At 56.1% G+C, this 115,343-nt stretch carries 85 protein-coding genes (1 of these 85 only partly in view); 51 read left to right on the plus strand and 34 right to left on the minus strand.

Features of this window, described 5'->3' with window-relative positions; genetic code table 11:
- Positions 1-2,291, plus strand: partial view of an FAD-dependent oxidoreductase gene (locus tag LOC70_RS13655; RefSeq protein WP_230254180.1) — the 3' portion only. 259 nt of this gene lie to the left of the window's left edge; the window shows 2,291 of its 2,550 coding nt (coding positions 260-2,550); its start codon lies beyond the left edge, outside the window; it ends in the stop codon at positions 2,289-2,291.
- Here the strand turns inward: LOC70_RS13655 and fliO are convergent.
- The 9 genes from fliO to LOC70_RS13700 form a co-directional block, all read right to left on the minus strand.
- On the minus strand, positions 2,260-2,997 hold the full coding sequence (fliO, locus tag LOC70_RS13660) for a flagellar biosynthetic protein FliO (protein ID WP_230254182.1): 738 nt from the start codon (positions 2,995-2,997) through the stop codon (positions 2,260-2,262). The genes LOC70_RS13655 and fliO overlap by 32 nt on opposite strands.
- Entirely contained in the window at positions 2,997-3,416 is a 420-nt protein-coding gene (fliN, locus tag LOC70_RS13665; RefSeq protein WP_230254190.1) for a flagellar motor switch protein FliN, read from the minus strand. The genes fliO and fliN overlap by 1 nt, the downstream gene beginning before the upstream one ends.
- Positions 3,417-3,432: 16 nt before the next feature.
- A complete protein-coding gene (locus LOC70_RS13670; protein ID WP_230254192.1) occupies positions 3,433-3,990 on the minus strand; it encodes a dihydrolipoamide acetyltransferase in 558 nt (185 codons plus the stop codon).
- A gap of 9 nt (positions 3,991-3,999) precedes the next feature.
- A complete protein-coding gene (locus LOC70_RS13675) occupies positions 4,000-4,755 on the minus strand; it encodes an OmpA/MotB family protein (protein WP_230254200.1) in 756 nt (251 codons plus the stop codon).
- Positions 4,755-5,516 carry a motility protein A gene (locus LOC70_RS13680; RefSeq protein ID WP_230254202.1) on the minus strand — a complete coding sequence of 254 codons (762 nt, stop codon included), beginning with the start codon at positions 5,514-5,516 and terminating at the stop codon, positions 4,755-4,757. The genes LOC70_RS13675 and LOC70_RS13680 overlap by 1 nt, the downstream gene beginning before the upstream one ends.
- Before the next feature lie 18 nt (positions 5,517-5,534).
- Positions 5,535-5,780 (minus strand): flagellar FlbD family protein, encoded by a 246-nt coding sequence (locus LOC70_RS13685; RefSeq protein ID WP_230256144.1) that lies wholly within the window; start codon positions 5,778-5,780, stop codon positions 5,535-5,537.
- 423 nt (positions 5,781-6,203) lie between these two features.
- Positions 6,204-7,643, minus strand: coding sequence for an aldehyde dehydrogenase family protein (locus LOC70_RS13690; RefSeq protein ID WP_230254216.1), 1,440 nt, complete (start codon positions 7,641-7,643; stop codon positions 6,204-6,206).
- A gap of 58 nt (positions 7,644-7,701) precedes the next feature.
- On the minus strand, positions 7,702-8,844 hold the full coding sequence (locus LOC70_RS13695; protein WP_230254217.1) for a hypothetical protein: 1,143 nt from the start codon (positions 8,842-8,844) through the stop codon (positions 7,702-7,704).
- A gap of 158 nt (positions 8,845-9,002) precedes the next feature.
- On the minus strand, positions 9,003-10,259 hold the full coding sequence (locus LOC70_RS13700) for a carboxypeptidase-like regulatory domain-containing protein (protein WP_230254219.1): 1,257 nt from the start codon (positions 10,257-10,259) through the stop codon (positions 9,003-9,005).
- 227 nt (positions 10,260-10,486) lie between these two features.
- Between LOC70_RS13700 and LOC70_RS13705 the strand changes: the two genes are divergently transcribed.
- Entirely contained in the window at positions 10,487-10,909 is a 423-nt protein-coding gene (locus LOC70_RS13705) for a hypothetical protein (RefSeq protein WP_230256145.1), read from the plus strand.
- 23 nt (positions 10,910-10,932) lie between these two features.
- Here LOC70_RS13705 and LOC70_RS13710 read toward each other — a convergent pair whose 3' ends face one another.
- Both LOC70_RS13710 and mnmG read right to left on the minus strand, forming a co-directional pair.
- A complete protein-coding gene (locus LOC70_RS13710) occupies positions 10,933-11,970 on the minus strand; it encodes an SAM-dependent methyltransferase (protein ID WP_230254221.1) in 1,038 nt (345 codons plus the stop codon).
- A gap of 47 nt (positions 11,971-12,017) precedes the next feature.
- The gene (mnmG, locus tag LOC70_RS13715) at positions 12,018-13,988 is read right to left on the minus strand and encodes a tRNA uridine-5-carboxymethylaminomethyl(34) synthesis enzyme MnmG (RefSeq protein WP_315857262.1); all 1,971 of its coding nucleotides are present in this window, start codon (positions 13,986-13,988) and stop codon (positions 12,018-12,020) included.
- Positions 13,989-14,117: 129 nt separating this feature from the next.
- Between mnmG and LOC70_RS13720 the strand changes: the two genes are divergently transcribed.
- The 8 genes from LOC70_RS13720 to LOC70_RS13755 all read left to right on the plus strand — a co-directional run bounded on the left by LOC70_RS13720 (position 14,118) and on the right by LOC70_RS13755 (position 24,791).
- Positions 14,118-16,385, plus strand: coding sequence for a hypothetical protein (locus LOC70_RS13720; RefSeq protein ID WP_230254223.1), 2,268 nt, complete (start codon positions 14,118-14,120; stop codon positions 16,383-16,385).
- Between the two features lie 122 nt (positions 16,386-16,507).
- Positions 16,508-17,557 carry a glycosyltransferase family 9 protein gene (locus tag LOC70_RS13725; RefSeq protein WP_230254225.1) on the plus strand — a complete coding sequence of 350 codons (1,050 nt, stop codon included), beginning with the start codon at positions 16,508-16,510 and terminating at the stop codon, positions 17,555-17,557.
- Positions 17,558-18,226: 669 nt separating this feature from the next.
- Positions 18,227-19,924, plus strand: a complete 1,698-nt coding sequence (locus tag LOC70_RS13730; protein WP_230254234.1) for a hypothetical protein — start codon at positions 18,227-18,229, stop codon at positions 19,922-19,924.
- A 506-nt stretch (positions 19,925-20,430) separates the two neighbouring features.
- On the plus strand, positions 20,431-21,234 hold the full coding sequence (locus LOC70_RS13735) for an FkbM family methyltransferase (protein WP_230254236.1): 804 nt from the start codon (positions 20,431-20,433) through the stop codon (positions 21,232-21,234).
- A gap of 138 nt (positions 21,235-21,372) precedes the next feature.
- A complete protein-coding gene (locus LOC70_RS13740) occupies positions 21,373-22,221 on the plus strand; it encodes a glycosyltransferase family 2 protein (RefSeq protein WP_230254238.1) in 849 nt (282 codons plus the stop codon).
- Between the two features lie 143 nt (positions 22,222-22,364).
- Positions 22,365-23,171: an alpha-1,2-fucosyltransferase gene (locus LOC70_RS13745; protein ID WP_230254240.1), complete on the plus strand. Its 807-nt coding sequence runs from the start codon at positions 22,365-22,367 to the stop codon at positions 23,169-23,171.
- Positions 23,172-23,234: 63 nt separating this feature from the next.
- Positions 23,235-23,930, plus strand: a complete 696-nt coding sequence (locus LOC70_RS13750; RefSeq protein ID WP_230254241.1) for an FkbM family methyltransferase — start codon at positions 23,235-23,237, stop codon at positions 23,928-23,930.
- A gap of 57 nt (positions 23,931-23,987) precedes the next feature.
- Complete coding sequence (locus tag LOC70_RS13755; protein ID WP_230254243.1) at positions 23,988-24,791, plus strand: FkbM family methyltransferase; 804 nt, start codon at positions 23,988-23,990, stop codon at positions 24,789-24,791.
- 92 nt (positions 24,792-24,883) lie between these two features.
- On the opposite strand, the gene LOC70_RS13760 is transcribed toward LOC70_RS13755, so the two are convergent.
- Positions 24,884-25,753, minus strand: a complete 870-nt coding sequence (locus tag LOC70_RS13760; RefSeq protein ID WP_230254245.1) for a glycosyl transferase — start codon at positions 25,751-25,753, stop codon at positions 24,884-24,886.
- A 466-nt stretch (positions 25,754-26,219) separates the two neighbouring features.
- Positions 26,220-26,447 carry an FmdB family zinc ribbon protein gene (locus LOC70_RS13765; protein WP_230254247.1) on the minus strand — a complete coding sequence of 76 codons (228 nt, stop codon included), beginning with the start codon at positions 26,445-26,447 and terminating at the stop codon, positions 26,220-26,222.
- Positions 26,448-26,607: 160 nt separating this feature from the next.
- Between LOC70_RS13765 and LOC70_RS13770 the strand changes: the two genes are divergently transcribed.
- Together LOC70_RS13770 and LOC70_RS13775 are read left to right on the plus strand one after the other, a co-directional pair.
- Positions 26,608-27,279 (plus strand): NAD(P)H-hydrate epimerase, encoded by a 672-nt coding sequence (locus LOC70_RS13770; RefSeq protein ID WP_230254249.1) that lies wholly within the window; start codon positions 26,608-26,610, stop codon positions 27,277-27,279.
- Between the two features lie 50 nt (positions 27,280-27,329).
- Complete coding sequence (locus tag LOC70_RS13775) at positions 27,330-28,013, plus strand: ankyrin repeat domain-containing protein (RefSeq protein ID WP_230254250.1); 684 nt, start codon at positions 27,330-27,332, stop codon at positions 28,011-28,013.
- Between the two features lie 86 nt (positions 28,014-28,099).
- On the opposite strand, the gene odhB is transcribed toward LOC70_RS13775, so the two are convergent.
- On the minus strand, positions 28,100-29,455 hold the full coding sequence (odhB, locus tag LOC70_RS13780) for a 2-oxoglutarate dehydrogenase complex dihydrolipoyllysine-residue succinyltransferase (RefSeq protein ID WP_230254252.1): 1,356 nt from the start codon (positions 29,453-29,455) through the stop codon (positions 28,100-28,102).
- On the opposite strand from odhB, the gene LOC70_RS13785 reads away from it, so the two are divergent.
- The 3 genes from LOC70_RS13785 to LOC70_RS13795 all read left to right on the plus strand — a co-directional run bounded on the left by LOC70_RS13785 (position 29,442) and on the right by LOC70_RS13795 (position 32,366).
- Entirely contained in the window at positions 29,442-29,690 is a 249-nt protein-coding gene (locus LOC70_RS13785) for a hypothetical protein (RefSeq protein ID WP_230254254.1), read from the plus strand. The two genes, odhB and LOC70_RS13785, sit on opposite strands and share 14 nt — an antisense overlap.
- A 161-nt stretch (positions 29,691-29,851) precedes the next feature.
- Complete coding sequence (locus LOC70_RS13790; protein ID WP_230254256.1) at positions 29,852-31,102, plus strand: deoxyribonuclease I; 1,251 nt, start codon at positions 29,852-29,854, stop codon at positions 31,100-31,102.
- Between the two features lie 76 nt (positions 31,103-31,178).
- Positions 31,179-32,366 carry a cysteine desulfurase family protein gene (locus LOC70_RS13795; protein ID WP_230254257.1) on the plus strand — a complete coding sequence of 396 codons (1,188 nt, stop codon included), beginning with the start codon at positions 31,179-31,181 and terminating at the stop codon, positions 32,364-32,366.
- Positions 32,367-32,391: 25 nt separating this feature from the next.
- On the opposite strand, the gene LOC70_RS13800 is transcribed toward LOC70_RS13795, so the two are convergent.
- Positions 32,392-33,279, minus strand: a complete 888-nt coding sequence (locus tag LOC70_RS13800) for a sulfite exporter TauE/SafE family protein (protein ID WP_230254259.1) — start codon at positions 33,277-33,279, stop codon at positions 32,392-32,394.
- Between the two features lie 238 nt (positions 33,280-33,517).
- Between LOC70_RS13800 and LOC70_RS13805 the strand changes: the two genes are divergently transcribed.
- The 4 genes from LOC70_RS13805 (at position 33,518) to LOC70_RS24500 (ending at position 42,577) form a co-directional block, all read left to right on the plus strand.
- Entirely contained in the window at positions 33,518-39,568 is a 6,051-nt protein-coding gene (locus LOC70_RS13805; protein ID WP_230254261.1) for an alpha-2-macroglobulin family protein, read from the plus strand.
- A 354-nt stretch (positions 39,569-39,922) separates the two neighbouring features.
- Entirely contained in the window at positions 39,923-40,771 is an 849-nt protein-coding gene (locus tag LOC70_RS13810; protein WP_230254262.1) for an HAD-IIA family hydrolase, read from the plus strand.
- 186 nt (positions 40,772-40,957) lie between these two features.
- Complete coding sequence (locus LOC70_RS13815; RefSeq protein WP_230254264.1) at positions 40,958-41,530, plus strand: class I SAM-dependent methyltransferase; 573 nt, start codon at positions 40,958-40,960, stop codon at positions 41,528-41,530.
- A 333-nt stretch (positions 41,531-41,863) separates the two neighbouring features.
- Positions 41,864-42,577, plus strand: coding sequence for a PAS and helix-turn-helix domain-containing protein (locus LOC70_RS24500; RefSeq protein ID WP_230254265.1), 714 nt, complete (start codon positions 41,864-41,866; stop codon positions 42,575-42,577).
- 45 nt (positions 42,578-42,622) lie between these two features.
- Here the strand turns inward: LOC70_RS24500 and LOC70_RS13825 are convergent, their stop codons facing one another.
- Positions 42,623-43,954, minus strand: coding sequence for a 3-keto-disaccharide hydrolase (locus LOC70_RS13825; protein ID WP_230254267.1), 1,332 nt, complete (start codon positions 43,952-43,954; stop codon positions 42,623-42,625).
- A 123-nt stretch (positions 43,955-44,077) separates the two neighbouring features.
- On the opposite strand from LOC70_RS13825, the gene LOC70_RS13830 reads away from it, so the two are divergent.
- Complete coding sequence (locus tag LOC70_RS13830; RefSeq protein WP_230254269.1) at positions 44,078-44,539, plus strand: hypothetical protein; 462 nt, start codon at positions 44,078-44,080, stop codon at positions 44,537-44,539.
- 22 nt (positions 44,540-44,561) lie between these two features.
- Positions 44,562-45,950: a sulfatase-like hydrolase/transferase gene (locus tag LOC70_RS13835; protein ID WP_230254271.1), complete on the plus strand. Its 1,389-nt coding sequence runs from the start codon at positions 44,562-44,564 to the stop codon at positions 45,948-45,950.
- Between the two features lie 40 nt (positions 45,951-45,990).
- Here the strand turns inward: LOC70_RS13835 and LOC70_RS13840 are convergent, their stop codons facing one another.
- From LOC70_RS13840 to LOC70_RS13855, 4 genes are all read right to left on the minus strand, one after another.
- Positions 45,991-46,353: a 2Fe-2S iron-sulfur cluster-binding protein gene (locus LOC70_RS13840; protein WP_007338472.1), complete on the minus strand. Its 363-nt coding sequence runs from the start codon at positions 46,351-46,353 to the stop codon at positions 45,991-45,993.
- A gap of 96 nt (positions 46,354-46,449) precedes the next feature.
- Complete coding sequence (locus LOC70_RS13845; RefSeq protein WP_230254273.1) at positions 46,450-47,733, minus strand: diaminopimelate decarboxylase; 1,284 nt, start codon at positions 47,731-47,733, stop codon at positions 46,450-46,452.
- Positions 47,734-47,814: 81 nt separating this feature from the next.
- Positions 47,815-49,959 (minus strand): polysaccharide biosynthesis/export family protein, encoded by a 2,145-nt coding sequence (locus LOC70_RS13850; protein WP_230254275.1) that lies wholly within the window; start codon positions 49,957-49,959, stop codon positions 47,815-47,817.
- Between the two features lie 67 nt (positions 49,960-50,026).
- Entirely contained in the window at positions 50,027-51,478 is a 1,452-nt protein-coding gene (locus LOC70_RS13855; protein ID WP_230254277.1) for a hypothetical protein, read from the minus strand.
- Between the two features lie 409 nt (positions 51,479-51,887).
- Between LOC70_RS13855 and LOC70_RS13860 the strand changes: the two genes are divergently transcribed.
- Positions 51,888-52,868, plus strand: coding sequence for a DUF1559 domain-containing protein (locus LOC70_RS13860; protein WP_230254279.1), 981 nt, complete (start codon positions 51,888-51,890; stop codon positions 52,866-52,868).
- 206 nt (positions 52,869-53,074) lie between these two features.
- Complete coding sequence (locus tag LOC70_RS13865; RefSeq protein WP_230254286.1) at positions 53,075-54,526, plus strand: hypothetical protein; 1,452 nt, start codon at positions 53,075-53,077, stop codon at positions 54,524-54,526.
- Here LOC70_RS13865 and wecB read toward each other — a convergent pair.
- Entirely contained in the window at positions 54,490-55,659 is a 1,170-nt protein-coding gene (gene wecB / locus LOC70_RS13870) for a non-hydrolyzing UDP-N-acetylglucosamine 2-epimerase (RefSeq protein WP_230254288.1), read from the minus strand. The two genes, LOC70_RS13865 and wecB, sit on opposite strands and share 37 nt — an antisense overlap.
- 98 nt (positions 55,660-55,757) lie before the next feature.
- Here wecB and LOC70_RS13875 point away from each other — a divergent pair, with 98 nt between their 5' ends.
- From LOC70_RS13875 to LOC70_RS13885, 3 genes are all read left to right on the plus strand, one after another.
- The gene (locus tag LOC70_RS13875) at positions 55,758-56,744 is read left to right on the plus strand and encodes an SDR family NAD(P)-dependent oxidoreductase (RefSeq protein WP_230254296.1); all 987 of its coding nucleotides are present in this window, start codon (positions 55,758-55,760) and stop codon (positions 56,742-56,744) included.
- Positions 56,745-56,899: 155 nt separating this feature from the next.
- Positions 56,900-58,630: a redoxin domain-containing protein gene (locus LOC70_RS13880; RefSeq protein ID WP_230254298.1), complete on the plus strand. Its 1,731-nt coding sequence runs from the start codon at positions 56,900-56,902 to the stop codon at positions 58,628-58,630.
- Between the two features lie 52 nt (positions 58,631-58,682).
- A complete protein-coding gene (locus tag LOC70_RS13885; protein WP_230254306.1) occupies positions 58,683-59,378 on the plus strand; it encodes a metallopeptidase in 696 nt (231 codons plus the stop codon).
- Positions 59,379-59,413: 35 nt separating this feature from the next.
- On the opposite strand, the gene LOC70_RS13890 is transcribed toward LOC70_RS13885, so the two are convergent.
- The 6 genes from LOC70_RS13890 to LOC70_RS13915 all read right to left on the minus strand — a co-directional run bounded on the left by LOC70_RS13890 (position 59,414) and on the right by LOC70_RS13915 (position 66,415).
- Positions 59,414-60,037: a hypothetical protein gene (locus tag LOC70_RS13890; protein WP_315857298.1), complete on the minus strand. Its 624-nt coding sequence runs from the start codon at positions 60,035-60,037 to the stop codon at positions 59,414-59,416.
- Positions 60,038-60,320: 283 nt separating this feature from the next.
- Positions 60,321-61,361 carry a class I SAM-dependent methyltransferase gene (locus tag LOC70_RS13895; protein WP_230254309.1) on the minus strand — a complete coding sequence of 347 codons (1,041 nt, stop codon included), beginning with the start codon at positions 61,359-61,361 and terminating at the stop codon, positions 60,321-60,323.
- Complete coding sequence (locus LOC70_RS13900) at positions 61,354-63,168, minus strand: endo-1,4-beta-xylanase (protein ID WP_230254311.1); 1,815 nt, start codon at positions 63,166-63,168, stop codon at positions 61,354-61,356. Before LOC70_RS13900 ends, LOC70_RS13895 begins: the two co-directional genes overlap by 8 nt.
- Positions 63,169-63,172: 4 nt before the next feature.
- On the minus strand, positions 63,173-64,471 hold the full coding sequence (gene tyrS / locus LOC70_RS13905) for a tyrosine--tRNA ligase (RefSeq protein WP_230254313.1): 1,299 nt from the start codon (positions 64,469-64,471) through the stop codon (positions 63,173-63,175).
- The gene (gene ispD / locus LOC70_RS13910) at positions 64,468-65,202 is read right to left on the minus strand and encodes a 2-C-methyl-D-erythritol 4-phosphate cytidylyltransferase (protein ID WP_230254314.1); all 735 of its coding nucleotides are present in this window, start codon (positions 65,200-65,202) and stop codon (positions 64,468-64,470) included. The genes tyrS and ispD overlap by 4 nt, the downstream gene beginning before the upstream one ends.
- Before the next feature lie 16 nt (positions 65,203-65,218).
- On the minus strand, positions 65,219-66,415 hold the full coding sequence (locus tag LOC70_RS13915; protein WP_230254328.1) for a Gfo/Idh/MocA family protein: 1,197 nt from the start codon (positions 66,413-66,415) through the stop codon (positions 65,219-65,221).
- Positions 66,416-66,508: 93 nt separating this feature from the next.
- Between LOC70_RS13915 and LOC70_RS13920 the strand changes: the two genes are divergently transcribed.
- The 3 genes from LOC70_RS13920 (at position 66,509) to LOC70_RS13930 (ending at position 71,765) form a co-directional block, all read left to right on the plus strand.
- Positions 66,509-67,231 (plus strand): hypothetical protein, encoded by a 723-nt coding sequence (locus tag LOC70_RS13920; RefSeq protein ID WP_230254330.1) that lies wholly within the window; start codon positions 66,509-66,511, stop codon positions 67,229-67,231.
- 115 nt (positions 67,232-67,346) lie between these two features.
- Complete coding sequence (locus tag LOC70_RS13925) at positions 67,347-67,850, plus strand: DUF2585 family protein (RefSeq protein WP_230254332.1); 504 nt, start codon at positions 67,347-67,349, stop codon at positions 67,848-67,850.
- Positions 67,851-67,973: 123 nt separating this feature from the next.
- Entirely contained in the window at positions 67,974-71,765 is a 3,792-nt protein-coding gene (locus tag LOC70_RS13930) for a DUF7133 domain-containing protein (RefSeq protein WP_230254339.1), read from the plus strand.
- A 92-nt stretch (positions 71,766-71,857) separates the two neighbouring features.
- Here LOC70_RS13930 and LOC70_RS13935 read toward each other — a convergent pair whose 3' ends face one another.
- Both LOC70_RS13935 and mgtE read right to left on the minus strand, forming a co-directional pair.
- Positions 71,858-72,805: an IS1096 element passenger TnpR family protein gene (locus LOC70_RS13935; RefSeq protein ID WP_230254347.1), complete on the minus strand. Its 948-nt coding sequence runs from the start codon at positions 72,803-72,805 to the stop codon at positions 71,858-71,860.
- 122 nt (positions 72,806-72,927) lie between these two features.
- On the minus strand, positions 72,928-74,346 hold the full coding sequence (mgtE, locus tag LOC70_RS13940) for a magnesium transporter (protein WP_230254349.1): 1,419 nt from the start codon (positions 74,344-74,346) through the stop codon (positions 72,928-72,930).
- Positions 74,347-74,418: 72 nt separating this feature from the next.
- Here mgtE and LOC70_RS13945 point away from each other — a divergent pair, with 72 nt between their 5' ends.
- Positions 74,419-75,657 carry a M20 family metallopeptidase gene (locus LOC70_RS13945; protein ID WP_230254351.1) on the plus strand — a complete coding sequence of 413 codons (1,239 nt, stop codon included), beginning with the start codon at positions 74,419-74,421 and terminating at the stop codon, positions 75,655-75,657.
- Between the two features lie 30 nt (positions 75,658-75,687).
- Here LOC70_RS13945 and LOC70_RS13950 read toward each other — a convergent pair whose 3' ends face one another.
- The 3 genes from LOC70_RS13950 to LOC70_RS13960 are packed head-to-tail and all read right to left on the minus strand — an operon-like array spanning position 75,688 to position 78,295.
- Entirely contained in the window at positions 75,688-76,164 is a 477-nt protein-coding gene (locus LOC70_RS13950) for a YraN family protein (RefSeq protein ID WP_390889070.1), read from the minus strand.
- 35 nt (positions 76,165-76,199) lie between these two features.
- Complete coding sequence (locus tag LOC70_RS13955; protein ID WP_230254355.1) at positions 76,200-77,723, minus strand: hypothetical protein; 1,524 nt, start codon at positions 77,721-77,723, stop codon at positions 76,200-76,202.
- Entirely contained in the window at positions 77,723-78,295 is a 573-nt protein-coding gene (locus LOC70_RS13960; RefSeq protein WP_230254357.1) for a DJ-1/PfpI family protein, read from the minus strand. The genes LOC70_RS13955 and LOC70_RS13960 overlap by 1 nt, the downstream gene beginning before the upstream one ends.
- A gap of 283 nt (positions 78,296-78,578) precedes the next feature.
- Here LOC70_RS13960 and LOC70_RS13965 point away from each other — a divergent pair, with 283 nt between their 5' ends.
- From LOC70_RS13965 to LOC70_RS13975, 3 genes are all read left to right on the plus strand, one after another.
- The gene (locus LOC70_RS13965) at positions 78,579-80,198 is read left to right on the plus strand and encodes an outer membrane protein assembly factor BamB family protein (RefSeq protein WP_230254359.1); all 1,620 of its coding nucleotides are present in this window, start codon (positions 78,579-78,581) and stop codon (positions 80,196-80,198) included.
- A 261-nt stretch (positions 80,199-80,459) separates the two neighbouring features.
- Positions 80,460-83,066, plus strand: a complete 2,607-nt coding sequence (locus tag LOC70_RS13970; RefSeq protein WP_230254360.1) for a DNA gyrase subunit B — start codon at positions 80,460-80,462, stop codon at positions 83,064-83,066.
- 3 nt (positions 83,067-83,069) lie between these two features.
- Positions 83,070-84,104 carry an AAA family ATPase gene (locus LOC70_RS13975; protein WP_230254362.1) on the plus strand — a complete coding sequence of 345 codons (1,035 nt, stop codon included), beginning with the start codon at positions 83,070-83,072 and terminating at the stop codon, positions 84,102-84,104.
- A gap of 20 nt (positions 84,105-84,124) precedes the next feature.
- Here the strand turns inward: LOC70_RS13975 and pheA are convergent, their stop codons facing one another.
- Positions 84,125-85,201 (minus strand): prephenate dehydratase, encoded by a 1,077-nt coding sequence (gene pheA / locus LOC70_RS13980; RefSeq protein WP_230254363.1) that lies wholly within the window; start codon positions 85,199-85,201, stop codon positions 84,125-84,127.
- Between the two features lie 342 nt (positions 85,202-85,543).
- Between pheA and dnaK the strand changes: the two genes are divergently transcribed.
- The 5 genes from dnaK (at position 85,544) to LOC70_RS14005 (ending at position 93,966) form a co-directional block, all read left to right on the plus strand.
- Positions 85,544-87,481, plus strand: coding sequence for a molecular chaperone DnaK (gene dnaK / locus LOC70_RS13985; RefSeq protein WP_230254365.1), 1,938 nt, complete (start codon positions 85,544-85,546; stop codon positions 87,479-87,481).
- Positions 87,482-87,706: 225 nt separating this feature from the next.
- Entirely contained in the window at positions 87,707-90,352 is a 2,646-nt protein-coding gene (clpB, locus tag LOC70_RS13990; RefSeq protein ID WP_230254367.1) for an ATP-dependent chaperone ClpB, read from the plus strand.
- A 308-nt stretch (positions 90,353-90,660) separates the two neighbouring features.
- Entirely contained in the window at positions 90,661-91,212 is a 552-nt protein-coding gene (locus LOC70_RS13995; protein ID WP_230254369.1) for a YceI family protein, read from the plus strand.
- Positions 91,213-91,216: 4 nt separating this feature from the next.
- Entirely contained in the window at positions 91,217-92,119 is a 903-nt protein-coding gene (locus LOC70_RS14000; RefSeq protein ID WP_230254371.1) for a hypothetical protein, read from the plus strand.
- A 179-nt stretch (positions 92,120-92,298) separates the two neighbouring features.
- On the plus strand, positions 92,299-93,966 hold the full coding sequence (locus tag LOC70_RS14005; RefSeq protein WP_230254377.1) for an L-serine ammonia-lyase, iron-sulfur-dependent, subunit alpha: 1,668 nt from the start codon (positions 92,299-92,301) through the stop codon (positions 93,964-93,966).
- Here the strand turns inward: LOC70_RS14005 and LOC70_RS14010 are convergent.
- Positions 93,963-95,726, minus strand: a complete 1,764-nt coding sequence (locus tag LOC70_RS14010) for a DUF1559 domain-containing protein (RefSeq protein ID WP_230254379.1) — start codon at positions 95,724-95,726, stop codon at positions 93,963-93,965. The two genes, LOC70_RS14005 and LOC70_RS14010, sit on opposite strands and share 4 nt — an antisense overlap.
- Positions 95,727-96,025: 299 nt before the next feature.
- On the opposite strand from LOC70_RS14010, the gene LOC70_RS14015 reads away from it, so the two are divergent.
- The 13 genes from LOC70_RS14015 (at position 96,026) to LOC70_RS14075 (ending at position 115,207) form a co-directional block, all read left to right on the plus strand.
- The gene (locus tag LOC70_RS14015; protein ID WP_230254380.1) at positions 96,026-97,060 is read left to right on the plus strand and encodes an AAA family ATPase; all 1,035 of its coding nucleotides are present in this window, start codon (positions 96,026-96,028) and stop codon (positions 97,058-97,060) included.
- Between the two features lie 139 nt (positions 97,061-97,199).
- The gene (locus LOC70_RS14020; protein WP_230254382.1) at positions 97,200-97,568 is read left to right on the plus strand and encodes an endonuclease domain-containing protein; all 369 of its coding nucleotides are present in this window, start codon (positions 97,200-97,202) and stop codon (positions 97,566-97,568) included.
- Between the two features lie 147 nt (positions 97,569-97,715).
- Positions 97,716-98,627: a DUF58 domain-containing protein gene (locus LOC70_RS14025; protein ID WP_230254383.1), complete on the plus strand. Its 912-nt coding sequence runs from the start codon at positions 97,716-97,718 to the stop codon at positions 98,625-98,627.
- Positions 98,624-100,687 (plus strand): BatA domain-containing protein, encoded by a 2,064-nt coding sequence (locus tag LOC70_RS14030; RefSeq protein WP_230254385.1) that lies wholly within the window; start codon positions 98,624-98,626, stop codon positions 100,685-100,687. The genes LOC70_RS14025 and LOC70_RS14030 overlap by 4 nt, the downstream gene beginning before the upstream one ends.
- Positions 100,684-102,945: a hypothetical protein gene (locus LOC70_RS14035; protein ID WP_315857263.1), complete on the plus strand. Its 2,262-nt coding sequence runs from the start codon at positions 100,684-100,686 to the stop codon at positions 102,943-102,945. The genes LOC70_RS14030 and LOC70_RS14035 overlap by 4 nt, the downstream gene beginning before the upstream one ends.
- Positions 102,942-106,226, plus strand: coding sequence for a hypothetical protein (locus LOC70_RS14040; RefSeq protein ID WP_230254396.1), 3,285 nt, complete (start codon positions 102,942-102,944; stop codon positions 106,224-106,226). The genes LOC70_RS14035 and LOC70_RS14040 overlap by 4 nt, the downstream gene beginning before the upstream one ends.
- Positions 106,226-106,984, plus strand: coding sequence for a hypothetical protein (locus tag LOC70_RS14045; protein WP_230254397.1), 759 nt, complete (start codon positions 106,226-106,228; stop codon positions 106,982-106,984). Before LOC70_RS14040 ends, LOC70_RS14045 begins: the two co-directional genes overlap by 1 nt.
- Positions 106,981-107,772: a hypothetical protein gene (locus LOC70_RS14050; RefSeq protein ID WP_230254411.1), complete on the plus strand. Its 792-nt coding sequence runs from the start codon at positions 106,981-106,983 to the stop codon at positions 107,770-107,772. The genes LOC70_RS14045 and LOC70_RS14050 overlap by 4 nt, the downstream gene beginning before the upstream one ends.
- A complete protein-coding gene (locus LOC70_RS14055; RefSeq protein WP_230254413.1) occupies positions 107,769-108,830 on the plus strand; it encodes a prenyltransferase/squalene oxidase repeat-containing protein in 1,062 nt (353 codons plus the stop codon). Before LOC70_RS14050 ends, LOC70_RS14055 begins: the two co-directional genes overlap by 4 nt.
- Positions 108,827-111,691 carry a TlpA family protein disulfide reductase gene (locus LOC70_RS14060; RefSeq protein WP_230254415.1) on the plus strand — a complete coding sequence of 955 codons (2,865 nt, stop codon included), beginning with the start codon at positions 108,827-108,829 and terminating at the stop codon, positions 111,689-111,691. Before LOC70_RS14055 ends, LOC70_RS14060 begins: the two co-directional genes overlap by 4 nt.
- 132 nt (positions 111,692-111,823) lie before the next feature.
- On the plus strand, positions 111,824-112,405 hold the full coding sequence (locus LOC70_RS14065) for a sigma-70 family RNA polymerase sigma factor (protein WP_230254417.1): 582 nt from the start codon (positions 111,824-111,826) through the stop codon (positions 112,403-112,405).
- Complete coding sequence (locus LOC70_RS14070) at positions 112,402-113,880, plus strand: serine/threonine-protein kinase (protein WP_230254426.1); 1,479 nt, start codon at positions 112,402-112,404, stop codon at positions 113,878-113,880. The genes LOC70_RS14065 and LOC70_RS14070 overlap by 4 nt, the downstream gene beginning before the upstream one ends.
- Positions 113,881-114,076: 196 nt before the next feature.
- Complete coding sequence (locus LOC70_RS14075; RefSeq protein ID WP_230254428.1) at positions 114,077-115,207, plus strand: hypothetical protein; 1,131 nt, start codon at positions 114,077-114,079, stop codon at positions 115,205-115,207.
- The last annotated feature ends 136 nt before the right edge of the window (positions 115,208-115,343 follow it).

Raw genomic sequence — 115,343 nt, forward strand, 5'->3', positions numbered from 1 at the left:
ATGTCCAGCGTGAATTGGCGGAACGCGGAATCAGCTACGCGTTCCACTTGGAACGACAAGGCAATCGCGGCCCGCACTTGCGTGATCTCTGTCGCCGAGCGGCGGTTTTGGTCAGTGAAGAAATGCCCGTTGCCCCCATCACGTGTTGGACCGAACGGCTGCGAAGTTTGGTGACCACGCCAATCGTTCTAGTCGACACAAATTGCGTGGTGCCGTCGCAAACGGTGGAAACGGTACGGACGAAAGCGTTTGAGTTTCGACGCGCGATTCAACCCGCCTTGTCGGATCGATTGCAGAAGCCTTACACCGAACTGCCCTCAAATTTGAAGGCTGCTGAGTTCCGAGGTGAGCTGGGGTTTGAGCCGATTGATTTGCAAGACACCTGTTTGTCGCGACTCATTCGTCAGTGCAAGATCGATCATTCGGTCGGACCGGTTGCTGACACGCCCGGTGGAACGCGTGCAGGATATGATCGCTGGCAGCGGTATCGTGATTCGTCTTTGAAAGCGTACTCTCTGCGCCGAAACCATGCGGACGACCCACAAGGTGTCAGCCGCATGAGTGGGTACCTCCACTATGGGATGGTCAGCCCGTTTCGAATCGCCCGCGAAGCTGCCAGCCTAGGTGCGAGAAAGTTCGTGGATGAGTTGGTGGTTTGGCGAGAGATGGTTTTCCGATTTTGTCTGGAGCACTCGGACGAACTGGACACGATGTCCGCATTGCCACAATGGGCGCAGGATACCCTTGCGGATCACGCCGCTGATCCTCGTGGTGAGACGTTGGATTGGGAGGCTCTGGCGAGAGGTCGTTCGTCACACGATTTGTGGAATTTGGCTCAGCAGAGTCTGTTGCGACACGGCGAACTTCATAACAACTTGCGGATGACCTGGGGCAAAGCGTTCTTGTCGCTCACCTCATCGCCGTCTCATGCGTTGGCACAGTGCATTGATCTGAATCATCGCTACGCGATTGATGGACGCAGTCCGGTGAGTTACAGCGGAATCCTTTGGAGCTTTGGTCAATTTGATCGCCCGTTCGAACCAGAACAGCCCGTCTACGGCAGCGTGCGCCCACGGTTGGTCAATCGTCACGAAGCTCGTTTGGATGTTCAGCAGTTTGTAGAGTGGGTGCATCGTCCCATCGCGAAAAATTTGCCGCGGGTTGCGATCGTTGGTGCCGGTTTGGCTGGACTGATCGCTGCCCGAACTTTGTCGGACCACGGGTTAGACGTTCAGATATTTGAAAAATCACGTGGCGTCGGTGGCCGCATGGCGACTCGTCGGACTCCGAACGGATCGTCGTTTGATCATGGGGCACAGTACTTCACTGTTCGGGATGATCGGTTTGCCCGTTATGTGCGAAGTTGGATCCAAAGAGGTTTGGTCGAACCTTGGATGCAAACCGTTGTCGAGTTGCAGCCGGGAGGGAAGGTGGCGGAGGAGAAGACTCGAACGCCTCGCTACGTGGGTGTGCCGGGAATGAACGCCATCGGAAAACACCTCGCCGCAGACTTGCATGTCGAGTTGCAAACCAAGGTCCGTGCGATTGTTCCGGATCAAGGAGGCTGGCGCATTGAAGCGGATCGGATGGGCATGGATCAGGTGGATGCTTCAACCGACGCAACGAACAATCTCGATTCCGATGAGTGGGGGCGGTTTGATCTCGTCATTCTGAATTGCCCGCCATCGCAAGCCGTATCGTTTCTGGATGACAATTCAGAAATCGCACGTGTTGCTTCCGCTGTTGAGATGAAGCCGTGTTGGTCTGCCATGTTGCACTGCGAAGGGCTGAACGATTTGCCTTTCGCGGGAGCCTTTATCAATGAAGGACCACTTTCATGGATTGCTCGCAACGACGCCAAGCCGGGGCGTGCGGATGGTTCCAACGATGAAATTACAACGGAAGCAGCGAGTCGCTGGGTATTGCACGCATCCGCGGAATGGTCGCGTGAACACTTGGAGCGATCCTCTGAGTGGGTGTTGGAGCAGTTGACTCACGCTCTTGAAATGGCCACCGGCAAACGTGTTTCTCGAATCATCGAGTCGCAAGCCCATCGTTGGCGATTCGCCAATCCATCGGCGCCGCTGGAGCAAGAGTGCTTGTGGGACGCAGCGAGCGGAATCGGTGTGTGCGGTGATTGGTGTGGTGGACCGCGAGTGGAAGGTGCCTTCCTAAGTGGAATGGCGATGGCCGGTGAAATCTTGCGTCATGCGACCATCGACCGTGCGGCGCCGGTCGTTACTTTGGCAGAACGAGAGACTACGCCGAAGCGAACAGTCGACGCGGTGTAGCTTGTTGTGGCGCCGGTTGGCTTGGACGCTCCACGAAGCCAGATGCCACCGGTTCGCGTTCGATTTGGCGCATCGTTTGTTCGAACACTTCGCGAGCTTCGGAACTGCAACTCGCCACCAATTCGCGAACTTCGTCTGGATCCGTCACCTCGGTGATCGGCGTGACTCCGTTGGAAGTTTGGCTGAGCACCAACACGCGCCGGCCGCATTTCACGAGCAATAATTTTGTACGTGGGTCGAGCATTGTGTGCCCGAGTGGACTGAGAGTGCTCGCTGACAAGGGTTTGGAAGCAGCGGTGCCGCCACCAAAGCGTCGGCTCACCCAAACCAGCCCACAGAACAACGCCAAAACGATTGCGAGACTGGAGCCAACTGTGACGAGCGGGCCAATCGTTTTCGAGCGACTGGGTTCCCGGTCGGGATTGAACTCGAGACCATCCCTTTGTTGTTCTTCTGCCAATTGATACGCGGACGCGGTGGTTTCACCTTGCGATGGCGAATGTGTCGTCGCAGAAAGCGTTGGGAAGCCTCGACCGATCACTCGGGGTGAGTTGTCAGTTTCGACTTTTGGGATCGGAGTTGATGTCGCGAAAGGTTGGTCGGCGGCAACGCCAGAAAATGGCAGCACCATCAAGACGGCTAGGATCCAGAAGAGTCGTTGCGAAGCGACGACTCGCGTTGGATTTTGCAATGAACTTGCCATCATCACGCTCCCACCAATTCGGTCACTCGAACGCAGAAGTTGTCATTCATCACCAGAACTTCGCCGCGAGCGATAAGGCGGCCATTGACGTAGATGTCGACCGGGTCACCTGCCAACTTGTCGAGAGCGACAACGCTGCCCGATCGAAGGCGGAGGACTTCTTCGAGTTTCATCTCAGTTCGGCCAAGCTCGATACGAAGATCCATTTCCACTTCGCCGAGCAGATCGACGTCGTGTGATGCTTCATTGGCTGAACCGGGCGAAAGATCACCCAAGGCGAACGGACGTGGGACATCGCGTTGCGAGTTGTCTTTGTCGCCGGTGGCGGCTGCGAGCGATTGCGATGCTTCGTTGAGCAACGCCTCGATGTCGTCGGTGTTGAGCTGTTCGCTAGAGTCGGTTTGATTCTCGGTTTCGCTCACGACCGTCCACTCCGTGTTACTCCTCGATCAGCTGGAATTCCTGAAAACCGATTCCCAGCAGCAGATCTTCATCCAGAAGATGGTTACATGTCGTCAAAATTCTTCGCTGGAGCAAGCCCAATTGGTTGTCGGTGAGCTCCTGCAGCTCGCTATTTCGGATTTTCATCCGAATCGCGTGGCGAAGTCGGCCATTTTTGTCGTCGAACTCCTTCGTCATTTTTTCGACGTTTTTCTTCCGGATGATCCCGTAGAGCTTCAGTTCCACCCGAAAAGTTCGCTCGGTTTCGATGGGACTGAATGTCTCGCCAAACGCACCTAAATCGAACTCGACCTCTCGGTTTTCATCGGTCAATTCCTGTTCGGCTTGCTCGGCGCCCTCTTGGACGGACTGGATCAATTCGGCTTCCGCCAAAGCGCTAACTTGTTCCGCACTTGGGACGAGAAAGAAGAACATCCCGGTTTCTAGAACCACCACCATGCCAACGAACATCACGATCAAACCGGTATTGCTACGCGGTTTGTTCGGTGCTTCGTCGGTTGGTTGAGTTTCTTCAGTGGTGTTTTCGTCGGCCATCGGATCGGTCTAAGCCTGAGGTCGTCGGTCTTTCGAATCGGAATCGGAGGTGCCTTTGGGGTCCTCCACTGTTTCATCGAGCAAGAACACTTCGACACGCGAGTCGTTACCGAATTTGGTGATCGTCGCGTTTCGAGTGATTGGTTCGGTTGCTTCGGCGGAAGACACCCGGAAACGCTCGGCGGAGATGCCTTGCTGTGAAACTAGATAGCGTTTCACGGCGGCAGCTCGACGAATCGCGAGTAGCATGGCTTCGTCCGTGCCCGCCGTACGGGCTGCAAACTCAGCCGAAACGTGACCACGAACTTCGATGCGTTGTGGTTTGCCTCGCAGTTGTTTCGCGGTTTCTTCCAGGATGCGTTGGTTATTGGGTGTCAGCAGATCGCTCCCCACTTCGAAAAACACCACGCTGCCGACCGCGGTCATGTGACCGGGACGAACGATGCGCACATGTTGTTCCTCACCCACGGGAGCCTTTTCAGGCACACCACCTTTGGCCGTGTCCTTTTTCTTGGCTCGACCGGTGGTGGAGAGCACTGAAAACTCCATGGAACGCGGTTTCGCGTCTCCGGGAGCCAACGATTCCAGTGTGCGTTTGTAACCAAACTGTTGCTGCATCGAGTCCACGAGGGCTTGGTACGTTTCTTCTTCTTTGATCTCGCTGAGCGAGACCAACATGATGAAGAACGTCAGCAGCAGGCTCATCATGTCGCCGAATGTGACAACCCACTCGGGGATGCCCATTTCTTCTGGTTCTTCATCCATTACTGCAGCTCTCGTTGTTTCGCGGGCAGATACGTTTGCAGTTTCTGGTCAATCGCCCGTGGGCTTTCCCCAGACTGAATCGCCATCACGCCGCGAATAGCAATTTCCATGCTCAGTTGTTCGTTGCGGCTCATCAGTCCAAGCTTCTCTGCAAAGGGACTGAAGAACACATTGGCCACAATGGCCCCGTACAGCGTGGTGATCAGTGCCACGGCCATCCCGGCACCAATCCCGGATGGATCGGACATGTCTTGAAGCATCATGATCAGACCCATCAGGGTCCCGATCATTCCGTAGGCCGGTGCAAATCGTCCCAATTGGTCCATGATGGATTTGCCTTCGCGGTGACGCATCACCATGCCGGCGACTTCCGTGCGAAGGACCTCTTCCACGATTTCGGGGGCGGTGCCGTCGACCGCCATTTGCAAGCCGGTCTTCACCAGAGCATTGTCGATCTCGCTGATCTTGGATTCCAACGCTAGTAGGCCATCGCGACGTGCTACCTCGGCCAGTTCGACGATGGATTTGATCAGTGCTAAGCGGTTCTCGCCTTTGTTCAGCAGAACCTTCAATGCAATGACGGGGCTCTTCAGGATCGAGCCCATCGGGAAGCAGATCAATGCGGCCGCGAATGCGCCCCCGACCACCACCAGTCCCGACGGAATGTCGATGAAGGCGGAGAACGGAGCGCTACCAAGCAGAATGGATACGAGGATCAGGCCGATCGCGAAAATCAAACCGAGAAGGCTGGCAATGTCCATGGAAGTGCTGTCTTGGAACTAGTTGGCGGTTGGCGAATGGGAGGCGGTGGTTTGCAAATCGATCGCTGGTGGCACCGCAGGCAACATGTGTTTGCGCTGCTGATACTCAATCGATCGATCCACCACGTCGTCCATGGATTCCTTGACTGCCAAACGTTCCCCATTGGTCAGCGTGACAAACGTGTCGCCACGTCGTTCGACGTAACGAATCAATTCGGCGTTGAGGACGAATGGTTCTCCGTCGAGCCGAGTGAGCTTGATCATGTTGGACACACCCCGTGTTTGACAGGATCACCGCAATGAAAGGAAAGGTGATCTGCTGAAAGGTAGGTCACAGTGAGCGACAGGCGATGTTCACGCGGTGATTCTTGGGGTGTTTTGGCAACATGCCTGCACAAACCGGATAATCGGCACTCCCGTTCGCGATGAGGTACTGGCGAGATGGGGCAAGGCCCTTCGCATAGGCGATGTTTCCGTCATCTCCGAAGAGTCAGACGCTTGGAACAACCGCCGATTGGGATCGTTGCCATCCCGAGCGAGAGAGTTTAGAGAGTTTGTTGTGTGTGAACGTTGCGGTCCAATGAAGAGGCTTGCTTCCAAGCAGGCAAAAAGAAAGCCGCGAAAGCCGATGGCTTTCGCGGCTGAAGTTGTTGGTTGCATCGCTAGGGATGCATGAAATGCTTGCGTTCAGACGTTTGCTGCGGCAGGCATGGGCGCAATCTGGTAGGCACGGTTTGCAAAGAGGAACTCAATGATGTTTCCTTCGTGAGGTTGCAACCAATTCAGTCGGTTCGTTGGCAAGGGGCCGATGTTCAACCGATCGATGTCGACGCAACGCGAAGCATCTTGGATGAACTTCTCGTCAGAAGTGATGACGGTTCCGACGAGTGTTGTGCCGATACGTGAGAGCATTTGTTCTTGTGGGCATTCCACCACGCTCACGAATGGGAACATGTACTCTTTCGAAGCCACGCCACGATCGGGCGAGTCCGCGTGAACGACCATCGGACGCAGATAGGCACAATGCTCACGTTCGATCAGCTTTTCACCGTACTCAGCGGTCATGTCGGTCACGCCGCTTTCCGCTAGGTCTTGTTGCACCATGGCGTGCGTGCCCGTTGCCATGGCGGGTACGGTGAATGCGGCCAGTTGTGCATCCGGATCGCTTGGTGGGCGAACATCGACTGGGCCAATTCGCTCGGCGATGGCGGCTGCGATTTCTTTTGTGTGGCGGCTGGCCCAAATCCCTGAGCAATTGATGCAGCTGCGGCCTGAGTTGCTCAACACGCTTTCCACCATCACGTCCAAGAACATTTCCCAGTCATCGACGATGTCATCGCCCAACAGGATCTTGGAGAACCCAGGTCCGTGCGGTTGAACCTTCGGATTTCCGGCATGTTGCGCGACGGTTTGTGCACTTCCGAAGATCATGCTGCGAGCTGTTTTCGCCATGATGGCTCCCCCGGCATCGTGCCCGCCGGGATACAGTCCGAACGCAGCCGATGGTACGCCCGCTTCGATGAAAGCGGACACCATGCGGTAGGGCGTCCATGGTTCCTGCGAACCGGGCTTCAGGGCCAAACCAATCTGCATCGGAATCGCGGGCAGCCACAATGTGTGCACACCTGGCGAATTGTTCGGCAGAATTGCACCGAGGATGGGTGTCTGAGCTTGGTAGCTGACGGTGACCCCGCGACCCTCTTCGCCGTACCCATTGGAGAGAATGGACAGGTCCAATCCGCGTGTCAGGCAATCAAGGATCTGTTCCATGTTGCTAAGCACGAAACTATTCTTGGTCATGTTGGACCGGCACATGTGTTCGGGAAGTCCCGTGCTGGCCGATTGCTGATGAATGAAGTCATCAACGGTTTGTTGGGAATCGCCAACGGGGAGCGTTTCCTTTTCAAACAACTCTGCCGCTTTGCGACACATCTGCAATAGTTCGTTGGTAGGAACTTCTAGCAAGGCTTCGCGGGCTTTGTGAGCCACACGCATATCTCGGCCAACGATGCCGCCGCCAACGGTGCCAATGCGGGCAATGGGTTCGCCGGTATCGAAGTGAACGACATCATTGAAATCAAGGGAGTCGTATTGCTTTCCCCAACGAAGTGGATTCAGTGTGATCATGGAAATTGTATGTTCTTGGAAGTTTGAGCCTGTGTGATGGAGCGGACGCGTTTGGCGATCAGTAGACGCCAACCGTGGTGGCGCTGGCCAGTTCGTGGAACGGTCGCACGCCGCTGACTCCATCCCAGGGATAGGTCTCAAACGGTTGTTCGCGTTCGCCTTCGTCTCTTTCCATAAATCCCGGAACGAAGAATTCATCCGTCAGGGTGTAGAGTTTCACCCGCCCTGTTTCCCCGTAGCCAACTTTGACGTTGTAGTCGTCGAACTGGACGACCTCGGTGACGGCTCGTGGTTGCGGTGCGTAATAACTGATTTTGTAACCGTCCGCAGCGGAGATTGGTTTGCTGCAGGCGAGGCCCATGAGCGTGTTGCCGTAGGTCGGCGTCATGAAGACTCCCCCTTCTTCTGGCGGCCCGCCGAGCAGTTCCTCAACCGCGAAACGCGTCCACTGTGGAGTGAACTCGGTTCCGCCGGAGAAGATTCCTTTGATACCGACTTCGGCCAGCGAAGTTCCTTTTTCCTCCAAGGCATCGCCGAGGGATTCCAAAAGCTTCGGCGTCGCGAACATGCACTGCACATCGTGTCCCGCCGTCAGGATGGTCACTGCCTGATCGATGCAGTGTTTCTTGTATTCTTCGAGGTGATCCATCCAGCCTTTCTTGATCAACTTGACCACCCAGCGTGGATCCAGATCGATGCAGAAGCAAATGCCACCGCGATGTTGGGCGAGATGTTCCACGGCCAATCGCAGGCGACGTGGACCGCTGGGGCCCAGCATCAACCAGTTCGCACCTTTGGGGAAATACTCATCCGGCAGCGTGTCGCTGAACAGTTCGTAGTCTTTCCAGTGATCCTCGATCACCATACGGCTCTTCGGGATTCCGGTTGTCCCACCCGTTTCAAAGACATAAACGGGCTTCTCGGCATGACCCTTGGGGACCCATCGTCGAATTGGACCGCCACGCAACCATTCATCCTCGAAGAGTGGAAACTTTTTGAGGTCATCGAAGGATTGAACATCTTTCAACGGGTCGAAGTTCAGTTCGGCCTTCTTCTCCAGCCAAAATGGTGACCCCGTGTCTTCACTGAAATGCCAATGGACGGTTTTCAAGGTGTGTTCATTGAGTTGATCGAGTGCTTGATCCGCGGCAGCTTGGACTTGGGGATCGATCGGGGCAGGAGTATCTCCAACAAGACTCATGGTGGCCTCAGGTGGGAACGTGGCGAGAGGAGGGAAGGGAGGTGATGGAACACCAGCCATTATGCCAGAAAGGAAAGCGGACGACGATCGGCGCATAAAAAAAGGCCGCGGGATGAGACGGTCCCGCGACCTTCTAAAAGTCAATTTGTTATTTCAGCTCAGGGGATAGCTGGGCTAGCAGGTTGAGGTGGGAAGACGTTGTTGTTGTCATCGTCATCCAACGCTGCTGCAACGATGCCGAGACCAGCCAGCGAGGCGATTCCGCCCAATCCGCCGCCGAAGCCTCCACCACCGTAGCCGCCGCCTCCGCCAGCGAATCCGCCGCCGTAACCACCACCGGCGAATCCACCGCCACCGATTGGGTTACCGAATGCATCGACAGGATTGCCGAAGGCGTCGACCGCACCGCCGAAGCCATCTGCAACCAAACCGTCCTCAACGATCATGCCGTCTTCGACAATGCCTTCTTCGACGACGACTGACTCTTGGATGATGACTTCATTGCAGGCTTCGATGGCCATTGGCAATGGAGCGACCTGCATGGCGAACTGCGTGCAACAGCAGCAGCAATCGTTGCTTCCGAATCCAACAAACGTTTCGCCTTTGTTATTCACCATCGCGGTGTCGGCATTCGCGGTTGCTTCGTCGACCAGTTCGAAACCAGCCATGCCCAATCCGGACAGGCCAATTGCCAAGATCGAGTATTCGCCAGCATCCACATTTGCGAACTCGAATGAGCCATCGCGGTTGCTGACAACACGGTCAATGGTTTCGCCGTCGTGGATCAAGAAAATGTTCAACAGACCGGCGTCGGTCAATTTTTGACCTTCCGCACCAGCCATGTGGATGCGGCCTTTCATGCCACCGTTGTTTTGAGCGACGCGGAAGAGGTTCTCGCCCACGACTTGGCTCGAGATGCTCTTCAAGTCGGCTTTCGCGATCGAAGTCAGGCTGTCTTTGCCAGCAGGTGGCAAGTAACGAATGATCGAAGTCTTGATGATCGAGTAGTCGATTCCCGCTGCCGCAATCTCTGCGGTCTTCGGGAAGACTTCGGAAGAGGCCATTTCGTCGCTGACGACGTGCATGGCACAGCAAGCGAAGATGCCGTCGGCACGAGCGGACAATGCATAGACACCAGGAGCGACGTCGGCGAACGTGAATTCACCTGATTCATTCGTTTGAGTGCGGATCGTCTTACCAGACGCATCGGTCATCACGACAGTTGCTTCCGCGATCGTTTCCGACGAACCATCTGCCGAAGGCAGAATCAAGCGACCCGAAAGTTCACCTTCCACGGCTGGGTTGACCCACTGGGGAACGGTGAGGTGGTCGTTGAGTTTGACGTTCGAATCTTGAGCAACGGCGACGGTCATCGTCATTGCGAGCATGCCGAAAAAGGCAGCAAAGCGTTTCATGGTGTGTCTCTGGTAAGGGTGTCTCAATTGCCTAATAAGCTGACGACGCACGTCTGAACGTGCTCGCGGAAATGGAATTCCAGCCAGTCGAACAACAGTTTTGTTGGGGTCCACCCGAAAGTCACGGCAAAATCGCCGAAAAAGTGAAATTCGTGGCAGATTAGGTAAGTTGTGAGTCCGAAGTGTAGGCAGGATGAGGGGAAGGGACAAGGTTCTTTGTGTGAATGATGAATGAAGTGCCCGCACCAAACCCTTACAGCGTTTCAGCGTCGATTTCGCCGGAAATCCAGGTCCGTTCTGATTGTGCCCATCTACGACGCGGAACGTTTCTGTTTCGTCAGATTGAATTTGAAGCTCCCTTTCGGGCGACGCTCACCTACGACGGATGGTGGTTCCGTCAGAAGGTCGCCCTGCAACCAAGTGACGACGGCCTCGCTCCTCTGCAAGTGTGGTTTCGAGTGAGCTGGGTTCGGATCCATTCAGCCTTCGAATTCGATCTGCCCGAAGAATTCCCGCTCGACCCCGACTGGGACACTTTCGCGAATCCGGTCACGAGGGTTCGGGGCGAGATCACCTTCGCGAAGACTCTAGCGATCCGTCAGTTTCGGATCTGGTTGGGCGAGACGGTGATCTACGACGAAATTCGTTGAAAAAAGGAAACGCACGCGAATTTTTAGACGGTTACCGCTGCACAAACCTCACAACGATTTCGTGCGAGTTGCCGAACTTCCAATCGCTTGACACCCCACGAGCGAATGAAGTCACACCACCGATTGAGGTTCTCGGCGTTGTCGTACTGGCCGAGCTTCATTGTGATCAGCAAGCCTCGAAAATCGGTTTCGCGGCTGTCGATCATATTACGGACCGTGCTCAGCGTGGCGTCGGGTTTGACGGTTGAATCCACCAGCAGCCATTTGGCCCCGCGAAAAACACGTCGGGGTAGGTCCCCGGCCCGCGCTGGGTAATGAATGAATCGCGGGTGGTTGTTGATTCGCGGGTCCATCTCGGCGGGGTCGACACCGATCACGTCCATTCCCATTTCGAGCAGTCGTCCGCAAGCTCCACCGGGAGCGCTGCCAACTTCCACGGCCAAATCGCCCGGCCGCATGTCAAATCCGCTCCATGCGATGGACTCGGCGGCTTTGAAGTAGGCTCGGGAGATCGGTTCGTAGGCGGGCTGCACCGGTTGCACGCCACCCGGCCATCGCGTTGGTAAAGTGGTGGCTTCGTGCATCCCAAAGAACCACTGTGACGGATCCACCAACACAACGTCCAACACCCGTTCACCGCTTTCCGCGATTTGGTTGGGTTCGGTGCACTTCAATATCGGAGTGCCGCCAGTCGCCACGTGCAGATCGTTGAGGCCTTGGAAAATTTCATCGGCGACGGCTGCGGAGACTTCGTCGATGCCGGGTTCAAAATCAAATTTCCCGATCGCGGTTCGGTCGCGAGGCCAAACATGCAGTTGGTCAAAGGCTACCGTTTCATTCGCGATTGCTGCTTTCAATTTTTCGATCAATTGGGACGAGTGGTCTCCTTTGGCTGACCCCAGCGATTTGGCGGTCGTGCGGATGAACACCCCGGTGGGAGACTGTCGTGGTTGATCATGTTTCGCGGTCACAAATCCCGGACGAGAAAAGGCGAGGCGCCAACCTTCGCGAGCGATTTGTTCTTTGACTAAGCCTTCCGCACCGTGCGCGCAGCACATCATTGCGAAGGAACTCTTGGAGAGAGAACTCTTAGATGCAGTGTCGTGGTTCAAGTCGCGTCCGATGATGTGATGGCAGAGGAAGGATTCGTCTTGGAGTTGGTTTGCGACAGATAATGATTTTCCAAGTGAGCCAGCACCAACGCGAGGTCGGCGGGAGTGATGCCGCTGATCCGTTTGGCTTGGCCCAAGTTGATCGGACGCACTCGGTTGAGTTTCTCTTTCGCTTCCGTGCGCAGCGGCCCGATACGGTCATAGTCGAAGGAGACCGGGATCGACTTTTCCGCGTGTCGCGATTGCTTGTGGACTTCGGCTTGCTGTCGATCGATGTAGCCCGCGTACTTGATATCGATCATGCACTGCTCGGCGGCTTCTTTTCCGATCTCACCGAGTTCTGGTACCTGCTCCCGCAAGGATTCCCAGGTCACTTCCGGGCGACGCAAATAAACGTCACCGCGAACAACGGGACCGGTAGGCGGTTGGATCTTGGCCGCCTTCAAGAGTTCGTTGCCGCGTTCGATGTCTCGTCGTTTGTTCTGGAACCGCTCGCGACGTGCGGCATCAATCAAACCCAATTCGTCCGCTTGTTGCGTCAAGCGGCGATCAGCGTTGTCTTGTCGCAGCAGCAGGCGATATTCGGCGCGGCTGGTGAACATGCGATAAGGCTCGTCGGTGCCACTGGTGACCAGGTCATCGACCAGCACGCCAACATAGGCATCTTGTCGGGAGGGCACCCAAGGTGTTTGGGCTGCGACCAATCGAGCGGCATTCAATCCGGCCAACAACCCTTGCCCGGCGGCTTCTTCATAGCCGGTTGTTCCATTGATTTGGCCGGCAAAGAACAGTCCGCTCACGGCTTTGGATTCCAAGTGCGGCCAAAGCTGCGTCGGCGGGCTGAAGTCGTATTCCACCGCGTAGCCATAACGCATGATGGTGGCTTTTTCCAAACCGGGAATGCACCGAAACATCGCGTCTTGCACGTCGCGTGGCAGGCTGGTTGAGATGCCGTTGACATAGACTTCGCAGTTCTGGCGTCCCTCGGGTTCCAGGAACAACTGATGACTCGATTTGTCCGCGAATCGAACGACTTTGTCTTCGATGGATGGGCAATAACGCGGGCCTCGCGAATCGATTTGTCCGCTATACATCGGAGCACGATCCAAGTTGGCTCGGATCAGGTCATGCACTTGCTCGTTGGTGTGAGCGATGTGGCAAGCCATCTGTGGCGAGGTGATCGCGTCATTGAGATAGCTGAAGGGTTGCGGGTCCTCGTCACCGGGTTGTTCTTCTAAACCGGCGTAGTCGATTGTTCGTGCGTTGAGCCGGGGGGGCGTTCCGGTTTTGAAACGATCCAAGGTGAAGCCCAGGCGATGCAGCGCACCGCTGAGTCCCGCCGTCGTGCCTTCACCCGCTCGGCCGCCGGCACTTTGTGATTTGCCGGTGTGCATGATGGCTTGCAAAAACGTTCCCGTCGTCAGGATCACGGTTCTGGCATAGTACGCCGCGTCGCCACGAACTTGGACGCCGATAACGCGCTGGGTTGCCAGCCGATCGCTTCCCTCCGCGATGGGTTCGGTAATGAGGTCTTCCACGACCTCTTGCCGCAGATCCAAGTTGTCCTGGTTTTCGATGCGGAACTTGATGAAGTTCTGATAGGCCTTCTTGTCGGCTTGAGCACGCGGGCTGTGCATCGCAGGCCCTTTGCGGCGGTTCAACATCCGAAACTGAATTCCGGTGGCGTCGATGGCTTCTCCCATCAACCCGCCCAACGCGTCGACTTCACGGACGATTTGTCCTTTCGCGACACCGCCGATGGCCGGATTGCATGACATCTGACCGACCGTGTCCAGGTTGGTGGTCAGCAACACCGTTTTGGCTCCGACACGCGCCGCAGCGGCGGCGGCTTCGGTTCCCGCGTGACCGGCTCCGATCACAACGACGTCGTAGTCGTAACGATTTTGAGGTTTGTTCGCGGTCAATGGTTGAAGTCCACAGTCGGGAAACGCCGATGTTCGAAACACGGATTGTCTGATGCGCGGTGACGCGTCGATTCACGCCAAACCCCAGATTTTGACCAAACCATGCGATTTGACCAGCACCAAAGTCGAAGGAACCGTCGCTCAACCGCGTTTCGGCGAGTTTTGTTGGCGATGGCGATCACGACTGGATTGGCCGAAGGTTCCGGTATCGCCGGAGGGGTATTGGTCGACACGCCACACCTGCACGCGCAAGACGTCGCGAATGTGGTGATGAATTCGGATTCGTTTCAGATCCCATTCAACATCGCCAACACCGGGACCGCACCGGTCGAAGTCCAACTGTATGTGGCTGTGCCGGCAGAGGCGACCGATGCTCAATCGCCCGCTGCAAACGGGCCGGGCGAGGTCGTTCCGGGACAGAGTCCTTTTGCGAACTCCAATCCCTACGCCACCGCGGGCACTCGAACGACTTCGAATCCTGGGGCATCCGCTCAGCGGAAACCGGGGCAATGGAAGCTGTTGGATCGCCAGCCACCGGACGCTCGCCAATTTCACATTCGCGAAATGGGCGAAGGCACGTTTTGGTTCGCGACCCGAACGTTGGATGCCCAAGGACGTCCGTTCCCGCCCGGGCCCATCGTTCCAGAATTGAAAGTCGTCGTTGATACAAAAGGACCGGAAATCGATCTGGATGCCGACGCGGACGCGGATGGTCGAGTTGTGGCCCAGTTCTCGATTCGCGACGTCACGGAAACGCGTCAGGTGACGGTTCACTACGTGACAGATACGACTCGGCGATGGCAGGTCGCGACGCTCGAGCGAGACGGAAACACTGCGCGATTGCAACTGCATCCGCAAGACGACTGGAAGCAACTCTCACTGCGAATTCGTGCGGTCGATGAGGCCGGCAACGAAAGCATCGTCAGCGAGTTGCTGCAAAAGCCTCGCGTTGCGGTGAAACCCACAACACGATTTGCTTCGGGGCCCAATGAGTACGGCGGGCCGTCGTTGGGTTCGGGGATCTTCGGTGCCTTTGGCGATGCGCCTTCGCTACCACCGGCGGGTGGTCCTGCACTTGGATCGCCGGATGGGCCGGAGATGTTGCCGTTGCCATCGGGAGCTTTGTCGTCACCGACGGATAGCAGTAACGCGGCGGAGGTTGATCCGCTGGATTTGGATTCCCCCTCACAAAGTTTGCCAGCACCGGCGAGACCACAGACTCCCGCGGAAGCCATGCGACCTTTGGATGCGGGACCTTCTCAGCAACTGCCATCGGTTGAGAATTCGCCGGTGGAAAATGTTCCCGCCGGAATTCCTTCGGTTTCGACTCCCACGCAGGCGAATTCGGTCCCGAACTTGCCTCCGCAAACTCAGGCCAATCGCCCACCGGTTCAATCAACTCCGGGGTCCACCACAGCAGAACCTGAAACTCCCTTCCACGTCGGCCCTGCGAGTCCCGAGTCCGTGCCCGCGCCACGTGGTGAGAACCTGAATGGCCCATCGGAATTGAATGCTCCCGAAGCAAACGGTCCTGTGGATCGCATTCAACACGCGAAACCGAAGCAAGTCACGAACAGGCCGTCATTGGATTTGGGGGGCGAGACGTCTTCCGGTGCTCCTTCGCCGTGGTCTCCTATTCCGGCTGATCGCAACCAACGCTCGGCGACCACTGCTGGGCCAGGTGCCTCATCCGAAAAAGCTCCCACCCAATTGCAGTACGAATCGCAACGGATTCCAGCGGTGACCATGCAGCGTCAATCATTGGATCCGCGAGAAGCTCTGGACTTGAAGCGTTTGGCGGAACGTTCCGTGATCCGCCACAGCGACAGCAATCGTTTCAGTTTGGACTTTGAAATCGAAGCGATCGGTGGACGCGGGGTCGAGGCCATCGAACTTTACGGCACCACGGACGGCGGTATCACTTGGAAACGTTGGGGCATGGATCCCGACAAAGCCAGCCCCTTTGACATTGAAACCAACGGGGAAGGAATCTTCGGTTTCCGGATCGTGGTCGTGGCCGCGAATGGATTGGCCAGCCCGCGTCCGATCAGTGGTGAGGCTCCTGATATCGTGGTGGTCGTTGATCAGACCAAGCCGGAAGTCAGCATCAACGGCGCTCGTTATGGCGAAGCCGATCGGGCGGGGTCTTTGGTGATCACCTATCGCTGCGACGACCAATATTTGATGTCGCGTCCGATCTCACTTTCCTTTAGTGATACACCTGACGGACCTTGGACCACCATCGCCGCTGGTCTGCGGAATCTCGGAGATTACGTGTGGCCGGCCGACCCTCAGCTACCTCGTCAAATTTATCTGCGGATTGATGCGACGGACCAAGCTGGCAACGTCGGCAGCTACGTGCTGGATCAACCACTCGATACGCGTGGGCTCGCACCACGAGCACGAATCCGAGCGTTTCGCTCCATTTCCAGCCGCTGATCGCTTTTTTGAGGCCGACGTCACGCTTCCATTTGCATGACGTTGGCTCAACGGATTGAGCTCAGGCGAATGGGTCGGGGTTCCAACGTCACGATTCAAACCGCTAATGAACGAAACTGATCATGTCGCTTGAGTCTCCTTCTTCCATGCGCGTTCTGCTCAGCCAATCGGGCGATTTGTCGGATTGCATTTTGACGCTGCCCATGGCGTGCTCCCTTCGCGATCATTTTCCGGACGCCACCATTGCAATGGCTGTCTCGGTCGAAGGGGCGGACTTTCTGAATAGCCATGCTGCGATCGATGAAGTGATTCAGTTGCCAACGCGATGGAACCGATCCCCGCGTGGAATTCGTTCCGTGAAACAGCAACTGACGGCGAGCAGCTTCGACGTGGCCATCGATTGTCACGATACCTTTGTGTCCGCGTTGGCATGCCAGTTGTCAGGCGCCGAGCGACGAATCGGATGGGATACCGGCCCGACCTTCGCGCCGCGACGAGGTTTGTTGAATGAATTGGTGACTCCGGTGTTTCACCACGTCGTCGATCAACGTTTGGAGTTGTTGACGCCTCTGTCGATCGATCGGCCGCGTGCCCGATTTGATTGGCCGGTCAGCAGTGAAGACCATCGTTGGGCAATGCGTTACCGGCACCAGTGGGCCGGTCGAGATTTGGTGTTGATGGACACCGGTCGCGTGTCGACTTCCGTTGGATGGATGTTTGACCGTTACGCAGCAACGGCCAGGTACATCGCGGACCGCTACGGGATGCACACGATCGTGACTTGGCGTTCATTCGAAGAACGACTGAAGGCGGAGCAGGTGGTTTCGTGTGCCGCCGGAACCGCGACGCTGGCTCCGGATTTGACCCTCGATTTGACCGCCGCGCTCTGTCCATTGGTTCACGCGGTCATCGCGGAAGACACGCCCGTTTTGCACGCTGCGGTAGCCGCGGGAGCGAACGTCGTTGGTCTGTACGGTGAACCGGAAGGCCCCCTGTCGCCCTCCGCTCGTGGCCCTTATCAAATGGAAGCTTTCGCGATGCAACCGGCCGCACAAACCGCTTTTGGCCGAGGCGGATTGAATCGTCGCGAAGCCATTCAACGCATTGGCGTCGAACACGTTTGCCAATGGTTGGACAAAATTCAGGCTGCGGACGTCGCGCGAGCCGCTTAACTCATCCAAGGCCCTGCACCCGATATGACTGACCGCGTTGGCATCGTTCCGTTCGGGGGCACGTCAAGGAAGCAATTGCCAACTAGTTTCGCGGGTTATCTTGAAAATCGAAACGCTTTCAGCGTCGACGGACCGTGCGAAGAAAACATCGCGGAGTTTTGAGGGCGGTCGATGAGGCATGGACCGAGCGGATCTTCAGTGGCGATCACAGGCCCGATTGATCCAATCCAAAGTCGTTCGTCCCGTGATGCAAAACCGATGTGGCTATTGCTAGCAATCAGAATCGGTAGTCGAAGACGTCTCCGCAGCCTTGCCTGAAGTTAGCGTGTTGGTGAGTTGGCCCTGCGGGCAGGTGGGTGTGGCGTGGCGAATCGATCTTGTCCTGCCAGATGCGCACTGAGTAGTGTCGAAGTTTGCACCACAACGTTTCTAGTCCGCACACACTGCGATCACATGGATCATTCAGTCTCGCGTCGGAAGGTGGAAAACCTGGTCAGCGCCGGTTCACATCAAGCACGCAAACTAGCCCGCCGTTTCAGCCTGAAAAGATTGGTGCGAAATGTCTGGCCTTCGAAACGCAGAAAAGGAGTCCGACGGTTTGTCGATCCTTCGATTGGTCGTGAGGGTTTGTTCAGGACGCTGAATGATCGTAATGTCAATTATGTTGTTTTGCGGTGGTTTGAGAATGTACCCGAATGGCCTGAGGGTGAAGACATCGATTTGCTGATTGATGTCGACGACCTGCACCTGGTGGATGATCTGTTCGTCACGAACAGTCGAGAAATTCCATGCGACGTTTACGGTACCGGACCGGCGAAAAACGCATGCTGGAAAGGCCTGTCGTACTACCCTCCGTATCTCGCTGAGCAGATCGTCCAATCTCGAACATTGTATCGGGACCTCTGCTACATCCCTGATGAAGACCATTACTTCCTGTCATTGGCGTATCACGCTCTTTACCACAAAGGAAGTGCTTCTGGGTTGCCGTGGGACGATAGCGACGCAGCAACAAAGTCGAGCAAGCAGCAAAGCGATCACGACTATGCTGACCGATTGAAGGCTGCCGCGCCTGCCAAATTCATCGACACTCCGATGACGATGAAGGGGTTGGAGTGTCTGCTGACGAGTCAGTCTTGGAATCCCCCCGTTGACACTTTGCGACGGTACGCATCGCTGCGACCAGAACTTGCCCAATTTCTTCCGCCCCCCATCGAGAACAAAGATGGTGAGCTGATTGTCGTGCTGTTCCGGCAATCCGCAGTGGACAATCATATCTTGGAAGAAGCGATTTCGCTGTTCCGTCAAAAGCACCGTTTGGAAGTGGTCGGTCAACACGAGCTGTCGACTGAATCAGCGAAGCTTGCTTCCAAACACATTCGGGGAGGAAACTGGGATGAAGGTCCGTTTCCTCAGTCTGGAGGATTGCCCGCTGTTGCTCTGGCTTTGTTTGACTATCACCCAGTCGAACCGACACCAGCGGAAAAGGAACAGTATCCCTACATACAGAATCGTCGAGTTCTTTTCAAAAAAGAGATCAGGCGTCTGCTGAACAAGCGTCTGCCAAAATCACAGTGGAACAACTGTGTGCATTCCAGTGACGACGAGCTTGAAGGGTTGGAATACCTCGAGATCATCGACCCCTCCTTCCATGCGGAAGTACAAACGCAGCTCAGTTACTTGCGGCGTCATTACAAGACTCCTGAGCCAGTCATTCGCTCACTTCGCAAGCCGGCCAACCGCTCAAAAACGGAGCTGGTCGAATGGAATGGAAAAGAAGCTGTTCGGAAAACGTTTCGGCCAAGCTTCAAGCGGTTCTGTGATCGCGAAATATTTATCTATCAGACCTTGGGGCCGAAACTGGAGACCGTGCCAGAACTGCTGGACTTCGACGAATACAGCTTTGTGCTCCCAAAGTACGAAAACTGCTTGGCCGGTTTGTCTCTTCGCAAACAAGGCAAGCTTCTGAAACCCTACGCGAATCAGGTGATCGAATTGCTTCGCGCCACATTCGCGTTGGAACGTGCCATCATTGATTTTCATCCGGGCAATTTGATCCTGACGCCGGGAGGTGATCTCTATTTCGTCGACTTTGAGTTTGCTCAACCAATTCCGGATTGGCCAAGTTCGTTCATGCAGTCACCGGATCTCGTCGGGCTTCCACCGGGCTTCTCGGGCGATCGTCCCAGCAATTTGCCTGAAAACGGCTATTCCTACGACGACTTCTGGAAGCCAATCTTTCAGTGCAGCCTCGAGGAACTCATCCGGCAATGTGACGTCGATCCCACGTCTGCTGCGGAGCAAAGTTTGTCAATCTCTGATCTGCCACCAGGTGAGAACTCGGATTCCCGTCTTCGGCAAGCAGGATGACCACAGTCGCTGGGGCCTCGCGAATACCTTGATGCTCGGGCGAAATGAACGCTCGCTGTTGTTTGCGAGCGAAAGACTTTTGACGAGTGTGAATACGGTGTCGCCTCGAAATTCGAAGTGGTACCGCTCAAGACGAACTGAACGCTTCACACTTCTGTTGGCGACGCTCTCGGAGTCGCCACGAGTAGAATTCAAACCATATTTTTACTTGATGAAGAATGGTTGAACTGGGGTAGCTTCTGTTGCCGGAAAAGTGAGTCCGGATCTAGGATCCGCGTCACACGAAATCCCCCCGTTTCAAGCGGTTCGAAATGAATAATAAGTACGCTGTTGGCACTTCGTTGGAGCCAACTGTCGCCACGCTACAAGCCAGTGTGAGTTCAGGGAAATCTCGGTCACGAAAGTCCGAACGTTTTGACGCGACGACTCACTCAACTTCATCCACAGTCCTTCCCTACTCTGAAACAGAGTCACTGTGGAAACGATGCAGGCGATTGCCCTGGACAATGCTCCATCAGCTCACAGGGGGCAAGATCGCACAGGCATGTCTGGCTCGCACCGCCATCGTTTCTCAGCGGATGATGGGAATCGGAGCGGGGGCGGGAGTAATGAATAGCGGAGAGGCCAACTTATTCAAAATGTTACGACGCCGAGCAAGTGGATCTCTCGTCGTCTTTGACGTCGGAGCCAACCATGGGCAATTCTTGAGTTTGGCACGCAAGTCACTCGAAGGGGCAGACTATCAAATTCATTGTTTCGAACCCTCCAAAGAAGCTTTTCGGTCTCTCCTGAGCCGTGGACCTGAATCACGGGTCATACTCAACAATTTCGCGGTGGGAAACAGTGAAGGAACTCGCGTGCTGTACTACGATCGATCTGGTTCGGGGATGGCGTCGCTGACTAAACGAGAGCTTGCCCATCGAGGGATCCAATTTGACCAGTCAGAAGACGTCTCGGTCGCCACGCTTGACAGCTATTGCGAAACACGCGAAATCCACAACATTGATTTGCTCAAACTCGACATTGAAGGCCATGAGCTGGAAGCTTTGAGAGGAGCCGAGAGAACATTTGACAGAAACGCCGTCGGCATGGTGATGTTTGAGATGGGCGGCTGCAATGTCGATACACGCACGTTTTTTCGAGACTTCTGGCGGTTCTTCACCGATCGCAAAATGACCCTGCATCGAATCACTCCCTCGGGGCGTTTACTGGAAATTCGTCGTTACAAAGAAACTCACGAGCAATTCCGAACCACAAATTTTGTCGCTATCCGGCAGGATGATCAGCAATCGGAAATGGAAAGCTGCTGAGGCTTTGTTCCCATAGGCGAACTGGGAGAAATTCTAGGTTCTCCAGGTTTTGGATTCGGTCTTGCAGCGAGAGGCCGCCATTTGATATGCCCTGGTGATCCCCGCATCTTGCCAGGACGCTTAGCGAATTGAATCAGCATGGCTACACCGATGAAGCCTGAAATCAGCGTGATCATCACAACGTTCAATGCACCCGATGAGCTGTGGCTCGTCCTGGTTGGATACCAGATGCAGACGGAACGCAATTTCGAGATCTTGATCGCCGATGACGGTTCCGATTCGAAGACGGCAGCCGTGATTGAACGATTTCGCCAAACGTGCGATATAGAAACGCATCATGTCTGGCACGAAGATGCGGGCTTTCGGAAATGCGAGATCCTGAACCGGGCCATTGAACTGGCCAACAGTGATTATCTGCTTTTCACGGATGGAGATTGCATCCCCAGGCCGGACTTTCTTGCGGTCCACCTGCGTGAAGCGGAGCCGAAGCGGTTTCTGTCTGGCACCTACAACAACCTCCCAAAGTCGTTCAAAGGACTGATCACTGAATCGAATGTTCGTTCAGGAACCGTGTTTCAGTCGAAATGGCTTCGTGAGAACGGGATGCCGCAGAATTTTAAAAGCCTTCGGCTAATCCAAAACAAAGCTTTGATTTCCATTCTGAACCGTCTTACCACAACCCGTCCCACTTGGAATGGATGTAACGTCTCGGGGTGGAAGTCGGACGTTATAGCCGTCAACGGGTATGACGAAAGAATGCGATACGGAGGACTCGATCGCGAAATTGGTTTACGGATGAACAATTTAGGAATTCGTGGGAAGCAAATTCGATTCAAGGCCATTTGCTTGCACGTTGATCATCCACGGGGTTACATGAACGACGAAGATTTGAAAAAGAATCTGTCGATTCGCAATGAAACCATCCGTGGCAATGTCACCCGCACCCCTTACGGTATCCAGCGTGACGGTATCCAGCGTGCGGCGTGACAATGAATTCAGTCCATCGTGAATTGTCTGAATCCGTTCGCGTCGCCGACGGCCGTATTGCTGATGAAGCCGGCGTAAACCGTGGGGTGAGTGATCCAAGCAAGGCTTGCGTGATTTCAATTAGCGGCGGGCTCGGGAATCAGATGCTCCAATACGCTGCTGCTCGAGCGTATTCGATTCATCATGGATGTTCCTTGTTCCTGGATCTGAAGTTTTATTCCAGTCGACGGCATCGGTCTTTTGAGTTGGATGCGTTTCCGATCCAAGCGGAAAATTGGGTGAAGCCGAGTCTGATCAGTGAATTTGTGAATAAGTTGCGAGGAGGCAGGGAATCGGTTCCAGTCTATCAAGAAGAATCCAAGCGATTTGACCCACGATTCTTTGAAACGAGTCCACCGCTGAAGCTTCGCGGTTACTTCTTTTCTGAGAAGTATTTTTTACCCTATGCGGATCAAATTCGGTCTGAGTTGACTCCACCTGTAGCACCGGACCAACCCGCACGTGAGATGGCTCGCCGTCTCAGTGAGAATATGTCGACGTCATTGCATGTTCGTCGGGGTGACTACGTGAGCAACCCGAATGCACGGCAGCGGTTCTGGAGTTGCACAAGCGAATACTTTGAAGCGGCGATTGAGATGTTGCCTGCTGACTCAACTGTCTTTGTTTTTTCCGATGACATTGAGTGGGCGAAGAAAAATATCCGCTCGTCTCGAAAAACCGTTTTCGTCAATGATGAACTGAAGCGAGCTGGGTCGCCTGATACCGGTTTGAGAGACTTGTGGCTGATGACGCATGCCAAGTCGCATGTGATTGCCAACTCGTCGTTCAGTTGGTGGGGAGCTTGGCTATCTGGTTCAGAAGCGAACTTGACGATCGCTCCCAAAAAATGGTTTAACGATCCAGAGGTCGATGACTCTGATATTGTTCCGTCAACATGGCTACGGATCTAGCGGCAGTTTCGGGAGCCCTCGTATTTCCGACCTGTTTGGTTTCTCAATTCCAGTATTGAATACATGTTCAACTACCTTCTGAAATACTCACGCCGCAAAATTGACCCGATTGATCTGCTTCAGCGGCTGACCGAAGGCAAGGGCGAGTATCGCAGTCTTGTGCATGTTGGTGCTCATCTGGGTCAGGAACGGTCAAACTACGAATCGAAAGGTTATCGTAAGATTCTGTGGATCGAAGGTTCAGAAGAAATCCATGCGAAGCTCGCAAGTTTGCTGCTGAAGCATGACGGTCCTGCCGAGCACAGCACCGCTTGTGCACTGTTAAGTGATCGCGACGGGGACGAACTGGGGCTTCGTTGTTTCAGCAATGATGGCATGTCGAATTCTATTTTTGCTCCCGCGGACCAGTTGAAGCAAAGATGGCCTACAGTCCAAGAAACTGGCGAAGTCGAAGTCCAGCGTTCAGTCACACTCGATCGGCTACTGGCGGACACTCCATTCTCTCAGAACTGCGACGTTTTGGTTGTGGACGTGCAGGGGGCGGAATTGTTGGTTCTCAAAGGTGGTCTTGCAACGCTGCAACGCGTGAAGGCGGTGGTTTGTGAGGTGTCCACCGTGCCCTACTACGATGGCGGAGTTCTATTCGATGAATTGAATCAATTCATGGAGTCCCATGGATTCCAGGCAATGTCGACGCCTCGTCGCCACGGTGACATGCTCTTTATGCCGAAGACGGCACGGGCCAAACAGGCCGCGTAAGTTCGTGGCTTCTTCACTTCTACCCTTCTGCGCAACTCAATTTCGGAAATTCCTCGCATGTCGAATCAACTCAAACAGCTCAAGCAGACATGGCGGCTTTGTGGCTCGGTTGCGAACGCATTCAAAGGCAAGGTTCGGACTGCACTCGGTATTCGCAAGCCAACGAAGACATGCCAAATTCCCGAGCTGAAACACATTGTTGACGAAACGTTCCTCGAAAAACAGGATCGCGTTTTCGTCGAGGTCGGAGCTTACGACGGTGAGCGATTTTCCAATACCTCGTGGCTCGCTGATGCCGGATGGCGGGGTTTGTATGTTGAGCCATCGAAGCAGTTCTCTCGCTGGTGTCGTTTGCGTCACATGCTCAATCGCGTGACGGTTCTGAACGTTGCCGCGGGAAGTGAGGACGCCAAGGCCACGCTTCAGCAAATTGGTTCGCTCAGTACCATGAGCCAAGCAACATTCGAGGAATACGACCGAATCACTTGGGCGAAACAGCAGGTTGCAAAGGAATGTAAGCAGCAGCAAACGGAAGTGCTTCGGCTGGACCGAATTCTTGCCGATCAAAAGATTCCACGCTCCTTTGATATCCTTGTCGTGGACGTGGAAGGCTACGAAGAGAATGTTTTCTCTGGCTTTTCATTGTCGCAGTGGAAGCCGAAGCTGATCATCGTGGAGTTGTGTGACATCCATCCAGACTTCCAAGACAATCGGGAACTTGTGGAATCCGCGAGGCGTGTTCGACAAACGATTCTTGATGCGGGCTACCGAGAGAAATACGCCGACAGTATCAATACGGTCTTTGAGGTGGAAGAGACTTCGGCGTCCGTCACGGCGACGAACAATCGAATCGCCGCTTGATCAGTTGCATGTGGCCCGGGAGAAAGAAGATTCAAAGAGTTCTCAACACTTCACTGCGGGACTCAGATTGCCTGCTGTCGTTTGTGGCAGTCTCAATCGGTGACAAGCTTCCAATCGGCAGAGGCTTTGACCGCCTCATCGATCGAGACGTCTGCAAAGCTGCGAAGGATTGCAGAGTCACGATCGTTCTGAAGACGATCCTTGCTCGATAAGGTCGCTCGGAATCGTCGCCACGCGGAAGGCGACACGCAACGCTGCAATTCCGCCACCTGAAGAGCGGACGCTCGATCAGAGATGACTGTCTTCAACCGTTTCGCGTACCGGCTGTTGGGGTTCTGGTCGAGTTCGTAGTTTCCGAAGCCGTGGTCAGGCTTCAGGTACTTCAAGTGCCAATAAAGAAAACCGACGAACTTCCGCGTGAGGTTGCCTCGATGGAAACGCTCAAAGCGGCGGTCATGCGTGAAATACGTATTCTCGCTGACCGGGAAAAAACCGATGTCACCGCCGCCCGAGATAGGATCGTCCAGTGGAACTGACAGCTCGCCGCTCTTGTTCAAGAGAAGGTTGGGACCCGAAAAACAGTGCATCTCATTGAATGAGGTGCCAAGCTTTCGGATGGAATCCGTCGCTTTCTTGAGTGCTGAGCCGATGGCGAGATGGTCATCGTCGAGCTTTGTCGCAACCTGATAGCGTGTCGCTGCGAGCGAAAAGTTGTAGTAATTCACCAGACTGTTCGGCGAATCGCCGGGGGTTTCGATATGACCGGTGCTGCCTGGTGGATACACTCGGTCAACGTAGTGAATGACTCGCAGTTTCTCCTCGCCAAATTCAGACTTCAGATTCTCCAGGATCTCGACCGAGCGATCAGTGCACTGATTGTGGACGGCAACGATTTCGTCAAAGCAGTCGATGTGGCTGCGGATCGTCGCTTCCAAGAACGCTTCGCCGTTGCGAATGCGCATGAAGGCGGAGATTCCGGGTAAACGTTCTGCCACGTTCAAGTGTTCTCGTTGGAACCGGTAGTCAGAAACCGTAGGCCCCAAATCACTTATCGTTGTCTTTGGATCAGGCGAGGTATTTGAATCAGGCAAGCTTCGTTACCGCACGAGAATTTAGGCTGAGAATTGCTTTGTCGTCAGAGCGTCGCGGGGTGAAATGCATAGCGGCGGCGATTGCCAATCAGATGGGAATCTTCGGTGCGAAGCCGACGAGGCAAACGGCCCATGGTTACCGCACAGAGAGTGCTGATCCCAACGACAAATCACCTCGCCATAGTTTTACACGGTGCCCTCTGTCGTACCATCCGGGCACATCCGCCGACGACACGATCGCAACTGCGAAGCCGCCAGCTTCAAGATTTTTCAGCTCGAGCGGCCGAACATGCCTCCTATGGCTGATGAAATGCGCCCATCGCTGCCGATGCAAGCGTCACATCTGGCAACCGCCGCCGCAGCAGCGGGGGGCACCGCAGGCTTCGCCTCTGCCTGCCATGGGGAGGCTGGATCCGTTGCTCATCGACGGAGCGGCCGGAACGCTGAGGACGCGAGTCAGTTCCGAGTTCTCGCATTTCGGGCAAGCCACGTCTTCGTCGGGCGAACGCACCAAAATTTCGACCACATCGTCACACGATTTGCATTCGTACTCGTAAAGAGGCATCTTCTGATTCCACAAGGAAAGTCAACCACGAAACGGAAAGCCAGACAGAGTATGGCAAGTCCTCATTGTCGTTCAAAGTCGCGGTTTGCACCACTGGATTTTGAAGTCTGAGGAACGCCGTCGGTGCCAGCACCAACCCCATTCCACGCGAGATGAAACGATGCAGCCTGTGATCTCTCTACCACCGATGACCTGCGATCAGGTTCGCGAAATTGACCAGGTCGCAATGAATCGCTACCAAATGCCCAGCATTGTCTTGATGGAAAATGCGGGACGCGGAGCAGCCGAAGCCATCCAAGCAATCGTGCCTGATGGTCGAGTGGTGATTTTGTGCGGCAAAGGCAACAATGGCGGTGACGGTTTCGCGATCGCCCGGCATCTGCAGTTGGCCGGTCGCGAGGTGAGAATCTTGGCCATCGCGAATTTGGATGAACTCAAAGGGGATGCGGCAACGCAGGCTCGCATTGCCCAAGCATCCGGGATCGAGATTGATGTGCCCGAAGGAACGATCGACTCGGCGTTGAATTCAGCGGAGGTGATTGTGGACGGTTTGCTCGGCACGGGAGCGAAACCTCCGCTGCGTGGGCGATACGCTGAGTGGGTGGAGTCCGCGAATCGGGCTGATGCCACGCGAATTGCGTTGGACATTCCGACGGGGCTGGATGGTGACACGGGTGAAGCCGGTGAGCCGACCTTTTGTGCCCATCACACGCTGACCTTTGCCGCATCGAAAGTCGGATTCGCGAAAGCGAACGCGGGTATTCATACCGGAGACGTGCAAGTCATTGCGATTGGGGTTCCGCTGAAATTGCTCCGCGAATTTGCCGGCTGAGGCGGACGGCTTGCTTGGCCCGACCCTGCCGCGGCGAGTATGGTATCGCGATGCAAACAGCCACACTTTGGACGCGTCGCGTTCCCGCCCGTCGGTCTCTCACTTCCACCTGTGTTTGGGTGGGGCTTTGTCTCGTCGTGATTGGATGTGAATCGAAGCGTTTGTCGCCCGAGGATTTCCCGCGTCGCGAACGGGAAGAAGTGCTCGCGCCGGAAGCTCCTGAGGGGATGGCGACTTCTGACGACGTGCCGCTGCCGAAGCTATCACCCGAGGACAAGTTCAGAGAGGCCGCGATGTTGGGCGACTTGGCGGGCGTGAAGCGAATCGCGTCGCAAGGCGTCGATGTTGCTGATGTGGATGAATACAAACGCAATGCTATGCAGATGGCGGCGTTTGATGGTCACACGCCAGTTGTGGAATGGTTGCTGTCAAAAGACGTGCAAGTTGACCATCGTGATTCTTTTGGACGCACGGCGTTGATGTATGCGTGCACGGCCGACAATGCAGAGACCGTGAAGTTGTTGCTGGATCACGGTGCCGATGTGAATTTAGTCGACAACGAAGAAAACTTTTCGCCGTTGATGTTTGCCGCGGCGGAAGGCCAGTTGGAAGTTGTCGAGCTGTTGCTGAAAGCGGGAGCGGATCCAACCAAGGCCGACATTGACGGTGAAACCGCGATTGATTTTGCCAATTCCAACGGCCACGCCGAAGTCGCGAAACGATTGCGACAGTGAAGTGGCCGGTTGGCGTCGCGGCTTGGGCATTGAGGCCTGAAGCACTCAGGCCTGAAGCACTCAGACCTGTGCAGATTTGGCGTGGCCTAGACTTCCAAGAACAATCGCGAAGGGTCTTCGATTGTCTCTTTGATCGCGACCAAGAAGCCAACCGCTTCGCGACCGTCCACGATCCGGTGATCGTACGTCAACGCCACGTACATCATCGGGCGAATGACAACCTGACCGTCTTCCGCGACGGGACGTTCTTGGATTGAGTGCAAACCCAAAATACCGCTTTGAGGTGGATTGACGATCGGGGTGCTCAGCAGCGATCCGTAGATGCCACCGTTGCTGATCGTGAATGTACCGCCCATCAAGTCGCTGGGTTGCAGTCGGTTTTCGCCGGCCAGGCGTGCGTATTCCGCGATGCTGCTTTCCACTTCGGCAAACGACATGCGTTCCACATTGCGAAGAACGGGAACCACCAAGCCTTTGCCGCCACCAATTGCGATGCCGATGTCTTGGTAGTTGCGATAGACCATCGAATCGCCACGGATTTCCGCGTTGACGGCGGGGAAGCGTCGAAGGGCTTCCACGGTGGCTTTGGCAAAGAATGACATGAAGCCCAGTTTGACGCCGTGCTTCTTGGTGAAGGCGTCTTTGTACTTGCTGCGGATCGCCATGACGGGAGCCATGTTGATCTCGTTAAATGTGGTCAGAAGTGCCGCGGTCTGTTGGGCCTGGACCAGCCGCGAAGCGATCGTGCGTCGCAGCATGCTCATCGGCTTCACTTCTTCCGAACGATATCCGCTGCTGGTCATCAACGAAGGCACGTCAGACGACGACATCGGTTGGGACGGCGATGAAGGAACCGCGGGTGCGGAAGGTGCCGGTGCGGGCTGGGACGCCGCAGATTGTGACGGGGCGGGAGCAGCGGGTGCCGCTGGCCGTGATGAACCGTTGCGGATGTACGCCAGGACGTCTTCTTTCAGCAATCGTCCGCCGGGGCCGGTCGCGGGAACTTGCGATGCGGTCAATTGGTGTTCGTCCAACAACCGCTGAGCAGCCGGCATCACGAATTGGCCACTTCCGCCACTGGACGATGTCGGTGAGGGGGCCGGAGTCGAGGCGGGGGCTGCTGTTGCAGGAGCTGGGGTGCTGGCGGGCGCGGAGCCGGAATTATCGGGAGCGGCCCCGCCACCGTCGGCGGGTTGTTCCGCGGCTTGGATCGAAGCGATTTGTTCGCCGACTTCGGCGAATTCTTCGGTTTGTTTGGTGATCGATTGCAGGTATCCGCTGGCGGGAGCCGGAATTTGCACCGAAGCCTTTTCGGTTTCGATCTCGACGAGGTCTTCGCCGTTCTTGACCCAGTCGCCTTCTTGTTTGAGCCAATTGCCGATTTGAACTTCGCTGATCGACTCACCAACGGTAGGAACTTCGACGGGAATGATGTCGCTCACGGGAACGTTTCAACCACTGCAAAAAGAGATCTGGGAAGGGATGAACACCCAGAATAACGAGCCGGACGAACAGTGTCAGCCGCTCACCGCTCGTTTGAAACATTCGGGAAAGAAGAATGACCTACCTCGTGCCGTGGGGCCGCATTTGGCCGGAATGCCATTGCCGTTGCGGGTAACGCCCGCAGAGTGGCGCGGCGATCAACGTCGCATTTCCCCGCATGAGTCAGCCGCATGAAACTGTGCGGGTTTTGACGAAGAGGGGGGTGAGTGTCCTTTCTTTGGGCTGCAAGGATCGGACGGCCGATGCAACACGATGGTGGCCGATTGGATTCTGTCCGTTGGCACCAAGTCATTTCGCCCCACGCCGTCCTCGCCCCAATCGTTCCGGAGGCAGTCATGTCCGATGCACCCGAGAAAGGCCATCCCATCCAAATGGCTTTGATCGTCGTGTTGTTGATCGGCGGCGGATGGTACTTCTTCAAGCATTACGATATTGACGGACTGGACGGAGTCGCGATCAAACCCAAAGCCGACTTCGCTTGGGAGGAATTGGACGAGCCGTTCACGTTCACATCCTCGGTCGAAGATTCACAAGCGTCGCCGTGGCCGGTGGATGATACGGGGAATCCGATCGAGGCGGACCCGGTGATCTACAGCCCCAGCGACATGGTGCGAAACGACCCGGTCGCGAAAGAGCGGATTTGGGGGAACCCGATTTTTCAACGCGGCAACGAATCCGGTTCAAAGACCAACGCCCCCAAGCGTCCCGCCCAGTTCAAAAATTTGCGGATCGCCTCTTGGGCATTGGATGGGTTTGGCCCAACCAAACTCGCCAGCAATGTTTGTCGAACCAATTTGATCCGAGTGGTTCGGCAGTTTGATCTGATTGCTCTGCAGCAAGTGTCATCGATCCACAAAGATTTGGTGCCGCGGATGGTGGATGCGATCAACGAAAATTCGCTGGGTAGCGGCGGACCGGTTTACGACTACGTGCTCGGTGGCTCGACCGGTCCAGCCGACCGAGGTGAGCAGATGGTGATTCTGTTTCGCCCTGACCGGATTCGTGTTGATCGGACGCAAACCTACACGGTGGCGGATCCGGATCAGCAGATGCTCTATGATCCGTTGGTGGCCTGGTTTCGAGCTGCCCAACCGAGTGCTGATCGAGCCTGGACCTTCACGGTCGCGAATGTGCGCATCGATCTCGGGCGGGCTCCCAGCGAGGTGGCATTGCTGGGCCAATTGTTTGATTCCATTCGCGACGACGGACGCGGCGAAGACGACATCTTGATGGCCGGGTTGTTCCAGGCGGACGACGCTTATTTGCTACCAACGATGGCATCGCGATCCATGCGAGCGGCGGTGAGTAGCACGCCGACCGATGTGTTCGGTCGACACCAAACGGAGAACATCGTTTTTGATGCGGAGTCCACCGCCGAAGCCATCGGACGCGGCGGCGTGTACGACTTTCTTCGTGTGTACAATCTCAGCCTGTCGGAAGCCCAAACGGTTTCCAGTTACTTGCCGGTGTACGCTGAATTCTCCGCGCTAGAAGGAATGCCGGTTGCCAATCAAGCGACCATGGACCGAGCGGTCGTGCAGCAGGCTTCGCTCCCGAGCGGTCACCAAAGCGTCTCGCGGTATTGAAGGTTTCGCTGAAGTCACGATGAAAGAAAACGCTGCTTGATTTGGACGGTGTGAGTTTCTTTGGTGGGAGAGGTTGATGATTTATCTTGATCACCATGCCACCACGCCATGCGATCCGCGGGTGGTGGATGCCATGTTGCCGTTTTTGACGGAGCAATTTGGCAACCCGCATAGTGACTCTCACGAAGCCGGACGCTTTGCCAGGAACGCGATCGACCAATCGTTGCGAACCATCGCGACGATCGTGAATGTGCCTCAGGAGAGTGTCGTCGTGACGTCCGGTGCGACGGAAAGCATCAACTTGGCACTGCGTGGCGTGATGATGCATCCACGCTGCAAGCGACCCAAGCTTGTGATCTGCGATACCGAGCACCCGGCTGCTCTGGAGGTCGCAGAGGACTTGCAACGACAAACCATTGCTGATGGGCGAGCCATCGAGGTGGTGCGAGTGCGAGTCCATCCGCATGACCATTCGTTGGCCGGACAAATCGATCTCGATCATCTTCAAGAGTTGGTGGATGACCAAACTGCGCTCGTATGCGTGATGATGGCCAACAACGAGATCGGCGCGATCGCGCCGATGCCGTCCGTCGCCGAGATCACTCATCAGGCCGGGGCGTTGTTGCACTGTGATGCGACGCAGGCCGTTGGGCGGATGCAGGTGGATGCCAAACGGTTGGACATCGATCTGTTGACCGCGTCGGCGCACAAGTTCTATGGCCCCAAGAGCGTCGGATTCTTGGTAGTTGGCAATGGCAATCGACGTGTTCGATTGCGTCCGCAAATGGTCGGTGGTGGTCAGCAACGTGGTCTGCGCGGTGGGACACTCAATCCCGCGTCCATCGTTGCGATGGCATCAGCACTTCAGTTCGCGATGGAAGACTTGGCAGATGACAGCAAGCGAATTGCTCGATTGAGGAATCTGCTTTGGCAGCGTTTGAAGGACGGCGTCGAAGGCATTGAAATCAACGGGCCCGATTTTCAAACCGAAACGGCAACGCGTTTGGTTGGGAATCTCAATGTGCGTTTGCAACGGATTGAAGGCGAAGCCTGGATGGCGGCAACGCCCGACATCGCATTCAGCAGCGGCTCGGCTTGCAGCAGCACGGAAGCATTGCCGAGTCATGTGTTGACCGCGATGGGATTGAGTGAATCCGAGGCTCGACGCAGCGTTCGTTTTGGCGTCGGTCGGTTCAACACGGAAGAAGAAATTTTTTCGGCCGCCGATCAGTTGATCGCGTCGCATCGGAAATTGGTGGGTTAGCCGAGTTGGTCTCTGACGAGATCTGTCACTGACCGAACAAAAACGCCAAGCGACATCCGGCAGCCAAAACGATCACAGCCGTGACCCGCCGCAATCCGATCGGTGAAAACCAACCGGAGGCGGCGGCGTTGCCGAGCTGTCCACCCAGCAAAACGCTGACCAGCAACCATGGCCACCACGGTGCGTGAGTTTGCAGTTGGTCGTGGATCTCACTCAGAGACCATGCGTGCTTGCTGCCTTGTCCGATCAATCCCGCGATGGAATTGACCAGGATAAAGAGCGATGACGTGGCGGCGATTTCGCGAGCGGAACCCCAACGCGTGAGGTGCAACACGGGCGAAAGGAAGATGCCTCCTCCAATGCCAACCAAGCCTGCTAGCAAACCCAAGAGTGCTCCCAAACCAAGTTGCCAACTTGTTCGAAAATTGAACGAAAATTTCATCCGCTTCATTGGCGGATGCTCTGGTTCGTTGGATTCCGAATTGCCCAACGAATGCACGGACTTAGTCGACGCCGAACTGGTGGCGTCTGACGTCGTTGCGGAGTTCTCGCCACCTCGTCCACTCAACAGCAGCATGCATCCTGCTACGATCAACGTGGTGCTAAGCAATGGCACGAAAATTTCGCGGTCCAACGGAATGGATCCTCCGATCCAAGCCATCGGGATGGAACCCAAAACCAATGGAATGCAACGAGCCCACGGCATTTGTTGACGACGAGAGAATCGCCAACAGGACCCCGCAACAACCATCAAGTTGCAGGCCAACGACAACATCGGAAGGACGCGATGATCCACTCGGTGCAGCACCAACAACGCGGTGTACGTGGACCCGCCTCCGAAACCAGCACTGCTGTACACCAGTGCGGCCACAAAGAACCACGCGACAATCCAGAATTTTCCACCTAATAACATGCTCAGCCAATCGTTAACCCTGTGCGCCTCGCTCACGCCGAGCGTCACCGTTTTCGGGGATCACCGAACGGTGCCCATAGCGGCTTTGCCCGCGAAAAAACTGTGTCTCATCTGTGCACTGTCTTCTCTTTGTTGTTTCTCGAGGTGATCTGCCATGCGGCAATTCCGTATCGTTTTCAGCGTTATCGTGGTCTCGAGTCTGTTGCTCGGTCTGCTGTATCCACCTTTGAGGCATTCCATGGCCGCTGAATCCAAACAAGACGCGAAATGGCGAACAGAGCAGTTCGAGGCTGCTGATCAAGCTCTGAAGAAAGGTCTGCCCAAAACCGCTCTGGAGCATTACGACGCCATCGTACCCGCCGCGATTGCGGAATCTGACCACGACGACGCGCTGTTCGCCATGGGCATGCGTGCTTCGCTGAAAGGTCAGCTGGAAGGCGGTGGTGCGGAAGAGCGGATTCTGCAATTGCAACAAGAACTGCAATCGGCACCCGAAGGAACCAAACCACTGCTGCAGGCGTTGTTGGCGGAATGGTTCTATTCGTATCAGCAACAAAATCAATGGCGTTTCCGCAACCGGACGGAGGTCGAAACACAGGAGGAGGACACCACACCAATCAAGTCAGCGGATGACCTGAAAACTTGGAGTGCTCAACGAATCATTCGTCACGCCGGCAGCCTGTTCGATGCCGCTTTGGCGGAATCACAATCGCTGAAGGATGTTGACCTCGAATCGATCCAGCGATTGGTGAATCAGGGAAGTGCACCCGAATCCTATCGCCCGACGGTCTACGACTTCTTAGTGATGCAGGCCGTTGACCACTTTGTGGACGCTCATTCGATTTACTCCGGTCCGATTGAGCGTTTCGAGTTGGAAGCCAATTCACCCGTGTTGGATTCGGTCGACAAGTTTTTGGCGTGGGAGATTCCAGAGCTGGATGCCGAATCACCACTGCGACGTGCGACCATTTTGATGCAAGAGTGGGTCGCGTTTCGAAAAAGCCAGTCAGCGGACAACCCCGATGCGTACTTGGATGCGGATTGGACGCGTTTGATGTTCGCGGATCAAAACGTGGTGAGTGGCGACAAAGATGATCGTGTGCAAACCGCCGTGAAGCGTTTCATGAGCGAACATCGTGACCACGAAATCAGTGCCCGAGCGAGCTTCAAATTGGCTCAGATGGCGATGAGCAACGAAGACTTCGTATTGGCTCATCAACTCGCCAGCGATGCCGTGCGTTTGCACCGAGACAGCTTCGGAGGAAGACAATGTGCGGCCTTGATCGAGCAAATCGAATCGCCCGAGCTGAATTTGAGCACCGAAGGCATTTGGAATCCTGAGCTCAATGAATCCGCCCATCCGAAGATTGAGATCAGCTACAAGAACGTCACGCGAGTGCACTTCAAATTGCTGAAGTTGGATTTCGATCGCATGCTGCGTTCTGGCAGAGCCATCCCGAACGAAGATCGCTATTGGCTTGAGTCGTTCGCCGATGCACCGGTCGAGCAAGCGTGGTCGGTGGATTTGAAAGCGACTGAAGACTATCAGACCAAAATCCATCGTCTGGATGCCCCATCGGATCTATCCAAGGGGCCGTATCTGTTAGTCGCAAGCGGGGACAAAGAGTTCAGCGATCAAGAAAACTATCTGGCGTGCAACCTGATTTGGGTGAGTGAGTTGGCTCTCGTGACCGAAGGTCGTTGGAACCAAGACTCCTTGGAAGGTTATGTCTTGGATGGCGCGTCAGGCGAGCCCGTTTCCGAGGCGACGGTCGAGGTTTATCGATTCACCGATGAAGGGGCTACCAGGAACAATCGCAACAATGGCTATCGGTATCAATCTCTGCCATCTCTGTCGACAGACCGAGACGGCCGATTCGAGCTGAAAGGTTCTGACCAACACAATTTGTTGCTGGTCGCTCGCAATGGAAAGCATCGTCTGCCCGCGACGCAGCATCATTCGCTCGGCCATTCGCGGCGTCCGCCTGCTCTTGATGCAAATAGAAAGGGACGAACGGTTTTCTTTACCGACCGAGCCATTTACCGGCCTGGGCAAACGTTGCGATTCAAAGCCATCGCCACCACGTTTGATCAACAAGAAAACCACTACGCGACCCACAATCGTCAAGCGATGAAGGTCCAGTTGATCGATCCCAACAACCAGGTCGTTGACACGTTGGATCTGAAGACAAACGACCGCGGCAGTTGTCATGGCAGTTTCCAATTGCCCACCAGCGGATTGACCGGGCAGATGCGTTTGGTCGTGCGGGAATTCCCGGCCGGTAGCGCGACGGTGCGGGTGGAAGAGTACAAACGGCCGAAGTTTGAAGTGAAGCTAGAAGCCCCGAGCGATCCCGTTCGCTTGGAAGAATCGGTGACTGTCACTGGCAAAGCGACCGCGTACACCGGTGCTGCCATCAACGATGCTGTGGTTCGCTACACCGTGGTTCGTGAAGTTCGATATCCCATCTGGTGGGGATGGCGTTGTTGGTGGATTCCCACGCCGCCATCGAATCCACAAACGATTGTTCAAGGTGAAACCACAACGGATGAATTGGGGCGTTTCCAAATCGACTTTGACGCCGTTCCGGATGCATCCGTCGATCGCGAAAGTGAGCCGACGTTCCGCTATCTGATCACGGCCGATGTGGTCGACACGACAGGTGAGACCCGGTCAGACAACCGTACCGTGACGGCTGGGTACACAACCTTGGCCGCCAGGATGAATGTCGAGAATCCAGACTGGCTGACCTCGAACGAGTCAATCGACCTGAAGGTTCAAACGACTTCTTTGGACGGCGAAGCACAAACCGCTGAGGTCAAGATTGAGTTGTGGTCTTTGAAAGCACCCGACGAGATTGCACAGCCACTTTGGGGATCAAGTCCGCTCTCGATGAAGGATGATGTCGAAGGGCAAGTTCGAGCGGACGATATAAACTCGTGGCCGTTGGACGAGCTGCAAGATTCAACCACACTGACGACCGACGCATCGGGCCGCGGAGAATGGAATGTCTCGCTGAAAAAAGGACACTACCGCGCGGTGTTGTCAGCGGTGGATTCAGCCGGCAATTCCGTTTCGGCGATTCTGCCGTTGCGAGTGATTGACCCGGACGCGGATCACTTGGGGCTCCCTCTGCCCAGCCTGTTTGTTATGCCGAAGTCCTCCTTGGAACCGGGTGAAACTTTCGAGGCGATCTGGGGAACTGGCTACGAGTCCGCCCGAGCTCTGGTGGAAGTGGAACATCGCGGAAAGTTGCTGCAAAGGTATTGGACGGCGGGTGACACGACGCAGGTGAAGATCCGTCAAGCCATCGATGAGTCCATGCGAGGCGGGTTCATCGTGCGAGTGATGATGCTTCAAGACAACCGTTTGCATCTTCATCAACAGTATGTCGATGTGCCGTGGACGAACAAACAGTGGACGATCCGTTGGGAGCGTTTCGTTTCGAAATTGAAACCCGGTGCGGAGGAAACTTGGACTGCGGTGATCGAACCGAACGGTTCTGAGGCCGAAGCCCAGCAAGAGCGTGTCATGGAGATGGTCGCGACCTTGTATGACGCGTCGCTGGACGTTTTCGCGAAGCACCAGTTCATGTCTGGTTTCAACATGTTCTATCGCGATCGTAGCTATCGCCATCCGCAGCTGAACAACAACTGGGAAGGCTTGCGAGTGCTGTCCTATTGGGCTCGTCAGGGTTATCCGAATGGGGATCTGAGTTACGCGGATTGGGTCAACGAGTTTCGGTTGAGCAACCATTTTGGTCGCCCGATGCCGATGGCTCGAGGAATGTCGAGCAACATGCTGTATGCGGAAGCGGACATGGCGATGGCTGATGGAGCGGTTCCAGCATCGGCACCGATGATGAAATCTGCCGGACGCGCTGCGGCAGGGGCCGAGTTGGAATTGGCCGAACAAGCCGCGGATGATGCTGGGCCTCCGGCCGAAACAGTGCCAGACATTGATCTCTCCGGCATTCCTCCGCGAAAGAACTTGAACGAGACGGCTTTCTTCTTCCCCGAATTGATCGCGGACGAAAACGGCGTGGTGAAGATGAAGTTCACGATGCCGGAGGCGCTGACCCGTTGGCAGTTGTTGGGATTTGCCCATGGTGCCGATCTGGCATCCGGCACGATCTCGGGGACTGCCGTGACGAGCAAGGACGTGATGGTTCAGCCGAACCCGCCGAGAACCCTTCGTGAAGGCGATGAGATCGAACTGACGGTGAAGGTCAGCAATCAATCCGCCTCCATGCAATCCGGCGTGGTCGCGTTGAATCTGTCGTCCGCCGCGACCGGTGAATCGGTGGATGAGCAGGTTGGCAACTCGCAACCGAAACAGTCGTTCGAGATTCCTGCCGGGCAATCCAAAACGTTCTCGTGGCGAATCTCTGTTCCGGATGGCATCGGCTACTTGGTTTACAAGGCGGTCGGGTCAACCGGACGATTGTCGGACGGAGAAGAAGGTTATTTGCCAGTCCTGACGCGTCGCGTGTTGGTTCACGAATCCATCTCGCTGCCTATCGACGGTGCCGAAACGAAGACGTTTACGTTGCCAAAATTGTTGCAGGGAAAAAGCAGCACGTTGAAGAGCGAATCGTTAACCGTGCAGATGACATCGAACCCGGCGTGGTACGCGGTGATGGCACTGCCGTACTTGATGGAGTACCCGCACGAATGCAGCGAGCAAACCTTTCATCGTTTGTACGCCAATCTGTTGGCCCGGCACATCGCGACGTCCGATCCTCGGATTGAGCGTGTGTTCCAGCAATGGCGGAACCAGCCCAAGGCTGCTGGACGCGAAACGTTGGACAGTCCGCTGGCCCAAAACGAAGATCTGAAATCAATTGCTCTGTCGGAAACACCCTGGGTGTTGCAGTCGCAATCAGAATCTGAGGCTCGACGAAACGTTGGCATCTTGTTCGATACCAACCGTGTCAATGATCAAGCCGATCGATTGACGCGTCGATTATTAGAGCTTCAAAAAGACGACGGCAGTTTTGCTTGGTTCGACGGAGGACCGGCCAACGATACCATCACGATGATCATCGTGACGGGCTTTGGTCGACTGAATCACTTGGGCGTGGATGTCGATATGCAAGCCGCCATGGCGGGCCTGAAACACTTGGACGAGTATGCCAAGAAATTGTACGACCGCATCAAAGCTGAAGATCGCGGCAAAGTGCATGTCTCGCCGACGATCGCGATGTTGTTGTACGGTCGAAGCTTCTATCTCGATCAGCCGGTTGCCGTTGAGCACAAGGAAGCGGTGGAGTACTGGACACAGCAGCTACAACAACACTGGTTGTCACTGCCCAGTCGAATGAGCCAAGGGCACGCTGCATTGGCGCTGCACCGGTCCGGTCGATTGGATGCGGCTCGCGAAATTGTCGCGTCGCTGATCGAACGATCGGTGGTCGATGAACAAGGGATGCACTGGAACGATCCGCAATCAGGTTGGTGGTGGTACCAAGCACCGATCGAAACACAAGCGATGATGATTGAAGTGTTGGACGAGGTGGCCGGTGACGCCAAGCGAGTCGAGCAATGTCAAGCTTGGTTGTTGCGTCAAAAAGAAACTCAATCTTGGGAAACCACCAAGTCCACCGCCGACGCGGTTTACGCGTTGTTGCTTCGAGGCACGGACAAGTTGGCAAGCAATGAAGTCGTCGACGTGGCCGTTGGACAAACGGACGTTCCCAAGGCCAGTGTCGAAGCGGGAACGGGGTTCTATCAGCACCGATTCTCAGCAAGTGAGATCACGCCGCAGATGGGATCGATTCGGGTGAAGAAGACAACACCCGGCATCGCCTGGGGTGGTGTTCACTGGCAATACTTCGAGAACATCGAAAACATCACGCCGCACGACGGCACGCCGTTGCAAGTCGAAAAACAGCTGTTTGTCGTTCGTGCGACTGACTCAGGGCCAGTCCTGCGTCCGGTTGGCGACGAACCGGTTCGCGTCGGGGACGAGTTGGTTTCGCGTCTGATCATCCGCAGCGATCGTGACATGGAATTCTTGCATCTTCGGGATCACCGAGGCAGCGGCACGGAGCCGGTGAATGTGCTGTCGCAATATCGCTCGCAAGACGCGCTCGGTTACTACCAAAGCACGCGTGATGCGGCCGAGCACTTCTTCATCGGGTACCTGCGAAAGGGGACCTACGTGTTGGAGTCGCGTTGCCGAGTTCAACTTCGCGGGAACTACCAAACCGGAATGGCGAGCATCGAGTCGATGTACGCACCTCAGTACAACAGCCACAGCGAAAGCCACGCACTGGAAGTGAAGTGATCCCTCAAGGATGACTTGTTGAAGCTGATGACCGTTGAAACCGATGACCCTGCGAGCCGCCACACGAAGGCGGCTCTCGCGGTGCTTCGTATTGGCTCGCTGAAGGGGTGTTCGTTTGCCGTTGTGGTTTTGCTACTCGATGTATCACAAAACCTTCATGGAGTGCCTTCTGTTTGAGCAGGGGGGTGTTCAACGTTCGGGCATGGCTCTCGATCGGTCGCCATGGATTCAGGCTAAAGGCGAGGAAGGCTCCTTAAGTCGCGTTGGTACGAAAGCTGCGTTCGGAGCCGGGACCTTCGCTGGAAAGTAAGTGCCAGTGATGATTTCTGAACCCGAAACTCCAGCAGCATTTAGATGAAAACGGGCTTTTTGATCGACATGGATGGCGTCATCTACCGCGGTAGTGAATTGATTCCAGGTGCGGATCAATTCATTGATGTATTGATTCGCCAGGACATCCCATTTCTGTTTTTGACGAACAACAGCCAACGCACTCGCCGCGACGTTCAAACGAAACTTCAGCGGATGGGGATCTTCGTGGAGGAAACCCACATCTTCACCTGTGCGATGGCAACCGCACGATTCCTCGCCAAGCTAAAGCCGAACGGGACCGCTTACATCATCGGCGAAGGCGGCTTGTTGCAGGCCATGCACCAAAACGGTTTCTCGATCGTTGATCATTCACCGGACTTCGTCGTGGTTGGTGAGGGACGCACCATCACGCTCAACGCATTGGAGTCAGCGGTCGACATGATTCTCGGCGGAGCCAAATTGATCGCGACGAATTTGGATCCGAGTTGTCCCACGAAAAACGGGACTCGCCCCGGTTGCGGTGCGACCGTCGCCTACCTGGAAGCGGTGACAGGTCGCAAGGCATTCAGCGTTGGTAAACCGAGTCCCATCATGATGCGGGCCGCTCGCAAAGAACTCAAACTGGCAACGTCGCAAACCGTGATGGTGGGCGACACCATGGAAACGGACATCTTGGGAGGCGTTCAAATGGGTTACCGAACGGTGTTGACCTTGTCCGGTGGCACCAAGCGAGAGGACTTGGAGCAGTTCGCGTTTGGACCCGACGTCATCGTGGATTCCATCGCAGACCTTTGCGATGTCAGTGACTTCGTGGAAACGAGTTTGCCCGTTGGCAATCGGGAAGACGACACGGTGACCAACTTCGCCGCCTGGGCTGCCGCGAACGCGTGAGCTTTGGTGTCTTCCGAGTTCAAGCTAGCGTTCTTGTCCAGCAACACGATTGACTGGGCGAGACAAGCTCAGTGAGAGGCGGGTTGCTTCGTGCCGTATTGGACCGCCATGCATCACTTTCAAAGTGAACGGAGTAGAATCTGCCAAGCCAACGATTGGTTGCGATTCAGAATCCGGGGACAGGCCATGCTTGAACGAGTTCAATCGATCATTTCTGCCATTCAATTCAATTTGAAAGTGCAGTCGCTACCCGATCGCGTCTATTTGCGAGAGGTGATGTTACCGGCGATGGCAGCGGCGGATGCCGCGGACGTGTTGCTGGTGGGGACGCGTCGTTACACACGACGCTACCCCAACCAATTTCATCTTTCGCGAACTCAGGTTTGGACAATGGATGTTGAGCCTTCGGTTGCGCGATTCGGCAACGGCCAATGGCACCGAACCGGTGATATCTGCCGCGTGAATCAAGTGTTCGAGAACCAGCGTTTCGATTTGATTCACCTGAATGGAGTGCTTGGTTTTGGCGTGAATGATTCGGAGCAAATTCAGGGCATGGTGGATGCGTGTCATGAGGCACTGCGCCCAAATGGGTATGTCATGATCGGTTGGGATGCCGATCGGACGGAGGATCCAACGCACGATCCGGGAATCGCGTCCAGGTTTGAGCACGCTGATTACATGGGCCTGCCGGCCCGGCATCGGGTTACCGGCATGGATGGCCATGACCACGTGTTCGACTGGTTTCGTCGACTCGATTGAAAAGGGTGGGAGGTGGCGAGACGGTTTGGTTGCTGCCCCTCCAACCCGACCGTCCCGCCACAGGCTCCTCGCCCTATCAAGTTCTTTCAGTGGTCTGAATCATTCGCCAATCTGGCTGATCACGAAATCGATGTGCGAGTGAACCAAGCTGAATGTGATGAAGCCATCCGTGGCAGCGGCTGTGAGCCTTCCATGATGAATGGATGGATTGATGGTTGCGCCGCATTCGCCACACATCAATCGAACAGGTGTTTCGATAGTATTGGAGACGGTTTGCGAGTAATCTATGACGGTATTCCCTCATGATTGCGTGGCTCATTTTGAAGAGTGGCTGTGTCCGATCCCACCGAATCATCGACGAAAAACGTTGCTTCTGTGAGACCCGTGCGTGTGGACGCACCCGAGTTCGATCCGAATTCGATTTGGACTGCGCTCACTCAAACAGCCGGAATCGGAGTCTGTGTTACCGATCACGAGGGACGTCTGATCTATGTGAATGACACCGCGATGGTGCTTTTCTCTGATGTGCCCGGGCTCGACTACACGGGCAAGTTCATTCACGACTTCCATCCACCGCAGTATGTGAAGGAACGTTTGGCGATGATCGCTCGAGTCTTGGCGGAAGGAAAACCGCTCGCGATTCGGCATATCTATCACGGCAAACAAATTCATTCGACGGTTTGGCCGATTCGGGATTCGAAGCCGCCCTATCACCGGGTCGTGGTGGTCAGCCGAACCACGTCGGGATTGTTAAAGACCGAGTTGGACAAATCGATCGAGACCGTTCGCACGGAGTTCATCGACTATGGACCTCTCAGCATACTGACGCAGCGAGAGGTGGAAGTTGCCGTGTTGCTTGGGCACGGCATGAGTGTCCCGAAAGTGGCCAAATTGCTGCAACGCAGCCCGAAGACGATCGAGCGTCACAAATCCGCGATCACTCAGAAGCTTGGCCTACATGGCCAAGCTGAACTGGTGATGATCATTAGCGAAATGGGGCTGGATCTGGATGACGCAAAGCTGAAACGATTGCCCGCGACCGAATGACGAGTCGAGGCGTGGTTCACCACGCCATTTGCAAATTCTCAGCGTTCACTCTTCGCTGGCGGGAACCAGCATCTCGACTTTGCGGAAGTCGACTTCGAGGTCTTGGTTGCCGTGCAGTTGCAGCGCGACCACGCCGGAGTCAGCCAAGTCGTCCACGACGTAATCGGCGGCCAAGCAATCGTTCAAGTGAACGACGATTCGCTTGCCCGATACACTGACGACCATGGTATTCCAAGGTGTGTCATTGCCTTCGGACGTGACGATTTTCTTATCCAGTTGCTTGCCTTCGCGAGCTTGCTTCCAACGCCTTTCAACGACGGCACGCCGATCCATGGGGAACTTTTCTTCCAGGTAGTGGAGCGGTTGCACCAACCAACCAGCACCCCCGGTCTGATACAAGCCGCCCACGTTTTCGCTGCCATCGATTTCGCACTGAACGCCTTTGACAAACGGTTTGTTGTCGGTGATTTGGCTACGGACAAAGAAGCCGCTGTTGCCTTGGCGGAATCGGTATTCGATTCGATAGGTGCCATCGGTCATGGTTTGTTTGCTGTACAGCATGCCGTTGGGTTCATTGGCTTCGCTGCTGGCACGACCTTGCAAGATGCCATCGACCACTTCCCATTTTCCGCCGCCGACAGTTTCCCATCCGTCCAGGGATTTGCCATCGAACAACGGCTTCCATTCGTGGCGTCCCAATTCGCGGACTTTGAGATTTCGGAAACGATAGGTTTGACCCTTTTCGCCATGGTGTTGCAGACCAACGCGGCCGCTCAGGTTGACCGGATCAAAGTAGTCCGTGGTCGGAACATCGTTGACAAAGAACTGCAGATGGTTGCCAACGCATCGGATGCGATAGCGATTCCATCGGTCACGATCGAAGGCGGCTTGGGCTTCGGGTTGTTCCCACAGCGGTACCAACCATTGGCGGCGACCTTCGTCATACAGCCCACCCGACCAGCGTCGATCGGTGGGGTCCGCTTCGGCTTGATAGCCAAAGACCTTGTTCGGAGCGACCTGACCACGTGCCATGAAGCCGCTGTTCGACTTGCCCTCGGGCAGTTTGACTTCTCCTTCGAACTCGTAGTCGTGATAGAGCTTCTCGGTGACCAAGAAAAACTTCTTGTCAGCGGTTAAGTGAATCTCGCCATCGACGACTTCGGTTTTGCCCCATTCGTAAGGATTGGTCCATCCTTCCAGCGACTTGCCATCGAAGATTGGTGTTGCGTCGGCGAGTTGGCTAGGCGTTGCGTTCGCATCTGCCGGTTCCGCATCATCCGCCACCGCGAAAGACGATGCCGATGTACCAGCGCACAGCAGCACCACGAGGGCCAGCGATTGAGGACGGAAAGGTGGGAGCCAAGAAAGATTGGTCATAGGGGAGTGATTTTGATGGAATGGGGATTGAGTCGATGGGACGCCAATGAACTCACGGCGCATCGGCGAATTGCCAGTATACTCCAGGAAACGTTTTTCTCCGAGATTCCCGCCAAGAGTGGCATGCCAAACTATTCCCGCATCGCATGGAAGATCCTCGCCTCGGCCATGGAGTCTTCGCGTGAAGAGGAGGGGAAAAAACGGGAACGAGTGGACACTTCGGCAAATGCCGTGGAAACCTCGTGGCGAAGGCGAGTCATCGGCGGTCTGGCACTGGTGATGCTGGTGGCGGGCGGGGTGGCCTACTTCACATCCGTCGGTGAAGAAACGCTTGGTTCCGCTTCTGCGCACGCGTTTGCAACAGCGGCTCTGGTTCGTGTGGGGTTGGTGCTGGGAGCACTTTGGTTGGCGTGGGATTCTCTGCGTCGGCCGGCAAAGTGGTTGCCACCGGGGCTGGCGGTTGCCGGGGTGATCGGCATCGTTGTCGTTGCCGCGCAGCCTCGCTTGCTGCTTGCGATCGGACCGGCGTTGGGTGTGCTGGGGGTCTTGTCCGCGGTGATGCGGGTGTTCCGAACTAAATCATGACTTCAAAAAAAGGTGGGATTGGATGACGCAAGCGATCGTTTGGCGGCAGCGAATTGCGACTCGCCGCGGATGCACCGGGTTTGCCCTGCCAGCTTTGCTGGTTGCGACCATGGCTTCGTGCATGACATCGAGGTTCTGTCATGCGGAAACATCGAGTGACAGCCAATCTCATCAGCGGCCCAACATAGTCCTGATCATGGCCGATGACATGGGGTTTGAATGCATTGGAGCAAACGGATCGTTGGACTATCAAACACCCAACATTGATCGGATTGCCAGTGAAGGTTTGCGATTCGAACATTGTTACTCGCAACCGATCTGCACGCCGTCTCGCGTCAAGCTGATGACCGGCCAATCCAACAAACGCAACTACGTGAAGTTTGGGATGCTGGATCGCGAGCAAACCACGTTTGCACATTTGCTGAAGGAAGCGGGGTACCGAACCTGCATCGCCGGAAAATGGCAATTGGGTAGCGAACTGGATTCACCACAGCATTTTGGTTTTGAACAATCGCTGCTGTGGCAACACACTCGCGGTCGCATGGACGCCAAGAAGCACGACACGCGATATCCCAACCCTCGGCTGGAGCGAAACGGTGTGGAAGAAAACCACACCGGCGGCGCGTTCTCATCGGATCTCTTCGCGGACTTTTTGTGCGAGTTCATGGAAGAGAATCGCGATCAACCGTTTCTGGCTTACTACCCGATGGCATTGGTGCATTGTCCGTTTTGCCCGACGCCTGATTCCAAGTCGTGGGATCCTGAATCATTGGGCAGCAAGACTTACAAAGGCCAGCCTGAGCACTTTGGCGACATGGTTGCCTATGTCGACAAAATCGTGGGGCGGATCGATCAGCACCTGCGCGACCTGGGAATTCGCGAAAACACTTTGTTGTTGTTCACCGGAGACAACGGGACCGACACCCCGATCGTGACACAGACGCGATTTGGAGAGGTGGTTGGGGCCAAAGGTGAGATGGTGGACGCGGGCAATCATGTGACCTGCATCGCTCGGTGGCCCGATCAGATCGACGCCGGACGAGTGACTTCGCAAATCGTCGACTTCAGTGATTTTCTACCGACGATGTGTGAGGTGGCGGGGGCGCGTGTACCCGAAGAATTGCCCATCGATGGGATAAGCTTCCTTCCAGTGCTTCGCGGCGAAGAGGGCAAGGGACGCGAAGCGATGTTCATGTGGTATGAACGCAACGGTCGCCCGAAGAAGGCTCGAGAATTTGCTCGCAACCAGCGCTACAAGTTGTACGGCGATGGCGAGTTCTTTGACGTCCAAGAAGACCGCAACGAGAAGTCGCCGCTGACTTCGTTGATATTGGAACAGGAACAAATTCGCGAAATATTGCAGGCCAAGATCGACTCATTCGCGGACGTTGTGCCGCCTCAGGCCCGCTAGCAATGAAGTCGCCTGCAACGAAGTCGACCAGTGAAGAGAACTACTTGGTCGTCCACTCGGGAGCCGGTTGGATCTCGTCCGCCACGGCGCCGCCTTGGTCTTTGCGACCGCTGCCTTCCAGACGACTGATGACTCGAACCGTCATGTCGTGATCGCAATTGATTTGGCAGCTAAGCCGGACGCCCGGCTCCGTCACTTCACGCACGCGAAGGGTTTCTTTCTCGGCAGCGGTGATCTGCTCGGGTTCTCCTTCCACGAATTCCACGCGGCAAGTGGTGCATCGCGAAACACCGCCGCATGCGTGCAACTGATCCGTTCCCGCTTCTTCCACCAAGGCTTTGACCAACCGTTTGCCGGCGGGGACATCGAAGGTACCAACGTTTTCAACGGTGAGTTTGGGCATGGAGTCTTGGTGGTGCAAAAGAGGAACGAGGAAAGCACGGTGGAATCGCCCGTGCGAAATGGCTGACACAGGCAGCAAGCCTGGGTCGACGACAATTCAGCTGACCGCGGCGGATTGTTTGCGTTCGACTTGAACGGAATCGAAATCCACGGTGCAGAAGTAGTCATCGAAGGTTTCCGCACGTCGAATTTGGCGGAAGTCACCCGAGTCATTGAAGACGATCTCTGCCGAACGCAAGCGACCGTTGTACTGGAAGCCCATGCTGTGGCCGTGAGCACCCGCATCATGAATGATCGCAATGTCCCCAACTTCCGTCGCGGGCATTGGTCGGTCGATCGCGAACTTGTCGTTGTTTTCGCAAAGGGACCCAACCACATCGACCGTGCGATCCGCGGGTTGGTCTTCTTTGCCCATCACCGTGATGTGGTGGTAGGCACCGTACATTCCGGGACGCATCAGGTTGCTCATGCAAGCGTCGACGCCCACGTAGTCCTTGTACGATGATTTTTGGTTGATGACTTTGGTGACCAAATAGCCAAATGGGCCGGTCATTGCGCGACCGTTTTCCATCAAGATTCGCACGGGAGCCAGTCCCGCGGGAACCAAGATCGAATCGTAGCGGTCTTTGACACCCGCACCGAACGCGGTCAAGTCAACGGGATCTTGTCCAGGTTTGTAAGGCACACCAATGCCGCCGCCCAAGTTGATGCACTCGACCGAGATGCCCGTTTCGCGATGAATTTCAACCGCGAGTTCGAACAGCATCTCAGCCGTTTGCAGCAAGGCTTCGATGTTCAGTTCGTTGCTGACCACCATCGCGTGCAAACCGAAACGGGTGATGCCGAGTTCTGCACAACGACGGTAGCCATCGATCAGTTGCTGACGGGTGCTGCCGAACTTGGCTTCTTTGGGATCTCCAATGATCACATTGCCTTGACGTTCCGGACCGGGGTTGAAGCGGAACGAAACCATTTCTGGCAATGGGCTGAGTTGTGAGATTTGATCAATGTGATGAGGCGTGTCCAGATTGATGATCGCGCCGAGCTTGTTGGCGATCTCGAACTCTTCCATTGTCGTGTTGTTGGACGTGAACATGACGTCCTGACCGGTAATGCCCAAACGCTCGCACGTGATCAGTTCGGCGACGCTGCTGCAATCCGCTCCGCTGCCCTCCTCAGCCATCATCGCCACGATGTGAGGGTTCGGGGTGGCTTTGACGGCAAAGTATTGCTGGAAGCCATCGTTCCACGCGAACGCTTCGTTCAGGTCGCGGGCGCGCTGGCGGATGCCGTCTTCGTGGTACAGGACGAACGGCGTGGGATGGTCTTCGATGATTCGATCGATCAATTCGCGATCGAATGGCAGTGGTTGATAGTGCATCGGTGGGCTCAGCAATCGGTTGAAAATGCTTCGACAGAAGTCACCGAAAGAATAGTCGCCGGGACAACTTTCGGAAACCGATCAGTTGCCCTCATCGAAGGAGAACCCGAACCCGGTGAAGGGCACAATCCCGTAAATTCCCTCGGTAAAGACCTGACTGACGAAGCGATCAAACAACCGAATGGGGCTGGGGGGAACGATGACCACATCGCCATCCTGCAACCAAATTTCGTCCGCCGGATGCGATTGTTTGGCCAGCAGAGCTCCTCGCAAATCCAGCATGGTTGAGAGCAATTCCCAGTTCGGCCCACGACGGAAAATCACGACTTGTCGCAGGTTGGCCCCGGGAACGTAGCTGCCGGCCAGCGCCATCCCGCCCAGAACGGTCGTGGGGGCATCGATCTCGAATCGTCCGGGAGCTGCGACTTCGCCCAGCACGTACACATAGTGTGGTGCCTGCTGCTCTAGCACCACCTCGACGTCCAAACCGGCGGACATCGAATCGTAACGGAGGATGATTTCTCGTTTGAGTTCGCTGAGCGTCAGCCCCTGAGCCGGGACGGCGCCCAATCGTGGCAAGCGGATGGTGCCTTCCGGCGTGATGGTTTGCACGGTTTGCTGCGGGTTGAAGCCTTCCGAGCCACTGATCGCTTCGCGAATCTGGCGGGCGACGTTTCCGGTTGCCACGGGAGTGACATCGATCGATGGATCGGGGTAGTACTCTTCGTAACGCTCGTTCAGCAGATCACGCAACTGATCGATGGTTTGTCCTGCGGCGTGAATCTGGCCAATGAAACGAAGCGTCAGCGTTCCGTCGGGCTGGATCTCCAAGCCACGTTCGAGGGTTCCGCGAGTGAGCTTTTCATCGGCTTCGGATTCGATCAACAGTTCATCGCCGACGACCAGGCGATAGGCTCCCACCGAGCGCACGGTCTTGATCAGGAAAGTCAATTGGACTTGATCACCTGCTCGCAATCGATATTCATGCAGGGGAGCACTTCGCGCCGGACCGACATAATTGCCGGGACCATAAAGATTGAACGGCATGCTTTGAGGGCACCGCCAGCACTGGCAAGCGGGACGAGTTCCCGTGCCAATTCCGATGTGCGAGTTGATCTGTTCCAAGCCGCGACCGTTGCGATCCACGCACCCGCCGCATGACGAGCAGGTCACGCTACTGGGATGTCCGGAGAAACGTGCACCGCCATGGGAGGCGAACGAAGCCGGAAGCGGCCAACGTTCGACCTCTCGCTGCACCATCTGGGGCCATGCGGGAGTGGTCGGGGATGACGAAGGTTGCTGATCGTGTTTTGATCGACCTTTGGGGGCTTCCGTCTCGACAATGGAGCGCGAGGCTGGCTGGCGATCCGTTTTCTTCGAAGGCGTCTTTGGATCTTGTTCGGTTTTTGAGTCCGTTTCGCGGTTCTGTTTGTTGGCTTGCGATTTCAACTGATCCTGTTTGGGCAGCCGATCCAACTTGGGTTCGGGCAGCACGGGTGCGCGGAGTGCTTCTAGGTCGCTGGAGGATTCGACGGATCGGTCTTCGTCCATCAAAGCTTGCAAGCGTTTTGCATTGTCGTCTTGCTTGGACGCGGACGAGTTTGCTCGGCTGGAACGCTGTTGATTGGGGACCGGCCGAAAGGTGGGGACTTCGTCATCGGAAGACGCATCACTGCCACCCAAACGCTGTGGACGTGGGGGAGCGGTTTCGTTCGAGGGCGATGTGCGTGGGCGCAGCGGTGGTGGCAATTCGGAGCGTGTCGCTGGCGGCGTTGACGGGGCCTTGGTTTCCGCTGGTTGGCTCGGCGGAGTTGCCGGGGTGGCGGTTTCTTCCGCCGAATCATTCACTTGCGGCGAAGGAAGACCGGGGATGCGATCTCGTGATCGGGATTCAAAGCGGGCGCGTGCCTCCAGTTTGGCACGTTCCGTTCGCAGGTTGTGCTCTTCCAAGCGGCGGCGGTAGTCACGCAGCGAATTGACTTCGAGCAGTTCGTCTGGATCGATCTCCGGAGGGTTGTCCGGCAAGTCATCCATGTTGAGTGACGGAGACGGAAGCGTTTGTGTGTTCCCACCCAACGGTGTCGGTCGCGAATTGGCTTCGGGGGTCGCCTTTCCCGGAGACACCAATTCCTGTGCCGAGACCGAAATGCCTCCAGCCCACGGCAGCAACAATCCGGCAGCCAGCAATGAGCGACGGATGGCTGATCGAACGCGAGACGGGTTCATGGGACGATCCGTGAAGGACAAAGGGCCGTGAAGGACGGAGGGACGGTGTTCGCTTGCAACACTGGTCTCACCAAAACAAATTGGGCCGCGAATTCGCGGTGCGAGATTCTGGCGAAGGAACAGTCGGGTCAACGATGCGAGATTGCATCGGTGCCGAGTAAGTTTGCGGTGTGTTGCGAGCTGGCTCGCGGAACCCATGCTCCGGTGCAGAGGCTGGTTGACGGTTGATGGAGCTTGGTTGCCGTGTTGCGGGGCGAGTTGCAACTTGTTGGTTCGTTCTGGCGAAGTCGGTGGGCGAAAGGACTTGAATGGGTAGATCGATCGGCAGATTGGTGGTTGCCAATCGATGTTCGCATTCGGACGCCAGTTGCACGTCGCCGGATTGTTGAGCTGCCCGTTTGAGGTCCTCGACGTTTTGTCGCGTGGGTTTTTGTTGCACGCTCAGCAGCAACAGTTCTTTCGCAATGGCTGGCATGGACCGGTGCAGCAAGCTGCGGCCGAGATCGGCGGTGGCCTGCGGGTTGTCGGGACCAATCTCCACTGCGGCACGGCGGTACATCAGCGCCAATTCCGATGCGTGCAATCGTGAGCGGGCTTCAGTGGCCGATGCGTTGGGGCTGGTTGCCGTGTTGGTCGATTCTAAATCCGCCAAGATCATGGTGGCTTCCGCGGCCAAGGGGCCTCCCGCGGTGGCTTCCACCCAAAGTTGCCTTGCGTAATTCAAGTAAGACTCAATCGCACGTTCCGCAGTCAGCGACGAGGTGTCAACGTTGTGCAACACCGGCGTTTGGTGGACTTCGATCAGACGGCGAAGCGCGGCTTCATCGACCGGTCCGTAGCGTCCCGTGAAGTCCGTCGATTCACGAATCGCGGTGATGGCTTCTTGCAACTGGGACGTGTGCAAGTTGCCGCCGGTTTGCGAATCTCGAAGCGATGCGATGATGCGAAGAGTCTGGGTTGCGGATTCTTTCGCGGTATGAAACGCCCCGCGTCTCGCGGCGAAGTGGGCACTGCGAAGTTCGCCGACCGCGGACTGGGCGAGTTCGGATGTCCTCGCGTGATGGTTGATTGGATCCGAAACGGGCATTGGACGCGAGGGCTCACGCGGAGCCATACCAATCGATTCGGTCGCGTTGGTTTGTGCTTGCGATGCGACTCGGCGTCGGACGGGTGTGGGGTCTTCCGCCGGCGCCGGAGCGGTCATGATGATCGTGACCGGGGGCGGTGTGGCCGCGACAGGATCTGGTTTGGGTGGCGACCACGCGGGTTGCGCATTTGACGTTGGTGGCAACGCGAGTGGTCGAGGCTGCCAAACTCGGCGCTGACTCGTCTCGCTAGATGAGCTGCGGTTGTCGTCCCCCAGCAATGGCGTTGCTGAGGTGAGAGCGATCAGGCCGGCCAAGCATGCCCGACGAAGCTGAACAAACCGAGCGGCTCGGACGCCTTCGAACGCACGATGGCATCGCGCGTTCCGAAGACGATCGGCGCAGTCCCGGTCCGTCATTTCACGTCGTATCATGTTGCGATCCATCGCAGCTCGAGCGTTCCTAGGGGATTCATCCTTGAATTCCCGATGTCCAACTCGCGGTTGATGGCGGTGTGTTCGGCAGGGTCCACCGAGAAAATGCCATCGCAAGAGCAAGACCTAAGGGGCGTATCGACTTGCCCGATGGGCCGTCTGAACCAGGAGCCGCCGCCATCGGGTGGAATCAAGGCTCGGAACACGCGTGATCGCTATTGGAAAAACGACCGGCATAATCGGCACGGTTGATGGCTCACGATCATCGGCTAGCCCGGCGAATTTCTGCAGCGGGTGGAAGAATGAAGCCTTTGATGGCGTCCGCGGGTGTCAGAAGCTGGTCTACGAACTTGGCAGATTCTCTGGGAGAACTCTTTCCAGCCCTTCCAAACGATGAGGTTTGACCGTGATGACGTGGCACGGGGGAAAAAGCAGCGTCGAGCATCGTGGATGTACAAAGCGTGGATTCACCCTGGTCGAGTTGTTGGTGGTGATCGCCATCATTGGGATCCTAATCGCGTTGCTCTTGCCCGCTGTGCAAAGCATCCGTGAGGCGGCCCGCCAGACCAAGTGTCGCAACCGCATCCGGCAAATTGCGTTGGCATGCCAGAATTACGAATCGATGTTTCGCGAATTGCCGGGATACTCCGGTGAAGTCCCGCCGTTCCTGGTGGCTTTTCCGAGCGGTCGCCAATTTGACGCCCGATTCAACGGTGGGAATTGGATGGTCCAAGCGATGAAGCAGATGGAGCAGGCCAATTTGGCACCTCCGCTGGCGAAAATCGGGGCCGCCCCGTTGGTTTCGCCCACTGACCGAGTCCAAATGCACGTGCAGGCGGCCGTCGCAACGTTCCATTGTCCGACTCGTCGTGATGCCGATGCCTATCCGTTGCTGGAACCGTACCGCAGTCGTTACGGCGAATCCGGCGGACGCACGGATTACGCGATGTGTGGAGGTTCGGCGACGATCAGCGAAACAGACGAACGAGTCATTCACCATGAGGACGAAGGTGTGTGGCGTCTGGGGGGCCGAACACCATTGGCTCGATTGCTGGATGGACTGAGCAACACGTATTTGATCGGTGAGAAGGCGATGGATTCGCTGAGGTACACGACCGGGGACTGTTTCGGCGACCGGGCGCCGCTGGCTGGATACACGGGGATTGGCACCACATCGCACTCGTATGTTCGCTTTGCCGCCCGGCAGCCTTCGTTGGATCAGCCCGACAATTGTCTGTCCTGTCATGACTTTGGCAGTGCCCATCCGGCCGGGTGGAATGCGGCGATGGCGGATGGATCGGTGAAAATGTTGACGTACACTCAAGACATTGAGATTCACCGTGCGTCCGCCTCCATCGACGGTCGCGAAATACCGACCTACGAGCACTGAGCCAGATTTGACTCAATCCAAACTGCCCAAAAAGTCGATTTGCAAATGGGACAAATCGACCCTTGCGGACGCCTTGCCATTGCTGGCCCAGCAAATTCGCCATGCGGAGTATGTCTGTCGCAAATGCGGTCGATCAGCGGCCGAAAAAAAACTGCTATGCAAAGCCGTACGAATGGACTCGTTGAGCGAAACGAAAGCCTAGCCCCTTGAATCGAATTTTCGCGAAACGCAGCGGTGTGGCTTGGTTGGTTCGAGCGGCATCAACGCTCGTCTTGGTCGCTGGCCTCGCGGGTTGTTCGTCGTCCAGTTCATCCAGCGGCGAGGGGGATGCCTCGTCGTCGCAGCAGTTTGTGATCGCCCGCGGCGAGCCCCGCGATCGGTTGCGTCAAATCTTTGCTCGCTATCGCGGCAGTTCCTTCTATCGCGACTCCAGCGAAGTCGTGTTGCGGATCGTGCCAGCGGATTCGTCGATGGCGACTCCACCCGCAGATCCGATGGTGGCGGAATTGTTGGCTGGCGGGAACCAAACGCAACGTGCTCCGTTCCGCGTGCGTTGGACGGGGAAGCAATTGGATGTCCAGGCTTACTCGGTGCGAATGCGGGTGGATGCGAGCCAAGATTCCGGGCCGGTTGAATTGAACGCTTGGTTTGATGAGCCGGAGACGCGACACTTTGATTCGCAAATGCTGGTGGATCGATGGCAGAAACCCAAGTCGCAACGGATCGACTTGGATCGCGTGATGCGGGATGAGGTGCTGCGAAGCAAATTGTCCGCGGGGCTCGCGGGACCGCCGCCACAGTTGGAATGGTTGTTCGCGGGAGATCCCATGTCCGGGATCTTTGAACCATCGGCGGAATTGAAGTGGTTGGAGGACGATGTCTTTGCGGGACAGAAAATGCGCCGCATCGCGGCGCAAACCGAAGGCAAGTCTTATGTGTTCTGGATCGATCCAACGGCCAGCGTGATCCGGCGTGTGGAGCTGCCGTTGCCTCCCGTGGATGGGCTGGATCGATCTCGAAGTTCGTTGACGTTGGAGTTTCGCGAAGCCAGTTTCGCTCCGCCGGCCAATGAAGAAGATGCGTTTGAGTTTGATTTTCAACCGCCGTTTCGTGCTCAGCGAGTGACGCAGTTTGTACCCGTGCCGCCACCGCCACCGTCCAGTCTGTTGGGACGACGGATGCCCAACGACACGATGCGTACCTTGACCGGCACCGGTGACAATTCGCGAGTCGTGCTGTTCCGACTGTCAGAAGATGAGGACGCAAATATTCGCGAGCCGCATTGGATTGCTTCGGCGGTGATGCGGGCTCGTCAAGCAAATCTGGCCGGAGTTCATTGGGCTGCGACCACGGCGGATGAGTCACTGCAACGAGAGCTAGCCAAGGCGTGGACCGGAGCCGTGACCGTGATGAGCGATCGTTCCTTGCGTGACGCATTCGGGTTGTTGCGTTTGGGACCGGGCGGGATCGCACTGATTGATTCCGACCAGACGGTGCTGCTGACGGAGCGGCGGATCAACGCCAGTTCCGTCGGCAATGTTTTAGCAGCGCTGGCGGATGATTCCGCGGGCGTCGATGTGCCCGCGAAAATCCAAAGCGACTATGAGCAACTGCAGCGGTCCTACGAGGCCGCGTTGGCCAAGGTGTTGCAGCCGTAGTGGTCGGCGATCGCATCGAGGATCTTTTCCGATGCGGTCCCGTCACCGTACGGATTGGTCGCGCGTGCCATCCGGTCGTAGGCCGCTCGGTCACTCAGCAATTCGCTGACGCCGCGAACGATGTTTTGTCGGACAGGACCGACGAGCCGAACCGTTCCGGCATCCACGCCTTCGGGGCGTTCGGTTGTGTCTCGCATGACGAGCACGGGTTTTCCGAGACCCGGTGCCTCTTCCTGAACCCCGCCTGAATCGGTCAGCACCAATTCGCACGCTTGCATCAACGCGACGAATGGTCGGTACGATTGCGGAGGCAGCAACAGCACATTTTCGAATTGACCCAAGGCGGCTTTCACGGGGCCGGAGACATTGGGGTTGAGGTGAACTGGATAGACAAATCGAACGTCGGGGAAGCGTTCGGCCAGTTCTGAAATCGCTTGGCAGATCTCTTCAAATCCACCGCCAAAGTTTTCGCGTCGGTGCCCCGTGATCAACACAAATCGTCGCTCACGCCAATCAGCCGGCAACACGGACGAAAGTTCCTCGTCAATTTTCGCGGCAACGGCGGGATCGGTTTGCTGCTGGACTTCCAGATGCAAAGCGTCGATGACCGTGTTGCCCGTCACGTGAATTTTCGATGCGTCGATGTGCTCACGAAGCAAGTTGGCTTGGCTGACTTCGGTGGGGGCGAAATGCAATGTGCTGATGGGACTGGCCAACACTCGATTGGCTTCTTCGGGGAAGGGACTGGCCAGGTTGCCCGTTCGCAAACCGGCTTCGATGTGGCCGGTCGAAATGCGGCGGTAGAAACAAGCCAGGGATGCCATCAACACCGTGGTCGTGTCGCCTTGGACGAGTGCGAAATCGGGTTTTTCAGTTTCGAGAATTTGGTCGATGGACGCGATCAGTTTGGACGACAGCCCCGCCAAGGTTTGTCCGGGGGTCATCACGCCCAAATCGTGATGGACCGGCAAATCGAAGATGTCGATGACTTGGTCCAGCATTTCGCGGTGCTGGCCCGTCGAGACGGAGAGCAGCTCAAAACGGTCGTCCTGAGCGAGCTTTTTGATGACCGGTGCGACTTTGATGGCTTCGGGACGTGTCCCAAAGAAGACGGCTATTTTCGGGCGATTCATGAACTAAACTGCGGTGCAACTTCACGGGAGCGGTTTTCGCGGCCCACTATAGTTTGAATCTTCTCACTGCCCATCACTCAACTTCACACCTGGATGCGATGACGGATTCCACCAGCAAAACCTATCTTGTTACCGGATGTGCTGGCTTCATCGCGAATGAGGTCGCGGCTCAGTTGTTGGAGGCGGGGCATCGTGTTGTTGGCATCGACAATGTCAACGACTACTACGATGTGCGTCTGAAACAGCATCGGCTGGAGAAATTGACCCAGGACGCATTCACCTTCGTTCGAGGTGACATCGAAGATCAAGCCACGTTGCAGAAAATCTTCGACGAAAATTCATTCGATGCGGTGCTGAATTTGGCGGCTCGGGCGGGAGTGCGTTACAGCATGGAAAACCCGCACGTCTACATGACCACCAACGCGATGGGCAGTTTGAATCTGCTCGATCAAATGCAGCGGACCGGCGTGAAGAAGTACGTGCTTGCGTCAACGTCCTCATTGTATGCGGGCCAGCCCATGCCGTTCGTGGAGACGTTGCCGGTCAACACACCAATCTCGCCCTATGCCGCCAGCAAGAAAGCGGCGGAGGCGATGGCGTATTCGTATCATCACCTGTACGACATCGACGTTTCGGTTTGTCGTTACTTCACCGTGTATGGACCCGCCGGCCGACCCGATATGTGCATCTTCCGGTTCATCAAATGGATCGACGAAGGAACGCCAATCGAATTGTTTGGCGATGGTGAACAGGCTCGGGACTTCACCTATGTCTCGGACATCGCGGCGGGAACCATCGCGGCATTGAAACCAGTCGGCTATGAAGTCATCAACCTTGGTGGTGGTGGGACTCCGGTGTCGCTCAACGACATCATCGGGCGATTGGAAAACTTGCTCGGCAAGAAAGCGAAGGTCGAACACAAGACCTTCCACAAAGCGGATATCAAGATCACCTCCGCGGACATCCAAAAGGCGAATGAGCTGATCGGTTGGACACCCAAGGTCGAATTGGACGAAGGGTTGGCCGCTTCGGTCGATTGGTATCGTCAGAATCAACCTTGGTCCAGTGAGCTGACGTTGCCCTGAAAGGCGACTCGGCCGTTCAATCGTAGCTGGATTCGATCGAATCCAGGGCCCATCATCGCTGACCCGTACAATTCGACACGGAAGTGCCGGTGACAGGCATCTGCCGTTTCAGTCAAGATATGGAGCGGTTTGGTTCTGTTTGAGAGAGGTTCACGATGCGTCTTCGGTTGATCTGTGTTTTGCTGGCGTGCCTGTCATTTGGCTGTCTTTCGTGTAATGCCAGCAACGCGGCGGAGTCTGTCATTGGCCAGAAGGTCCAATCATTCGCTTTGCCCAACGCTTACGGCAAAGAGGTTTCGCTGGACGATTTCACTGATCGCAAGTGCGTGGCCATCGTGTTCCTGGGGACGGAATGCCCGCTGGCCAAACTCTACGGTCCGCGACTGAACGACTTGCAGGCTAAATTCGGCGAGGGTGGTTTGCAGGTCATCGGCGTCAATTCGAATAAGCAAGATAGCCTGACCGAAGTGGCCGCCTATGTGCATCGTCACGAAATCACGTTTCCGATGCTGAAAGACAAAGGCAATGTCGTTGCCGATGCGATGGGAGCCCAACGAACACCCGAGGTGTTTTTGGTCGATGCGGACCGTGTGGTTCGCTATCATGGACGGATCGATGATCAATATGGAGTCGGCTACTCACGCGACAAGAAAACGCACTCGGATTTGGCGATTGCCGTGGAGGCGTTGTTATCAGGAGATCAAATCGCCCAACCACAAACCGAAGCCGTTGGGTGCCACATCGGCCGGGTGAAAAAGATCGCCGAGACAGGCGAGGTGACTTTCTCAAAACACATTGCGCCGATCTTCCATGCACGTTGTGTCAGTTGCCATCGCGAAGGTGAGATTGCTCCGTTCACTCTGACAAGCTACGAGGATGTCCTTGGTTGGGAAGACACGATCTTGGAGGTCATCGATGACAACCGTATGCCGCCTTGGTCAGCCAACCCGGATCACGGAGAGTTTGCCAACGACGCCAGATTGTCCGCTGAAGAACGATCGTTGATCGAGCAATGGGTGGACGGCGGTATGCCAGAAGGCGATCCGAATGACCTGCCAGAGCTACCGAAGTTCACCGCCGGTTGGCAAATCGGTGAACCCGACCAAGTCATTCAAATGCGAGACAAACCTTTCACGGTTCCAGCGGAAGGGGTTCTGGATTACCAGCGATTTGTGGTGGACCCGGGGTGGACGGAAGACAAATTTGTAGTGGCCTGCGAAGCTCGGCCTCAGAACCGATCGGTGGTGCACCACATTTTGGTGTTTGTGATTCCGCCCAACGGCAAGCGAGTCGATCTGCAAAAAGTGTTGGTGGGGTACGCACCCGGAAGCACTCCGTTGGAGCTGAACGATGGGATCGCGATTCATGTTCAAGCTGGCAGCAAGCTGTTGTTTGAGATGCACTACACACCCAACGGGACGGTCCAGGATGACTTGTCCTACATCGGTGTGAAGTTCACTCAACGTGAAAACGTCGCGAAGGAGCTGAAAGGTGCGGTCGCGATCAACACGAGATTTAGAATTCCGCCCGGCGAGGCCAACCACGTGGTGACGGCCTCGAAAGGTGTCAACTCGGACAAGAAACTGTTGAGCATGACGCCCCACATGCATTTGCGTGGCAAAGCATTTCGCTATGTCGCGAGATTTCCCGATGGAACAGAGGAAATCTTGTTGGATGTCCCTCGGTACGATTTCAATTGGCAGATCAAGTACATCTTGAAAGAGCCACGATTGATTCCCAAAGGCACCTCGATTCATTGCCGCGCCGTTTTCGACAATTCTGAATACAATCTCAGTAATCCTGACCCGTCCAAAACCGTCGGATGGGGAGAGCAAAGCTGGGACGAGATGATGATTGGATTCATGGATTATGTGGATGCGGATTGATGGGAAGAGGGTAGGGCGGCGATTGCACGGCTGGGTCGCCGGTTTTGCCGCGTTGACGCTTTGTTCAAGCGTCCTGGGGGACGAGCCGAAATCACAACCGGAACCACGGTTTGATCCTGTGGTCCGTCGCATCGAAGGTTGGACGGTTCACGTGGACCCAGTGCTGCTAGCAGGCGAGGGCAGAGACGAAGATCACCGGTCGTTGACCATGTTGGCGAACCATCTGCAGCGCATTGAAATTCTGGTGCCGCCGAAGACGCTGCAGAAGCTTCGGCAAGTTGAAATTTGGATCGAGAAAGAGCATCCATCTTTGGCTGCGATGCAGTATCACCCCGGCCGTGGGTGGTTGATTGCCAACGGGCACGATGAGCGATTGACCAAGAAGGTGCATGTGCCTCACGCGGATCAGTTGCTTTCCAAGGAACAAATGTTGAAACATCCAGCGGTGATTTTGCATGAGCTTGCCCACGCCTATCACGATCAGTTCCTCGGGTTCAATCACCCGGAAGTCATTGCGGCGTTCGAGGCGGCTGAGTCGGCCAAAAACTATGAACAGGTTCTCTCGCACACCGGTCGAACCGTTCGCCACTACGGGCTGAACAATCCACGCGAGTATTTTGCCGAGGGGACGGAAGCCTACTTCTATCGCAACGACTTCTTTCCGTTTGTGCGAGCCGAGCTCAAGACACATGATCCTGAACTTCATGAGTTGCTCGGCCGTTTGTGGGGTGAAAAACCTACGAGATGAATTCGCTCGGGCTCCGTTGAACGTTCACTCTGGAGTCAGGAACCCTCGTGGTCGTCGGCCAGACGAGCAGCATTCTCGTCGCAGGCGTTTGGCATGAACTTCTTCAAAGCTAGGTGAGTCGGGAAGTAGATCAACGTTGGCAAACCCGCGAGCATCACACCCAGCCAAGCCCATGACGGCATCCATGATTGAGGCTGTGAGTCGTCCATCCCGAAAACGTAGTTCACGTTTTGAGGTTGATTGGGATAGTCGAGTTCCGCTCCGGCCGCGGGTAGCAAGAAGTAGCAAACCAACATCAAACCGCAGGCAAGGATGGACCATCCCGCAAAGGCTCGACGGTCGTAACCCAGACGCCATACGAAATACACCAGCAGAATGGGCAGCCAGAAGTGGAAGAAGGATAGGCCACGGGCGAAGAGCGAAATCCCCGAATCAAACATGTAATCCGTCATTCCGGTCACGGGAAGTCCGACGAGCTGTCCCAGGAAATCGACCTGCCAAAGGGCTTGCGGGATCAGGATTCCGACCGCGGCCATCGAAGCAAATATCGAACGCTCAGTCCATGTTGCGGCGAGGGCGAGGAAGAGAGCGACGTCGCAGAAGTATAGGAAATTGGTTGCTCCGTATTCGTGCCAGTAATAGGGCACCAGAACCATCATGAAACCGGTGAACGCGAGTTTGACAGTCAGCGGGATTTGATGTCTGTCTGCACCAGACGCCAGCATGTCATCGCGAGAGAGGGTGTCTTCGGAAAAAGATTCGATGGAGCTCATGATGGGCGGTTCCAAAAAGCAGCGAAAATGGGATCACCCATTCAATGAGCCCGGATGGAACAGGACTTTGCGCAGAAAATGCGGGCGTCACCAGTTTTTAAAACGCTTGCCGACATAGGACTCGCCGGCTGGTCCGCTCTCAGCGACGGGCCAATCACGCGAGCGGGTCTCAGTCCTTTTTGAATTTCAAGAGATCGTACGACTGAGCGGAAGTGCGATCGATGAGGTTCAATGGTGACCAGTCGTATTCGAGGTAACGCTGCGTTTGCTTGGTCACGACATAAGCTTCGCCGCCGGGACGCAGATAGATTCCGGCTGCAACGAGGAAGTGTTCGGCGATTTGAAAGTCACCGTAATAGGGCGGATTGAGCAGAACGAGATCGCACGGTGGCAGGTCAGGCAGTCGACCGTCATGGTTCACGATGGCTGTCAGGTTGTTGATTCCATTCTGCTCCGTCGCACGCTGAACGCACTGCACCGCGCGAGTGTTGCAGTCGACCGCGTATGCATGCCCGGTTTCCGATCGCAAAGCCGCCGCCATCGCGACGGCGCCATTTCCGCAACCAAGTTCCAGCACGACGGAGCCCTTCGGAACGGCAACGTTGCGTATCATCACCGCCGCGGCGCGGTCGACGGAACGATGTGAAAAGACCGACGGTCGCGAATGAACGGAGATAACGCGTTCGTCCACTCGATGAGTGAACTCGGCATCGAAGGTCTTTTGTTTGAATCGGTCGGACGTTTTTCGAACGCCATACACGCGGCCGCCCGGTTGATCGTGACAACGAACCTTGGAACCCAACACTTGCAACTGCGATAGCAACCAAGCGTCTTGTGCGGCGTTCACTGCGGCCCACAACTCGCCGCCGACCTTCAGTCGTTTCCAAGCTTGATGAATCAGATCTCGATTCATTTCTGCTTCGCCGTTTTTCAATACCGGCAACACGGCCAGGTCAATGACCTCGTCAGGCAAGTCAGGCTGGCAGACCACCTGGACGGCGTCGTCGGCAATTTCGTTTGCCAATTCAGCCCGATGAGAATCCACGAACCAACTGACAACGTTGCCATCCGCGATCCGGTCCGCCAAGGCGTTGGCGATTTGACCGCGACCGGGTGACATAACCAATGCGGCGGTCGGCGAGGTGCGAACCAACTCGTCCAGTTGGTCCAGCAACAATTTTTCCGAAGGAAGCGGCGGCAGATCACTCATGGTCGACTCCGATTTGAAGCGTCACTGTATCGTCGGAGTCGACGTGGATGGTTTGAAACCGGACGACGTTTTGCGTTTCGGCTTCCACGCGATGGGTGCCAAGGAAGACTCGTGCCATCGCCGTTCCATCATTGTCCGTTTGAATGGTTTGGTCGGTCCACCATTTGTCAAAGATCATCTCCTCCCAAACTGCCGCATTGGGTTTGAGACTCCAGTCCGTACGGATCATGGCACCGTTGGGGCGCCACATGTCGCCTTCCCAAAAACCCCACGTCGTGAATCCTGTCGTGACGGGATGGGCGAACACGAGCGTTAAAAAATCGCGAGTGAATTGGGCTTGAGTGGCCTCGTCGCGCGTGTCGACATCGAACTCGGTGATCTCAATCGGCAATTGAAAACGCGAAAGCTCGTTGAGGACTTTCCAGGCGTCCGGCATCGAAATCAAGTCGGATTGAAAATGGCACTGCAGGCCGATGCCTTCGATGGGGCCGCCCCGATCGAGGATCGATTGGATCTGTTGCAGGTAAGTTTGCAGAAACTCGTCACGCTTCACTCCGCCGGTCATCAGTCCGTATTCATTGATGAACCATCTGGCGTTGGGCTGGGCGTTTTGGCCGCGTTGGAACACATCAGCGTAGTAGTCTTCGCCTAGAACGTCGCCGACCAGAGACACATCACGAAGTTCGTTCAGCCCATCCCAAACAGCGATTGGCATTTCACTCGTACGCTCGAGAGCTGAGTCCAGCGCCGACTCGAGTTCCTCGCGAAATCGCGTGGGTTGATTGGAGAGTTGTTTGACTCGATCGGGAATGAATTGTGGGTAGAGCAGCACGTGGGTCTTGAGCTCCAGTTCTTCTTCACTGGCCCACTGAGCGATGGAGTCCGCTCGAACCACACCAGACGGACGGTCGGTTCCCCAATCGGCCCAATAACGTGGCACGGTGACTCGGTTGAACCATCGCGTGGTTTGCTGGCGAAATTTTTCCGCATCCTTACCGGCTTGAATGGGGGTATCACCGACGAACGTTCCGAACGCGTAAGCTTGACGTTGCTGTTGGATTCGCACTCGAGCATTTGGGATCGGCTTGCCGGTCGCGTCCATGACTCGAACAGTGAGGTTTCGTTTGCGATGACGTTCGATGCTGCGTTCCGCTTCCGCGCGCCAAGCGTCCTCGTTCTCGCCAGGGTAGAGAAGCTTGGTGAAGGGCAGACTGGCCTCGGGAACGTTGCCAAACGCGATCAATTGCAAGTCACGAATCTCGATTCGTTGAGCCTTCGCCGCGCACTGGATGGAGGCGTACACACGTTTGGCGGCGTAATTCTGCTTGGCTCGAAAGCAAACCCGAAACGGATGCCAAGTCGGTGGGACATCGAAGGTTCGAAAGCCGTTTTTTTCGTCAATGGCATCCCACGGATCGTTGACCGCCATCGAAACGTGCAGCGTGCCGTTGCCGTCGGTCGGTGGCAATGCGCGGGCATCAAACGAAACGCAGAAGGCGTCTTCTTTGGCAACGGTTGCATCAATCGGCGGGCACTGAATCTGCAACGCCCAGGCTTCCTCTTGCGCGACGGGCGAGTCGACGACGACCAGGTTTCCATTGCGACGCAGACCGCCGGCACCGGGACGAACGTCCAAACGAAAACCCGCCATCGGAACGATTGTGGTTCCGGTGGCGGGTTGGTCGGGATTGGTTGCGTTGGGTGTTTGTGCGAAGGCACATGAAGCCAAGACCAACGAAAACGACAGAGCGATCGCGAGCAAACTCACCGCGGCGCAGCCCACGAACGTCGCTTGCTCACGATTCATCAGTTCAGCCTTGAATCTTTAGCAACGCATATTTGCGTTTGCCTCGACGCAGCACAAACACGGTGCGTCCGTCGAGATCGTCTTCGGTCAATCGTTTCTGCACGTCTTCCACGCGATTGTTGTTGACGTAGACGCCACCTTCCGACAGAGACCGTCGGGCATCGCCGCCGCTGTTGCAAAGCTTCGCAGTTTGCAAGGCTTCGACGATCCAAAGGCCTTCGCCTTCGAGAGCCGATCGTGGAACATCGCAAGACGGAACATCCGCAAAGATCTCGCGAAGTTGATCGTCCGTGGTGTCGCCAAGCTCGCCGCCGAATAGGATTTCGGTGGCGCGCTTAGCCGATTGCAATCCACTTTCTCCGTGGACCAATTCAGTCAACCACTGGGCCAAACGTTTTTGAGCCGTTCGACGTCCCGGGTCGTTCTTGGTCGTTTCTTCCAGTTCCTCGTATTCCGATCGTTCGATTTCGGTCAGGTACGCGAGGCAACGCATCACGTCGTCATCGGCGACGTTGACCCAGTACTGGTAGAACGCGTAGGGGCTGGTTCGTTCTGGATCCAACCACACCGCACCCGATTCGGTTTTGCCCATCTTGCGACCGTCGCTGGTTGTCAGCAGCGGCGCGGTGATGCCGAACAATTGCTTGCCCAGCATGCGGCGGCCCAAATCGATTCCGGCGGTGATGTTGCCCCATTGGTCGCTGCCTCCGGCTTGAATGCGGCAATCATGGGTCTTGGCCAGGTTCACGAAGTCGTAGGCCTGCAGCAGCATGTAGCTGAATTCGGTGTAGCTCAAACCCGCTTCGCTTTCCAAGCGACTGCGAACGGATTCTTTGCCCATCATTGCACCGACGGGAAAGTTCTTGCCAACGTCACGAAGGAATTCGAGGTAGGAGTAATCCTTCATCCAGTCGAAGTTGTTCAGCAGTTTTGCCGCGTGGTCGCCTTCGAAGTCCAAGAAGTGACGCATTTGGGCGGCGACACCTTCGACGTTCTTTTGCAGTTGATCGGCCGAGAGCAAGTTGCGTTCTTCGCTTTTGCCGCTGGGGTCGCCAATCATGCCCGTTGCGCCACCGACCAAAGCGATCGGATTATGTCCTGCACGTTGGAAGCGACGCAGCATCATCAACTGCATCATCCCGCCGACGTGCAGCGAGGTCGCCGTCGGGTCAAACCCGATGTAGATCGTTTGCGGGCCGGAGTTGAGCAATTCGGCGATGCCGTTTTCATCGGTGGTTTGATTCAGCAAACCACGCCAACGGAGATCTTCAATCAGGGGATTGGTGGCGGTCGAGGAGGTCATACGAATTCGCTTCGGCACTCGTTCAGGATGGCCTCCGCGATGCGGAGGTCTTCGGGGTAGGTGATTTTCAAATTGTCAGCAGAACCTGTGACAAGTTGAACGGGGTGTCCGGTTCGCTCGACCAACTGCGCGTCGTCAGTCGCCATGCGTCCACGGTCCCGTGCATAAGCTTGACGAATGACGTCGATCGCGAAAACCTGGGGGGTCAGCGCGACGTACATGTTTCGCCGGTCAACGGTTTGGCTGCCCGATCCGGTGTCTCGTTTCAACGTGCCGGAGACGGGGGCCACCAACAACGCCGCCCCGGATGAGGCGGCTTCGGCAAAGACGCGATCCAAATCGCTTTGCCGGACGAGTGGGCGAGCAGCGTCGTGGATGGCGACTCGGTCGATGGTGGGAGGTTTCGCCCGGTCGCCAGGTTCGTTTGTAAAACGAAGTACTTCGTCCAAGCCGGCTTGAACGCTTTCGCTGCGAGTCGCACCGCCGCGGACCAATCGGATGGGCAGGTTGCAGTTCAGCTCGCTGATCTGTTCGCGAAAAATCGCTTCGTCGTCGGCGGAGACAGCGAGAACCAGCAGTCCAACATCGCCTCGCACTTCAAAGCGATCCACCGCGTGTTGCCAGAGCGGTTTGCCGTCCAAGGTCGCAAAGAGCTTGTTGGATTGGCTGCCGAAGCGTTGCCCGCTGCCGGCGGCGGGCATGATCACGGCGATGGATCCCGAGCGTGTCATCGATGAGCGACGCCGATTAAACGCGAGCGACGGGGTGCTTCAGTGGCAACCAAGCCGCATTGTCTTGGCTGCTGGCGACGCACTGTTGGATGAAGTACATGCCTTCCACGCCGTCGTGAACGCTAGGGTAAAGCGACTTGGCACGATCGATCGTTTCACCTTCGGCACGTTTGGCCATGTCGTCGAACGCCGCCGCGTAGACGTTGGCGAATGCCTCGAAGAACGCTTCCGGGTGGCCCGATGGCAAGCGGCACGAAGCGGCCGCGATCGGGTGGGTGTAAGGAGCGTTCGGGTCGCGAGTGTAGATCTGATGTGGTTTTCCGTTCTGGCGGAAGATCAGCTCATTCGGGTTTTCTTGTCGCCATTTCAGCGAACCCTTGGTGCCATCGATCTCGATTTCCACATCGTTTTCGCGACCGTGGCTGATCTGCGATGCGGTCACGGTTCCCAGTGCACCGTTGTCGTAGCGAATCACAGCGGTGCCATAGTCGTCCAGTTTGCGACCTTCGACGAACGACTTCAGGCTGCAACTGACCGTTTCTGGCAACACGCCGGTCATGAATCGACCGAGGTTATAAGCGTGCGTGGCGATGTCTCCGAAGGCACCCGCAGCACCGCTTTTGGATGGGTCGGTTCGCCAGGAAGCTTGCTTCTGCTCATCGTCTTCCAGCTTGTCGCGGAGCCAGCCTTGGATGTATTGGGCTCGGATCGCGTTGATCTCGCCCAATTCGCCGCCCAGGATCATTTCGCGAGCTTGGCGAACCAACGGGTAACCGGTGTAGTTGTGTGTCAGAGCGAAGACGACATCGGAGTTTTCAACCGTCTTCAGCAATTGTTCGGCTTGATCCAAGTCGAACGTCATGGGTTTGTCGCAGACCACGTTGAAGCCGGCTTCGACAGCGGCCTTGGCGATTTCAAAGTGCGTGTGATTGGGCGTGGTGACGCTGACAAAGTCGATGCGTTGATCTTCTGGCAGACGCGATTCGGCGTCCAACATGGCTTCGTAGCTGCCGTAAGCTCGCGATTCATCCACTCCGTAACCCGGTGCGGATTGGCGGCTACGTTCGGGGTTGCTTGAGAAAGCACCCGCGACCAATTCACTGCGGTTGTCCAGTCCAGCGGCAACGGTGTGGACGCGGCCAATGAATGATCCCAGGCCTCCGCCGACGATTCCCATGCGGAGTTTTCGATTCAGGGGAGCATTGAGCGACATGATGATTTTTCGCGAGAAACGGGGAAAGTGCCGGGCTAGGAAACGAGATTCCAATCGTAAAGTTCCCGGCCGGTGCGTACAATCACAGGCTGAATGAACTCCATTGTTCCCTTCCCTCGAACGTTTGCTGAGAAACGATTCATGAAAGACATTGCAGATCCCACCTCGTTGGCCGTCGTTCCAGCCGAATCAACGCGATGCTGTGGGGGCCGCGGATGGATGGCGGGCATGTTGGGAGTGACTTTGGCCGCGGTGGGAACGGCGGTTTACTTCGCCGGCGTTGCCTCGGAAGCTCGCCACGGTTCGGCCTTGCAAGCGGCGATTGCTGACCAACTGTCTGGTCAGAATGGAGTTTCTGGCGAATTGGCCAACTGGGAAAACTTGCCCGTCGCCAACGCAACCGCGGCCGTCAGCAGTGAGAAGTTCTCTCTGGCAACCGGTCCCGTCAGCGACCAAGCCGACGGATTGTTTGTTTTGGACCACAATTCGGGGCTGTTGCAGTGCAGCGTCATGTACCCGCGAGCCGGTCGTTTCATGGCAACATTCACAGTGAACGTGGCGGACTCGCTGGGAACCGACGGCAAAGGCGGCAGCTACATCATGGCCACCGGCGTGGCTGATTTTCCTCGCAGCAGTAGCAACCCGGTCGGCCGCTCCGTGATTTATATTTTGGACACTTCGTCCGGCAATTACGCTTGCTACGGTGTTCCTTTCAACGCTCAGGCCATGAATGCCAATCGTCCTCAGCAAGGTTTGTTGGTCTTGATCGGACAAGGCACGGCCAACCCGATTGTTGATCGCGATAACCTGCGTTGATTGCTGAGCGAACGTTGTTTTGAATCGGTCGGGCAATCTCGAATCTGGCGTGCAAGCGTCTGGGCGAACCGGCCGTCGGTGGGCGGCTTGGTGGTCGTTGGGCCTGATTGTTGCCATGGCGATTTTGCTGTCGGCGATGGGGCGGCGATTTTGGTGTGAATGCGGTTCGTGGGTTCCCTGGTCGTGGGACATTTGGACCTCCCACAATTCCCAGCACCTGATTGATCCGTACTTCTTTTCGCACGTGCTGCACGGGGTGCTGTTTTGTTTCGCACTCCGGTTGGTGCCGCGGTGGGATTCCTCGACTCGATTTGTGATCGCGGTGTTGTTGGAGGTGGGATGGGAGATCTTGGAAAACTCACCCCTCATCATTCAGCGCTACCGCGAGTCGACCATGGCGGTCGGCTACACCGGTGATTCCATCGCCAACTCGATCACGGACGTGGTCGCCTGCACGCTCGGTTTTTTGTTCGCCACGCATTATTCCTGGAAGGCATCGATCGGTTTGCTGTTGGCCACGGAGGTTCTGATGCTGGTCACGATTCGGGACAGTTTGCTGTTGAACATTGTGATGCTGGTCACGCCGATCCCCGCGATTCAGCAGTGGCAGACGGGGTGATTCGATCTTGCGTCGGACCTCGCCCGGGTGGTATTGGGGAGCGTGAATGTTTGGAAATCAGCGTGTAGGACGCTGGATTTCACCGAATAAGACTGACTCCACGCCACGGAAGGCTGAATCAGGATGTCTGCTGGACGATTCCATTTGATCGCGTTGACGCTTGTCGTCGGTGCTTGGTTTGTAGGTTGGGATACCCGATCCTTCGCCGCGGAGGCGGAATGGATTTGGGCATCGGGCACGGCAGCCGACCAATCGATCCCAAACGGCGAAACATGCTGGTTTCGCAAGTCGCTGAACCTGCGGCATCGCGGCGAAGCGATCGTCGAAATCGCGGCCGACGACGCCTACGAAGTGCACGTCAACGGACGCAAAGTCGGTGAAGGCGAGTCTTACCGGCAGATGCAGGAGTTCAACATCAGCGACTATCTCGAACCGGGACGCAACGTCGTCGCTGTTCGGGTGCAAAATCAACAAGGCAACACCGCGGCTTTGGTGGCTCGTGTTTCCATTCGTCCCGAAACCGGTGACAAGTGGTTCACATTCAGCACCGATGACAGTTGGAAAACCAACCTGCAAGAAGTGCCCCTTTGGAACACAGCCGCTTACAACGACGGTGGATGGCAACCCGCATCGGTCTTCGGGCGGCTGGGCGAAACCGCTCCGTGGGACCGCGAACCCAGCGTGGCGGTCGAAACCGCGAAAGAGAATTCTGAACGTTTTCAAATCCAGCGTGGTTTCGGCGTTCAACGTTTGATCAACGATGAGCAGGTCGGCTCGGTCATCGCGATGGCCTTTGACGAATTCGGCCATGTTTTGCTTTCGCAAGAAGCCGGCCCGTTGTTGATCGTGACGGACCAAGACGAAGACGGTATCCCCGAAGAGGTCGCGACTTACTGCGACGAAGTCGAATCCGTGCAGGGTATTCTGCCGCTCAATGGCGAAGTCTTTGTCACCGGCAACGGACCCGACGGATCCGCCCTGTATCGACTGATCGACAACAATCGCGACGGAAAACTCGAAACGGTCAAAACCGTGGTGAAATTCAGCGGTGATGGCGGGGAACACGGGCCTCACGGTTTGCGTTTGGGACCCGACGGAATGATCTATGTCTCGGTTGGCAGCTACGTCAAACCGGTTGGCAAGACCGGCAACGGTGAAACTCTGCAAGATATCTATGAAGGCGATTTGCTGCCTCGCTATGAAGATCCGGGCGGGCACGGTCGAGGCGTTCGGGCTCCCGGAGGCACGGTCATCCGAACCGATATCGAAGGCAAGGTGATTGAGCGAATCGCAGGTGGTTTCCGCAACGCTTATGACTTGGTGTTCCATCCGGAAGGCAATCTGTTCATCCACGACGCTGACATGGAAGCCGATGTGGAAACGCCCTGGTACCGTCCCACCGCGTTGATGGACGTGACGGAAGCCGGCGAATTCGGTTGGCGAACCGGTTGGGCGAAATGGCCCGAGTATTACCTGGATCGTTTGCCAAACGTGCTGGACACCGGTCGTGGTAGCCCGACGGGAATCGAATGCTACGAACACCACATGTTCCCGGTCCGCTATCACAACAGCCTGTTCATGGCGGATTGGTCCGAAGGACGCATCTTGAATGTACGTCTGAAGCCATCCGGCAGTGGATACCAAGCTGACAGCGAAGTGTTCTTGAAAGGGCAGCCGTTGAACGTCACCGACTTGGCCGTCGGCCCGGATGGTGCGTTGTATTTCTGCACCGGAGGTCGAGGCACGGCCGGAGGTGTTTATCGCGTCGTCTATCAAGGAAAAATCCCTGACGCCATGAAGCAACTCGGCAGTGGCATTGCCGCCGCCGTTCGCCAGCCTCAGTTGGATTCCGCTTGGGCGCGACAAAGCATCGCTGCGATCCGACGTGAGTTGGGAGCAGACTGGGATCAACAACTGGCCGGTGTCGCCTACAGCGATGAAAACCCACCGTCGTATCGCATCCGCGCGATGAACTTGATGCAGATGTATGGCCCGGTTCCCAGCGATGATTTGCTGATCGAACTCTCCAAAACAGAAAGTGAACCTGTGCGTCGTCGCGCGGCCATTCAACTTGGTCTGAATCCATCGTCGCGGGCCAAGGCTCGTTTGGAAGAAATGCTTGGCGATAGCGATTTGCGTGTCCGCCGTGCAGTATGCGAGGCGATGTTGCGAAGTGGCCAAATCCCTGAAGATCCACAACCATTGATCGCATTGCTCGCTGACGAAGACCGCACGCTGGCCTACGTGGCTCGTCAGGTTCTGCAGCGGATCCCAGCGGTCAAATGGAAAGAAACCGTCATCTTGCACGAGGACACTCGCACCGCATTGGTCGGGATGTTGGCGTTGGTCGCGGCGGACACGAACAAAGCCACAGGACTGTTGGTTCTGAAGCGTTCCAGCAACATGATGAAGGGCTTTCTCAGCGACAAAGATTTCGTCGATATGCTGCGGTTGTGCCAGGTGACGCTTCACCGATGTCAAATCAAGGCCAATGACGTGCCATGGTTGTCACGTCAAATTGCCGAAGAGTTCCCAGCCGGCGATTCGCGAATGAATCATGAATTGATTCGTTTGGCGAGTTACCTGCAGGGGGAATCGCTCGTTCCTCGTGCCATCGAGTATTTGGAAAGCGATGCGCCGGAGATGGATCGTGTTTTGGTGGCGATGTGTTTGCAACGAATCGATCGTCAATGGTCGGCTCGTGAACGATTCGCGTTGCTGAAGTTCTACGAAGGCGTGGCGGCTCGCGACAGCGAAGGCTCTCTGCCGATGTACATGGTGGGAGTGACCCGCGATTTTGCTCGTCACCTTTCCGAAGATGACATCCAAGCGATCTTGGACGAAGGCAGTCGTTGGCGCAACTCGGCCTTGGGTGCATTGTTCCAACTGAAGCGTCCGATCGACGAGGCCACGGCGGAAAAACTACGAACCTTGGATGACGAGCTCAGCGAAGAAACGAAAGTCGACGACGTGCACCGTCGTTTGCGAACAGGCATCATCGCGATGTTGGCTTCCTCATCGGACGATGCCTCCGCGGCCCACCTGCGAAAAATCTGGCGAACCGAACCGCAACGCCGGGCCGTGGTGGCCATGGCGCTCGCTCAGAATCCTGATGGAGAGAATTGGGATTACTTGGTCCGCAGCTTGAACGTATTGGATGGTCCAGCCGCCAATGAAGTCGTGACGCGGCTTCAGGGTGTGCCCATCGCAACGGACGATCCAATGGCTTTGCGTTCGCTCGTGCTGATGGGGCTGCGTGCGGAGAAAGAAGGGACCAACTTTGAGCCCGTGGAACGTTTGCTGGAACACTGGACCGGCATGCAGCGTCCGGAAGGCGTGAAGCGGTCCATGGCGCCATGGCAGCGTTGGTATGCGAAGACATTCCCCGACCGTCCAGTAGCCGAATTGCCTCGCGAAGACGAGTCTCGCTGGGACTTCGAGCAGTTGATGACTCACTTGGAAAGCAAAGAAGGCGAAGCGGGCGACGCACATGCCGGAGCCGAGGTGTTTGCACGGGCTCAATGTGCGAGCTGCCACCGGGCTGGCAATCAAGGCACTGTGATCGGACCAGATCTGACCAGCGTTGCTCGACGCTTCACCAAACGTGAGATCATGGAGTCCATTTTGTATCCATCCCATGTCGTCAGTGACCAATACGCCAGCAAGAAAGTGTTGACGTTGGACGGTGAGGTTTATGTGGGCATGGTCAGCAAAGCTGGGAGCGAGCTGCAAATTCGCGATGCGAACAATCAAGTCACCACGCTGTCGGAAGCCGAAGTGGACCTGATTCAACCAAGCCGTTCCAGCATCATGCCCAGTGGCTTGCTCGACGAACTGTCGCTGCAAGATATCACGGACTTGATGGCTTTCCTGAACGAGTCGCGACGCGTCCAAGTCGCGACCCGTCCTGAGTGATCGACGTCACTCGGAATTGCATTGACGTCTGAGAGGTTGGGTGCATCGACCATGCCAATGGTCGCTGCATCCAGCGGTTGAACCTAGATTGCCTACCAACTCGGCAGTCCAATCCGCATCGCGCTGGTTCTCTCGGCAAGGTCAAACTCGTAAGGGTCGACCGGTCCGATCCATTCCATCATGTCCTCGTGTTGTTTGTGGTTTGGATCAGCGAGGGCATCAAGCAGATTGATGTATCCCCACACGCCACCGCAATCTTCGGGCGGACAGGCATGTTCCCCTGCCGTGCAGCGGGGGAATGTCTCACGCGGTTCGCGGTTGTCGCGGAGAATTTTTTCTAGCTTGATCTCATGCTCCCAACCGTCGCCGAAGTCGTATTCGTAGCGTAGTTTGAGCTTGTTGCCGAACTGACGCACCAAGTCGCTGATCAGCATATTGTCGTAGGCTTCGCTGTTGCCGTCGTCGTACTCCAAAAACTTGGAAGAACAATACGTTCGATCCTTGATCTTGAACTGGTGCAGGTGCGAATTGGTCCAACCCATCGCGGTTTGGATATGTGAATGGAATGTTTCCATGTCCACGTCCGTCGTTTCGATCTGCCGCCAAATCGTCGGAGTCGAATGAATCAATGTGATTTTGAAACGATAGATGTCGGACGTCATGCGCTCTTTCCACTTGGCCAAATTTTTGGCTCGGCGTCGCTCCGTTTTGCGTCTTGCGATGATTTCATCCGCTCGTTGGTCGATGAGTGTTTGGGGAGCGTCTTTCGGTGTCCAAAATTGCAAGCTGACGTGTATCGCTTTCCTCCATTTGGGAAGTGAAGCCGGATTCACCAGTACTTCAACGGATCTAGCTTCACCGTCCTTTCGCTCAATCAGACCATTCTTTTCGAGCGTCTTGAACATGCCGCTAACCGAGGCCGTGGAGACCTCCAATGCATCCGCCACATCTTGCATTGAAGGCGGTTCGCCCGCCGCTTCGGTATAGGCATGGATGAACGATAGGTATCTCGCTTGAGTCTTGGTTGGCTGGTTGGGCATGGTGAACTCGCGAGATTTGAGAGATCAAGGTGTGTCATTCAAATGGTTTCACTGACGAACTTCTGGTCGCCAATGCAGCGGTGACGTGTGTTCCTGTTCCGATCCACTTGATGGTTGAGATTTTAGACCAGTCGCTCGAGCAGGACAGTTGCCATGCCTAGCACCAAGAAGAAACCGCACATGTCGGTGACGGTGGTGAGCAAGGGGCCACTGGCCACGGCAGGGTCGAACCCAAAACGCTTCAGCAACAAGGGCACGGTTCCACCGATGGAGACGGCGATCAGCGTGTTGGCGCACAAAGCGAATCCGACCACCAGTCCCAGGTACGGGTTGCCATTCCAAATCACCGCGACAATGGCGACTAGCAAGCCCAGCACGGTGCCGTTGATCAGACCCACGCTGACTTCTTTCATCCAAACCAGCAGCATCTCGGTGGGACGCACCAAACCGAGTGAAAGTTCTCGCATGCTGACCGCGACGGCTTGGTTGCCACTGCAGCCACTCATGTCGCTGATGATCGGCAGGAACACCGCCAACGCGATGACTTGAGAGAGTGTTTCTTGGAACACCGCGATCACGGCCGCGGCACCAATGTTGAGCAAAATGTTGATGCTGAGCCAACTCAGACGCCGTCGCGATCGCAGCCACAAAGGCATCGTGCGTAGTTCTTCGCCGATGATCCCTTGGCTCTTCAGGAAGTCGCTTTCGGCCGCACGGGTCGATTCATAGTCGACGGCGTTTCGGTGAACGACGCCCAAAAGTTTGTTTTGGTCGTCGACCACGGGCACGCCCAAGAAATGATGGGCATCGAAGAAGTCGCGTAGTTCATCCAGTGGCATGCTGGCGGTGATCGACAGCGGATCCAGGATCATGATGTCCGCGACGGGATCGGTTCGGCGAGCGAACAACAAATTCCGCATCGGCAACACTCCGACCAGTTTACCGTCGTCGTCGGTCAGATAAGCGTATTGGACGTCGTAGTCACGAAACTCTTCGGCGTTCTCCGAAAGCGTGGTGATGACCTCGTGAACCAAGCTCTTTTGGTTGAAACGTAGGATCTCGCGCACCAGCAGACCACCGGCCTGGTCGTCACTGTAGGCGGCAAGTTCGCGAACCGAGGCGGCTTCCTCGGGCGGCAACGCTTGCAAAATGGATTCGGCATGTTCGTCATCCAAGTCACCCAGCAAGTCGGCCTGTTCGTCGCTGGACATCTCGTGGACGATGGCCGCAGCGTCGGCGGCTTCCAGCCCATCCACCAATTCTGCAGCTTGGGTTTCGCTGAGGTGTCGCAGAACCTCGGCGGCTTCTTCCGCGGGCAGCAGAGTCAGCACCGCCGTGTGATGCTCTTCATCGAGACGGCTCAACGACAACGCTTGATCGCTGGCCGACAGATTCGAGAGATAGTCCTCCAGTCCCTCGCCATCGCCTGAATCCACCAATTCAGCCAGTCGTTCCCAAGGACGCCAATCCGCTTCGTCTTGCGGTTTGTCGAGGTTGGCAACCGAGGTGGTTTCTGGCGCATTCAGTTCAGGTGCATTCACAGGTGCGGTATACCGTTGGAAGGGTTAAATTGATGATTCGTAATCGCCAGGACGTTCTAACGAGATTCCGCTTTGTCACTTGCTGTTCGCCTACTGTCCGAACTGATCGGTTTCCCGACGGTCAGCCACACCAGCAATCAGGAAATCACGGAATGGGTAGCGAAGCGGTTGGCGTCTCTCGGTTTTGAATGTGAGCAAACTCGATACCTGGACGGCGAAGGTGTCGCAAAATTCAATTTGATTGCCAAGCGTTCACCCCACTGTTCCACGTCAGATTCCGGCAAATTGTCAGAGCCCGGTGAGGACGGTATCTCAGCCAATTCGGGCGAAGGGAGCGTTGTCGCACCCGAGAATCAAATGGGGGTGGCTTACTTTTGCCATACCGACGTGGTGCCCGCCGATCGATGGGCGGGACCAGGGGGCAAAGCGTTTCAGCCGGTCTTGGAGGGCAATCGGCTCTATGGGCGTGGGGCTTGCGACATGAAAGGGTCCCTCGCAGCGATGTTGGCGGCGGTCGAAGCGGTCAAGCAAGAAGATCAGTCCGCGCCGATTTGGATTGTCTGCACGGCTGACGAAGAAGTTGGGCTTCGCGGGGCCCGAGAATTGGTGCGCAGGAGCGAAGCCTATCAAGAAATCGTGCGGCACGATCCGCTGACGTTGATCGGCGAACCCACTGAGTTACAGGTTGTGTACGCGCACAAAGGCATGAGCGGTTTTCGTGTGGTGTCGCACGGTCGAGCGGCCCACAGCAGCACCGATGAAGGCGTCAATGCGAATGTTTCGATGATTCCTTTGTTGCAAACCGTTTTGGAACTGCATGAACGGGTGCAGTCCGATCCGATGCTTCGCGACGACCGGTTTGATCCGCCGACGTTAACGTTCAATTTTGGGATCAGCGATCACGCGGAAGCGACCAACATCGTTCCGGATCGCAGTGAGCTGTGGGCGAATTGGCGAACGATGCCAAACGTGGATGGAGCATGTTTGATTGATGATGCCAAAGCCGCCGCCGAAGCATTGGGGTTGGAGTTTCGAGGCTATTCAGCGGTCGCTCCATTGGAAACGCCAATCGACGATCCCGCTTTGCTTCGCATGTGTCAACTTGCGCAGCAATACGGCGCCGATCAAAAACCGATGACGGTTTGTTATGCAACGGATGGTGCGGCGTTGGAAACACTGAGCCACCGCGTGGTGTGTGGTCCGGGGAGCATTCGGCAAGCACACACCGTGGACGAATACATCGAAGTGGAGTCATTGGAATCCGGCGTTTCGCTCTTTCGCGATGCCATCCAAGCATTCGCCATGAAGTGAACGTGGCGTTCTTCGATGAACGCGATGGGCTTATCCGAAGAAGGCATCCACGCCGGTTGCATCGAATGCGGATTCAATGTGTTCAATGCGAGTTGGCTGCGGTTCCTCTCGGGGCCACCAAATCGCCACCACGTCGAATCGGCAGGGGATGCCGAGCAGCCGTTTTCGTTTGAGGTAGCGAAGTGCTGCTCGGGTGATGCGGGCCTGTTTGTTCTCGTCGACTCGATCGGCTGGATGGCCGGGGCGCGTGGTGGAGAGTGTTTTGACTTCGACAAACACCATCAATCGCGGTTTTTTCCGTAGGGCGATCAAGTCAATCTCGCCGGCGCGGTCCGATTCGCTTTCCGCGATGATCTGCAAACCCTTGCGTCGCAGTTCTCTGGCGGCCACCTGTTCGCCGCGCCGGCCCAGCGGGGCCGTTGGGTTGATCGAGCCGAAGCGGCGATCAAGGTACCAGTCCTGGATCAATCGCCGCCAATTTGAGAGCGACGCAAGCCGTTTGTGAATCCGAGAAAACAGCGATTGCGTTCCCACGGTGCGGCTCAGGGTTTGGGGACGTGACGATACTGCCCAAAGTTCTTTTCTGCGATGCGTCGCATGCGACTCTCGCCTTCGCGGGAATGGTAGCTGATGGTGTGGATGATGCTGATCGGATTGGATTCTCCAAATAGATTCGTCACCCGGTTCTCTTCGTTGAGCAAATCTTCGATGCCTTGTGGGAACTCACCATCCGAAAGCAAGAAAATGACATCAGGTTTCAGCTCCAGTGCGAATCGCAATGGTTCATACGGTGCCTTGCCCCGGTCCATCGAAACTCGCATGGCCCAGTTACGGATCGATTGCTTGTTTTGCGCGGTGGCATAAACGCTGCGGCTTTCAGGTTCAGCGCCCGACAGCGTCATGTAGTCGCACTCGGCATCGAAGAACACAACATAGAATCGTTGTTTCTCACCGAGCATGTCGATCGATTGAAGCAGAGCCGTGCGAGCGGACTTGAATGCATCACCCATGCTGCCCGAACTGTCGACAAGATACACGAAGTGGTTCCCGCCACCTTCGACCCCGCAAAACTCCATTTGCGACTTTGCATCGGAGGACAGTTTCTGCATCGCTTGGGATGTCGCCGAATTGGAACTCGCCAGCGACGACAGCTTCGAAACGGAGGAATCGACGGGATTCACCGCGGTAGAAGTGATGTCGACGATGGCCATCTCGCCGATCTCGCTGACGTCGTATTGGGTTTCTTCGGGTTGAGTTTCCGTCGGTTCCGTGATGGGTTCGGAGGATTCAATGGCAAAGGTTTCGAAGGAGGACTCTTCGCTTTCGCTGGCGGTGGAGGCTGCGAACGCCATCTGGTCTTTGGGACGCGTTGTGCTGAGCGTGAACAGCCCGAGAGCCAGAATCAGAACTGCGTGCACGACCGCGCTGATGATGACCGCGGCGGGGCGTCGACGTCGGCCGGCGGTATCCGTTTCTTCGTCCGAGGTAACAACGCCCGGCAGATTAACGGTCGAGGCTGAATCCGCCGGTGCTTTGTCGTCAAAGGCAGCTGAGACATCGACGTCGTCAGTGTTGGATGAATCGAGGTCAGCGGTGTCGACCTGTGTGTCTTCCTTGAAGGCGTTGTCGTCGGTCGGCTCAGTGAACTCCTTCGTTCGTGCGTCGGGGTCGGCCAAACGCCGCAACTTGGGCGCTCGCACCATTGGCCCGTGTGCCGCGTCCCGCCGGGTGGCGACTTTGGTGAAAGTCTCGAGTGCTTCACGGACTTCGCCCCAGCTGGCAAACCGTTGGGCAGCGGGGTGTTGGAGCTTGGCCGGTGAGAATCCTGGTGTCTCGGATCCGCTAGCGGCTCGATCGGATGATTCGAGCGACTGCAGCTCCGATTCAATCTGCGACGCCGTTGCCTCCAACCGAGCGGCGTTGGCTTCCAGTCGGGCCGCGTGGGCTTCTCGCCGAACGCGAGCCAGTTCCGACTGCAGTTCGCGTTTGCGATCGTTCAACGCATCGACGTGATCCGGTGGAAGTCCGGAACTGAGGTCGATGCGTTTCGGATCAGGAGCGTTCATCAGTCGGCCGAAAGAAGCTTGTTGAATTCACGCATCCATGCGGGGTGAGCGGGCCAAGCGGGGGCAGTCACGAGGTTCCCGTCGACGTGAGCCGTGTCCATTCCATCACCGGGTGGCACATAGGTTCCGCCTCCGATCTGGACTTCGGGGGAAACGGCCGGGTAGCAACTGCACTGGCGGTCTTTCAAAACGCCCGCAGCGGCCAGGATCTGTGGACCGTGACAGATGGCGGCAATGGGTTGCTTTTTGTCCGCGAAATGTCGGACCAGATCCAGCACCTCTTCGTTCAGTCGCAGATATTCGGGGGCTCGCCCGCCGGGGATCACCAACGCATCGAAATCGCCAGCGTTCAGCGTCTCAAAGTCACCGGTCACGGCGAAGTTGTGCCCGGGTTTTTCGCTGTAGGTTTGGTGTCCTTCGAAATCGTGGATCGCGGTGGCAACCGTGTCGCCAGCGGATTTGCCGGGGCAGACCGTTGTCACTTCATGGCCCAGCATCAGCAACATTTGATAGGGCACCATGGCTTCGTAGTCTTCCACGAAGTCGCCGACGAGCATCAGTATCTTGGCCATTCTGCCTGCTGTGAATGAAAAAGGTCGAAAGAGGAGAGGCTCGTTGACTTCCACGAGGGCTGTTCGAAACAGTGGATGTCTCAACAGGGGGGGAAGAGCGTGCCTCATTCTAAACGCGAAAAAGGACAATGGTTTGCGCGGATTGCAGCGATTTTTTCGCGTCCCCAGGAATGTCACGGAGTGTAGCGAAAAACGTTGTTGTCGGAAATTCGCTCCTGGCAGCATCCTGGATTATGCTGAACGGTCTTCCGGATGGCTCCTATTCTTTTCTGGTTTTGCTGTGATGCAACGCTTCTCTCTTCCGACGTTCGTGTTCTCCGTGGCCTTGGCGATTTCGCAAGCGGGCGGCTGGTCGGGAACGGCCCAGGCCGACACGCAATTGCTCGGCCCCGTTGAAACGCGGCAGTTGGGGTTGGAAGAGGTTTGGCGACGCAACCTCAGCGTTCCGGCTGGCCGTCAATCGATCATCGACCAGAAAATGGTGGTCCATCAAACGATGAGCCATTTGTTCGTCGAAGTCATTGAGAAGTCCGCCCAAGGAGCGGAGCCAGCCGAAGCCGTCTCGGCCGACGATGCTGCGGCGGAAGAACCAGTGATCGACGAGAACGCGACGGTCTACGCTCGGATCGCTGTCGACATGGACCTGGAAAAGCGTGGTGCCGTCGATGAGGATGAAGCCAATCGCTTGGGACGGCTCGAAATCCTGCGGCTGAAACGTCGCGGCATCGAAGCCGAACTGCGGACGCGAAAAGTGCCGATGATTCGTTTCTACACTCTGTCCAATGACGGAACGGTGGAATGTCGCGATGCGGAATCAGGCGAACTGATTTGGCTGCAGCGTGTCGGAGGTGCGGGGCGAACGTACGGTGGATTGGGAGTCGATGAGACCTACGTGACCGTTGTGAACGGCGGTGAGCTGATCAAGTTGGATGTCGCCAATGGTCAAGAATTTGGCGTCACCAAACTGGATTACGTGCCCACGGGAGGCGCCATGCACTGCAATGGTTATGCGGTGGTGCCTTCGGTTGGCAGTCGCATCGTTTGCTACGACCTGAACAATTCCATCCCACCGCCGTTTGCAGAAATCGTTGCCGGTGGCACCTTGAAGATGCCGGCACACTTGGCCGATGCCAACAAGGTTGCCTGGGGAACCGATCGCGGCTTTGTTTATCTGATGGAACTGGAGGGTGAGCCCAACGTGCAGTTCCGGCTGAACACCGACGGAATTGTCAGTGGTACCCCGGCGGTCGCGTCCGGCGAACGTTTCTTCTTTGGCTCGGAGTCCGGCCAAATCTACGGCTTGAAAGCCACACGTACCGGTGAGGTGTTGTGGAGTCGTCCAACGGGCGAGCCAATCTACAACAGCCCCATCTTTTACGACGAAAAGGTCCTCTACCCGACGGCCTATGGCAATTTGATGTGTGTCTCGGCCGAAGATGGTTATTCCGTCTGGCCGAACATGGTTCCCGGCGTTCAGGAACTGCTCGGCGGCATCGATGGCAAAATCTACGCTCGCAGCATGGCGGGGTCGTTGATCGTGGTTGCGGCAGAAGACGGCAAGCTGCTGGGCCGCTTCCCGAACATTCAGCCCGATTCGTTGGTCGTCAATCGCTCGACGAATCGTCTGTATTTGGTGAACGAACGTGGCACGATGCAGTGCTTGCGTCGTCCGGGGGCGGTGTTACCGAAGGTGATTCAGTCATCCGCTCCTCCGGAAAAGGACGAGGAAGAGGCCGAACTGGAGAAGCAGGAGCCGGAGAAAACCGATGGGGGTACCGGGACCCCGTTTGATCCAGGCGGCAATCCTTTTGGTGGCGATGGCAATGACCCATTCGGTGGCGACATGGCGGATCCGTTTGCTCCAGCCGGGGGTGCCGATCCCTTCGGCGACAGCCCTTTCTGATTTCCAAAGCATGCGCTGCACCACCCGCTGTGACGGGGGGCGGTGCCATGGGAGCCTCGGTCGGAGGCTCCGTTTTCCGGGGAAATCATCATCGCGGCCGACCAATGGGGTGTCGGGGCCGATTGGGCACGTGATCTAACGCAAAGGCGTGGTTTTTGATAGAATCTTGCCTGCTAATTGACGCCTTTTTTCGATGGGTCACCGGAACGGTTGAACGCGTCGAAAACCCCGCATTTGACGGCCTCCACGGGCCGCCCATTCATGAGCGATTCTGCTTCGACTGACAACGATTCGAACGACCCCACCCAGGATCCCAACGCAGTGCCCGCCGGAGCGGTTGCCGGCGATGCGGGAGCAGGCGAAACCGAACAGTCCCCTCAGGCTCCGTTGGAACGCGTTTCCACCAGTCCCGCGGCGAACTCGGAGTACACCGACAAGGATTTGTTGCACCTTTCCGACTTGGAACACGTGCGTGAACGTCCCGGGATGTACATCGGTGACACCACCGCTCGCGGTTTGCACCACCTCGTCTACGAAGTGGTCGACAACTCGATCGACGAAGCGATGGCTGGGTTTGCTCAAGCCGTCAGCGTGACGGTTCACACCGATGGCAGTGTCACGGTCGAAGACGACGGCCGCGGAATTCCCGTGACCCGGCACGACCAATTGTCCGAAGAACTCGATCGAGAAGTCAGCACGTTGGAAGGCGTGATGACCGTGTTGAAGTTCGGCGGCAAGTTTGAAAAAGGGGCTTACCAGACCTCCGGTGGTCTGCACGGCGTCGGTGTCACCGTGGTGAACTTCCTGAGCCAATGGACCGAGGTCGAAGTCAGCCGCGATGGATCGACGTGGACCCAGGGCTACGAGCGCGGTGTGCCAACCGGTCCGATCCAAAAAGGCCGTCCAACGAAGAAGACCGGAACCAAGACAACGTTCAAAGCGGACGGTCAAATCTTCAGCGTCACCAAATACAGCTTCGACACGCTGCAAAAACGTTTGCAGGAACTCGCGTTCCTCAACAGTGGTGTGCGAATCAAGTTCCTGGACGAGCGAAACGGCGAAGGCGGCGACTATCAATTCGATCGCGGGATCGTCGAATTCGTGGAACACCTGAACCGTGCCAGCGATGCGTTGCACAGCGACGTGATTCAGTTTGTTGGCAGCAAGGACGGAGTCGAATACGACATCGCTCTGCAGTACAGCACCGAGTTCACCGAAACCGTTCAATCGTACGTCAACAACATTCACACGATCGAAGGCGGAACGCACGTGTCGGGTTTCCGCTCGGCATTGACGCGAACCCTGAACAACTACGGCAAGAAAGAAGGGCTGTTCAAGAACACCACGCCGACCGGTGATGACTTTCGCGAAGGATTGACGGCGGTCATCAGCGTCCGTGTACCGCACCCGCAGTTCGAAGGCCAAACCAAAACCAAGTTGGGCAATGGTGAAGTCGACGGAATCATCACCAGCGGTGTCGGCGAGTCGTTGACGAAGTACTTGGAGGAGAATCCTCGTACGGCCAAGGCGTTGGTCCGGAAGGGATTGTTGGCCGCGGAAGCTCGCGAAGCGGCTCGCAAGGCCAAAGACCAACTCCGCAAACGAAAGGATGCTTTGGGCGGCGGCGGGCTGCCAGGAAAGCTCCGGGACTGCATCTCCAAGAACATGGAGGAGTGTGAAGTCTACTTGGTCGAAGGTGATTCGGCAGGTGGATCGGCCGAAGGTGGCCGGATGCGAGAGTATCAAGCCATCCTGCCGCTTCGCGGTAAGATCATCAACGCTTACAAGAGCCGCGAAGACAAGGTGCTGGCCAACGAAGAAGTCCAGTCCATGATCCAGGCGATCGGGACCGGTATCGGAGCCGATCAAGATCTCTCACGTCGACGTTACAACAAAGTCATCATCATGACTGACGCCGACGTCGACGGCAGCCACATTCGCACCTTGTTGTTGTGCTTCTTCTATCGACAGATGTACCAGTTGGTGGCCGCCGGGCACGTGTACGTGGCTCAACCGCCGCTGTTCCGGGTTTCTCAAGGAAAGAACCGGTACTACGTCCAGTCCGAAGACGAAATGAAGAGCCAGTTGCTGGATCGTGGTCTGAATGACACCCGGTTTGAAACCGAGGATGGTCGCAGTGCGGAAGGCGATGCGATGCGAGCCTTGTGCGTGGCGTTGGCGTCCATGGAAGACGCGATCGTGGCGTTGGAACGTCGCGGTGTTGGCCTTCGAGTTCACGCGGAACGCTTCGATCCGGTCACGGGCAAGCTACCGCCGTTCTTGTTGACGATCCAAGGCGAAGAGCATTGGTTCATGAAGCAAGCCGATGTCGAGACCTACCTGGAACAAAACAACGCGACGCTGGACATCGATCAACCCGAAGACGAGACCGTCGAGGAAGCCGAAGCCACCGAGAGTGACGAACCGTCCAAAGTGGTCGCTCACTTGGCTGAGCTGCACGAAGTGCGAACGATCAACAGTGGTTTGAAGGACATGGAGCCGCTCGGGTTTGGTTTGCAAGACTTGATCCCAATGGATCGAACCGGATCGACCAACCCGCGTTTCGAGTTGGTTCGTGGGGAAGACCTGCGACGACCAATGGAGGATTTGCGAGCGTTGTTGCCGGAGGTTCGAGCCGCCGGTGAAAAAGGCTTGCAAGTGACTCGCTTTAAAGGGTTGGGCGAAATGAACGCGGAAGAGCTTCGCGAAACAACGCTCGATCCAACGAACCGAACGTTGATCAAGGTCAATCTGACGGACGCCGGTGCGGCGGACGAAATGTTCCGACTGTTGATGGGCGACAAGGTCGAACCTCGTCGCGAATTCATCGAAACCCACGCACTTGATGTGCGAAACTTGGACGTCTGATTCATGGTCACACCGCCACCCAAAGATGATTCTGCTGGTTCGGATGTTGAAGTGGCGGAGGCGTTGATTCAAAGCGTTTCGCAGGTCAAAGAGCAGGTCGGCCGAATCGTGGTCGGCCAGGGTGAGGTGATCGAGCAGTTGCTGATCGCCATCTTGGCTCGCGGGCATTGTTTGCTTGAAGGCGTGCCGGGTTTGGCGAAAACGTTGATGGTCAGAACATTGGCCAGTTCCATGAACCTGGATTTTCGGCGGATTCAATTCACGCCGGATTTGATGCCGGGCGACATCACCGGAACCGACATCATTCAGGAAGACCACGAAACCGGACATCGCGAAATGTTGTTTCGGCCTGGGCCCGTGTTCACGCAAATGCTGTTGGCCGACGAGATCAACCGAACACCGCCAAAGACGCAGGCGGCATTGTTGGAAGCGATGCAGGAGCACGAGGTCACCGCGGGCGGCAAGACCTATGCATTGAAAGAACCGTTCTTTGTCTTGGCCACGCAAAACCCAATTGAGCAGGAAGGCACTTACCCCTTGCCGGAAGCTCAACGCGATCGTTTCCTGTTCCATGTTGTGGTTGGCTATCCGTCACGCGATCAAGAGGCCGAGATTGTGGAACGAACGACGTCCGGCGATTTGGCGGATGTCCAACCGGTGGTCAGCGGCGAGGACATTTGCCGATTCCAGTCCGTGGTGCGTCGCGTTCCGTTGCCGGAGCATGTCAAGAATTGGGTGATCGATGCGGTTCGGTCCGCTCGACCCAACGAAGCCGACGCGAAAGATTGGGTCAAGGAATGGATCCAATGGGGGCCGGGGCCTCGGGCGAGCCAGCAATTGGTGCTGGCGTCCAAGGCTCGTGCGTTGTTGCACGGTCGAACCCACGTCACGTTGGAAGACGCGCAAGCATTGGCTTTGCCGGTCTTGCGTCACCGAATCGTGCCGACGTTTTCCGCGGAAGCCGACGGGATCTCGGTGGAGGACTTGGTGGGCCGTTTGGTCGCCGAGCAATCCGCCGGTGCCGCGTCCGTTCTGTAGCCAATCGCGGCTGGCGATCCTCAGCCCTCAGCCCTCGCGCCTTTCGCGTAGCTGCCCAGCACATGCGTGTGATGCGTGGCGGATTGCAACGCTTCGATGGCGTTGGCGACCTTCGTGTCTTGCTGGTGACCGGGGAACTCCACGACGAAGAAGTATTCGTTGTGGGTACCTGGTTGAGGGAAGGATTCGATCCAGGTCAGGTTGAGGTCGTGCTGTTTGAAGATGCCCATCACATCGGCGAGGGCACCGGGTTGGTGAGCGACTTGGAAGAGCAGCGTGGTTTTGTCGTTTCCGCTTGGCGTGGGTTGATCATGTCCGAGCACGGCGAATCGTGTGACGTTGTTCCGATTGTCTTCAATGTTCGCGCCCACCACTCGCAATCCTTGTCGACGACCGGCCGCTTCACTGGCGATCGCCGCGATGCCGGGTTGAGAGGCGGCGAGTTTTGCTGCGGCGGCGGTCGAGCTGCACTCAATCAATTTTGCTTTGGGCAGATGAGTGTTCAGCCAAAGGCGGCACTGCGAGATCGCTTGAGGTTTGCTGTGCACTTCAGTGATGGATTCGCGATCGCACATCGCCAGCAGTTGATGATGGATGGCCAATTGGACCTCACCCACGATCGATGCTTCGCCTTGGGAGAGTCTGCCGAAGGTGTCCACGATTCGTCCGTCGGTGCTATTTTCAATCGGCACGATACCGCCGGCGCAGTCGCCACGTCCCACCGTTTCGAAGACGGTGCCAATGGAGCTGACGGGCAGCAGGTTGGCGCCTTCGCCGAAATAAGCAATCGCCGCCAAGTGACTGTAGCTGTCCATCGGACCCAGGAACGCGTAGGCACCTGGATGCGATGCTCGCCAGCATGTCGAGGCGATGTGACGTAGCACGTCGCGTTGGTCGTCTTGGCCAATGGGTGAGTTGGCTTGGTCCGCGACAAGTTGGTCAATGATGCAGAGAGTTTGCGCCCAAGAAATGCTGACTTGGCGCTCATCGTCTTTGCCGTCGTCATCCGCTTTCATGGCGAGGCAGCGTCGCTGCAGCAGTTCCAGGATCTGTTGATCGATGGAACGGATCGTATCGCGTGATTCAGGTGTGCTCATTCGGGCGAAAATTCGGGCAAGAGCAAAGGGTGACTGCCGATTTGGCAAGCCGGCATTGTGGCATGGGGGCGGGTTGAGAAGGGGCTGCCAAAATCGTTTTTAAAGATTTTTTGAAAGGATGCTGGGTTGCGAAAAAGCAGTGAATTGCTGTGTTTTCTGTGTGTGTCGTTTTGGCAAGTAGAGCGAAGAAAGGCCTCTGGCACAGATCTTGCCATATCTGGCGATCGAGACAAAAGGCTGACGAAATGGACCGCCAAGGTGCCCCGGTCGGCCCAACGAATAACAAATTCATTACCAAACACTGACACCACCATCCCGTTCGGACACAGGAGTACCCGCACCATGGCACAAGGCGAAAAAATCATTGGTATCGACCTCGGGACCACGAACAGCGTGGTTGCGATCATGGAAGGGAGTGAGCCCAAGGTCATTCCCAACCCCGAAGGCAACCGACTGACACCCAGTGTCGTCGCTTTCACCGACAAGCAAGAGACCATCGTCGGCGAACCAGCCCGACGTCAAGCCGTCACCAACCCGAAACGCACCGTTTACTCGGCGAAGCGTTTCATGGGGCGTCGTCACAACGAAGTTCAATCGGAAGAAAAAATGGTGCCCTACGGCATCACCGGTGGAGCAGGTGACTACGTCAAAATTCAAGTTGGCGACAACGAATACACGCCTCAAGAAATCTCGGCCAAAGTCCTTCGCAAACTGAAGGAATCGGCTGAGTCTTACTTGGGGCACAAGGTCAACAAGGCCGTCATCACCGTTCCCGCTTATTTCAACGACGCGCAACGTCAAGCGACCAAAGACGCTGGGCAGATCGCAGGTTTGGAAGTCGCGCGGATCATCAACGAGCCCACCGCGGCTGCTCTCGCTTATGGTTTGGACAAGACCAAAGACGAAAGCATCATCGTGTTTGACCTTGGTGGTGGTACGTTCGACGTTTCCGTCTTGGAAGTTGCCGACAGTGGTGACGAAGAGCAGGAAAGCCGAGTCTTCCAAGTGGTCAGCACCTCGGGTGACACGCACCTCGGTGGCGACGACTTTGACGAAGCCTTGATCAACTACGTTGCCAGCGAATTCCAAAAGGAAAACGGCATCGATCTGCGGAACGATGCGATGGCACTGCAACGTTTGCAAGAAGCCTGCGAAAAGGCCAAGAAAGAACTGAGCTCGTTGCCAGAAACCGACATCAACTTGCCCTTCATCACGATGGACGCTTCCGGACCGAAGCACCTGACGATGAAGATCACTCGTTCGAAATTCGAAGAGCTGATTGATGATTTGGTGGAACGTTGCCGCGGCCCAGTGTTGCAAGCATTGAAAGATGCTGGTTTGGATCCCAAAGACATCGACGAGATCGTCTTGGTCGGTGGTAGCACGCGAGTGCCAAAGGTTCGTGAAGTTGTCAAAAGCATCTTCGGAAAGGACCCGCACCAAGGTGTGAACCCCGACGAAGTTGTCGCCGTTGGTGCTGCGATTCAAGGCAGCGTCTTGGCGGGTGATCGCAACGACGTGTTGTTGTTGGACGTGACTCCATTGACCTTGGGAATTGAAACCGAAGGTGGTGTGATGACCGCTTTGGTCGAACGCAACACCACGATTCCGGCGGAAAAGAAGAACGTCTTCAGCACCGCCGCCGACAATCAAACCGCGGTGACCGTTCGCGTGTTCCAGGGTGAACGCAAGATGGCCAACGCCAACCGGTTGCTTGCTGAATTCAATCTGGATGACATTCCAGCCGCCCCGCGTGGCGTGCCTCAGATCGAAGTCAAATTTGACATCGACCAAAACGGCATCCTGAGCGTTTCGGCGAAGGAACTGAAGACTGGAAAAGAAGCCAACGTCGAAATCAAAGACAGCGGTGCGTTGTCCGAGAGCGACATCGAGCAGATGCAAAAAGATGCCGAAGCCAACGCCGAAGAAGACAAGCGTCAATTCGAGTTGGTGGAAGCTCGCAACAAGGTGAACCAGCAGGTTTACCAGCTCGAGAAGCTGATGACCGAAAACGATGAGAAGCTGTCCGATGACGACAAGGCTCCGATGAACGCTGCGATCGAAAAAGTCAAGAAAGCCGCCGAAGGCGATGACTTGGCTGAGATCAAAGCCGCCTCGGATGAATTGGAAGCCGCATCGCAAGCCTTCAGCAAAGTCTTGTACGAGAAGACGGACGCTGCGGGTGACGCGGGAGCCGATGCTTCAGGAGCCGCCGGCGCGGCTGCTGGAGGCGGTGATGACGACGACGCAATCGACGCGGAGTTCGAAGTCAAAGAATGACCTAACCGATGTGAGTCGGATGGTTTCACCTTTCGGCTCGCACGTTCTTGATAACGGCGAGTCTCGTTCGGCTGTTTCGGCAGCCGAATGGGCGCTCGCTTTTTTTATGCCTCCTTTCGACATGGTTTTTGTGCAAGTCGACCGACGCGGAGTCGTTTTGCATCGCCAAGTGGCCTCCGCGACCCACCAACTTATCCCACCCTTTTCTCTGCCCCGGAGGTTCCGATGGCTTTTCGAATCGATAAATTGACAACTCAAGCCCAAAACGTGGTGGCCGAAGCTCAGGCTCAGGCCAGTTCCGCTGGGAACGCTGAAATTGATCCATTGCATGTGCTCGCTGCTGCGGTGAATCAGCAAGACGGCATCACCAAGCCGCTGCTGGAAAAAATCAATGTGGATGTGCCCAAGCTGAAGTCGCTGATCGAGAGCGAGCTGGCGAAGTTGCCGCATTCTTCAGGAATGGGGCAGGCTCGTGTTTCCGCGAAATTGCAGGCGTCGTTGGAAGCGGCTGCGAGTTCCGCGGAATCTCTGAAAGACGAATACGTCAGCACCGAGCATCTGCTGGTTGGTTTGGCACGAACGGACAACAAAGCGAAAAGCTTGTTGTCATTGTTGGGCGTTACCGACAACGATCTGTTGACCGCGATGAGTCAAATTCGTGGTTCGGCTCGTGTGACCGATCCGAATGCGGAGTCGACTTATCAAGCTCTGGAAAAGTTCGGCATCGATCTGACTCAGTTGGCTCAAAGTGGCAAGCTCGATCCCGTGATCGGTCGCGACAATGAGATTCGCCGAGTCATTCAGGTGCTTTCGCGACGCACGAAGAACAATCCGGTTTTGATTGGCCAACCCGGTGTGGGGAAAACCGCCATCGCGGAAGGGCTGGCACTGCGGATTTTCGAAGGTGACGTGCCACAAAGTTTGAAGAACAAGAAGGTGGTCTCGCTCGACATGGGCGCCTTGGTCGCCGGAGCCAAATTCCGTGGTGATTTTGAGGAACGTTTGAAGTCGGTGCTGCGCGAGGTCAAGGATTCCGACGGCAAGGTGATCTTGTTCATCGACGAATTGCACCTGGTCGTCGGTGCGGGCAACGCGGAGGGTTCGGCCGACGCGGCAAACTTGCTCAAGCCGGAACTGGCTCGCGGTGCGCTTCGATGCATCGGTGCCACCACGCTGGACGAATACCGACAACACATCGAGAAGGACGCGGCGTTGGAACGGCGTTTCCAACCGGTGTTTGTTGGTGAACCCAATGCAGAAGACACGATTGCGATTTTGCGGGGCCTGAAGCCTCGCTACGAATCGCATCACGGCGTTCGGATCACGGACAGCGCACTGGTCGCGGCGGCCAATCTTTCGGATCGCTACATCGCGGATCGGTTCTTGCCGGACAAGGCAATCGATTTGATCGATGAGGCGGCCAGTCGCTTGGCAATGGAAAAGGAAAGTGTTCCAGAACCCATCGATCGTTTGCAGCGACGACTGCGGCAACTCGAGTTGGTGCATCGCCAGTTGGAGGATGAGCAAGAAGCGTCAGCAGTCGAGAAACGTGTCGACGTGGAAGAGGAAATGGAAGCGGCCAAAGCTGAGTTGGCGAGCCTGAAGGAGCAGTGGGAAGCCGAGAAAATGGGGCTCGACGATGTGCAGTCCGTGCGTCAAGAGGTCGACCAATTGCAACATCGGTTTGCTCAGTTGGATGCGGAAGCCAAAGAGAAGCAGCTTCGTGGCGAAAGCCCCGAGGAGGCGTATCGGGAAATGCTTCAGGTTCAATCGCGACTTCGTGAATTGCAGTCTCGAATTGATGAAGCGGAAAGCCGCGATCAGTCCGCTGACGATACGAAAGACGATGCCGCCGACGAAAAGCGTCGCTTGCTTCGCAAAGAGGTGACGGAAGAAGAGATTGCCGAAGTCGTCAGCACTTGGACCGGGGTTCCGGTGACTCGCATGATGGAAACCGAACGCGCCAAGTTGTTGGTGATGGAAGAGCGTTTGCACCAGCGAGTCGTTGGGCAAGATGAAGCCGTCACCGCCGTGGCGGACGCGGTGCGTCGCAGCCGAAGTGGTTTGCAGGACCCCAATCGTCCGATTGGTTCGTTCCTGTTTCTCGGGCCAACCGGCGTCGGGAAGACGGAGTTGTGCAAAGCGTTGGCGGAGGTGATGTTCGATGACGAATCGGCGATGGTGCGGATTGACATGAGTGAGTTCATGGAACGTCACAGCGTGTCGCGGTTGATCGGTGCGCCTCCCGGCTATGTCGGCTACGAAGAGGGGGGCAAATTGACCGAGGCCGTTCGGCGGCGTCCGTATGCCGTCATTCTGCTCGACGAGATGGAAAAGGCTCATCCGGATGTGTTCAACATTCTTTTGCAGGTGCTCGACGATGGGCGTCTGACGGATGGACAGGGTCGGACAGTCGACTTCACCAACACGGTGATCGTGATGACCAGCAACGTCGGCAGTCAGGTCATTCAACGTGTCACCGAAGAAGGTGGCGGCGAAGATGAGATGCGAAATGCGGTGGAGGAGGCTTTGAAGGCCAGGTTCTTGCCCGAGTTCCTCAACCGAATCGATGACACCGTGATCTTTCATCCGCTGCAGCAAACGCAGATTCGAAGGATCGTGGAACTGCAGTTGGAAGACTTGCGTTCGCGACTGGCAGCCAACGGGTTGTCGGTGGAGATTTCCGATGCTGCGGTGGATCGCATTGCGGACGAAGGGTACGACCCCGCCTACGGGGCTCGTCCTTTAAAACGTGTGATTCAGCGAGAAGTTCAGAATCCGTTGGCCACCGCGATTTTGAAGAATAGTTATCCCGAAGGCACGGTGATCAAGATCGATCACAATGTCGAGGGATTCACTTTCTCGGACTGATGAAGCGTCCAGATTGCGGGTGAATGAGAAAGCAAACGGAGCGGTCGGCGGTGTCGGCCGCTCTGTTTTTTTGCGCTGTCGTATCCATCGAGTTCGCGAAGCTGCCCTTTTCGTTCATCATTTTGTAACAACTGGGGTGTCAGGGCGGTCCGCTTGTTGTTGCTCGCTTGAACGGATGCGACAATTCTTTGGTGGAAGCCTATTCTTTTATCAAGTGGGTTTCGTTTGGCGGACAGTTGCATCGGAAGGGCATGCCGAGGGGACTGGCGTTCAAAATGTTTTGTCAAACCATTGCAGAAAGGTTGTTCATGATGTTGCAACGAGTCGGATTGATGTTGTCGTTGGTTTGCATTTCCGCAGTGGTGGGAACGGCGGATGAGAAACCGACCTTGGATTTGGAAAAATCGAAGATCTCATTCGTTGGTTCGAAACCAGACGGGAAGCACGACGGTGGGTTCAAGAAGTTCACCGCGGATGTGGTGTTGAACGTTGAAGAGCCCAGCGAAGGATCGCTGAAGATCGAAATCGATACGACCAGCCTTTGGTCAGACGATGACAAGCTGACCAACCACTTGAAGAACCCCGATTTCTTTGATGTGCGAAAGCATCCCAAGATCACATTTGAAGCAACCAAGATCGAGCACGATCCTGCGGAAGATAGCGTCAAGCTTGTTGGGAAATTGACCATGTTGGGCAAGGCCGTGGAGGTCACCATTCCAGCTCTACCGAGGTTGACCGAAGAGATGTTGGTCTTGGCCGCGAATTTTGACATTGATCGAACCAAGTGGGGAATGGACTACGGCAAAGGCAAGATCAACGACGAAGTTGCCATCCGCGCTTTGCTGGTATTCAAGCGATAGACCGTTGGAAACTGAAATCCTTTTATGGTGCGTGATAACGCCAGCGATCATCTCGCTGGCGTTTGTCATTGGTGCTTGGCGAGCAAGTCGTTGGGACGGCGAATGGATCGGTCACCGGTTGCCGGCCTCGCTGTGTGTTGTCGGATGGTCGGCGGCTGTTGTTGCGAGTTTGGTTGCCCGCCAGGATTTGGACTTCGATTCGTTGGAGTCGTGGCAGATGGCTCTGGTTCCCGTTGTGCTGGGATCGTTATTGATCGCGGTCCTGTCCCCTACAAAAGACTCGTTCGCTTCCGAGCAGACGCACGGCCACAGCATCACAGCGCTGATCGCAGGGTTGGCTGGTGTCGCAACTGCAATGTGGAGCATGCCGACCGGTGATGGCTGGGTGGACATGTTGCCCCTGCATCGGCCTTGGATGGCAGCGGTAGCCGCCGCCGCGATGATCAATCTTTGGGCACTGAATCGCATGCAGCATGCGGGAGCGACGGCATGGATGATGTGGGTGGCGTTGGCTGGATTGTTCGCACCAACATTGCTCGCCGCCAGCGCCTACGGTGGATTCGCCGAGTGGTTGGTCAGTGCTCTCGTCGCGACCACCGTTTTCGCGATCGGGTGCAGCGGTCTATCGTTAGCATCGTTTGCGAAGTTAACTCCTGCCGTCGTGTTGTTGTCGGCAAGTGCGACCGCGACCGGACGGTTTTACACTTACGAAGACCATCCGGCGTGGCTTTATAGCGTGATTCTGTTATCACCCTGCATCATTACGGTGGCGGACATTCCTCTTCGCGAACGCTCCACCAAGGTGCGAGTGCTGGTGGCGGTTCTCGTGACCGTGGTGTTGCTGGTCCTGGTGGCGTGGTACCTGTTCAGTGATTCGTTGTTTGGTGACCCGGCGGAAGAATGGTGAATGGTCCGTCGCGGATCTGCGTATCTAGATTCTTGCTGGGGTTTGCCCGCATGGGTTTCTTAGGGCGAACGGCTTGCCCATCGGTCTTGGATTCGGCGGTAAAGATTTGACTGGCGTGTGCGGTTGGGTCAGAGTCTCGGCAGCTTTTAGTTTCATCTTCGTGAGAAATCGGCAATCGCATGACCGTCAGTATTTTCAATGATGTCATCGGCCCGGTGATGCGTGGTCCCAGTAGTTCGCACTGTGCGGCTGCACTGCGAATCGGCAGGTTGGCTCGCGATTTGGTGGAGGGCGACCTGCAGCATGTGCTGATTCAATTCGACGAGAGTGGATCGCTTCCAGCGACGCACACAAGCCAAGGGTCCGACATGGGATTGTTTGGCGGATTGTTGGGATGGGAGGCCCATGACGAGCGGTTGCCAAATTCACGACGTCACTTGGTGGAGCAAGGAATCGCGTTTGAGTTTGAGTATGGCGACTTCGGTGACCGGCATCCCAACACGTACCGGTTGACGGTTTGTGGGGGCCAGGGTTCGCACACGTTGATTGCGATTTCGACTGGCGGTGGAATGATCGAGGTCATCTCGATTGATGGTTTTGATGTTTCGATGGATGGTGGCTTTGACGAAACGTTGGTGCCATTGATCAGTCCAGCAAAAGACGCGTCCAGCGATGTTCTCGACTGTGAAATCATTGCGGAGAAAATCGGAGCGGATCGAGTGCATGTGCGCACGCTCGATGACCAAGTCTTGTTGCAGGTTCAATCGAGTCGCCCCGTCACGACCGCGGCATTGGATACGGCTTGTCCCTGGGAAGTGGCCGAGCCGGTTTTGCGTTTGCAGCCCGTATTGCCCATTCGGTCTCGTCCAAACGCGAAGGTCCCCTTTGAAGATTGCCGGACTCTGATGGCATTGCCGGACGCGAATGAAAAGCCGCTTTGGAAGTGGGCGGTGGAGTACGAAGTGCAACGAGGGGGGCTGAGTGAATCAGAGGTGATTGATCGCATGGTCGACATCGTTCGCATCGCTCGAACAAGCATCGAGTCAGGTCTCGCCGGAACCCGCTACGACGATCGTGTGTTGGGATATCAGTCAGGTGGGTTTCAAAAGAAGTTGGATGCAGGCCAGTTGTTGGATGCCGGCGTCTTGAACCAAATGGTTCTCTACACGACGGCCATGATGGAAGTCAAAAGTTCCATGGGCGTGATCATCGCCGCACCGACCGCGGGTGCATGTGCTGCGTTGCCAGCCTCTTGTTTGGCGATGGGCGAATCGTTGTCGCTCACCGACGAGGAAATTGCCAAGGCATTTTTGGCGGCGGGGTTGATTGGTGTCTTCATCGCCACGGCGTGGAGTTTCGCGGCTGAGGTGGGCGGTTGCCAGGCCGAGGGTGGATCGGCCGCCGCGATGTCGGCAGCGGCACTGGTGACGATGGCCGGCGGGAACACGGCCCAGGCGACCGGTGCGGCTTCGATGGCATTACAAAACATGCTGGGGTTGATCTGTGATCCCGTGGCCAACCGCGTGGAAGTCCCATGTTTGGGAAAGAACGTGATCGCAGCCAGCAATGCGATCTCTTGTGCCAACATGTGTTTGGCTGGTTTCGATCCGGTGATTCCACTGGATGAAACCATCGACGCTGCTCGTCGTGTATCAGAGCGGATGCCGCGCGAGCATCGCTGCACGGCTCTTGGTGGATTGGCAACCACACACACGTCGCTGCAAATCGAAAAACGTCTGCAGCAATGTGGTGCCGGATGTGGATGCGGTACGCCTCCGCCCGTTTCGCTATCGGTGAGTGGGAAAGAGGCAGCCTCGTCCCGAGTCATTCCCGAACGCAGTTGCTAGGGAAGATTCAGCGGTTCGCGACCCGCACGCGTGAGCATCTTCCGGAAGAGCTCTGCATCGATGTTTTTAGTGATGAATTTCACCGCTCCATCGGCCATTCCGACATGAAAGCCGCCAGGCCATGCGTTGCCCAAGCCGTCCAGAGGCGATTCCATTTCCATCGAAATGTCGTCCGGTTTGGTCCAAAAGACCGATTCGGTTGGGTTCGTTTCAACAATCAGAATGGTGTTGGATAGGCCATCCATGAATTCGCGAAAGTGGATTGCTTCGGTGGGCAGCAGACCTTTGGCTTCCCCCACCGACGCTTGGTAAATCGTGTGGCCTGGTTCGAGCGGAACGCCGACTGGCTGGTAGGTCGCGGGCACTCGCTCAGCGACTTGCAGGTTGTGCTCACTGTCCCACGGTTCATCCAATCGGAACTGTTGATAGAGCTCAGCTTCTTCTAAGAACGGAAGCAACTTCACTCGCCAGCTCAACAGTGGTTTTCCGTTTTCGTCGGTGATGGCGGCGGCCGGTAGTTGTCGGTAGGCAGCGTGGTGATTGTGCATCGCCAACATGATCTGCTTGATGTTGTTGGACGATTGCACACGGCGGGCAGCTGTTCGGCCCGCCTGCACGGCGGGAAGAAGCAATCCAGCGAGAACTCCCGTGGAGGCAACACTCAGTTCCGATTCGGTTTGAATGGTGACATCGCGGCCCACCCGCAACGGTTGCAAAGCTTGTAGAAGCATGGCCGAGATTCGAGTGGCGTAAGCCTGCACCGCTTGCTGCATCGCGGGGGATGCGTCGGATCCGGCGAGTTTTTGCTGAATCATGTCCATTGCCAAGACCTGCGCTTCGATGAGCGAATCCTGCAAGATGCTTTCGATTTGTTCGGAGGCGGGTTCATCGATGCCGACGAGCGTCAATTGGATGGCAACGGCTTCTCCTTGAAAGTCGACATGCAGCAGGATTGCGTCGGTCAATCCTGGAAGTTGTCCAAGTGGTTGCAAGCGAGGCGGAAGTTGTGCCGCCGCGTGCATCGCGAATCCGCTGACCAAAGGTCGGATCGTTTTCATCTCCACCACCGCGGAGATCCCGTCACGCTTCGGAAGGGAAGCCAAACGCACAGGAAGCGGGCCGCGTTCTGATGAGTCCACTTCGTCGCTAGCCGCAGCGGTCTCGACCAGCCATTCGGGCGAACCGATGTACCAGATCTCTCCGGATTCGCCGTCGTCGAATTGGGCATCGGCGGACAATCGACTCAGGACCATTGGGAATTGCCCGCGAATTCGCACGGCTTTGTGTTCACCAATGTCGATTGGTTGAGGCTCCAGGTCCAAGGCTTCTTTCAGCGTCTTGCCATCGATCTTGCCTTTCAAACTCAAGACGGCTGAAAACAACGGCTGTCCGGTTTCCATCGACAAGCCAAACGTTGCTTGGACTCGGTGGATCTCCTGCGGATCAATCCCAATGGATTCTTTCGCTTGCACGCGAAGGATCTCGGTGGGGTAAAGGCGGAACATTTCGTTGTCCCACCAATTGGACGGAGCCACCGAGAGGAATCCGATGGATTGATCGTGGACATATCGCCCGCCAATCGAACCGCCCGAATCGGATTCGGTCACTAAGTCTTTGGGACCACCGATCGGTTGAAGTTGGTTCTGGGCGACGAGCGTCGAGGTCAACGCCAGGCTGGCGAACGAGAGGAGTGCAAACGTCCACCTGAGCTGTGGAGCTCGTGACGAACCAAGACGGATGAATCGAGAAGTGTCCCGCATCGCAGCCATTCCAAAGAAAAGAAAGTTTTTGATTTTCAAGCCAGTTTCACGTCGGTCAATTGCCTCAGCCTAACGAATGAGCGGTCCTCTCGTGGGGCTGTGATCTCCCGCAAACGTCGCGAAACGTTGGGTTTCATCGAATCCTCATGTTGCCAAGGCCGCATGAAACGAAATGGCCCATGGCATCCTGTTGCAGACAAAGTTGGGCTGTACCGAATTTCTCGCGACTTTGCGGGACCGTCTCTTGGGTGGTTATATTAGCCCGCTGGCTTGCTCAAAAATAACGACGGGAAATTCAGATGTCGCAATCGGTGGTGCCCAATCAATCGTCTCCTGGTTCCGAGCCCACGCTGAGCGACGACGATGTTGAAGCAGTCGATCGTTTGGGACGGTTAACGCAACAATTGCGTGATGAGTTGGCCCGGGTCATTGTGGGACAACGCGAAACAATCGATCTGTTGCTGGTGTGTTTGTTTGCAAGACGCCATGCACTGTTGATGGGTGTGCCGGGTTTGGCAAAGACATTGTTGGTCAGCAAGTTGGCCGAGACGATGTCATTGAAGTTCAATCGCATTCAGTTCACGCCTGATTTGATGCCGATGGACATCACCGGAACGGACATCTTGCAAGACAGTGGAAGCGGTCGACGCGAATTTCATTTTGCTCATGGGCCCGTGTTTGCCAACATCGTGTTGGCTGACGAGATCAACCGAGCCCCGCCCAAGACGCAAGCTGCGATGTTGGAAGCGATGCAGGAACATCGCATCACAGTGGTCGGCAAAGGGTTTGATCTGCCACCGCCGTTCATGGTGCTCGCCACGCAAAACCCGGTGGAGCAGGAAGGCACGTATCCGTTGCCCGAAGCCCAACTGGATCGCTTCATGGCGTTGATTGAATTGGACTATCCGTCGGAAGAAGAAGAGATTGCCATCGCACGCACCACCACCGGTGGTGGATTGCCAGAGCTACAGCACTTGATGACGGCGGAGAACATCATTGCGAATCAAGATCTGGTGCGACGCATTCCCGTTCCGGATCACATCTACACCGAAGCAGCGCGGTTGGTCCGAAAGACACGACCCGCAGGAGGAACCGCACCGGCTTGGTTGTTGCCATTGGTTTCATGGGGTGCCGGCCCTCGAGCGGTTCAAGATTTGATCTTGGGTGCGAAATCGCGAGCCGCGTTGGAAGGTTCTTACATGGTGCGAACCGAAGACGTGCGAGCCGTCGCCCAACCCGTGTTGACCCACCGATTGATCACGACCTTTGCCGCCCAAGCCGAGGGAATGACCGCCCGAGACATCGTCGCAAGGTTGCTCGATGAGGAAGGCTAAAAGAAGGCTAGCTGTGAGCTGCTAGTTGTTAGCTGAAAAGGAAGGAGCGTCAGCGACGCGAAGTCCCCTCTCCCCCGGCTTCCGGGGGAGAGGGGAAGGGTGAGGGGGAATCCAAACCAAGTCTGAAAGACAACCCACCATGCCAATCCGCCAACCAACTCGACTCACCCAAAACGCACGCGAACTTCGCACCAAGCAAACCAAGCCCGAATCACTCGTCTGGACACTCCTCCGCAACCGCCGACTCAACGGACACAAGTTTCGACGCCAGTTTCCTATTCCACCTTTCATTGCCGACTTCGCCTGCATTGAGAAACGATTGATCGTTGAACTCGATGGCGACTACCACGAACATCAAGAGCAACAAGACATGGACCGAACGGCTCATTTGAACCGTGAAGGATGGACCGTTTTGCGGTTTTGCAACGCGGATGTTTTGGAAAACACCGAAGCGGTCGGTGTGGCGATCTTGCGGGCGATGGGAGAGGAATGGCGAGGTGGTGAATGATGATTCTTGGAGATGCCCCCTCACCCTAGCCATCTCCCCCGGAAGCCGGGGGAGAGGGGACGACGTGTCGCTTCGCTCCTTCGGAAACTAGCACCTAGCACCTAGCACCTAGCACTCAGCACTCAGCACTCAGCACTCAGCACTCTTTTGTCCGAACAACACACTCCTCGCGAATTTTTGGATCCGGCTGTCTTAGCAGGCTTGGCTGGGTTGCCGTTGTTTGCTCGTCGAGCGATGCGGGGGAATGTCTCCGGTCGGCACACCAGCCCGATGCGTGGTGCGAGTGTCGAGTTTGCTGAGTATCGGAAATACGTTCCGGGCGACGATCTGCGACGATTGGATTGGCGGGCACATGGACGAACCGATCGTTACTACGTCAAAGAATTCGAAGCCGATACAAACTTGCGTTTGCAGTTGGTTTTGGACACCAGCGGTTCGATGGATTACGGATCGGGGGAGCTGACCAAACTTCAGTACGCTCGCCGGATCGCTGCGGCGATTGGCTACTTGGCGGTGCAGCAAGGCGACGCGGTGGGATTGTCGTGCGTGGCCAACGGCATCACCCATCATCTGCCGGCTCGACGCAATCCTGCGCACCTCAAGAACATTTTCGACACGTTGGAAGTCGCTCGTTGCCAAGGTGAAACGCACTTGGTGGAGGTCCTGCATGAGCTGGCTGAAACCACGGCGCAAGCTGCGATGGTGATCGTGATCTCAGACTTCTTCGTGGATCCGGATCCGCTCAGGAACTGTTTGGAGCATTTGCGATTTCGGAAGCACGATGTGTCGTTGTTTCACTTGCTTGATCCCATGGAACTGAATTTTGAGTTCTCGAGACCGACCCGTTTCTTAGACATGGAAGGAGGCACGGCGATCTTTGCAGAACCAAGCGAGATTGCGGCCCGTTACCACGAGGCGTTGCGTGGGTATCTGGAACGGGTGCAGGAGATCGTTTCTTCATCGGGTATCGACTATCTGCGTGTCAGCATCGACCAGCCCTATCCCGAAGTGTTAACGAATTTCTTAACTCGGCGTGCCATGGCAAAGGGGGGACGATGAGTTTTCTACAGCCATGGATGTTGTTCGCACTGCCGATCGCTTTGTTGCCGATCGTGATCCACTTGATCAATCAGCGTCGGTATCAAACGACGCAGTGGGCCGCCATGATGTTCTTGCTGGCCGCGAACCGGATGAACCGGGGATACGCCAAGATTCGTCAGTGGGCCATTTTGGCGTTGCGAACGATGGTCTTGTTGGCATTAATCATTGCGATTGGACGACCTTTGGCCAGCGGTTCCTTGGGAGGCGGCTTGATCGGCAGTCTCAGCGGCGGTGCCTCCGCCAACACGATTGTTTTGCTGGATCGTTCGCCCTCGATGAGCGCCAACGCCGCCGGTGGAGCGAGAACGAAATTAGAAGCCGGCGTCGCCCAAATCGCGGAAACGTTGGATACCTTGGGTGTGCAACGATTGTGGCTAATCGATAGCAACACTGTTCTGGCATCCGAAACACAAGCGGCTCGCGAATTGGCGTCGCCGGAAGAATTGTTGGAAGTGCCTCAAACCGGCCCGTCGGATGCGTCGGCCGATATCCCGGCGATGATGCTGGCGGCTTTGGACACGATCCAAGCCAATTCGATGGGGCAAACCGATGTATGGATTTGCTCGGATGGTCAGCAGACGGATTGGCAGGCACGGGATGGACGTTGGCCATCGCTTCGCGAAGCCCTGGCCCCACTTGGCCGCCGCGTTCGATTTCGATTGTTGTCGGTGTCCGGTTCCGACCAGCTGAACCGATCCATTCGCATCGATGAGTTGCAGGTGCGTGGGGAAGGTGATGAGCGTGAATTATGGATCTCAGGAAAAATCCAGAACTCATCCAGCGAAGAGGATCCGCCGGATGCTTCGAAGCAATCCTCTTCCGTGCGAATGGATTTGGCCGGGGCGGAGTCCATTGTGGAGTTGCCACTGGAGTCCGCGTCGGGTGAGTTCTCTCAAGTCCGCGTTCCGTTGGGCAGCGATCAAGAGCGAGGATACGGGCACGTCTCCTTGCCAGCCGATGGCAATAACGCGGACAACACGTTTTACTTCGCATTCGATCAACCGCCGCCACGTCGCAGTGTGATTGTCTCTGAGAACGAAGAGGTCGCGAAAGTTTTGAGTTTGGCCGCAGGGATCAGTTCCGACGCCAGTTCGGAGGCATCGGCCGAGGTGATCACGACCAGCGAAGTTCCCGCGATTGCTTGGGGCGAAACGGCATTGATCTTGTGGCAGGCTTCTTTGCCAACCGGAGCGAAACACGAGAGTACCCGTCAGCGATTGCAAGGATTCTTGGATCGAGGCGGGCGAGTGATCTTTTTCCCCTCCGAGAACCCCAACGCAAGCGATGAGTTGTTTGGTGTCTCGTATGAGAATTGGACCAAGCTGGGCGACGACGTGACGATCTCCAGTTGGCGAGGCGAAAACGACTTGTTGGGCAAAACCCTCGCGGGGATGTCCTTGCCAGTTGGCAAATTGGTCGTGCGCCGTTTGGCTTCCATGTCGGGTGAGACGACAACGCTGGCGAAGTTATCCAACGATGAGCCCGTGTTGGTGCGAGTGCCCACGGAAAAAGGAGGTGTCTATTTCTGCGGAACGACGCCGGTCTCGCTGGACAGTTCGCTGTCGTCGGACGGCATCGTGTTGTATGTGATGATCCAACGTGCGTTGATCGCGGGAGCCGAATCGTTGGCGAACACCGGTCGCTACGACGCCGGTGCCGTGAATGTCGATGCCGCTTCGAACTGGCGCCGTGTGCAAGGGAAGAAAGACGCCTTGTCCACCGAACATGCTTTTTCCGCAGGTGTGTATGCCGATGCGGATCGCTTCAACGCAATCAACCGTTCGCAAGCCGAAGATTCGCCGGGGCGGCTCAGTACCGATCAGGTGGATGAACTGTTTCAAGGTTTGGTGTTGGAACGTGTCAGCCAATCAGGCGGTGAAACCAGTTCGTTAGTCGACGAGGTTTGGCGAGCATTTTTGATCCTGATGCTGATCGCGATGGTGGGGGAAGCCATTTTGTGTTTGCCTCGCCGATCCGCGGAGACCGCGTCGCCCAAGTTTGGGGGAATCACGACGTGATGGAATCGCAGTCTCTCTCGTTTGCTTGGACACCCTGGACTGTCACCATCGCGGTGCTGGTGATCCTGTTGACGTTGGTGTTTGGCGTTCTCGCCTGCGTGCGAACGCGTTGGCGCAAAGCCACTGTGTTCTTGGAAGTCGTTCGACTATTGGCGGTGACGTTGGCCGTTGTGTTGTTGGGCGGTCCGGAATGGGTGGAGCAATACGTTCCCGATGACAAACCCGTGGTGGCGGTGTTGTGGGACGATTCGGGTAGCATGGCGACTCGCGATGTGATGCAAACGGAATTGCAGTCCCGCAAAGAATCGATCGAGTCGTTGACCCGAACGGAGGCTTGGCAATCGCTGGCTGACCGTGCCGATGTCATCATCGAACCTTTCGCGGAAACCAAAGTCGCCACGCCTGACCCGACCAAGATCAGTCCCATTTCCAACCCGGGTGGCAAAGACGTTGCGTCCGCCGAGGTGACTGCCGACAAAGGGACGGACCTGTCCGGGCCTCTGTTAGATGTGGTGCAGAAGCATCCCAATTTGCTGGGCGTGGTGATGGCGTCCGATGGGGATTGGAATCAAGGTGGCGCTCCGGTGCGTGCGGCCGGGCGATTGCGTTCGATGGGCGTTCCGGTGTTCACGGTTCCCGTGGGTAGTGAAGAACGATTGCCCGATGTGGAACTACTGAGCTTTGATGTGCCGACCTTTGCAATTGGTGGAAAGCGAGTTCGCATTCCGTTTTCCATTGAAAGCTCTCTGCCACGTGACCATGTTGCCTCGGTCACGATGACCACATCGAAAGGCGAGACCATCACCAAGGACGTTCGGATCGCTGCGATGGGACGGACCAACGACGCGATCGATTGGCAGCCCGAAGAACTGGGGGACGAGACGTTGACATTGACGGTCAGCAAACAGTCCAGCGAGCTTCGGGGTGACAACAATGAACTGACCGCTCCGATTTCCATTCGCGAAGAGAAACTGCGCGTGCTGGTGATTGAGTCGGTTCCGCGTTGGGAGTATCGCTATCTTCGCAATGCGTTGTCGCGTGATCCGGGGGTGGAAGTCTCCTGCTTGCTCTACCATCCTCGTTTGGATTCCCGCGGTGGTGGCAATGCGGACTACATCGCGGCGTTCCCGGCAACCAAAGAAGAGCTTGCTAAGTTTGATGTCGTGTTTTTGGGTGACGTCGGATTTGAAGACGATCAACTGACGATGGAGCAATGCGAGTGGCTGCATGGATTGGTCGAACAACAAGCCAGCGGTTTGGTGTTCATGCCGGGTTGGGAAGGACGCCAGTTCCAATTGCTGGAAACGCCTTTGAGGGAATTGATGCCTGTCACATTGGACGAGGCGCAGCCCGGTGGTTGGGGTTCGCGAACGCCGCAGCACTTTGAGCTGACGCAACTTGGCCGACGAAGTTTGCTGACGAAACTGGCCGACACCGCCGATGAAAATTTGGAAGTGTGGGGCAATCTGCCTGGCTTCCAGTGGTACGCACCCATCCTGGCGGCCAAGCCTGGTTCAGAAACGCTATTGGTCCACCAAGATGCATCCAATCGTTTCGGCCGTCTGCCGTTGTTGGTCACCCGAACATTCGGTGCCGGCAAGGTGTTATTCATGGGGACCGATGGTGCCTGGCGTTGGCGAAAGGGCGTCGAGGATTTGTACCACTATCGGTTCTGGGGACAGGTGGTTCGCTGGATGGCGTACCGCAGAAACATGGCCCAGGGCGAAACGATGCGTTTGTACTATTCGCCCGAACAGCCTCAAGTTCGCCAAACGGTGAGCGTCAATGCGAACGTGATGGAGAAAAGCGGCGAGCCACTATCAAGTGGCGAAGTCACGCTGCAGGTCGTCTCGCCACAAGGCAAAACGCAGACGATTCAGCTCGAATCCTCGGGAGAAGCCTGGGGAGCTTTCGCGGGTCGGTTCACGCCCAAGGAGCCAGGGGAGCACAAGTTGACCCTGTTTTGCAAGGAAACCGGCGACTCGCTGGAGACCACGATCTTTGCTCAAGGCGTGGCTCTGGAGCAGATCGGCAAACCGGCTCGTCCAGAAGTCTTACAAGAAATTGCTCGCATCACCAACGGTCAAGTTTTTACGATAGACCGTGTGGATGACATCGTGGCGTGGTTATCGGCGATGCCGGATCGCCCGCCAGCGATACGTCGCATCGCTTTGTGGAGTCACCCGGTTGTGGTGGGCGGCTTCATCCTTTTGTTGGCATTGTTTTGGATCGGTCGCAAAGGAGTCGGATTGATATGAAGATTGCAGACAACCATACGCCGGCGCAGGATCATCTGCGGATTCCTGATTCGCTGCAAAAGCAGTTGTTGGCGTATCGGCGTCGTGTCCGGCAGATCAAATTGACCGAAGCCATCGCCATGGTGGTGGCTGGATTGGGAGCCGCGTTCCTGATCGTTTACGCAGTGGATCGCCTGACGAACACGCCGGCTTTGTTTCGGGGCGTGCTTTGGCTGAGCGGTTTGGCTTTGTTGGGAGTCGTACCATGGGCGATTCGAAAATGGGTGATTCAGCATCAAGCCTTGGAGCCATTGGCACGATTGCTCAGTCAGAAGAAACCCGCGATCGGCGACCGGTTGCTCGGCGTGATCGAGTTGACGCATAACTCATCCGAACAAGCCCGTTCACCGGAGTTGTGCCAAGCGGCAATGGCCCAAGTCGCCAACGATGCGGCGGGACAAGATTTTCGCGAGGCGGCTCCTGATTCTCGTTACAAATTGTGGGCCTCGATCGCGACGTTGGTGGTGTTGGTCATGGGCATGCTCGCGGTGCTGTATCCAGCGGCCAGTGGCAACGCACTGGTTCGTTTGATAGCCCCGTGGTCCGCGACGCCTCGCTACACATTCACTCGGATCGAACCGCTAAATGAAGACGTTTACATCCCGCACGGTGAACCCGTTGTGCTGCCGGTCGCTCTGCACGCCGACTCGCGTTGGCAACCCGAATCGGCTGAATTGCATATCGGCCAACAGGAAACGATTCGCGGGACATTGAAAGATGGTGGCTACGCGTTTGCGGTTCCACCACAACTCAGCGAACAACCGATGTCGTTGAACGTTGGTGACGTTCAACAAACCGTGACTTTGAAACCGACGCTGCGGCCCGAGCTGTCTGGCATCGTCGCGAATATTCAGTTGCCTGATTATCTACAGCAAACCGAGTCGCGTGAAATCAACACGCGTGGCGGTTCGTTGTCGGTCGTCCGAGGCAGCCAAGCTGTGGTCACCGCCATCGCGAATCGCGAATTGGCCGATGGGTCTGTGAATGAAAAGACACGACCCGTGAATGGTCCGCAATTGGCGAGTGCACCGGTGAAGGCCAATGACATTGCCCAGTTGCAATTTCAATGGCGTGATCAGATGGGACTGACCGGGCGAGAACCGTTCACGCTTTCGATCGAAGCCGTCGATGATGAGGCTCCCACATTGATCTGCGATGGGCTGGATCGACAGGCGGTCGTGTTGGACTCTGAAACGCTTAGCTTCCAAGTTCGCGCCAACGACGACTTTGGGATTCGTCGGATCGGCATTCAGTGGAAAGGATTGGATGTTGGGGCGGTGCAGGAACCGGCGGTGGGCGAGCGTGCCTTGGCGGCGGGCGGACCGGACAAAGACAGCGTTGAAGCGTTGGGGACTTTTTCAGCAAAGTCACTCGGCATTCCCGCTCAGCCCATCGAGTTGCAGGTGTGGGCGGAAGACTACTTGCCGGATCGTTCGCGAGTGGTTTCGCCGCCCTATTTGTTGTACGTGCTAACGCCGGAGCAACATGCGATTTGGATGACGGAGCAATTGAGCAAATGGCATCGTCAGGCCCTCGATGTTCGCGATCGGGAACGCCAACTGCATGAAAAGAACAAAGAGTTGCGGTCGTTGACGGCGGATGAGATCAATCTTGATCAGCATCAACGCGATATCGAGCGTCAGGCATCCGCCGAGCGTTCCAATGGACGTCGGCTGGATCGGTTGGGGCAACTCGGTGATGAGTTGGTGTTGGCCGCGTCGAAGAACCCAGAGATCGGAGTGGGGCACTTGGAACGCTGGGCCGAGATGTTGCAGGTGTTGCAGGACCTATCGGAAAACCGCATGCCCAGTGTGGCCAATTTGTTGGACGATGCATCGAAGGAGGCACCCAAGTTGGCATCGGCTGGTGGACCTCGCAAACCAGGTGGTCCCAAGGCGGGACAAAGCCGTGCGGGTGGACCCGGTCCAGGGGCCAAAACATCCAAGCACCCCGGTCCAAAGCCACGGGAAGCACCTCAGATCGCGGACATGGAATCGTCGGCGAACTCACCTGACGAAGGCAAAGGCACAGCGGGCGGTCCGAAGAAACCTAGCAACCCCGCGTTGCGTTTGGCTCAGACCACCGTGATGGGCAAAAGCCAGCCATCGGATCAAGAGTCCAACAAGGATGAACCGCTGAAAATGAACCAGGCGATCACCGAACAGAAGGAATTGCTCGACGAGTTCGACAAAATCGCGGACGAACTGAACCTGGTGTTGGCGAACTTGGAAGGCAGTACGCTGGTCAAGCGTTTGAAGGCTGAATCGCGAAAACAGAACTTGATCGCCAAACGTTTGACCAATCATTTGGAACCCGCGTTTGGTCAGCAGAAACCTCGTATCACCGATGAAGTGATGGGGGTGTTCCAAGAATTGCAGGGGACCGAGCAAGAGAGCACAGAGCAGGTTTCCTACATCATGGATGACATGGAAGCTTATTTCGAGCGGCGTCGATTGACTCAGTTCAAAGTCACGTTGGATGAGATGAAGTCCGAGGATGTGATTGGTGGACTGCGTCAACTATCGACGGCAATTGAAAAGCAGCAGGGGATCTCGGTGGCTCAGTGTGAGTTCTGGTCCGATTCGTTGGATCGATGGGCGGAGAATTTGGTGGATCCCGCTTGCAACGGAAGTTGTCCTGGCGGGAAGTCGCCGGAGAGCCTGCCGCCGTCGATTGTTCGTGACGTTTTGCAAATCCTCGAATCCGAGGTCAACCTGCGGGATGAAACTCGCGTTGCGGAGCAAGCCAAAGAGGCGGTGGATGCCAAACAGCATCAAGCGACCTCAGAGGCACTGTCCAAGACGCAGTCCGAAATCAATGAACGAGTGGTGGATGTGCTGGCTCGCATCAAAGAGCTTCCCGATGCGACCAAACACTTCGGCAAAGAACTGAAGATGCTGTCGGCCGTGGACGTGGTGATGACCGATGCCGCATCCATTCTGCAACGAGCGGAGACCGGTTCGCCGGCCATCGCCGCGGAAACCGAAGCGATTGAATTGCTTTTGCGATCCAAACGCATCAATCCGAAAGGTGGCGGCGGTGGCGGCAGTTCACCGGGTGGTGGCTCCGGCGGAGGAAACAGCAACGATTCTGCTTTGGCGTTGCTCGGAAAGAGTCGCAACGAAAAAGAAATTCGTGAGAACAAGAACGTGACGCAGTCCACTGGTGACACCGGCGTCGAATTGCCGGAAGAATTTCGTCGTGGTTTGGATCAGTATTTCAGCCGCTTGGGAGGCACCTGATGTGGCCACGGTTCACGATCGGGATGCTGCTGTGGATGTTTGTCTCGCAGTCATGGACGTCGTCCGCTGAGGCTCAGAATCAACTGGTTGAGCTGGTGGAAGCTGTTCAGGTCAATGAACAAGAGGCGGAAGGCGATCCACCCAAAACGCCGGCCGTTCTGAAGTCGTACGTGAACGCTGAGATCTCATTCATCAAACGAGTCTGTGACCTGAGTGATGAACAATTGGAGATGGTGGTTGAATCGGCGGAGCAGGCGTTTGAGGAGATGAACGACTTGGTTGCGCCGCAAAACCAAGTCATCCGTGTGGCACAGGTGCACTATCGAGGCGTGAATGGTGTGTCGTTCAAAGGGGATCCCGTCAAGCGTGTCCGTCAAGACGCAGAGGAGTACCTCCCGCTGATTTTGACAGAGGCTCAGCACCAGAAGTACACGCGTGAGTCATCGCAGCGACAACGCGCGGAACAAGAGGCCGCAGCAGATTGTTTGGTTCATCTGGTGCATTCGAAGGTCTTCTTGCGTGAACGTCAGCGAAAGAAACTCCGCGACGTGTTCTTAGAAGAATGGGAGTCTTTGGACATCAACTGGGTTTGGAATTATTTGAACAACCCTCAGTTTGTTCCGATCATTCCCAGCGGCCTCCTTCGCGAAACGTTGACCACGGAACAAAAGGCAGCTTGGAGTTCGTTTCAACAGGTCTCGATGAGTGTGATGGTTTCGGGTTCGCAGATCAGCCTGGACGAGGATTGGTTGCAATGACTTTCGCGAGCCGAATGGTGATTGCGTGTCTGACGCTCTTCCTTTTTATGGTGGATGCGGCGGCCACGTCGTGTGTGGCACAAGTTCAGATTGATCTTCGTCAGTTCGACAGTTGGATGTTTCAAAGCCACGGGCGAGATGAAACTCAGTGCCGAAAAAGCTTGCTCGAGAAGATTGAGTTGGAGTTTGTGCGAATCGAACAATCGGCTCCCCTTTCTGAAGAACAGAAAGAAGCTCTTCGGCTAGCGGGACGCGGAGACGTCAAACGATTCTTTGACCGGGTCAATGAAGCACGCCGTGAGTTCATGCAAATGGACGGCAAGAATCAACAGGCTTTTGTGAACGAGGCTTACATGTTGGCTCAGCCGTTGCAGCAAGAGCTTTCCGAAGGGTTGTTTGGAAACGATTCCTTGCTGCATAAGGTGAAGAAGGGTGTGATGACCCGCGAGCAAACGAAGGAAATGAACGCTCAGATCAAGCTCGAGGCGATCGAAGCATGGAAGGTCCGCGTCCGGCTGTTCGCTGCGACGACGGGAAGGGGGCTGGCACTAACCGCGAAACAGCAGGAGAGGTTCTCTGACTTGGTAATCGCGCAGATCGAACCTCACGCATCGGCGGACCTTTCCCGGCAGCATGCGGACATGTTGATCAACTATGGGGTTTTCAAATGTGAATCGAAGTCGTGGGAAGCATTCTTGGACGACGACCAGATAGCGGCGGTTCAGACTCTCTCTCGCCGCGGACAAGGCTACGAGAGACAACTTCAACGCGATGGAGTGATTCAATGAATTTGCGATGCAAAAGCCGTTGCGTAGCCACGCTGGCGTTCGCGTTTGCGTTCTGTTTGTCAGAGGCTTCCGCCCAGTTGCCAACGGCACAATTGGGCGACGTGGTGCCTCGCGATGTTCGTGAGATGTATGAGAAGGGATTGGATTTCCTTGCCAAATCGCAAAGCGAATCCGGCGAATGGGGTGATGGGAGTTACACGGGGCCGGGTGTGACGGGCATGGCCGTGATGACCTTTTTGGCATCGGGTGAAGATCCAAATTACGGGATCTACAGCGGCAACATTCGTCGTGGGTTGCGTAGCATTGTCAACTCGCAGGATCCCAATTCAGGGATCTTGGGCGGGATGACCGGGCACGCGAGTATGTACAACCATGGCTTTGCCATGCTCGCTCTCGCGGAGGCCTATGGTGTTGTCAATGAACGGCTGCTGAACAGTGGAAGTAGCACGATGAAGCGTTCGTTGGGGGAAGCTTTGGAGTTGGCCGTTCGTGGGGCGGTGACATCACAGAAGAAAAACTCTTATGGAGGCTGGCGTTATGGTGCCGACGCGAGAGATGCGGACACCTCAGTGAGCGGTGCGGTGATGGTCGGTTTGCTGGCGGCTCGCAACGCGGGGATCAAAGTGCCCGATGAGGCAATTGATCGTGGGGTGGCCTACTTCAAATCCATGACCAGCGATTCTGGGCAGGTGGCCTACGCGGGCTTGGGTGGGTTCAGTCACTCGACGCCACGCATCTCGATTGGATGTTTGGTCTATGCCGTTTCGCGACGGAAAGACATGCCTGAATTCAAAGCCACCCTGACCGCGTTGACCAATCAAATGGACGTTTCCGGGGGCGTCTATCAGAGTTACGGCAACTACTATCAGGCCCAAGCGTTGTTTCAAGGCGACGTCGAGGTCTGGGAAAAATGGAACGGGCAGTTGATTCGACAAATGAAAAACAGCCAGAACGAAGATGGCAGCTTCTCCGGCAATTACGGAACTACCGTTGAGACCTCTTTGTCACTTCTCGCCATGGCGCTCAACTTTCGCTTTTTGCCGATTTACGAACGATGAAATCATTTGAGCGTTTTGCATGGTTAAAGAGCTGCATTGCCAGTGTAGTTTTCGCGTGCTGCGCGGTGGACGCCGTTTCGGTCGGTGGTGCGGAGCCTTCGCTTGGCGTTCTGCGATTGCACAACGACGACTACGTCACCGGAAAATTCGCAGCCACGGACGCCGTGGATTCTGGTTCGGTCAGCACACTGCGATGGCGTCACCCGGATTTCGCGACGCCGTTTGAGTTTCCGTTGAAGTCACTGATGTCGCTGTCGTTTCCAATGCTGGAGACGCCCGAGTTCGCCAAGGGGCGGTTTGCGTTTGAACTGGCAAACGGCGATCGGCTGTACGGTGACGTTTTGGAATTCGGCGACCCGTTGCGGGTGCGGCTAGGCGATCAGGAAACAACCTTGCCCGTGAACGCGGTGCGTCAAATCCGCCAGTGGAACGATGGCGAAGCCTTGGTGTATCACGGACCGGGATCGCGTGAGGAATGGCAGTCCAGCGGCTCGATCGAAGATTGGAGTGAATCCAGCGGTGTGTTGGAAACGCAGTCGACTTACGCGACGCTGTTCCGTGATTTGCAATTGCCTTCGCTTGCCAGGGTCGAGTTGGACGTATCATGGGAAGGGCAGCCGAACTTCGTGATCGCGGTCGGAGTGGATCCCCTCAATGCGGAAAACACTTGGGCGGACGCGTTCCACATCGAAGTCTGGGATGAAGACACGGTTGCTGTCTGGGAGGATGGCACGTTGGCGGGCGTGGAATCCATTGCGAAAGTCAAGGACTTGGGTAACCGGCTGCAGGTGACATTGAAGATCGATCAAACCAAGCGGCAGGTGATGATTGAATCGATGCGAGGCAAGACGCTATCGTATTACACGTTGCCCATCAAAGAACCGCGGATCGCTCAAACAGGAATCCTGTTTCGAAACGTGGAGGGGAAGTTCCGAGTTCACTCGTTGAAAGTGATGCATGCGTCGAGTCTCACGCCTCCGGAATCCGAGTCGCAAGCAGAATCGGCGGCGGCTGATGGTGGAGATGGCGTTGTGCACTTGGTCGACGGATCAGCCATCCGAGCAGAATGGACCGGAGTGCAAGACGATGGATGGGTGTTTTCGGAGGACGATGGCGAGCGAGTCGTTCCTGCGAATGAAATCCAGGTGTGGGAACAATTGACCGACGCGGAAGCATCCGCCGAGGAGCGTGCCGAAGATGATCGTTTACAGCTCAAGTCATTCGACGGGCTGCGAGTTACCGGAACTCTCGAAGGCGTGACCGATGACGCGTTGCGATTGGCCGCAACCATCACCGGCGAAGAGATGACATTCCCATTGAAGAACATCGAGGCGGTCGATTTTGTCACGGAAGAACCGTTGCGAAATCGGATCGTTGGGATGATGCGTCTGGAGTCGGCTGATACGAGGCTGCATGGCAAATTGGAGGATGTTGAACCGGAGACGTCGGTCACTCCGATGAGCTTTCGACCGGCTGGTTCTGAGCCTTCGGTGATGTTGCCAACGATGAAGGGCAAGGTCTTGTTGCAACCAAAAGCCGTCACGGTCACCACGCCCATGGAATCGCAGATGACCGCGTTTCAAGAACGGGTCAACGCTGAACGGGCCAAGCAGGCACAACAGCGAGTCGCGCAAAGAGTTCAACAGCAACAAAAAAAGCCGGTGTGGGGAGTCTTCAATCGAGTCTTTGATCCCCAGCGAACGCTTGATGTCCTGGCAGGGAAGCCGATCCATTTGAAAACAGGCGAAGTGCTGCCCGGTCGCGTGCTTTCGATCAATGAAACAGAGGTCTTGTTCAAATCAGCGCTGACCAAAAAACAAACCCTGCCGCGTGAACAAATTCGTGCCATTCATTTGTTGGGCGATTCGGAAACATTCACCGTTGATGCGGAGCAACGAACGCAGCTTTTGACCGTGCCTCGCAATCGAAAGCAGGACCCGCCAACGCATCTCTTGGTCGCTAAGAATGGAGACTTGATGCGGTGTCGTCTGATTCAGATGGATGAAGAATCGGTCGAGGTGGAAACGCGATTGGAAACGCTTTCGATCCCCCGCAAGGTTGTGGAGAAGATCATCTGGTTGATTCCTGCTGAGGACGCTTCCGATGAAAAGAAGGAAGAAACCAACGACGGCGAGGAAAGCCTTGTCTCGACATCAGATGAATCCGACCGGCTGACCGTTCAAGGCGTGATGCACGATGGAAATCGATTGTCGCTGGTGCCCAATAGCGTGATCAATCAAACGCTGATTGGTGAAAACGAACTTCTAGGGCCAATACGATTGCCGTTTGCCAAATGCGAGGAGTTGTTGCTGGGGATGACCAGCGACACTTCGCAACCGAATTCGCCGTACTCGGAGTGGAAGCTCGTCAATGCTCCCGAACCGATGATCGGAGGCTCCGGTGGTGAAGGGGACGCGGCGGCGGGCACAAGGTCCGCCATGGTGGGTAAGCCGGCACCCGATTTCAATCTCGTGATGTTGACTGGCGATCGGTTCCGTGTGTCGGATCAAACCGGAAAGACGTTGGTGTTGGATTTCTGGGCCACGTGGTGTGGTCCCTGTTTGCGGGCGATGCCCATGATCGAAGAAGCGGTTTCTGAATTCGATCCGGAACAAGTGCGATTGGTGGCGGTCAACTTGCAAGAGGGCGAAGAAGACATTCGTCAAACGCTCGAGCGTATCGGTGTCCAACCGGAAGTCGCATTGGATATCGACGGCATTGCTGCCGGACGTTACGAGGCCAATGCGATTCCACAAACCGTTGTGATTGACAGTGAAGGCAACGTGACTCGGGTGTTCGTTGGTGGCGGGCCCAAGCTCGGCGAGCAATTGGCCGAGGCAATTCGCGAAACGTTGGAATGAACGGCTTTCCTCCGTTGGTTGGCTGCGAATAAAAATATTTGTCGACGGGCGTGAGATCCCGGCAGGATGAGGGACTGAAGATTGTAGGCGACGGTCATCGCCGTCGAATTGCTTGATTTGGAGGCGGTCCCCATGCATTCTCCCGAAACTCGCCCGAGCTTGATCGTTCGATTGGGCGGAGCGGAAGACCAATCGGCATGGTGGGCGTTTGTCGAAGCCTATGAGCCGTTTCTAAAACACTTGGTCGCACGTCAGGGAACGCCACCGTCGCATGTCGCGGATGTGACCCAGCAAGTGTTGATCGCAATTGCACGCAGCGTCGACGGGTTTCGGGACGATGGACGCGACGCTTCATTTCGTCGTTGGGTGCATCGAGTCTCACGAAACACCGTGATCAAGTATATGGCTCGTCAACGTCGCCAGATCAGCGGGCAGGGCGGTACCGACGCGCTGTTGCAATTGGATCAGCAACCGGCGGTCGAAGATCCGGTCTTGGACAATCAGTACCAACACGAAATGATCGTTTGGGCGGCGAGCAAGGTGCAGTCGGAGTTCTCGTCATCCAGTTGGACCGCGTTCTGGGGCACGATGATCGAAGGACGCAGCGTTGCAGCACTCGCGGAGGAACTCTCGGTGTCACCGGGTAGCATCTACATGTCCCGAACGCGAATTTTGCGTCGGATTCGTCTGTTGATTGATGAGGTGATGAAATGAATCCTCATCCCAGTGACGAGCTGTTGCGTCGTGTGCTCGATGAAGACGCGGACATGCAAACGGACCAAGTCATCACCTCTCACGTGAGTGATTGTCAGCAATGCCAATCACGTTTGGACGCGATCGTTCAAAACCCCAACGAAATTCGTGATGTGTTGCTGCGTGAAACCTGCTCGGGCAGTTTGTCATCAGATCGCTTGGCCGCGGCCCCCACGTCAGCCCTACGAGTCAACGACGAAGAATGGATGGCCGACTTCGCGGTTTCATTTTTGGAGCCGAGCCACCATGTCGACGCGATGGGACGACTGGGGGAATTTGAAGTGCTGTCGGTGATCGGTCACGGCGGCATGGGAATTGTCTTGAAAGGCTTTCAAACAGAACTCAATCGCCCCGTGGCGATTAAAGTCATGTCGCCGCATTTGGCTTCGATCGGGACCGCTCGAAAACGTTTTCTACGGGAAGCTCAAGCGACCGCCGCGATCGTCCATCCCAATGTGATGCCCATTCTGTCCGTCTGTGAATCGGCGACGCTGCCGTATTTGGTGATGCCCTATGTTCCCTGCCGAACTTTGCAGCAGCGAATTGACTCCGAGGGACCGTTTCCTATCGAAGAGGTATTGCGGATTGGGATCCAAGTCGCCGCGGCACTTGCCGCCGCTCACCGGCAAGGATTGGTGCATCGTGATGTGAAGCCGGCCAATATTCTGATTGAGCCCGCGGTCGATCGAACCATGTTGACGGACTTTGGTTTGGCCAGAGCGGCAGATGACGTGACGGTTACGCGGTCGGGTGTCATCGCTGGAACGCCTCAGTACATGTCACCCGAACAAGCTCGTGGAGAGTCCATCGATGCGAGGAGTGATTTGTTCGCTTTGGGCTGTGTTTTGTACGCGATGACCGTGGGGCGTCCGCCGTTCCGATCGGAAACCAGCTACGGAATTCTGCGACGTATCACGGATCATCCGCATCGGCCGATGCGAGAGAGTCGGCCTGAAATTCCTGTTTGGCTGGATCGGTTGGTGGATCGCTTGCTTTGCAAAGACTCCGCGGCAAGGCTGGGCTCCGCGGAGGAAACTCAACGTTTGATGGAAGCTTGTTTGGCCCATTTACAACAACCCAGCAACCCTCTTCCGAGCGAAGTGATGGCATCGAAAAGACCCCACATCCGTCTCGCGATTTTATTGACGGTTCTGTTTCTGGCTTCTATCCCATTGGCGGCGATCAATTTTTGGGACCGATCGGGAGCAACGAAACCGCCTGTCATTTTCACACGCCCCGCCAGTCATCCGTCCTCGACTCCGTCCGAATCGGTCGCTCCCGAGTTTGCGCTTGCGGCTCCGATCACTGAATCGGTGTGGACCGAACCGACGAAGAACGAAACGACCTCGCTGGCCGAGATCGATTCCCAATTGGAACTCATTCAGAAGCAGATCGAGTCGCTGCAACGAAGACTTGATGTTGATCAAACATTTTAGCGGCTGTCCGATTCATCTTGCAGGATTCATCGGTCGCACCAGAGTAGAACCGTTGTCCCCAACTGTTCCGTCGGGCATTTCTCCGACGTCAAGCCTCGTCGTCCCTATCACATTCGAAACCGTTCACGCTTCGCTGCTCGAAATCACAAACCCATCACCATCGCCAGGTGAGACCTGGCCTACTCGGAGGAATCTTATGTGCACGCGTCTGAGTCTGCTGTTTGCGGTTGTCTTCTCATTGATGCTTGGCATCGACGTGCCCACTCGATCGCTATGGGCACAAAGAGGAATGGACATGGGCATGGGCGACATGATGATGATGAGTAGCTTGGACAGGGACATGAGGCTGGATCCTCCATCACCTTCCGAACTCGCTCTCAAGGTCACGATCCTTCTCGGTCCCGACTATGACTTCGAGACCAAACCCTTCATGACAGTCCAGGACGTCCTGAAGTGTTTTCCACCCCAACACCACGCCATGGGTGGTGGAATGGGAGGCATGGGCGGCATGCCAGTCTCCGCCGTTCAGTATCGAAAACCCACTTCTGGCTTGATCGACTTGGACATGAAACTCTCAATCCCCGACAAACCCGAGCGGCACGTTATCGCTCGCATGCCGGAGGGATTGAAAGAAGAAGACGTCGATTCTTGGAAACGAAAGATCCGCCTCAAAGCCCTGCGATTCGGTTTGAACCGAGTGACGTTCCTGCCCAGTGACTTCAGTATTTCCAAAGACCAAAGCAGCATTTGGTTGCAGGTCCCGGTCGGGAGCCAGGCGACCTTGAAATCCAACATGGAACAACACGTCGCGATCGCGTTGGATTTGGCCGAGTCATCCGAAACCAGCGGCCGACGTCCACGCATCGACCTGTTCTTCTCACAAGAATTGATGAACCGCAACCCGTTTGCCGATCCTAACGGCGATCCGTTTGCCAGGGGGCCCGCGCCCAGTGCTCAGCCTGATCCGTTTAGTGCTCGTCCCATCAACGGGCCGTTTGCCGCTCCACCGGCCAACATTGCTTCGATCTCAAAGGTTGTCGAGAAGACTCAGAGAATTCGCCAGCAGATCGCGAAAGAGCTCGAGAGTTTGAGCGATGCGGGCTTGGAGGAAGCATCCAGCGAAGATCAATCAAAAGCCAAAGAACGAATCAAGGACATGTTCATCCAGTTGGAAGTCGAACAAATCCGAATGAAACAATTGCACATCCAGCAACTGGAAAAACAACTGCAACAAATCAGTGAGTCCATCGAAGAACTCAGCCGCCCCGAAGCAGTCGAGCAGCGAGTTCAGAAACAACTGGAATTACTGGAGAACAAGCTGGAATAGATGAGGTGTCAGCCGACCATTTTCTTGTAGGCCAGGTTGTACCTGGCGATCGCAGTCGATGCTTTGGAACAAAGCGAGACGTGTGATTTGACGTCGCTCGCGAGCGTATTGTGTGATGGCGTGTCACCATCGCCAG

This window comes from Rhodopirellula halodulae, from assembly GCF_020966775.1.
Lineage (GTDB): Bacteria > Planctomycetota > Planctomycetia > Pirellulales > Pirellulaceae > Rhodopirellula > Rhodopirellula halodulae.

Excerpts from the sequence above, each read along its gene's own strand:
- fliO (WP_230254182.1), bottom strand. The coding sequence starts at position 2,997 with ATGATGGCAAGTTCATTGCAAAATCCAACGCGAGTCGTCGCTTCGCAA.
- LOC70_RS13670 (WP_230254192.1), bottom strand. The coding sequence starts at position 3,990 with ATGGCCGACGAAAACACCACTGAAGAAACTCAACCAACCGACGAAGCA.
- LOC70_RS13675 (WP_230254200.1), bottom strand. The coding sequence starts at position 4,755 with ATGGATGAAGAACCAGAAGAAATGGGCATCCCCGAGTGGGTTGTCACA.
- LOC70_RS13680 (WP_230254202.1), bottom strand. The coding sequence starts at position 5,516 with ATGGACATTGCCAGCCTTCTCGGTTTGATTTTCGCGATCGGCCTGATC.
- LOC70_RS13685 (WP_230256144.1), bottom strand. The coding sequence starts at position 5,780 with ATGATCAAGCTCACTCGGCTCGACGGAGAACCATTCGTCCTCAACGCC.
- LOC70_RS13690 (WP_230254216.1), bottom strand. The coding sequence starts at position 7,643 with ATGATCACACTGAATCCACTTCGTTGGGGAAAGCAATACGACTCCCTT.
- LOC70_RS13695 (WP_230254217.1), bottom strand. The coding sequence starts at position 8,844 with ATGAGTCTTGTTGGAGATACTCCTGCCCCGATCGATCCCCAAGTCCAA.
- LOC70_RS13700 (WP_230254219.1), bottom strand. The coding sequence starts at position 10,259 with ATGAAACGCTTTGCTGCCTTTTTCGGCATGCTCGCAATGACGATGACC.
- LOC70_RS13705 (WP_230256145.1), top strand. The coding sequence starts at position 10,487 with ATGAATGAAGTGCCCGCACCAAACCCTTACAGCGTTTCAGCGTCGATT.
- LOC70_RS13710 (WP_230254221.1), bottom strand. The coding sequence starts at position 11,970 with ATGATGTGCTGCGCGCACGGTGCGGAAGGCTTAGTCAAAGAACAAATC.
- LOC70_RS13720 (WP_230254223.1), top strand. The coding sequence starts at position 14,118 with ATGGCGATCACGACTGGATTGGCCGAAGGTTCCGGTATCGCCGGAGGG.
- LOC70_RS13725 (WP_230254225.1), top strand. The coding sequence starts at position 16,508 with ATGTCGCTTGAGTCTCCTTCTTCCATGCGCGTTCTGCTCAGCCAATCG.
- LOC70_RS13735 (WP_230254236.1), top strand. The coding sequence starts at position 20,431 with ATGCTCCATCAGCTCACAGGGGGCAAGATCGCACAGGCATGTCTGGCT.
- LOC70_RS13740 (WP_230254238.1), top strand. The coding sequence starts at position 21,373 with ATGGCTACACCGATGAAGCCTGAAATCAGCGTGATCATCACAACGTTC.
- LOC70_RS13745 (WP_230254240.1), top strand. The coding sequence starts at position 22,365 with ATGCTCCAATACGCTGCTGCTCGAGCGTATTCGATTCATCATGGATGT.
- LOC70_RS13750 (WP_230254241.1), top strand. The coding sequence starts at position 23,235 with ATGTTCAACTACCTTCTGAAATACTCACGCCGCAAAATTGACCCGATT.
- LOC70_RS13755 (WP_230254243.1), top strand. The coding sequence starts at position 23,988 with ATGTCGAATCAACTCAAACAGCTCAAGCAGACATGGCGGCTTTGTGGC.
- LOC70_RS13760 (WP_230254245.1), bottom strand. The coding sequence starts at position 25,753 with ATGCGCATTCGCAACGGCGAAGCGTTCTTGGAAGCGACGATCCGCAGC.
- LOC70_RS13765 (WP_230254247.1), bottom strand. The coding sequence starts at position 26,447 with ATGCCTCTTTACGAGTACGAATGCAAATCGTGTGACGATGTGGTCGAA.
- LOC70_RS13770 (WP_230254249.1), top strand. The coding sequence starts at position 26,608 with ATGCAGCCTGTGATCTCTCTACCACCGATGACCTGCGATCAGGTTCGC.
- LOC70_RS13775 (WP_230254250.1), top strand. The coding sequence starts at position 27,330 with ATGCAAACAGCCACACTTTGGACGCGTCGCGTTCCCGCCCGTCGGTCT.
- LOC70_RS13785 (WP_230254254.1), top strand. The coding sequence starts at position 29,442 with ATGATGTCGCTCACGGGAACGTTTCAACCACTGCAAAAAGAGATCTGG.
- LOC70_RS13790 (WP_230254256.1), top strand. The coding sequence starts at position 29,852 with ATGTCCGATGCACCCGAGAAAGGCCATCCCATCCAAATGGCTTTGATC.
- LOC70_RS13795 (WP_230254257.1), top strand. The coding sequence starts at position 31,179 with ATGATTTATCTTGATCACCATGCCACCACGCCATGCGATCCGCGGGTG.
- LOC70_RS13800 (WP_230254259.1), bottom strand. The coding sequence starts at position 33,279 with ATGTTATTAGGTGGAAAATTCTGGATTGTCGCGTGGTTCTTTGTGGCC.
- LOC70_RS13805 (WP_230254261.1), top strand. The coding sequence starts at position 33,518 with ATGGCCGCTGAATCCAAACAAGACGCGAAATGGCGAACAGAGCAGTTC.
- LOC70_RS13810 (WP_230254262.1), top strand. The coding sequence starts at position 39,923 with ATGAAAACGGGCTTTTTGATCGACATGGATGGCGTCATCTACCGCGGT.
- LOC70_RS13815 (WP_230254264.1), top strand. The coding sequence starts at position 40,958 with ATGCTTGAACGAGTTCAATCGATCATTTCTGCCATTCAATTCAATTTG.
- LOC70_RS13825 (WP_230254267.1), bottom strand. The coding sequence starts at position 43,954 with ATGACCAATCTTTCTTGGCTCCCACCTTTCCGTCCTCAATCGCTGGCC.
- LOC70_RS13830 (WP_230254269.1), top strand. The coding sequence starts at position 44,078 with ATGCCAAACTATTCCCGCATCGCATGGAAGATCCTCGCCTCGGCCATG.
- LOC70_RS13835 (WP_230254271.1), top strand. The coding sequence starts at position 44,562 with ATGACGCAAGCGATCGTTTGGCGGCAGCGAATTGCGACTCGCCGCGGA.
- LOC70_RS13840 (WP_007338472.1), bottom strand. The coding sequence starts at position 46,353 with ATGCCCAAACTCACCGTTGAAAACGTTGGTACCTTCGATGTCCCCGCC.
- LOC70_RS13845 (WP_230254273.1), bottom strand. The coding sequence starts at position 47,733 with ATGCACTATCAACCACTGCCATTCGATCGCGAATTGATCGATCGAATC.
- LOC70_RS13850 (WP_230254275.1), bottom strand. The coding sequence starts at position 49,959 with ATGAACCCGTCTCGCGTTCGATCAGCCATCCGTCGCTCATTGCTGGCT.
- LOC70_RS13855 (WP_230254277.1), bottom strand. The coding sequence starts at position 51,478 with ATGATACGACGTGAAATGACGGACCGGGACTGCGCCGATCGTCTTCGG.
- LOC70_RS13860 (WP_230254279.1), top strand. The coding sequence starts at position 51,888 with ATGACGTGGCACGGGGGAAAAAGCAGCGTCGAGCATCGTGGATGTACA.
- wecB (WP_230254288.1), bottom strand. The coding sequence starts at position 55,659 with ATGAATCGCCCGAAAATAGCCGTCTTCTTTGGGACACGTCCCGAAGCC.
- LOC70_RS13875 (WP_230254296.1), top strand. The coding sequence starts at position 55,758 with ATGACGGATTCCACCAGCAAAACCTATCTTGTTACCGGATGTGCTGGC.
- LOC70_RS13880 (WP_230254298.1), top strand. The coding sequence starts at position 56,900 with ATGCGTCTTCGGTTGATCTGTGTTTTGCTGGCGTGCCTGTCATTTGGC.
- LOC70_RS13890 (WP_315857298.1), bottom strand. The coding sequence starts at position 60,037 with ATGATGGTTCTGGTGCCCTATTACTGGCACGAATACGGAGCAACCAAT.
- LOC70_RS13895 (WP_230254309.1), bottom strand. The coding sequence starts at position 61,361 with ATGAGTGATCTGCCGCCGCTTCCTTCGGAAAAATTGTTGCTGGACCAA.
- LOC70_RS13900 (WP_230254311.1), bottom strand. The coding sequence starts at position 63,168 with ATGAATCGTGAGCAAGCGACGTTCGTGGGCTGCGCCGCGGTGAGTTTG.
- tyrS (WP_230254313.1), bottom strand. The coding sequence starts at position 64,471 with ATGACCTCCTCGACCGCCACCAATCCCCTGATTGAAGATCTCCGTTGG.
- ispD (WP_230254314.1), bottom strand. The coding sequence starts at position 65,202 with ATGACACGCTCGGGATCCATCGCCGTGATCATGCCCGCCGCCGGCAGC.
- LOC70_RS13915 (WP_230254328.1), bottom strand. The coding sequence starts at position 66,415 with ATGTCGCTCAATGCTCCCCTGAATCGAAAACTCCGCATGGGAATCGTC.
- LOC70_RS13920 (WP_230254330.1), top strand. The coding sequence starts at position 66,509 with ATGAACTCCATTGTTCCCTTCCCTCGAACGTTTGCTGAGAAACGATTC.
- LOC70_RS13925 (WP_230254332.1), top strand. The coding sequence starts at position 67,347 with ATGGCGATTTTGCTGTCGGCGATGGGGCGGCGATTTTGGTGTGAATGC.
- LOC70_RS13930 (WP_230254339.1), top strand. The coding sequence starts at position 67,974 with ATGTCTGCTGGACGATTCCATTTGATCGCGTTGACGCTTGTCGTCGGT.
- LOC70_RS13935 (WP_230254347.1), bottom strand. The coding sequence starts at position 72,805 with ATGCCCAACCAGCCAACCAAGACTCAAGCGAGATACCTATCGTTCATC.
- LOC70_RS13955 (WP_230254355.1), bottom strand. The coding sequence starts at position 77,723 with ATGAACGCTCCTGATCCGAAACGCATCGACCTCAGTTCCGGACTTCCA.
- LOC70_RS13960 (WP_230254357.1), bottom strand. The coding sequence starts at position 78,295 with ATGGCCAAGATACTGATGCTCGTCGGCGACTTCGTGGAAGACTACGAA.
- LOC70_RS13965 (WP_230254359.1), top strand. The coding sequence starts at position 78,579 with ATGCAACGCTTCTCTCTTCCGACGTTCGTGTTCTCCGTGGCCTTGGCG.
- LOC70_RS13970 (WP_230254360.1), top strand. The coding sequence starts at position 80,460 with ATGAGCGATTCTGCTTCGACTGACAACGATTCGAACGACCCCACCCAG.
- LOC70_RS13975 (WP_230254362.1), top strand. The coding sequence starts at position 83,070 with ATGGTCACACCGCCACCCAAAGATGATTCTGCTGGTTCGGATGTTGAA.
- pheA (WP_230254363.1), bottom strand. The coding sequence starts at position 85,201 with ATGAGCACACCTGAATCACGCGATACGATCCGTTCCATCGATCAACAG.
- dnaK (WP_230254365.1), top strand. The coding sequence starts at position 85,544 with ATGGCACAAGGCGAAAAAATCATTGGTATCGACCTCGGGACCACGAAC.
- clpB (WP_230254367.1), top strand. The coding sequence starts at position 87,707 with ATGGCTTTTCGAATCGATAAATTGACAACTCAAGCCCAAAACGTGGTG.
- LOC70_RS13995 (WP_230254369.1), top strand. The coding sequence starts at position 90,661 with ATGATGTTGCAACGAGTCGGATTGATGTTGTCGTTGGTTTGCATTTCC.
- LOC70_RS14005 (WP_230254377.1), top strand. The coding sequence starts at position 92,299 with ATGACCGTCAGTATTTTCAATGATGTCATCGGCCCGGTGATGCGTGGT.
- LOC70_RS14010 (WP_230254379.1), bottom strand. The coding sequence starts at position 95,726 with ATGCGGGACACTTCTCGATTCATCCGTCTTGGTTCGTCACGAGCTCCA.
- LOC70_RS14015 (WP_230254380.1), top strand. The coding sequence starts at position 96,026 with ATGTCGCAATCGGTGGTGCCCAATCAATCGTCTCCTGGTTCCGAGCCC.
- LOC70_RS14020 (WP_230254382.1), top strand. The coding sequence starts at position 97,200 with ATGCCAATCCGCCAACCAACTCGACTCACCCAAAACGCACGCGAACTT.
- LOC70_RS14030 (WP_230254385.1), top strand. The coding sequence starts at position 98,624 with ATGAGTTTTCTACAGCCATGGATGTTGTTCGCACTGCCGATCGCTTTG.
- LOC70_RS14040 (WP_230254396.1), top strand. The coding sequence starts at position 102,942 with ATGAAGATTGCAGACAACCATACGCCGGCGCAGGATCATCTGCGGATT.
- LOC70_RS14045 (WP_230254397.1), top strand. The coding sequence starts at position 106,226 with ATGTGGCCACGGTTCACGATCGGGATGCTGCTGTGGATGTTTGTCTCG.
- LOC70_RS14050 (WP_230254411.1), top strand. The coding sequence starts at position 106,981 with ATGACTTTCGCGAGCCGAATGGTGATTGCGTGTCTGACGCTCTTCCTT.
- LOC70_RS14055 (WP_230254413.1), top strand. The coding sequence starts at position 107,769 with ATGAATTTGCGATGCAAAAGCCGTTGCGTAGCCACGCTGGCGTTCGCG.
- LOC70_RS14060 (WP_230254415.1), top strand. The coding sequence starts at position 108,827 with ATGAAATCATTTGAGCGTTTTGCATGGTTAAAGAGCTGCATTGCCAGT.
- LOC70_RS14065 (WP_230254417.1), top strand. The coding sequence starts at position 111,824 with ATGCATTCTCCCGAAACTCGCCCGAGCTTGATCGTTCGATTGGGCGGA.
- LOC70_RS14070 (WP_230254426.1), top strand. The coding sequence starts at position 112,402 with ATGAATCCTCATCCCAGTGACGAGCTGTTGCGTCGTGTGCTCGATGAA.
- LOC70_RS14075 (WP_230254428.1), top strand. The coding sequence starts at position 114,077 with ATGTGCACGCGTCTGAGTCTGCTGTTTGCGGTTGTCTTCTCATTGATG.